This is a genomic window from Novosphingobium sp. (genome assembly GCF_030699305.1).
GTDB lineage: Bacteria > Pseudomonadota > Alphaproteobacteria > Sphingomonadales > Sphingomonadaceae > Novosphingobium.
The window spans coordinates 55,588-169,274 of the sequence record NZ_JAUYNB010000027.1 but is presented as its reverse complement, the minus strand read 5'-3'; the positions used below and the strand labels follow the sequence as shown (position 1 = coordinate 169,274).

102 protein-coding genes (2 of these 102 only partly in view) are annotated in these 113,687 nt (G+C 65.9%); 57 read left to right on the top strand and 45 right to left on the bottom strand.

Annotated elements, in window-relative coordinates; genetic code table 11:
* From Q8Q53_RS11660 to ctrA, 4 genes are all read left to right on the top strand, one after another.
* On the top strand, positions 1-121 hold the final stretch of the coding sequence (locus Q8Q53_RS11660) for a PilZ domain-containing protein (RefSeq protein WP_305701936.1). 239 nt of this gene lie to the left of the window's left edge; only the last 121 of its 360 coding nucleotides appear in the window; its start codon lies off the left edge, out of view; it ends in the stop codon at positions 119-121.
* 52 nt (positions 122-173) lie between these two features.
* A complete protein-coding gene (locus Q8Q53_RS11655) occupies positions 174-1,655 on the top strand; it encodes an ABC transporter substrate-binding protein (RefSeq protein ID WP_305701935.1) in 1,482 nt (493 codons plus the stop codon).
* A gap of 115 nt (positions 1,656-1,770) precedes the next feature.
* Positions 1,771-2,160 carry a DUF4112 domain-containing protein gene (locus tag Q8Q53_RS11650; RefSeq protein WP_305701958.1) on the top strand — a complete coding sequence of 130 codons (390 nt, stop codon included), beginning with the start codon at positions 1,771-1,773 and terminating at the stop codon, positions 2,158-2,160.
* A gap of 170 nt (positions 2,161-2,330) precedes the next feature.
* Positions 2,331-3,026: a response regulator transcription factor CtrA gene (ctrA, locus tag Q8Q53_RS11645; RefSeq protein ID WP_305701934.1), complete on the top strand. Its 696-nt coding sequence runs from the start codon at positions 2,331-2,333 to the stop codon at positions 3,024-3,026.
* 68 nt (positions 3,027-3,094) lie between these two features.
* Here the strand turns inward: ctrA and Q8Q53_RS11640 are convergent, their stop codons facing one another.
* Complete coding sequence (locus tag Q8Q53_RS11640; protein WP_305701933.1) at positions 3,095-3,919, bottom strand: helix-turn-helix transcriptional regulator; 825 nt, start codon at positions 3,917-3,919, stop codon at positions 3,095-3,097.
* A 122-nt stretch (positions 3,920-4,041) separates the two neighbouring features.
* Between Q8Q53_RS11640 and Q8Q53_RS11635 the strand changes: the two genes are divergently transcribed.
* Together Q8Q53_RS11635 and Q8Q53_RS11630 are read left to right on the top strand one after the other, a co-directional pair.
* Complete coding sequence (locus Q8Q53_RS11635) at positions 4,042-4,758, top strand: tRNA (guanosine(46)-N(7))-methyltransferase TrmB (RefSeq protein WP_305701932.1); 717 nt, start codon at positions 4,042-4,044, stop codon at positions 4,756-4,758.
* Between the two features lie 115 nt (positions 4,759-4,873).
* Complete coding sequence (locus Q8Q53_RS11630) at positions 4,874-5,641, top strand: sulfite exporter TauE/SafE family protein (protein ID WP_305701931.1); 768 nt, start codon at positions 4,874-4,876, stop codon at positions 5,639-5,641.
* Between the two features lie 56 nt (positions 5,642-5,697).
* Here Q8Q53_RS11630 and Q8Q53_RS11625 read toward each other — a convergent pair whose 3' ends face one another.
* On the bottom strand, positions 5,698-7,959 hold the full coding sequence (locus Q8Q53_RS11625; protein ID WP_305701930.1) for an NADP-dependent malic enzyme: 2,262 nt from the start codon (positions 7,957-7,959) through the stop codon (positions 5,698-5,700).
* A 136-nt stretch (positions 7,960-8,095) separates the two neighbouring features.
* Here Q8Q53_RS11625 and mutS point away from each other — a divergent pair, with 136 nt between their 5' ends.
* From mutS to Q8Q53_RS11610, 3 genes are read left to right on the top strand one after another with little or no spacing between them, the layout of a single operon-like run.
* The gene (gene mutS / locus Q8Q53_RS11620; RefSeq protein ID WP_371136549.1) at positions 8,096-10,681 is read left to right on the top strand and encodes a DNA mismatch repair protein MutS; all 2,586 of its coding nucleotides are present in this window, start codon (positions 8,096-8,098) and stop codon (positions 10,679-10,681) included.
* A gap of 42 nt (positions 10,682-10,723) precedes the next feature.
* Positions 10,724-10,912: a hypothetical protein gene (locus tag Q8Q53_RS11615; protein WP_305701928.1), complete on the top strand. Its 189-nt coding sequence runs from the start codon at positions 10,724-10,726 to the stop codon at positions 10,910-10,912.
* A gap of 34 nt (positions 10,913-10,946) precedes the next feature.
* Positions 10,947-11,246, top strand: a complete 300-nt coding sequence (locus tag Q8Q53_RS11610) for a hypothetical protein (RefSeq protein WP_305701927.1) — start codon at positions 10,947-10,949, stop codon at positions 11,244-11,246.
* A gap of 109 nt (positions 11,247-11,355) precedes the next feature.
* Here the strand turns inward: Q8Q53_RS11610 and Q8Q53_RS11605 are convergent, their stop codons facing one another.
* Genes Q8Q53_RS11605 through Q8Q53_RS11590 form a run of 4 tightly spaced genes read right to left on the bottom strand, consistent with a single transcriptional unit; the run spans position 11,356 to position 14,452 of the window.
* Positions 11,356-12,615, bottom strand: a complete 1,260-nt coding sequence (locus Q8Q53_RS11605; protein ID WP_305701926.1) for a WcaI family glycosyltransferase — start codon at positions 12,613-12,615, stop codon at positions 11,356-11,358.
* A 5-nt stretch (positions 12,616-12,620) separates the two neighbouring features.
* A complete protein-coding gene (locus Q8Q53_RS11600) occupies positions 12,621-13,175 on the bottom strand; it encodes an LptA/OstA family protein (protein WP_371136548.1) in 555 nt (184 codons plus the stop codon).
* Positions 13,175-13,819, bottom strand: a complete 645-nt coding sequence (locus tag Q8Q53_RS11595) for an LPS export ABC transporter periplasmic protein LptC (protein ID WP_305701924.1) — start codon at positions 13,817-13,819, stop codon at positions 13,175-13,177. Before Q8Q53_RS11595 ends, Q8Q53_RS11600 begins: the two co-directional genes overlap by 1 nt.
* Positions 13,820-13,831: 12 nt before the next feature.
* Positions 13,832-14,452, bottom strand: coding sequence for a ribonuclease D (locus Q8Q53_RS11590; RefSeq protein ID WP_305701923.1), 621 nt, complete (start codon positions 14,450-14,452; stop codon positions 13,832-13,834).
* A gap of 64 nt (positions 14,453-14,516) precedes the next feature.
* On the opposite strand from Q8Q53_RS11590, the gene ung reads away from it, so the two are divergent.
* On the top strand, positions 14,517-15,206 hold the full coding sequence (gene ung, locus Q8Q53_RS11585; RefSeq protein WP_305701922.1) for a uracil-DNA glycosylase: 690 nt from the start codon (positions 14,517-14,519) through the stop codon (positions 15,204-15,206).
* Here ung and Q8Q53_RS11580 read toward each other — a convergent pair.
* From Q8Q53_RS11580 to Q8Q53_RS11560, 5 genes are all read right to left on the bottom strand, one after another.
* Entirely contained in the window at positions 15,145-16,107 is a 963-nt protein-coding gene (locus tag Q8Q53_RS11580; RefSeq protein ID WP_305701921.1) for a RimK family alpha-L-glutamate ligase, read from the bottom strand. The two genes, ung and Q8Q53_RS11580, sit on opposite strands and share 62 nt — an antisense overlap.
* A gap of 96 nt (positions 16,108-16,203) precedes the next feature.
* The gene (locus tag Q8Q53_RS11575) at positions 16,204-17,640 is read right to left on the bottom strand and encodes a glutamate synthase subunit beta (RefSeq protein ID WP_305701920.1); all 1,437 of its coding nucleotides are present in this window, start codon (positions 17,638-17,640) and stop codon (positions 16,204-16,206) included.
* An 11-nt stretch (positions 17,641-17,651) separates the two neighbouring features.
* Complete coding sequence (gene gltB, locus Q8Q53_RS11570) at positions 17,652-22,292, bottom strand: glutamate synthase large subunit (protein ID WP_305701919.1); 4,641 nt, start codon at positions 22,290-22,292, stop codon at positions 17,652-17,654.
* A 243-nt stretch (positions 22,293-22,535) separates the two neighbouring features.
* Complete coding sequence (locus Q8Q53_RS11565) at positions 22,536-24,524, bottom strand: hypothetical protein (RefSeq protein ID WP_305701918.1); 1,989 nt, start codon at positions 24,522-24,524, stop codon at positions 22,536-22,538.
* A 47-nt stretch (positions 24,525-24,571) separates the two neighbouring features.
* Positions 24,572-25,801: a TIGR04063 family PEP-CTERM/XrtA system glycosyltransferase gene (locus Q8Q53_RS11560; RefSeq protein ID WP_305701917.1), complete on the bottom strand. Its 1,230-nt coding sequence runs from the start codon at positions 25,799-25,801 to the stop codon at positions 24,572-24,574.
* Between the two features lie 66 nt (positions 25,802-25,867).
* Between Q8Q53_RS11560 and Q8Q53_RS11555 the strand changes: the two genes are divergently transcribed.
* The 7 genes from Q8Q53_RS11555 (at position 25,868) to Q8Q53_RS11525 (ending at position 31,615) form a co-directional block, all read left to right on the top strand.
* Entirely contained in the window at positions 25,868-26,071 is a 204-nt protein-coding gene (locus tag Q8Q53_RS11555) for a hypothetical protein (protein ID WP_305701959.1), read from the top strand.
* Entirely contained in the window at positions 26,064-27,455 is a 1,392-nt protein-coding gene (locus Q8Q53_RS11550) for a putative O-glycosylation ligase, exosortase A system-associated (protein ID WP_305701916.1), read from the top strand. The genes Q8Q53_RS11555 and Q8Q53_RS11550 overlap by 8 nt, the downstream gene beginning before the upstream one ends.
* Positions 27,452-28,546 carry an acyltransferase gene (locus Q8Q53_RS11545; protein WP_305701915.1) on the top strand — a complete coding sequence of 365 codons (1,095 nt, stop codon included), beginning with the start codon at positions 27,452-27,454 and terminating at the stop codon, positions 28,544-28,546. Before Q8Q53_RS11550 ends, Q8Q53_RS11545 begins: the two co-directional genes overlap by 4 nt.
* 129 nt (positions 28,547-28,675) lie before the next feature.
* Entirely contained in the window at positions 28,676-29,125 is a 450-nt protein-coding gene (locus tag Q8Q53_RS11540) for a MaoC family dehydratase (protein ID WP_305701914.1), read from the top strand.
* A gap of 51 nt (positions 29,126-29,176) precedes the next feature.
* Positions 29,177-30,352: an acetyl-CoA C-acyltransferase gene (locus Q8Q53_RS11535; RefSeq protein ID WP_305701913.1), complete on the top strand. Its 1,176-nt coding sequence runs from the start codon at positions 29,177-29,179 to the stop codon at positions 30,350-30,352.
* A 2-nt stretch (positions 30,353-30,354) separates the two neighbouring features.
* Complete coding sequence (locus Q8Q53_RS11530; protein WP_305701912.1) at positions 30,355-30,921, top strand: carboxymuconolactone decarboxylase family protein; 567 nt, start codon at positions 30,355-30,357, stop codon at positions 30,919-30,921.
* A 73-nt stretch (positions 30,922-30,994) separates the two neighbouring features.
* Entirely contained in the window at positions 30,995-31,615 is a 621-nt protein-coding gene (locus Q8Q53_RS11525) for a DUF4126 domain-containing protein (RefSeq protein ID WP_305701911.1), read from the top strand.
* Positions 31,616-31,765: 150 nt separating this feature from the next.
* On the opposite strand, the gene Q8Q53_RS11520 is transcribed toward Q8Q53_RS11525, so the two are convergent.
* Positions 31,766-33,010, bottom strand: a complete 1,245-nt coding sequence (locus tag Q8Q53_RS11520; protein ID WP_305701910.1) for a polyhydroxyalkanoate depolymerase — start codon at positions 33,008-33,010, stop codon at positions 31,766-31,768.
* 168 nt (positions 33,011-33,178) lie between these two features.
* Between Q8Q53_RS11520 and Q8Q53_RS11515 the strand changes: the two genes are divergently transcribed.
* The 3 genes from Q8Q53_RS11515 to Q8Q53_RS11505 all read left to right on the top strand — a co-directional run bounded on the left by Q8Q53_RS11515 (position 33,179) and on the right by Q8Q53_RS11505 (position 38,089).
* Positions 33,179-35,002: an ABC transporter transmembrane domain-containing protein gene (locus tag Q8Q53_RS11515; protein ID WP_305701909.1), complete on the top strand. Its 1,824-nt coding sequence runs from the start codon at positions 33,179-33,181 to the stop codon at positions 35,000-35,002.
* Positions 35,003-35,066: 64 nt separating this feature from the next.
* Positions 35,067-37,214, top strand: coding sequence for a M13 family metallopeptidase (locus Q8Q53_RS11510; RefSeq protein WP_305701908.1), 2,148 nt, complete (start codon positions 35,067-35,069; stop codon positions 37,212-37,214).
* 65 nt (positions 37,215-37,279) lie between these two features.
* The gene (locus tag Q8Q53_RS11505) at positions 37,280-38,089 is read left to right on the top strand and encodes an undecaprenyl-diphosphate phosphatase (RefSeq protein WP_305701907.1); all 810 of its coding nucleotides are present in this window, start codon (positions 37,280-37,282) and stop codon (positions 38,087-38,089) included.
* Here Q8Q53_RS11505 and phhA read toward each other — a convergent pair.
* Positions 38,086-38,976: a phenylalanine 4-monooxygenase gene (gene phhA / locus Q8Q53_RS11500; protein WP_305701957.1), complete on the bottom strand. Its 891-nt coding sequence runs from the start codon at positions 38,974-38,976 to the stop codon at positions 38,086-38,088. The genes Q8Q53_RS11505 and phhA overlap by 4 nt on opposite strands.
* A gap of 157 nt (positions 38,977-39,133) precedes the next feature.
* Between phhA and ppk2 the strand changes: the two genes are divergently transcribed.
* From ppk2 to ribA, 5 genes are all read left to right on the top strand, one after another.
* Positions 39,134-39,913, top strand: coding sequence for a polyphosphate kinase 2 (ppk2, locus tag Q8Q53_RS11495; protein ID WP_305701906.1), 780 nt, complete (start codon positions 39,134-39,136; stop codon positions 39,911-39,913).
* Between the two features lie 142 nt (positions 39,914-40,055).
* Positions 40,056-40,223: a 50S ribosomal protein L33 gene (gene rpmG, locus Q8Q53_RS11490; protein WP_028640675.1), complete on the top strand. Its 168-nt coding sequence runs from the start codon at positions 40,056-40,058 to the stop codon at positions 40,221-40,223.
* A gap of 42 nt (positions 40,224-40,265) precedes the next feature.
* Complete coding sequence (locus Q8Q53_RS11485; protein ID WP_371136546.1) at positions 40,266-40,937, top strand: outer membrane lipoprotein carrier protein LolA; 672 nt, start codon at positions 40,266-40,268, stop codon at positions 40,935-40,937.
* A gap of 499 nt (positions 40,938-41,436) precedes the next feature.
* Positions 41,437-42,228 carry an exodeoxyribonuclease III gene (locus Q8Q53_RS11480; RefSeq protein ID WP_305701905.1) on the top strand — a complete coding sequence of 264 codons (792 nt, stop codon included), beginning with the start codon at positions 41,437-41,439 and terminating at the stop codon, positions 42,226-42,228.
* Between the two features lie 74 nt (positions 42,229-42,302).
* Positions 42,303-43,283 carry a GTP cyclohydrolase II gene (gene ribA / locus Q8Q53_RS11475; RefSeq protein WP_305701955.1) on the top strand — a complete coding sequence of 327 codons (981 nt, stop codon included), beginning with the start codon at positions 42,303-42,305 and terminating at the stop codon, positions 43,281-43,283.
* 28 nt (positions 43,284-43,311) lie between these two features.
* Here ribA and Q8Q53_RS11470 read toward each other — a convergent pair whose 3' ends face one another.
* Both Q8Q53_RS11470 and Q8Q53_RS11465 read right to left on the bottom strand, forming a co-directional pair.
* Positions 43,312-44,661, bottom strand: a complete 1,350-nt coding sequence (locus Q8Q53_RS11470; RefSeq protein WP_305701904.1) for a HAMP domain-containing sensor histidine kinase — start codon at positions 44,659-44,661, stop codon at positions 43,312-43,314.
* A complete protein-coding gene (locus tag Q8Q53_RS11465) occupies positions 44,661-45,317 on the bottom strand; it encodes a response regulator transcription factor (RefSeq protein WP_305701903.1) in 657 nt (218 codons plus the stop codon). Before Q8Q53_RS11465 ends, Q8Q53_RS11470 begins: the two co-directional genes overlap by 1 nt.
* Positions 45,318-45,414: 97 nt before the next feature.
* Between Q8Q53_RS11465 and Q8Q53_RS11460 the strand changes: the two genes are divergently transcribed.
* The 9 genes from Q8Q53_RS11460 (at position 45,415) to Q8Q53_RS11420 (ending at position 56,892) form a co-directional block, all read left to right on the top strand.
* Positions 45,415-46,524, top strand: a complete 1,110-nt coding sequence (locus tag Q8Q53_RS11460; protein ID WP_305701902.1) for an efflux RND transporter periplasmic adaptor subunit — start codon at positions 45,415-45,417, stop codon at positions 46,522-46,524.
* 3 nt (positions 46,525-46,527) lie between these two features.
* A complete protein-coding gene (locus tag Q8Q53_RS11455; protein ID WP_305701901.1) occupies positions 46,528-49,617 on the top strand; it encodes an efflux RND transporter permease subunit in 3,090 nt (1,029 codons plus the stop codon).
* Entirely contained in the window at positions 49,614-50,870 is a 1,257-nt protein-coding gene (locus Q8Q53_RS11450; RefSeq protein WP_305701900.1) for a TolC family protein, read from the top strand. The genes Q8Q53_RS11455 and Q8Q53_RS11450 overlap by 4 nt, the downstream gene beginning before the upstream one ends.
* A 123-nt stretch (positions 50,871-50,993) precedes the next feature.
* Positions 50,994-52,478, top strand: a complete 1,485-nt coding sequence (locus Q8Q53_RS11445) for a thymidine phosphorylase family protein (RefSeq protein ID WP_305701899.1) — start codon at positions 50,994-50,996, stop codon at positions 52,476-52,478.
* A complete protein-coding gene (locus tag Q8Q53_RS11440; protein ID WP_305701898.1) occupies positions 52,475-53,371 on the top strand; it encodes a ribose-phosphate diphosphokinase in 897 nt (298 codons plus the stop codon). The genes Q8Q53_RS11445 and Q8Q53_RS11440 overlap by 4 nt, the downstream gene beginning before the upstream one ends.
* A 212-nt stretch (positions 53,372-53,583) precedes the next feature.
* Positions 53,584-54,444, top strand: coding sequence for a carboxylating nicotinate-nucleotide diphosphorylase (nadC, locus tag Q8Q53_RS11435; RefSeq protein ID WP_305701897.1), 861 nt, complete (start codon positions 53,584-53,586; stop codon positions 54,442-54,444).
* Positions 54,441-55,148 (top strand): ribonuclease T, encoded by a 708-nt coding sequence (locus tag Q8Q53_RS11430; RefSeq protein WP_305701896.1) that lies wholly within the window; start codon positions 54,441-54,443, stop codon positions 55,146-55,148. The genes nadC and Q8Q53_RS11430 overlap by 4 nt, the downstream gene beginning before the upstream one ends.
* 26 nt (positions 55,149-55,174) lie before the next feature.
* On the top strand, positions 55,175-55,711 hold the full coding sequence (locus tag Q8Q53_RS11425) for a molybdenum cofactor synthesis domain-containing protein (protein ID WP_305701895.1): 537 nt from the start codon (positions 55,175-55,177) through the stop codon (positions 55,709-55,711).
* Positions 55,708-56,892 (top strand): molybdopterin molybdotransferase MoeA, encoded by a 1,185-nt coding sequence (locus tag Q8Q53_RS11420; RefSeq protein ID WP_305701894.1) that lies wholly within the window; start codon positions 55,708-55,710, stop codon positions 56,890-56,892. Before Q8Q53_RS11425 ends, Q8Q53_RS11420 begins: the two co-directional genes overlap by 4 nt.
* Before the next feature lie 11 nt (positions 56,893-56,903).
* On the opposite strand, the gene Q8Q53_RS11415 is transcribed toward Q8Q53_RS11420, so the two are convergent.
* Positions 56,904-57,530, bottom strand: coding sequence for a class I SAM-dependent methyltransferase (locus Q8Q53_RS11415; RefSeq protein ID WP_305701893.1), 627 nt, complete (start codon positions 57,528-57,530; stop codon positions 56,904-56,906).
* Between the two features lie 99 nt (positions 57,531-57,629).
* Here Q8Q53_RS11415 and Q8Q53_RS11410 point away from each other — a divergent pair, with 99 nt between their 5' ends.
* Positions 57,630-58,985, top strand: coding sequence for an MFS transporter (locus Q8Q53_RS11410; RefSeq protein WP_305701892.1), 1,356 nt, complete (start codon positions 57,630-57,632; stop codon positions 58,983-58,985).
* A 166-nt stretch (positions 58,986-59,151) separates the two neighbouring features.
* On the top strand, positions 59,152-61,248 hold the full coding sequence (locus tag Q8Q53_RS11405) for a TonB-dependent siderophore receptor (protein ID WP_305701891.1): 2,097 nt from the start codon (positions 59,152-59,154) through the stop codon (positions 61,246-61,248).
* Between the two features lie 54 nt (positions 61,249-61,302).
* On the opposite strand, the gene Q8Q53_RS11400 is transcribed toward Q8Q53_RS11405, so the two are convergent.
* The 10 genes from Q8Q53_RS11400 to Q8Q53_RS11355 all read right to left on the bottom strand — a co-directional run bounded on the left by Q8Q53_RS11400 (position 61,303) and on the right by Q8Q53_RS11355 (position 73,184).
* Complete coding sequence (locus Q8Q53_RS11400) at positions 61,303-62,226, bottom strand: NAD(P)H-binding protein (RefSeq protein WP_305701890.1); 924 nt, start codon at positions 62,224-62,226, stop codon at positions 61,303-61,305.
* A gap of 8 nt (positions 62,227-62,234) precedes the next feature.
* Positions 62,235-63,710, bottom strand: coding sequence for a carotenoid oxygenase family protein (locus tag Q8Q53_RS11395; protein WP_305701889.1), 1,476 nt, complete (start codon positions 63,708-63,710; stop codon positions 62,235-62,237).
* A gap of 126 nt (positions 63,711-63,836) precedes the next feature.
* Positions 63,837-66,374 (bottom strand): TonB-dependent receptor, encoded by a 2,538-nt coding sequence (locus Q8Q53_RS11390; protein WP_305701888.1) that lies wholly within the window; start codon positions 66,372-66,374, stop codon positions 63,837-63,839.
* Positions 66,375-66,534: 160 nt separating this feature from the next.
* Positions 66,535-67,524 (bottom strand): aldo/keto reductase, encoded by a 990-nt coding sequence (locus tag Q8Q53_RS11385; RefSeq protein ID WP_305701887.1) that lies wholly within the window; start codon positions 67,522-67,524, stop codon positions 66,535-66,537.
* Between the two features lie 273 nt (positions 67,525-67,797).
* On the bottom strand, positions 67,798-68,745 hold the full coding sequence (locus Q8Q53_RS11380; protein WP_305701954.1) for a Gfo/Idh/MocA family oxidoreductase: 948 nt from the start codon (positions 68,743-68,745) through the stop codon (positions 67,798-67,800).
* 8 nt (positions 68,746-68,753) lie between these two features.
* Positions 68,754-69,596, bottom strand: coding sequence for a class III extradiol dioxygenase subunit beta (locus tag Q8Q53_RS11375; RefSeq protein ID WP_305701886.1), 843 nt, complete (start codon positions 69,594-69,596; stop codon positions 68,754-68,756).
* Between the two features lies 1 nt (position 69,597).
* Positions 69,598-70,056, bottom strand: a complete 459-nt coding sequence (gene ligA / locus Q8Q53_RS11370) for a protocatechuate 4,5-dioxygenase subunit alpha (protein WP_305701885.1) — start codon at positions 70,054-70,056, stop codon at positions 69,598-69,600.
* On the bottom strand, positions 70,053-71,078 hold the full coding sequence (locus Q8Q53_RS11365; RefSeq protein WP_305701884.1) for an amidohydrolase family protein: 1,026 nt from the start codon (positions 71,076-71,078) through the stop codon (positions 70,053-70,055). The genes ligA and Q8Q53_RS11365 overlap by 4 nt, the downstream gene beginning before the upstream one ends.
* Entirely contained in the window at positions 71,075-71,956 is an 882-nt protein-coding gene (locus Q8Q53_RS11360) for an NAD(P)-dependent oxidoreductase (protein WP_305701883.1), read from the bottom strand. Before Q8Q53_RS11360 ends, Q8Q53_RS11365 begins: the two co-directional genes overlap by 4 nt.
* 73 nt (positions 71,957-72,029) lie before the next feature.
* Positions 72,030-73,184, bottom strand: coding sequence for a LysR family transcriptional regulator (locus tag Q8Q53_RS11355; RefSeq protein ID WP_305701882.1), 1,155 nt, complete (start codon positions 73,182-73,184; stop codon positions 72,030-72,032).
* 101 nt (positions 73,185-73,285) lie between these two features.
* On the opposite strand from Q8Q53_RS11355, the gene ligK reads away from it, so the two are divergent.
* From ligK to Q8Q53_RS11340, 3 genes are all read left to right on the top strand, one after another.
* Entirely contained in the window at positions 73,286-73,960 is a 675-nt protein-coding gene (gene ligK, locus Q8Q53_RS11350) for a 4-carboxy-4-hydroxy-2-oxoadipate aldolase/oxaloacetate decarboxylase (RefSeq protein ID WP_305701881.1), read from the top strand.
* A 99-nt stretch (positions 73,961-74,059) separates the two neighbouring features.
* The gene (locus tag Q8Q53_RS11345; protein WP_305701880.1) at positions 74,060-75,118 is read left to right on the top strand and encodes a 4-oxalomesaconate tautomerase; all 1,059 of its coding nucleotides are present in this window, start codon (positions 74,060-74,062) and stop codon (positions 75,116-75,118) included.
* A 119-nt stretch (positions 75,119-75,237) separates the two neighbouring features.
* Positions 75,238-76,110: an amidohydrolase family protein gene (locus Q8Q53_RS11340; RefSeq protein WP_305701879.1), complete on the top strand. Its 873-nt coding sequence runs from the start codon at positions 75,238-75,240 to the stop codon at positions 76,108-76,110.
* 174 nt (positions 76,111-76,284) lie between these two features.
* Here the strand turns inward: Q8Q53_RS11340 and Q8Q53_RS11335 are convergent, their stop codons facing one another.
* The 3 genes from Q8Q53_RS11335 to Q8Q53_RS11325 form a co-directional block, all read right to left on the bottom strand.
* Complete coding sequence (locus tag Q8Q53_RS11335) at positions 76,285-77,064, bottom strand: SDR family NAD(P)-dependent oxidoreductase (RefSeq protein ID WP_305701878.1); 780 nt, start codon at positions 77,062-77,064, stop codon at positions 76,285-76,287.
* 84 nt (positions 77,065-77,148) lie between these two features.
* The gene (locus Q8Q53_RS11330; protein WP_305701877.1) at positions 77,149-77,514 is read right to left on the bottom strand and encodes a hypothetical protein; all 366 of its coding nucleotides are present in this window, start codon (positions 77,512-77,514) and stop codon (positions 77,149-77,151) included.
* A gap of 97 nt (positions 77,515-77,611) precedes the next feature.
* Complete coding sequence (locus Q8Q53_RS11325; protein ID WP_305701876.1) at positions 77,612-78,064, bottom strand: hypothetical protein; 453 nt, start codon at positions 78,062-78,064, stop codon at positions 77,612-77,614.
* A gap of 146 nt (positions 78,065-78,210) precedes the next feature.
* On the opposite strand from Q8Q53_RS11325, the gene Q8Q53_RS11320 reads away from it, so the two are divergent.
* Together Q8Q53_RS11320 and Q8Q53_RS11315 are read left to right on the top strand one after the other, a co-directional pair.
* Positions 78,211-79,125 carry an SPFH domain-containing protein gene (locus Q8Q53_RS11320; protein ID WP_305701875.1) on the top strand — a complete coding sequence of 305 codons (915 nt, stop codon included), beginning with the start codon at positions 78,211-78,213 and terminating at the stop codon, positions 79,123-79,125.
* A 5-nt stretch (positions 79,126-79,130) separates the two neighbouring features.
* Positions 79,131-79,577 (top strand): NfeD family protein, encoded by a 447-nt coding sequence (locus Q8Q53_RS11315; protein WP_305701874.1) that lies wholly within the window; start codon positions 79,131-79,133, stop codon positions 79,575-79,577.
* A 15-nt stretch (positions 79,578-79,592) separates the two neighbouring features.
* On the opposite strand, the gene Q8Q53_RS11310 is transcribed toward Q8Q53_RS11315, so the two are convergent.
* Complete coding sequence (locus Q8Q53_RS11310; protein ID WP_305701873.1) at positions 79,593-80,351, bottom strand: hypothetical protein; 759 nt, start codon at positions 80,349-80,351, stop codon at positions 79,593-79,595.
* 104 nt (positions 80,352-80,455) lie between these two features.
* Here Q8Q53_RS11310 and msrB point away from each other — a divergent pair, with 104 nt between their 5' ends.
* Together msrB and Q8Q53_RS11300 are read left to right on the top strand one after the other, a co-directional pair.
* On the top strand, positions 80,456-80,854 hold the full coding sequence (gene msrB, locus Q8Q53_RS11305) for a peptide-methionine (R)-S-oxide reductase MsrB (RefSeq protein ID WP_305701872.1): 399 nt from the start codon (positions 80,456-80,458) through the stop codon (positions 80,852-80,854).
* A gap of 113 nt (positions 80,855-80,967) precedes the next feature.
* Complete coding sequence (locus tag Q8Q53_RS11300) at positions 80,968-83,043, top strand: transglycosylase domain-containing protein (RefSeq protein WP_305701871.1); 2,076 nt, start codon at positions 80,968-80,970, stop codon at positions 83,041-83,043.
* Between the two features lie 114 nt (positions 83,044-83,157).
* Here the strand turns inward: Q8Q53_RS11300 and Q8Q53_RS11295 are convergent, their stop codons facing one another.
* The 3 genes from Q8Q53_RS11295 to hflK form a co-directional block, all read right to left on the bottom strand.
* On the bottom strand, positions 83,158-84,687 hold the full coding sequence (locus Q8Q53_RS11295; protein WP_305701870.1) for a Do family serine endopeptidase: 1,530 nt from the start codon (positions 84,685-84,687) through the stop codon (positions 83,158-83,160).
* Between the two features lie 93 nt (positions 84,688-84,780).
* Positions 84,781-85,626 carry a protease modulator HflC gene (gene hflC / locus Q8Q53_RS11290; protein WP_305701869.1) on the bottom strand — a complete coding sequence of 282 codons (846 nt, stop codon included), beginning with the start codon at positions 85,624-85,626 and terminating at the stop codon, positions 84,781-84,783.
* 1 nt (position 85,627) lies between these two features.
* The gene (gene hflK, locus Q8Q53_RS11285) at positions 85,628-86,761 is read right to left on the bottom strand and encodes a protease modulator HflK (protein WP_305701953.1); all 1,134 of its coding nucleotides are present in this window, start codon (positions 86,759-86,761) and stop codon (positions 85,628-85,630) included.
* 136 nt (positions 86,762-86,897) lie between these two features.
* Between hflK and Q8Q53_RS11280 the strand changes: the two genes are divergently transcribed.
* The 5 genes from Q8Q53_RS11280 to Q8Q53_RS11260 are packed head-to-tail and all read left to right on the top strand — an operon-like array spanning position 86,898 to position 93,805.
* Positions 86,898-87,860 carry an Mrp/NBP35 family ATP-binding protein gene (locus Q8Q53_RS11280; RefSeq protein WP_371136545.1) on the top strand — a complete coding sequence of 321 codons (963 nt, stop codon included), beginning with the start codon at positions 86,898-86,900 and terminating at the stop codon, positions 87,858-87,860.
* A 16-nt stretch (positions 87,861-87,876) separates the two neighbouring features.
* Complete coding sequence (locus tag Q8Q53_RS11275) at positions 87,877-90,144, top strand: molybdopterin cofactor-binding domain-containing protein (protein ID WP_305701868.1); 2,268 nt, start codon at positions 87,877-87,879, stop codon at positions 90,142-90,144.
* A gap of 55 nt (positions 90,145-90,199) precedes the next feature.
* On the top strand, positions 90,200-91,219 hold the full coding sequence (gene hemH, locus Q8Q53_RS11270; protein WP_305701867.1) for a ferrochelatase: 1,020 nt from the start codon (positions 90,200-90,202) through the stop codon (positions 91,217-91,219).
* Positions 91,220-91,261: 42 nt separating this feature from the next.
* A complete protein-coding gene (locus Q8Q53_RS11265; protein ID WP_305701866.1) occupies positions 91,262-92,638 on the top strand; it encodes a cytochrome P450 in 1,377 nt (458 codons plus the stop codon).
* 33 nt (positions 92,639-92,671) lie between these two features.
* Positions 92,672-93,805, top strand: coding sequence for an aminotransferase class V-fold PLP-dependent enzyme (locus Q8Q53_RS11260; RefSeq protein WP_305701865.1), 1,134 nt, complete (start codon positions 92,672-92,674; stop codon positions 93,803-93,805).
* A 9-nt stretch (positions 93,806-93,814) separates the two neighbouring features.
* On the opposite strand, the gene Q8Q53_RS11255 is transcribed toward Q8Q53_RS11260, so the two are convergent.
* Entirely contained in the window at positions 93,815-94,123 is a 309-nt protein-coding gene (locus Q8Q53_RS11255; RefSeq protein WP_305701951.1) for an alkylphosphonate utilization protein, read from the bottom strand.
* A 109-nt stretch (positions 94,124-94,232) separates the two neighbouring features.
* Between Q8Q53_RS11255 and Q8Q53_RS11250 the strand changes: the two genes are divergently transcribed.
* Positions 94,233-94,835, top strand: coding sequence for a GNAT family N-acetyltransferase (locus Q8Q53_RS11250; RefSeq protein WP_305701864.1), 603 nt, complete (start codon positions 94,233-94,235; stop codon positions 94,833-94,835).
* A 7-nt stretch (positions 94,836-94,842) separates the two neighbouring features.
* On the opposite strand, the gene Q8Q53_RS11245 is transcribed toward Q8Q53_RS11250, so the two are convergent.
* Complete coding sequence (locus Q8Q53_RS11245) at positions 94,843-95,601, bottom strand: sulfite exporter TauE/SafE family protein (RefSeq protein ID WP_305701863.1); 759 nt, start codon at positions 95,599-95,601, stop codon at positions 94,843-94,845.
* Between the two features lie 113 nt (positions 95,602-95,714).
* Here Q8Q53_RS11245 and Q8Q53_RS11240 point away from each other — a divergent pair, with 113 nt between their 5' ends.
* On the top strand, positions 95,715-96,977 hold the full coding sequence (locus Q8Q53_RS11240; protein WP_305701862.1) for a dipeptidase: 1,263 nt from the start codon (positions 95,715-95,717) through the stop codon (positions 96,975-96,977).
* A gap of 6 nt (positions 96,978-96,983) precedes the next feature.
* Here Q8Q53_RS11240 and Q8Q53_RS11235 read toward each other — a convergent pair whose 3' ends face one another.
* A complete protein-coding gene (locus tag Q8Q53_RS11235) occupies positions 96,984-97,421 on the bottom strand; it encodes an ion channel (RefSeq protein ID WP_305701861.1) in 438 nt (145 codons plus the stop codon).
* Positions 97,422-97,438: 17 nt separating this feature from the next.
* Entirely contained in the window at positions 97,439-98,278 is an 840-nt protein-coding gene (gene dapD / locus Q8Q53_RS11230; RefSeq protein WP_305701860.1) for a 2,3,4,5-tetrahydropyridine-2,6-dicarboxylate N-succinyltransferase, read from the bottom strand.
* Positions 98,279-98,429: 151 nt separating this feature from the next.
* On the opposite strand from dapD, the gene Q8Q53_RS11225 reads away from it, so the two are divergent.
* The gene (locus Q8Q53_RS11225) at positions 98,430-100,823 is read left to right on the top strand and encodes a S8 family serine peptidase (protein WP_305701859.1); all 2,394 of its coding nucleotides are present in this window, start codon (positions 98,430-98,432) and stop codon (positions 100,821-100,823) included.
* Between the two features lie 108 nt (positions 100,824-100,931).
* On the opposite strand, the gene Q8Q53_RS11220 is transcribed toward Q8Q53_RS11225, so the two are convergent.
* The 5 genes from Q8Q53_RS11220 to Q8Q53_RS11200 form a co-directional block, all read right to left on the bottom strand.
* The gene (locus Q8Q53_RS11220; protein ID WP_305701858.1) at positions 100,932-102,011 is read right to left on the bottom strand and encodes a phosphotransferase family protein; all 1,080 of its coding nucleotides are present in this window, start codon (positions 102,009-102,011) and stop codon (positions 100,932-100,934) included.
* Between the two features lie 7 nt (positions 102,012-102,018).
* Positions 102,019-103,107: a Zn-dependent alcohol dehydrogenase gene (locus Q8Q53_RS11215; RefSeq protein ID WP_305701857.1), complete on the bottom strand. Its 1,089-nt coding sequence runs from the start codon at positions 103,105-103,107 to the stop codon at positions 102,019-102,021.
* A 127-nt stretch (positions 103,108-103,234) separates the two neighbouring features.
* Positions 103,235-104,518, bottom strand: coding sequence for an acyl-CoA dehydrogenase family protein (locus Q8Q53_RS11210; RefSeq protein WP_305701856.1), 1,284 nt, complete (start codon positions 104,516-104,518; stop codon positions 103,235-103,237).
* A 92-nt stretch (positions 104,519-104,610) separates the two neighbouring features.
* Entirely contained in the window at positions 104,611-106,071 is a 1,461-nt protein-coding gene (locus Q8Q53_RS11205) for an MFS transporter (RefSeq protein ID WP_305701855.1), read from the bottom strand.
* Positions 106,068-106,919: an SDR family NAD(P)-dependent oxidoreductase gene (locus Q8Q53_RS11200; RefSeq protein WP_305701854.1), complete on the bottom strand. Its 852-nt coding sequence runs from the start codon at positions 106,917-106,919 to the stop codon at positions 106,068-106,070. Before Q8Q53_RS11200 ends, Q8Q53_RS11205 begins: the two co-directional genes overlap by 4 nt.
* 173 nt (positions 106,920-107,092) lie before the next feature.
* Between Q8Q53_RS11200 and Q8Q53_RS11195 the strand changes: the two genes are divergently transcribed.
* The 5 genes from Q8Q53_RS11195 to Q8Q53_RS11175 all read left to right on the top strand — a co-directional run bounded on the left by Q8Q53_RS11195 (position 107,093) and on the right by Q8Q53_RS11175 (position 111,712).
* A complete protein-coding gene (locus Q8Q53_RS11195) occupies positions 107,093-108,253 on the top strand; it encodes an acyl-CoA dehydrogenase family protein (RefSeq protein ID WP_305701853.1) in 1,161 nt (386 codons plus the stop codon).
* Between the two features lie 55 nt (positions 108,254-108,308).
* The gene (locus tag Q8Q53_RS11190; RefSeq protein WP_305701852.1) at positions 108,309-109,448 is read left to right on the top strand and encodes an acyl-CoA dehydrogenase family protein; all 1,140 of its coding nucleotides are present in this window, start codon (positions 108,309-108,311) and stop codon (positions 109,446-109,448) included.
* Positions 109,449-109,501: 53 nt separating this feature from the next.
* Positions 109,502-110,320, top strand: coding sequence for an SDR family NAD(P)-dependent oxidoreductase (locus Q8Q53_RS11185; RefSeq protein ID WP_305701851.1), 819 nt, complete (start codon positions 109,502-109,504; stop codon positions 110,318-110,320).
* A gap of 4 nt (positions 110,321-110,324) precedes the next feature.
* Entirely contained in the window at positions 110,325-111,227 is a 903-nt protein-coding gene (locus Q8Q53_RS11180) for an SMP-30/gluconolactonase/LRE family protein (protein WP_305701850.1), read from the top strand.
* Positions 111,228-111,469: 242 nt separating this feature from the next.
* Complete coding sequence (locus tag Q8Q53_RS11175) at positions 111,470-111,712, top strand: hypothetical protein (RefSeq protein ID WP_305701849.1); 243 nt, start codon at positions 111,470-111,472, stop codon at positions 111,710-111,712.
* Positions 111,713-111,768: 56 nt separating this feature from the next.
* Here Q8Q53_RS11175 and gmk read toward each other — a convergent pair whose 3' ends face one another.
* The 3 genes from gmk to Q8Q53_RS11160 are packed head-to-tail and all read right to left on the bottom strand — an operon-like array spanning position 111,769 to position 113,220.
* A complete protein-coding gene (gene gmk, locus Q8Q53_RS11170) occupies positions 111,769-112,407 on the bottom strand; it encodes a guanylate kinase (protein ID WP_305701848.1) in 639 nt (212 codons plus the stop codon).
* A gap of 30 nt (positions 112,408-112,437) precedes the next feature.
* The gene (locus tag Q8Q53_RS11165; protein WP_305701847.1) at positions 112,438-112,731 is read right to left on the bottom strand and encodes a hypothetical protein; all 294 of its coding nucleotides are present in this window, start codon (positions 112,729-112,731) and stop codon (positions 112,438-112,440) included.
* Between the two features lie 6 nt (positions 112,732-112,737).
* Positions 112,738-113,220, bottom strand: coding sequence for an SspB family protein (locus tag Q8Q53_RS11160; protein ID WP_305701846.1), 483 nt, complete (start codon positions 113,218-113,220; stop codon positions 112,738-112,740).
* Between the two features lie 108 nt (positions 113,221-113,328).
* On the opposite strand from Q8Q53_RS11160, the gene hisB reads away from it, so the two are divergent.
* Positions 113,329-113,687, top strand: partial view of an imidazoleglycerol-phosphate dehydratase HisB gene (gene hisB / locus Q8Q53_RS11155; protein WP_305701845.1) — the 5' portion only. Its footprint extends 235 nt past the window's final position; the window shows 359 of its 594 coding nt (coding positions 1-359); its start codon is at positions 113,329-113,331; the stop codon falls past the right edge of the window.

Below are 113,687 nucleotides of genomic sequence, written 5' to 3'. Positions count from 1 at the left end.
CTTCCGTGAGGAAATTGACCCCAAGGTGGCGCGCGCACCCATGGTTGCCGGCGAAGGCACGCCGCGCTTCGTCAAGCCCGCCATGACTTTTGCCCCGGTCGGCGAACTGCGCAAGATCTGACCACGCGCCGGTTGTCACCGGCAGGCAATTGCCCCTAAAGAACGGGCATTCCATGTCCCGTCCCGCACCGTTCCTGCGTAACGCCCTGATCGCCGCCATCCTGGCTGCGATGCTGGCCGCTTGCGGGCGCGGCGATGACCGCGCGGTGGAAGTGGCGGTAATCGGTGATCCATCCGCTCCGTTCGCTACCGGCGCACGCTTGCCAGTGGCGGCCCAACTGGTCCGGGCAGCCTCGGCCGAGGGACTGGTCGGCTTTGACGAGCAGGGCCGGGTGATCCCGGCGCTGGCCGATCGCTGGATCGTGACCGACGATGGCCTGAGCTATATCTTCCGCCTGCGCGACGGCACCTGGCCGGGCGGCGGCGCGATTACCGGTGAATCGGGGCGGGCCGCACTGGTCCAGGCGATCAGGGCACTGAACGGCACAGCGCTGGGCAGCGACCTTGCCGTCATCAGCGAAGTGCGGACCATGGCCGGGCGCGTTATTGAACTCCGGCTGCGCCAGCAGGTCCCCGATCTGCTGCAATTGCTGGCCCAGCCCGAACTGGGTCTGACGATGCGCGGAAACGGGGCCGGGCCGATGAGCCTGAGCCGCGACAAGCGCACCGCGATCCTCACCCCGATCCCGCCGCAAGACCTGGGCCTGCCGCAGCCGGAAAACTGGGAATCCCGCCGCCGCAAGCTGAACCTGGTGGCGTTGACCGCCGCCGCCGCCATTACCCGCTTCAACGCGGGCGAGGTGGACGTCGTGCTGGGCGGGCGGTTTGCCGATTTTCCGCGGCTGGATGCCGCCAGCGTGTCGCGCGGCGCGATCCGGCTGGACCCGGTGACCGGCTTGTTCGGGCTGGCGGTAACCCGCACCGACGGATTTCTGGGCGCGCCCGAAAACCGCGAGGCACTGGCCATGGCGCTGGACCGCGAGGCACTGGCTGGCGCGCTCAATGTCGGCGGGTGGACCGCCACGACCCGGGTTGTCGCCCCCGGCAGCGCCGACGATAACGGCACGGTGGCCGAACGCTGGCCCGGCCAAAGTCTGGCCGACCGCCGCCGCACCGCCGCTGCCCGGGTGGCCGGGTGGCAGGACGCATCCGGCAAGCCGCCCGCCTTGCGCATCGCCCTGCCCACCGGTCCCGGCGGAGATATCCTGTTGCGGCAGCTGGTCCGCGATTTCGGTGCAATCGGACTGGGCGTGCGCCGGGTCGGTGAAACAGCCGATGCCGACTTGCGGCTGGTCGATACCACGGCGCGCTACGCCCGTGTCGGCTGGTTCCTCAACCAGTTGAGCTGTGCCAACGCGCGCGGGCCGTGCAGCGCCAATGCCGACCGGCTGGCCGCCGACGCCCTGTCGGAACCCGACCCCATCAAGCGCGCGGAGCTATACGCCCAGGCCGAGGCACAATTGACCATCGCCAACAGCTTCATCCCGTTCGGCGTGCCGGTGCGCTGGTCGCTGGTCAGCGGGGCCACCACCGGTTTCGCCCCGAACCGCTGGAACATCCACCCCTTGATGCCGCTGGCCATGCACCCCAAATAAGTTGCTGCGGCCGGTTGTGGCCGCGCGCTTCGTAGGGTCGCCCATGTCTGACACTGTAAACACCCACCGCAGCAATCTGCACCGGGCCAATCTGCATCGGGCCAATCTGCACCGGATGACAGCGGAATTGCCGCTCGGCACCGATCCGGCATCGGTCCGCCGCCGGGTCGAGGCGCTGGAACTGCTGCTGGAACGGGCGGTGCGCATTCCCGGCCTCAATCGCCGCATCGGGCTGGACGCGATTGCCGGCGTGGTTCCGGTGCTGGGCGATGTCGTGACCGCGGCGATGGGCCTCTATGCCGTGTGGGAAGCGCGCAACCTCGGTTTGCCGCGCTGGAAGCTGTGGCGGATGATGGGCAACATCGGCATCGATACCGCAATCGGCGCAGTCCCGCTCGCCGGGGACCTGTTCGACGTGCTCTATCGCTCCAACACCCGCAACCTCAAGATCCTGCGGGCGCACCTGGACAAGCACCATCCGTCCGCGCGGGTGATCGAGGGTTAGGACACAAGCCGGCGCTGCACCCCGGAAAATCCGGATTCCCCGAAGAATCCGCGTCTCCCCATTTACGGGAAATTAACCTTTCCACTTCATTGGTCATATGGTTAATGGCGGTCAACAACTCTTGAAAGAGGGTTAGCGACCGGGGATTTCGGGGCAAAGGGGGGAAACCCATGCGCGTACTGCTGATCGAAGACGAGCCAACTACGGCACGGGCCATCGAGCTCATGCTGACGACCGAAGGGTTCAACGTCTATTCGACGGACCTGGGTGAAGAGGGGCTCGATCTGGGCAAGCTCTATGATTACGACATCATTCTGCTCGACCTGAACCTGCCGGACATGCACGGTTACGATGTGCTGAAAAAGCTCCGCGTGGCCAAAGTCCAGACCCCTGTCCTGATCCTGTCCGGCATTTCGGAAATGGATTCCAAGGTCCGCTCGTTCGGCTTCGGTGCCGACGATTACGTGACCAAGCCGTTCCACCGCGAAGAACTGGTCGCCCGCATCCATGCCGTGGTGCGCCGGTCAAAGGGCCATTCGCAATCGGTCATCCGCACCGGCAAGCTGGCCGTCAACCTGGATGCCAAAACCGTCGAAGTCGACGGCGCGCGCGTCCACCTGACCGGCAAGGAATACGCGATGCTGGAGCTGCTGTCCTTGCGCAAGGGCACCACGCTGACCAAGGAAATGTTCCTCAACCACCTCTATGGCGGGATGGACGAACCGGAACTGAAGATCATCGACGTGTTCATCTGCAAGCTGCGCAAGAAACTGGCGCACGCCTGCGAGGGTGACAACTACATCGAAACCGTCTGGGGCCGCGGCTATGTGCTGCGCGATCCGGGCGAGGAAGCCGCAGCGGCCTGATCCCCCGCCACCCTTCCTGACGACCGAATGCGGCCCGCCCCTCTCCCGGCGGGCCGTTTTCGTTTGGGTCAGTTGATCCGGCGGAAATGGGTGGTTTCCAGTCCGGGGATGCCGTTCCCAGCCCAGACGATCGTTTCGGTCATCGCGCTGCGATCCTTCTGCACGGTATAGACCCGCGTCGAAACCGGCGCGCCAGCCTTGCCCAGCGTCATGACCAGCGTGTCAGGCGCTGGCTGGCGCAGCGAAACCGTATCGATGAAACCCATGTTGCCCGTGATCGGCACGGCAACACCGTCCGGCGCCGCCGTCGATTCCGCATGGCGGCTGATCCCATCAGGGCCGGTCATATCGACAATGGTGGTCCACTTTCCATCGGGCCCGACCCGGAACGATATCGTGACGCTTTGTGGGCGCTCCGCAACGGGAATGCGCGAGACATCGAGCGACCAGCGGCCAACCAGCGGCGCCTCGCGCAGAGCGGCGACGTGAACGGGCAGCGGCTCTGCCGCCTCGTGCATCGATCCGGTCGCCGTCATCACAAGTCCGGCAGCGGCAAGGGGGATGGCAATAAGCATGATTAACGTTCCTTTCGACCTTGGGCGCCCCGCATCACGGGGCTGCGCCAACCCATCGGCCGGGGACGGCTGCGCGGACAGATCGATATTCCTGTCCCAGATTTTCTGGGCGTCGATCAGCCGCGCCAGTTCGCGGCTGCTGCCGACGCCAGTCTTGCGGCGCGCATCGCGCAGGCGCTCGTTGATCGAGGCTTCCGAACGCCCCAGCCGCACAGCGATGGACTTGACCGTGTGGCCCGCCGTCAACAGGCGCAGGATTTCCAATTCGCTGTGGTTCAGGGCTGCAAACGAGCGGGGAAAGCGTTCCGGGGCCGACATGCTGCCTGATCACCACATGGCCCCGCGTGCGTCCATCCCAATTATTTTGGGGCAAGGTCCACGATGCTCCGGACCGCGCGCAAGCTTGACCCCTGCCGGACCGACTGCCAAACGCCCCGACCATGACAGCCTACAAACCCGGTGACCCGACCACGATCAACCGCCTCTATGGCCGCGCCAAGGGCAAGCCCTTGCGGCAGGGCCAGCAAGGGCTGGTTGACCGGTTGCTGCCGCAAATCGCGGTTCCGGCGGATGGGCCGGTCACGGCGGAGCGCCTGTTCGGGGACAACCGCCCGCTGCACTTCGAGATCGGCTTTGGCGGGGGCGAGCATATGGCCGGGCGGGCCGACATGCTGCCCGACCATGGCTTCATCGGCGCAGAACCGTTCCTCAACGGGGTGGCGCAGGCGCTGACCCATGTTGACGGTGACAACGGCACGCGCCCGCCGCTGCCCAACGTCCGCATTCACCACGGCGACGCGCTGGAAGTGTTGCAGCGCATTCCCGATGGCGCGCTGTCGTTCCTCTATCTGCTCCACCCCGATCCCTGGCCCAAGGCGCGCCATGCCAAGCGGCGGATGATGAACGACGGCCCGGTCGACCTGTTCGCGGCCAAGCTGAAGCCGGGTGGCGAATTCCGGTTCGGCACCGATCATGCCGTTTATGTGCGCCATGCGTTGATGGTGATGCGGCGCCACACCGACCAGTTTGAATGGCTGTGCGGGCAACCGGCCGATTTCCAGCACCGTCCCGGCGGCTGGCCCGAAACCCGCTATGAAGCCAAGGCGCGCAACGTTTACGGGCACGAGGTCTGGTATTTCCGCTTTCGGCGGCGCTGAGGCAGGCTGCCGCAGGAAAGTTTCGCTTCGGCGCTGGCGCGGATAACTTTCTCGCACAGACCTGGGTGAAACTCTATTCGATTGGTCGACAATCTTCTCACGGAGTCGGCCAGCCATGGATTTCGCCTCGATCGACCTTGCCGCCTTGTGGCCATTCATCGCGGTGGGGTTCGCCGCGCAACTGGTCGACGGGGCGCTGGGCATGGCGTTCGGGGTCATTTCCAACACCTTGCTGGTAGGCGTGCTGGGCGTTCCGCCCGCACAGGCGTCGCAGCGGGTCCATCTGGTGGAATGCTTTACCACGGCGACTTCCGGGATCAGCCACCTGTTGCACGGCAACATCGACAAGAAGCTGTTTTTCCGCCTGCTGGTGCCGGGCATGATCGGCGGCTTGCTGGGGGCCTATGTCCTGACCTCGCTCGACGCGGGCGTGGTGAAGCCGTTTGTGCTGGCCTACCTCACCGCCATCGGGATCTACCTGCTGATCCGGGGCGTGCTCTATCCGCCCAAGATCAGGGAAGCGAGGCTGATCGCGCCGCTGGGTCTGTTCGGGGGCTTCCTCGATGCGGCAGGCGGCGGCGGCTGGGGGCCGGTGGTGACGTCCAACCTGCTGATTCAGGGGGCCGATCCGCGCAAGGTGGTGGGCACGGTCAACTCGGTCGAGTTCTTCCTGACGCTGACCGTCTCTGCCGCGTTCATCTTCCACCTGGGCTTTGCCGACGTGGCTGGCGCCACATTGGGCCTGCTGATCGGCGGGATCGCCGCCGCACCGCTGGGCGCCTGGGCAGCCAAGCATTTCCCGCCCAAGCAGATGCTGATCCTGGTCGGCGTGGTGCTGACCCTGACCAGCGGATACGGCGTCTACACGGCGCTCGGCCTCTAGCCAGCGATGGTGGCTGAAGGCCGCGCGCCCATGCGAGCAGCGCGGCCTTTCAAGTCCTAACCCGCGATCCCTGCCGCAGCCAGCACGGCCAGCGTCAGCACATCCGGCGCAATCGCAGTCATCGGGATGATCTGGACCGGCTTTTCCATCCCGATCAGCATCGGCCCGATGGTCGGATTGCCCGCCAGTTCGCGCAGCAGCTTGGCCGAAATGTTGGCCGATTGCAGCCCCGGCATCACCAGCACATTGGCAGGCGCGGACAGGCGGCTGAACGGATAGTTCGCCATGACCGTGGGGTTCAGCGCGGCATCGGGAGCGACTTCGCCTTCGTATTCGAAGCCGGGGTTTTCGGCATCGAGGATCGAGACGGCCGCACGGATATTGTCCAGCCAGCGTCCCGGCGGATTGCCGAAGGTGGAATAGGACAGGAACGCCACGCGCGGTTCATGGCCCAGACGGCGGGCCACGGCGGCGGTTTCCTTGGCGATCACGGCCAGTTCTTCGGCGGTGGGGCGTTCGTTGACGGTCGTGTCGGCCAGAAACACGGTGTAGTTCTTGCCGATCATCAGGTGAATGCCGAACGGCAGGCGGCCCGCGCCCGGATCGAGCACCTGACGCACTTCGCGCATGGTCTGAGCGAACGTGCGGGTCATGCCCGTCACCAGCGCATCGCCCACGCCCAGTTTCAGCAGGGCCGCAGCGAACACGTTGCGATCCTGGTTGACCATGCGCCGCACATCGCGTTCCATGAAGCCTCGGCGCTGGAGCCGCTGATAGAGCAGTTCAACCATCGCCGGCACGTGTTCGCTGATCGCCGAATTCTCGATCTCATAGCTGTCGGGGTTGCCCACGCCCAGTTCGGTCAGCTTGGCCTTGACCGCCTCGGTCCGGCCAACCAGCACCGGTTCGCCGTACCCGAAATCGCGGAACTGAATTGCCGCGCGCAGCACGACTTCGTTTTCCGCCTCGGCAAAGATCACCCGCTTGGGGTTGGCCTTGACCGTTTCATAGACCTGGGTCAGCACCGACGTGGTCGGGTTGAGCCGCGCCTTCAGGCTGTGGCGATAGGCGTCGAAATCCTCAATCGGCTTCTGCGCCACGCCGGTATCCATCGCCGCCTTGGCCACGGCGGACGACACGACTTCCATCAGACGCGGGTCAAACGGCGCGGGAATAATGTAGTCATGCCCGAACTGCTGGTTCTTGCCATAAGCGGCGGCGACTTCTTCGGGCACCTGTTCGCGCGCCAGTTCGGCAATCGCCATGGCCGCGGCAATCTTCATTTCCTCGTTGATCGCGGTCGCCCGCACGTCGAGCGCGCCGCGGAAGATGAACGGGAAGCCCAGCACGTTGTTGACCTGATTCGGATAGTCGCTGCGCCCGGTCGCGACGATCGCATCGGGACGCACCGCCTTGGCATCGGGCGGGGTAATTTCGGGGTCCGGATTGGCCATCGCGAAAATGATCGGCTGGTCGGCCATGCCCTTGACCATGTCCTGCGTGATCGCCCCGGCGGCCGACAGGCCCAGCACGATGTCCGCGCCCTGCATCGCTTCCTTCAAGGTGCGCTTGTCGGTCTGGATCGCGTGGGCCGACTTGAACTGGTCGACCCCGTCCCGCCCGACATAGATCACGCCCTTGGTATCGCAGACGGTCACGTTTTCGTGGCGTACGCCCATCGACTTGATGAGGGCCGTGCAGGCCAGCGCCGATGCGCCCGCACCGTTGACCACGACTTTCACGTCCTTGAAATCGCGGCCCGTCAGGTAGCAGGCGTTGACCAGACCGGCGGCGGCGATGATCGCGGTGCCGTGCTGGTCATCGTGCATCACCGGGATCTTCATGCGTTCGCGCAGCGCCTGTTCGATCACGAAGCATTCCGGGGCCTTGATGTCCTCCAGATTGATCCCGCCAAAGGTCGGCTCCATCATCGCGACCGCTTCGATGATCGCATCCGGATCTTCGCTGTTCAGCTCGATGTCGATCGAATCGACGTCGGCAAAGCGCTTGAACAGCACGGCCTTGCCTTCCATCACCGGCTTGGATGCCAGCGCACCCAGATTGCCCATCCCCAGAATCGCGGTGCCGTTGGTGATGACCGCCACCAGGTTGCCTTTGGCAGTATAGTCATAGGCGCAGGCCGGATTGTCGGCGATGGCTTGCACCGGCACGGCCACACCCGGCGAATAGGCCAGGGACAGGTCGCGCTGGGTCGCCATCGGCTTGCTGGCGATGATCTCGATCTTACCGGGGCGGATCGTGCTGTGATAGAACAGCGCTTCGCGCTCGGTAAAACGGACGTTGCTTTCGTCGGACAAGGCAGGTTCTCCAGATATCGGCCTCGCCCTAACGGATGGATGCGCGACGCGATAGGGGAAAGCTGGGGTTTCGCGCTTTCCGAATCGTATGCAGGGCCGCTACGCAATCGCGATGACCGCAGCCCCCGCCACACCGATGATGACGCAATACCTTGCGCTCAAGGCCGAGGCTTCCGATTGCCTGCTGTTCTACCGCATGGGCGACTTTTTCGAGCTGTTCTTCGAAGACGCGAAACAGGCCGCGCAAGTGCTCGATATCGCGCTGACCAGTCGGGGGGAGCATCTGGGCGTGCCGATCCCGATGTGCGGGGTGCCGGTCCATGCGGCTGAAGGCTATCTCGCCCGCCTGATCAAGGCCGGATGCCGGGTGGCAATCGCCGAACAGGTCGAAACGCCGGAAGAAGCCAAAAAGCGCGGCGGTTCGAAAGCGCTGGTGGCGCGCGATATCGTCCGGTTCGTCACGGCGGGCACGCTGACCGAGGAAGCCCTGCTGGAACCGCGCCGCGCCAATGTGCTGGCGGCGGTGTGCGATCTGCGCGGCACCATCGGCATCGCGGCTGTCGACATTTCGACCGGGCGGATGGAACTGGAGGAATGCGCGCCTGACCGGCTGGGCGCAGCGCTCGCCCGGCTGGGGGCGAGCGAGACGGTCGCACCGGAAGGGCTGGACGGCGTGCCACTGGACACCATCCCCCGCCCGGCCCGGGATTTTTCCAGTGACGGCGGTGAAGCGCGACTGAAGGCGGTGCACGGGGTGACCACGCTCGACGGGTTCGGCGATTTCACCCGCGCGATGCTGGCCGCAGCGGGCGGCCTGATCGCCTATCTCGACCATGTCGGGCGCGGCAAGCTGCCGCTGCTGCTGCCGCCGGTTGCGCGCACGGGCGATGCGGCGCTGGCAATGGACGAGGCGACGCGGGCGAGTCTGGAAATCCTGACCACGGCCCAAGGCACCCGGCGCGGCAGTCTGGTCGAGGCGGTCGACCGCTGTGTCACCGGCGCGGGCGCGCGCCAGCTGGCCGATGACCTGTCCGCCCCGCTGACCGATGCGGCGGCAATTCAGGCCCGGCTGGCGCTGGTCAGCTGGCTGCACGACGATCCGCTGCTGCGCGCGGACTTGCGGGTCGTGCTGCGCGCCCTGCCCGATCTGGGCCGCGCACTGGGGCGCGTGGTCGCCGGACGCGGAAGCCCGCGCGATCTGGGCCAGCTGCGTGACGGCCTGAGCGAGGCGCGGCGCATCCATGACTATCTGGTGCAGCGCCAAGAACGCCCCGCACTGCTGGATGACCTGCTGCCCTGCCTGACCGGACATGGCGCGCTGACCGACCTCTATACCCGCGCGCTGGTCCCCGCCCCGCCGACCGAACGCGGGCAAGGCGGGTTCATCGCCGAAGGCTATGACGCCGCGCTGGATGAACTGCGCCGCATATCGGGCGATGCGCGCCGCGCGATTGCACTGCTGGAGGCGAAATACCGCGACCAGACCGGGATCGCGGCGCTGAAAATCCGCCACAACGGCGTGCTGGGCTATTTCATCGAAGTCCCAGCCCGGCACGGCGATGCACTGATGGTGCCTGACAGCGGCTTTACCCACCGCCAGACGATGGCCGGCGCAGTGCGGTTCAACGCGCTGGCGCTGCACGAGGAAGCGAGCCGGATTGCCGAGGCGGGCGGCCATGCCCTGGCCGCCGAAGAGGCGCATTTCGAGGAACTGATCGCCGCCGCCGTGGCCGCGCGCCGCGCCATCGCTGCGACCGCCGCCGCGCTCGCCCGGATTGATGTAGCCGCCGGACAGGCCGAGCGCGCCGCCGAAGGCGGGTGGTGCAAGCCCGCAATCTCGGACGGTCTGGGGCTGGAGATCGTCGGCGGACGCCACCCGGTGGTCGAAGCCGCGCTGGCAGGCCGGGGCGAACGGTTCATCGCCAATGATTGCCGGCTCGCCCCGCATGACCGGCTCTGGCTGATCGGCGGGCCGAACATGGGCGGTAAATCGACCTTCCTGCGCCAGAACGCGCTGGTGGTACTGCTGGCGCAGGCGGGCGGGTTCGTTCCGGCGGAAAGCGCGCGGATCGGGCTGGTCGACCGCCTGTTCAGCCGGGTCGGTGCGTCCGACAATCTCGCGCGCGGACGTTCCACGTTCATGGTCGAGATGGTCGAAACCGCCGCGATCCTTGCTCAGGCGACCGAGCGCAGCTTCGTGATCCTCGACGAAGTCGGGCGCGGCACATCGACGTATGATGGCCTCGCGCTGGCCTGGGCGGTGGTGGAGGCGGTCCACGGCGTCAACCGCTGCCGCTGCCTGTTCGCCACGCATTACCACGAACTCGCCCGGCTGGCCGAAAGCTGCGAGGCGCTGTCGCTGCACCACGTCCGCGCGCGCGAATGGAAGGGCGAGCTGGTGCTGCTGCACGAGGTCAGCGAAGGTCCGGCGGACCGGTCCTATGGCCTCGCCGTCGCCAAGCTGGCCGGGGTGCCCGCACCGGTCGTCGCGCGGGCGAAATCGGTGCTCGACCGGCTGGAAAAGGGCCGCGCCGAAACCGGCGGCCTCGCGGCGGGTCTGGGCGACCTGCCGTTGTTCGCGGCCGCCGCCGCTGCGCCCGATGAACCCGCTGATCCGGTGCGCGAACGGCTGCGCGACCTCGATGTCGACGCGCTCAGCCCGCGTGAGGCGCTGGACATCCTCTATGCCCTGAAGCGCGCCGCCGACAACGACAGCAACTGACGGAAAACCTTCGTTAACCTGGCACTGCTATCGCTGGCAGCCATGTTCGGCTTTGGCCCCAAGATCAACCAGGTGTTCCGCAGTCGCTGGAAAGCGATCGGCTGGTCGCTGGGCGTGTTGCTGACGGCTTACTGCACGGTGCCGGTGGCCGATCAGGCCCGCCAGCATGAGGCGGCCAAGGTTTCCGCCGCTCAGGAAGCGCACAAATCGCCATGGAGCAAGGACCGGTGACCCGGTCCGACCAGCCGCGCAGGGGGCGGCGTGCATGTATCAACTGATCTTCCGCAACTGGAAATTCGCCGCGCTGTGGGCCATCGGCATCAGCGCCAGCGTCGCTGCGTTCTTCGAACCGGGCGGCGGGCAGGAACAACTCGCCGCCAGCGCGGAAAAGATCGAGACCGCCCGGGCGATTGAATCGAGTGTCGTCAGTCTGCCCGCACCAGCGCCTGACGATGTCGCCGTAGACGAACCACTGAGCGAGGAAGACGCCGCCGCCGCAGAGGCCGGCGCGCCGGTGACGGACAATACCGTTCCGGCTGAGAACGACCCGACCGAAGAGCCCTGATCCCCCAAATAAACCAACCCGTTCGTGTCGAGTGAAGTCGAGACACCCCGCACAGCGCCAACGTGTCTCGACTTCACTCGACACGAACGGGCAAGGGGGAAGTGAAAGGCTAACGCGCGGGCAGCAGCGTGCCCAGTTCCGCTTCCACCCGGTCGATGATCGCGCCCTGCATCCAGCGTTCCTGCGCCCGCTGGCTGGCGGCGGTGCCATAGGTCGCGCGGCGGTCCGGATCGTCGGCCAGTGCAGCAATCGCCGCCGCCAGCGCGGCAGCGTCACCCGGCGGGGTAATCACGCCGCAGCCGTCAACTTCGTCATACAGCCCGGTCCCGGCTTCCGTCGTGGCGATCACGGGGCGGCCCGACAGCAGCATGTTGGTCAGTTTCGAGGGCAGCACCAGATCGGCCGCACCCGCGATCTGCGGCAGCAGGTGCAGGTCGGCCATGGTCAGCATCGCGCCCATCCTCTCCGCCGGTTGCAGATCGTGCAGCTGGACATTGGGCAGGCCGGACGCCAGCCGTTCCAGTTCCGCGCGGTTTGGCCCTTCGCCGCAGATCACGAAGGCAATGTCAGCGCGGCCCTGCAACAGCCGCGCAGCCTCGACCAGAATTTCGATCCCCTGCTTGCGGGCAATGTTGCCGGAATAGAGCGCCACCTTGCGCTCCCCCAGTCCCCATTCGGCGCGGATCATCGCCGCTCCGGCGGGATCGGGGGCAAAGCTGGCATTGGCCCAGTTGCGCACTTCCAGCACGCGCTGGGGGGCAACGCCCTTGGCCACCAGCTTGGCGCACATCTGCGGGCTGATGGTTGAGGCCCGGTCAGCCAGCCGCAGGATCCGGCTTTCAAACCAGGCCGCGAACCGTCCGACCATGCTGTCCTGCGGCAACAGCCCGGTCGCGAGCGCAGCCTCAACCTCGAAATCCTGAACGTGGACCCACAGTTTCGCCCCTGCCAGCCGCGCCGCAACCCACGCGGTCACCACGCTGAACAGCGCGGGCGCGATGGCGATCACCACATCGGGGCGTTCGGCGCGGCGGGCCAGCCCGGCGCGGATCGCGAACGGCAGCGCGGTCAGCGCGAAACTGGCGAGGTGGATGATCCGCTTCAGCCCGCCCGGATCAGCCGGGACGTAATGCGGGCAGCGCGTGATGGTCACGCCGTTTTCGGTACTGCTGCGCCACCCCCCCCCGGCGAATGCCGGATCGACCCGCCATTTCGGATAATAGGGCTTGCCCGCAATCATCGCCACGTGGTGCCCGCGCGCCACCAGCGCTTCGGCCAGACCGGCGCTGTAGGGTCCGATCCCGACTTGTTCGGGGGCGTAGTTGATCCCGACGATCAGTACCCGCCGTCCGGCGGCCATCCGCGTCATCCCGCTCAGTTGCCGCCCTTGGGCACGGCAAAGGTGCCGGTCACGCGCCCGCCGGTCGTGCTGGCACCGGATACCGCGCCGCCGCGCCCATCGACGCTGGAAATCCCGGAATTGAGGTCGATCACCAGCCGCCCGCCGTTCAGCGTATCGCCGCCGCGGCGCAGCGCCACATTGCCGGCCAGCGTGATGATCCGGCGGTTGAAGTCATAGATCGCGACATCGCCCTTGGCGCTTTCGCTGCCGCGCACCACGGATACCCCGCCGGTCGCATCGATCCGCTGGATCTTGAGCGAACCTTGATCGGTGAACGCCACCGTGGTCCGCCCGGCCTGCATCCGCAGCCCGCCCTGGCTGATATCGACATTGCCGGACAGGACGACGCGGTTCTGCTTGTCCTGCAATTCGATCCGGTCGGCGGCATAGCTGACCGGGGCGTCGCTGTTATGCGCGCCCAGCGCCTGCGCGCCGGACTGGCCGACCGCCAGCAAGGCGGCCCCGCCCAATGCAAATCCGCCCAGCAGCGAACGAAGAGCCGTGGAAGTAAGTGAACGTTTGGCCATCATGGCATCCTGAGCTTCCCCGGCGACATCAGCAGCCGGGCGTGTCCATCAAGGGTTATGGTGCGCGCATCCAGATCGGCGATGATCCGGTCCGCGCTGAAAGTACCTGCCGGGATCGCCCCGGTTACCCCGCCAGAGCCGACAACGCGCCGCCCTTTCAGGTCGATCGTGATCGCGCTGGTGGTCATCCGGTAGCCATCGGCAGCGGTAAAGTTGACCGGGCCGGTCACGTCCACGACCTCGCGGTCGTAGTCATAGATACCGCCACGTGCGGACAATTCCGCCGGACCATCGGTCAGCCTGATCCGCGCAACCAGATCTTCCATCCGCACAACCGGTTCATCGGCGCTGGCCTGCACCGCACTGCCTGCGGTTACGGTAAACGGGCGTCCGACATCGTCTTCGCCCCGATACATCGCCTCTGCCACGCGCAGCCGTTCGTTCACCACTGCCACCTTGGTCCGGTCGAGCAGAAAACTGATTTCCCCGCGCGGCACGATCGGGCCAAGAATCATCGTCGCCGCCACAACCCCGATCAGGCCCGGCAGCCAGCGCGCCAGAATATGAATCGTGCGGTCATGCGAACCGCCGGGCGCGGCCCACTGACGGCGCTTGCCGCGCATCAGGTCGGCCGCCTGGGTCATCGGACGGGCACGCTACGCTTCATGGCTGAAAATGTCCTTGTCAGCCCAACCCGCCAGATCGAGCCGCGCGCGCATCGGCAGGAAATCAAAGCAGGCCTGCGCCAGCTCGGTTCGCCCTTCGCGCGCCAGCCGCTCTACCAGGATCGTGTGCATCGCGTGCAGGTGGCGCACATCGGACGCGGCATATTCCTGCTGCGCATCGGACAGCACCGCCCCGCCCCAGTCGCTGGACTGCTGCTGCTTGGAAATCTCCTTGCCCAGCAATTCCCGCACCAGATCCTTCAGCCCATGACGGTCGGTATAAGTCCGCACCAGTTTGCTGGCGATCTTGGTGCAGAACACGGGCGCGGCAACCACGCCCAGGTAATGCTCGATCGCGGCCAGATCGAACCGCGCGAAGTGATACAGCTTCAGCCGCGCAGGATCGGCCAGCACCGCCTTCAGGTTGGGCGCGGCGTAATCGGAGCCGGGGCCGAACCGGACCAGATGTTCATGCCCGCTGCCATCGGACAACTGGACCACGCACAGCCGGTCACGCGGAGTGATCAGCCCCATCGTTTCGGTGTCGATGGCAATCGGGCCGGGAGCCAGCACGTCTGCGGGAAGATCTTCTTCGTGGAAATGGACAGTCATATCGAGAAAGTGCTTAGGCTGATCGTGCGCCAAGGGAAAGTCCCGGATTGAGGAACAGTGACAGATGCCGAACGATGACGCCGTCCCCCCCAGCTGGCGCGCTGCACTGGCGCCGGTGCTGGCGAGTGAACCGGCGCGTCAGCTCGGCACTTTCCTGACCGCGCAGGAAGCCGAAGGCAAGGTCATCTATCCCCCGCGCGGCTCCCGGCTGGCGGCACTGGACCTGACCCCGCTGGATCGGGTCAAGGTCGTGATTCTGGGACAGGATCCCTACCACGGCGCGGGGCAGGCACATGGCCTGTCATTTTCGGTTGAGCCGGGCGTGAAAGTGCCGCCCAGCCTGGTCAACATCTACAAGGAACTGGAAGCCGACCTTGCCCTGCCCCGCCCGAACCACGGCAACCTGACCGGCTGGGCGCGGCAGGGCGTGCTGCTGCTCAACGCCGCGCTGACGGTGGAGGACGGCAAACCAGCCTCGCACCAGGGTAAGGGCTGGGAAGCGATCACCGACGCAGTCGTCGCCGCCGTCGCGGCCAAAGCCGAACCATGTGTGTTCATGCTGTGGGGAGGCCACGCCCGCAAGAAGGCGGAGCGTGTCGCCGGGCTTGGCCCCGACAGTCCCCACCTGATCCTCACCGCCCCGCACCCCAGCCCGCTGTCCGCCCACACCGGCTGGTTCGGCAGCCGCCACTTCAGCCAGGCCAACGCCTTTCTGGAAGCGCACGGGCGCGGTGCGGTGGACTGGCGGGTTTAGGCGAGCCGCCGCTGGATGGCCGCTGGATGGCCGCTGCCAGCATTTCGCCAAGGCGCGGGCCTTGGCGGGGGTAGAGATATGGCTCGATCAATTCCGCCTCGATCAGCGCCAGTTGCCCGTCTGGCAGGCGCACCATGTCGATCCGGGCATAAAGCGGAGCCTGGGTAAACGGCAGCATCGCCAGCACTTGCGCGGCGCGGGCGATATCCGCCGGGTCGGGCTCGAGCGCCACTTCGCGCCCGCCATAGAGCGACTGGATGCGATAATCCCCATCCGCCGCCTGCTTCAGCAAGGCGTGACAGAACTGCCCGTCGATGAAGATCAGGCTGTATTCGCCCTCGGTCTGGATCGCGGGCAGGAACGGCTGGATCATCCCCACCTGCCCCAGCCGCCAGTCTGGCGCGGGCGGATCGGCGCGGGTAAAGCTGAACTGGCCGACCGCGCCCGCGCCCACCCGGCGCTTCACCACCACCCGGTCAGTGCCGAAATGATCGAACGCGCGGGCCACGTCCTCCGCCTCGGGATCGTCTGGCCACAACGTCGGGATTGATGGCGCGCCGGCCTCGGCGAGCTCCCGCAGATAGCCCTTGTCCGCGTTCCAGCGCACGACTTCCGCCGGGTTGCAGACTTGCACCCCCGCCGCTTCCAGCGCTTCCAGCCGCGCCAGAAACTCCGCCGGATGATCGGTATAGTCCCAGACCGTGCCCAGTACCGCCAGATCGAACCCGCTCAAGGCCTCCAGCGGCGCGCGCCAGTCGATTTCGATCAGCGTGGCATCCATGCCAGTCAGCCCGGCGCGCAGCGCGGCAACCTGCACGTCGTGCTCAAACGCATCGGCGCGGCGGGTGGGGGAGCCGGGCATGGTCTCGGCGCAGGCGAGGAAGGCGATTTTCAGTGTCATGCTCAGGCTCGTAGCGTCGGGCCGCTTTAGGGTGAACCCCAAACCAGACAGGGCGCACCGTGCGGCACGCCCTGTGGTGTTCAACAGCGAAACGGATCAGCGCGGCAGTTCGCTGGCCCCCATCAGTGCCTGATCGACCGCGCGCGCGGCCTGACGGCCTTCGCGGATCGCCCAGACGACCAGGCTCTGCCCGCGCCGCATATCGCCGCACGCTAAGATCTTGGGATCGCTGGTGCGATAGCTGAACGTGTCGGCAAAGACGTTGCCGCGCGCGTCCAGCTCAACGCCAGCCTGATCGAGCAGGCCGGGCTTGCGCGGGCCGACGAAGCCCATCGCCAGCAGGATCAGGTCGGCCTTCAGCGTGAATTCGCTGCCCGCGATTTCCTGCATCTTGCCATCGACCCATTCGACCCGGACGCAATCGAGGCCGGTCACCTGCCCGTCCTTGCCCTGCACGCGCTTGGTCAGGATCGCCCAGTCGCGTGCCACGCCTTCTTCATGGCTGGTCGAGGTGCGCAGCTTGAGCGGCCAGTCCGGCCAGGTCAGCAGCTTGTCTTCGTGTTCCGGCGGCTGCGGCATGATTTCGATCTGGGTGACCGATGCCGCACCCTGGCGGTTGGAGGTGCCTACGCAGTCGCTGCCGGTATCGCCGCCGCCGATCACGACCACGTGCTTGCCCGTGGCGAGCAGCGAGCCGCGCGGTGCAGCACGCAGTTCGTCGTCGCCCGCGTTGCGCTTGTTCTGCTGGGTCAGGAATTCCATCGCCAGCCGCACGCCGGGCAGTTCCGCGCCGGGGATTTCCAGCCGGCGCGGCTCTTCCGCCCCGCCCGACAGAACAATGGCGTCGAAGTTTTCGCGCAGCGAGTTAACCGAAATGGTTACGCCAACTTCGGTCGAAGTGCGAAATTCGACACCTTCGGCTTCCATCTGCACCGCGCGGCGGTTGATCAGGTGCTTTTCCAGCTTGAAGTCGGGAATGCCGTAGCGCAGCAGCCCGCCGATCCGGTCGTTCTTTTCGAACAGCGTCACCGAATGCCCGGCGCGCGCCAGTTGCTGGGCACAGGCCATGCCGGCCGGGCCGGAACCGACCACGGCGACCGACTTGCCGGTGCGCCTGGCGGGAACCTGCGGCGTGATCCAGCCGTTTTCCCAGCCCTTGTCGACAATCGCGCATTCGATCGATTTGATCGTTACCGGCTGGTCGACAATGTTCAGCGTGCAGCTTGCCTCGCACGGGGCGGGGCAGATGCGGCCGGTGAATTCGGGGAAGTTGTTGGTCGAATGCAGCACTTCGAGCGCATTCTGCCAGTCCCCTTCATAGACCAGGTGGTTCCAGTCCGGGATGATGTTGTTCACCGGACAGCCGTTGTGACAATAGGGAATTCCGCAGTTCATGCAGCGGCTGGCCTGCGCCTTCAGCGCCGGTTCCGCATGCGGAATCACGAATTCCTTGTAGTGGTGCAGCCGTTCCTTGGGGTCCGCATAAGTGCGGTCCTGGCGGTCGAGTTCGAGAAAGCCGGTTTCCTTGCCCATGGTTCGGTTCCTTATTCCGCGGCCACCGAGGCGGCTGCCTGCCGCTCGGCCTCGAGTTGCTTGAGCGCCTTGGCATAGTCGCGCGGCATCACCTTCACGAACTTGCCCAGCACATTGCCAAAATCGTCCAGCAGGGCGCGGGCGCGCTTGCTGCCGGTGTGGAGGTGGTGGCGTTCGAGCAGCACCTTCAGACGCTCGGCATCGTGATAGAGCATGTCGCCCATCCCGGTGTCGTTCACCCCGTTCGAGCGCTGCGTCGGACGACCCGTCCCGTCACCCTCGTCGCGCGCCGCCGAAATCGGCAGCAGATCGACTTGCGCCATGTTGCACAGCTGGGCGAACTGGCCGTCCTCGTCATAGACATAGGCGATCCCGCCCGACATGCCGGCTGCAAAGTTGCGGCCGGTCTTGCCCAGCACCGCCACCACGCCGCCGGTCATGTACTCGCAGCCATGATCCCCGGTGCCTTCGACCACCGCGACCGCGCCCGAATTGCGCACCGCGAAGCGTTCCCCGGCCACGCCGTTGAAATAGGCCTCACCCGCAATCGCGCCGTAGAGCACGGTGTTGCCGACGATGATGTTCTGCGTCGGATCGCGGTCCACATGGCCCGGCTGGCGCACGATCACGCGCCCGCCTGACAGGCCCTTGCCAACATAGTCGTTGCCGTCCCCGGTCAGGTCCAGCGTCACGCCGTGGGCCAGCCACGCGCCAAAGCTTTGCCCGGCAACCCCGGTCAGGCGGATCGAAATGGTGTTGTCCGGCAGACCGGCATGGCCGTAGCGCCGGGCGACTTCGCCCGAAAGCATCGCGCCGACCGTGCGGTTGACGTTGATCACCTTGCGTTCGATCACCACCGGCTGCTGCTTGTCCAGCGCATCGGCGGCGGCCGCGATCAGATCGTTGTCGAGCGCCTTTTCCAGCCCGTGGTCCTGCGTCCCCGACCAGCCGAGCGACGGGCTTTCACCCAGCGGCGCCTGATAAAGGATACGGCTGAGGTCGACCCCTTCGGCCTTCCAGTGGTCGATGGCCTGGCGGGTGTCCATGCGGTCCACCCGGCCGACCATTTCACCCACGGTGCGGAAGCCCATTTCGGCCATGATCGCCCGCAGTTCTTCGGCGACGAAGAAGAAGTAGTTGATCACGTGTTCCGGCTGGCCGGTGAAGCGCGCGCGCAGCACCGGGTCCTGCGTGGCAACGCCGACCGGGCAGGTGTTGAGGTGGCACTTGCGCATCATGATGCAGCCAGCGGCGATCAAGGGCGCGGTGGCAAAGCCGAACTCGTCCGCGCCAAGCAGCGCCGCGACCGCCACGTCGCGGCCCGTGCGCAGACCGCCATCGGCCTGCACCGCGATGCGGCTGCGCAAGTTGTTGAGGATCAGCGTCTGCTGGGTTTCGGCAAGGCCGATTTCCCACGGGGAACCCGCGTGGGTGAGCGAAGTCAACGGCGAAGCGCCGGTCCCGCCTTCGTAGCCGGAAATCGTCACATGGTCCGCGCGCGCCTTGGAAACGCCCGCAGCCACGGTGCCGACACCCACTTCGGACACCAGCTTGACCGAGATGCGCGCGCCCGTGTTGACGTTCTTCAGGTCGTGGATCAGCTGGGCCAGATCCTCGATCGAGTAGATGTCATGGTGCGGCGGGGGCGAGATCAGGCCGACGCCAGGGGTCGAATGGCGGGTCTTGCCGATGGTCTTGTCGACCTTGTCGCCCGGCAGCTGGCCGCCTTCACCGGGCTTTGCGCCCTGCGCCATCTTGATCTGGATGTCGTCGGCGTTGACCAGATATTCGGTCGTCACGCCGAACCGGCCAGAAGCGACCTGCTTGATCGACGAACGCATCGTGTCACCGTTCGGCAGCGGGGTGAACCGCGCCGGGTCTTCGCCGCCTTCGCCGGTGTTCGACTTGCCGCCGATCCGGTTCATGGCGAGCGCCAGCGTGGTGTGCGCTTCCCAGCTGATCGAGCCATAGCTCATCGCGCCGGTGGCGAACCGCTTCACGATTTCGCTGGCCGGTTCAACTTCGCTGATGTCCAGCGGATGGTCCGCCTTCTTCAGGTTCAGCAGGCCCCGGATGGTCAGCATCCGGACCGACTGGTCGTTGATGGTTTCGGCGAATTCCTTGTACTTTTCCGGCACATTGCCGCGCACCGCGTGTTGCAGCGCGGCGATGTTCTGCGCGGTCCAGGCGTGTTCTTCGCCCCGCAGGCGCAGGCCGTACATCCCGCCGACGTCCAGCATGTTGCGGTAGATCGGGTTATCGCCATAAGCGGCCTGATGGCGGCGGACGGTTTCCCGGGCGACCTGGCTCAGCCCGATTCCTTCGATCGTCGTCGCGGTGCCGGTGAAGTAGCGTTCGACCAGTTCGCTCGACAGGCCGACCGCGTCGAAGATCTGCGCGCCGCAGTACGACTGATAGGTCGAGATGCCCATCTTGGACATGACCTTGAGGATGCCCTTGCCGACCGCCTTGATGTAGTTCTTCTGAACTTCATACGTGGTCAGTGGCAGTTCCTTCTTCACGCGGATATCTTCCAGCGTTTCGAAGGCCACGTACGGATTGATCGCCTCTGCGCCGTAGCCCGCCAGCACGCAGAAGTGGTGCACTTCGCGCGCTTCGCCGGTTTCGACGACCAGACCGGTCTGCATCCGCAGTCCCTGCCGGACGAGGTGGTGATGCACCGCCGCCGTCGCCAGCAGCGCCGGCATCGGGATGCGGTCCGGCCCCTGCGCGCGGTCGGACAGGATCAGGATGTTCTTGTCTTGCAGCACGGCCTCGGTCGCGGCCCAGCACATTTCCTTGAGCGCCATCTCGATCCCCTCGGCGCCGGTCCTGGCATCCCAGGTGATGTCGATGGTGGCGGTGCGGAACGCGCCGTCGAGCGCGGCTTCGACCGAGCGGATCTTGGCGACTTCCTCGTTCGTCAGGATCGGCTGTTCAACCTCAAGCCGCTTGTGCGTGCCGGCTTCCATGCCCAGCAGGTTCGGGCGCGGGCCGATCATGCTGACCAGGCTCATCACCAGTTCTTCGCGGATCGGGTCGATCGGCGGGTTGGTGACCTGCGCAAAGTTCTGCTTGAAGTAATCGTAGAGCAACCGCGCGCGGGTCGACAGCACGGCAATCGGGGTGTCCGTGCCCATCGATCCGATCGGGTCTTCACCCTTCGCACCCATCGGTTCCAGGAACCGGCTGACGTCTTCCTGCGTGTAACCGAAGGACTGCTGGCGATCGAGCAGGCTGGTGGTTTCGACCGCGACCTGCGCCAGTTCCGGCTCGACCACTTCAAGGTCTTTCAGCTTGTACTGTGCGGTTTCGAGCCAGTCTTCATACGGCTCTTCCCCGGCCAGCCGGGCCTTGATTTCCTCGTCCTCGATGATCCGGCCTTCCTCAAGGTCGATCAGCAGCATCTTGCCGGGCTGGAGCCGCCACTTGCGGACGATGTTGTCTTCCTTGATCGGCAGCACGCCGCTTTCGGATGCCATCACGACCAGATCGTCATCGGTCACCAGGAAGCGCGCGGGGCGCAGGCCATTGCGGTCCAGCGTGGCGCCAATCTGGCGGCCATCGGTGAAGGCCACGGCGGCGGGGCCATCCCACGGTTCCATCAGCGCGGCGTGGTATTCATAGAACGCCCGGCGCTTGGCATCCATCAGCGGGTTGCCGGCCCAGGCTTCGGGGATCAGCATCATCACCGCGTGGGCCAGCGGATAACCACCCGCCAGCAGCAGTTCGAGCGCGTTGTCGAGGCTCGCCGTGTCCGACTGGCCATGCGGGATCAGCGGCCACATCTTGTCGAGGTCAGCGCCCAGCAGCTCGCTTTCCATCGTGCGGCGGCGGGCGTTCATCCAGTTGACGTTGCCGCGCACGGTGTTGATTTCGCCGTTGTGGGCGATGAACCGGAACGGGTGCGCCAGCTTCCAGCTGGGGAAGGTGTTGGTCGAAAAGCGCTGGTGCACCAGACCCAGCGCGGAAACGCAGGCCGGATCGGTCAGGTCATGATAGAACCCGCCAACCTGCGTCGCCAGCAACAGCCCCTTGTAGACAATCGTCCGGGTGGAGAAGCTGGGCATATACAGTTCGGTCAGGCCGGGCAGGCCGTGCTTTTCAGCCAGCGCCGCCAGCGGGTTCTGGGTCTGCTTGCGGATCGCCAGGATCTTGCGCTCGAACGCGGCCTGATCGGCGCAGCTCGGCCCGCGCGCGACAAAGCACTGGCGGATCACCGGCATCGATTCCAGCACGGTCTTGCCCAGACCGTCCAGGTTCACCGGCACATCGCGCCAGCCGACCAGCCGCTGGCCTTCCTTGGCGATGAACTTTTCGAACGTGCCGATCACGAATTCGCGGGCCTGTTCGTCCTGCGGCAGGAAGCACATGGCGACAGCATAGTCGCCCGGCTGGGGTAGCTTCAGCCCTTCGGTATCGGCCCACTTGCGGAACAGGCCATCGGGCAGCTGGATCAGGATCCCCGCGCCGTCACCCAGCAGCGGATCGGCCCCGACCGCGCCGCGGTGGTCCAGATTGTTCAGGATTTCGAGCGCCTGGCTAATGATCCCATGGCTTTTCGCACCTTTAATGTGGGCGACAAAGCCCACACCACATGCGTCATGCTCATTACGCGGATCATAAAGGCCTTGAGGCGCCGGGAAACCCATCGATAAATCCATCCTGTCTAGGGCCGGATTTCCTGATTCGTGCGCATTGGCGCCCAAATGGCGGATTTCCGGCAATTAAGCGCAAACCGCCACGCCGCCAAAAGCAGCGAAAGTTGCGCTAGCGTCCCCAATGACGACAGGAAGCTGTTTTTGCAACTGCGAAAAAAGACAGCGGTGCCGGGGCAAACCCCAGCGCCGCCATGAACAGGATTTCGATCGCGGCGCGGGTCCCGCGCAGCCCGTTCAGGCCACGCCGCTCATCCGTTGCAGATTGGTCAGCGCCGCGCGCAAGGCCCGTTCCGTTTCCGCCGGATCGAGCGCGGTTACCGCCGCCGGATTGGCAACGGGCTGGCCCGCTCCAACCCCGACGGGGGCGTCGAACTGACGGAACGGAGCGGAATCGGCCGGAGCCGCAAGCGGCGCTGGCGACGGCGAGAACGCCGGATGCGGGGTATGCGACGGTGCGCCATAGCCCGCCCGTGGGGCCTGACCGGGGAAGATCACCACCGGTTCGAACGCGGCGACTTCGGCGTCAGGCTCCTCAATCCGCACGAACTGCGGGCGAGCAAGCGAAGGTAGTCCAAGATCGAGCAGCGAACCGCACATATCCTCGGCACCAAGCGCCTCATCCTCACCAGCGTCGGCATCAACCGGGTCTGAACCGGGCGCGAAGCTCGAAGCCGCGATCGCCGCTGCTTCCGGTGCGGGTTCCGGGACCAGCGCGGGCATCGACAGATGGCGCGGCGGCAGCAGGCTGGCCAGCACATCGTCATCGTCTTCCGGCAGCGGCTTATCAAAAGTCATCGGTCGCAGCGCAGCAGGCATCGCCGACAGCGGCGCCGGGACCGCAAGCGGTTCGCGCGCAGGCAACCGGGCCAGTTCAACCGGTTCCGGCGCGGCAGCGATGATCGCGCTCGCGGCCGGTTCGGCACTGGCGGGCTGGGCGAACGGCGCGGGAATCGGCTCGCTCGGCGCGTATTGGGCGAACGGCGTATAGGGCGCCGGTTCGGCGGCAGGCTCTGCAACCGGTTCGGCCAGGCTCACGGCCTGGGCTGCGGCAGCAGTGCGGGCGGCGCGGCGCCGGTGCATCGATTCGGCGAGGCGTGCGGCAAGATCGACCATACCCAACGTATTCAGCGCGGGCAGCGGCGCTGCCGGGGCAGCGGGCGTTACCGGCGCAGCGCTGGCGGGCGGGCTGAAATCGAGCGGAGCGGGTGCTGTCAGCTCTTCCGGTGCGGTCTGGGCAGCCGGAGCGGCAGCCACGCGGTCCGGGAACAACGGCTGGGAGGCCTCAACTTCGAACACCGAAGTCTTGAAACCGGCCGCTTTGACGAAATCCTGCGGGACGTGATCGTCGATGGCAGTGACGCCGAAGATCTGGCGCGGCTGGACATCGGTCCCGGCATTGCTCGGGGTCGGCGCGATCGGCTGGAATGCCTGCGGTACTGGCGGGTTTGATCCGGGCGCGCGCATCGCGGCGGGCAATTCCATCGGGCCGTCAGCCGGGGCAGCAGCCGGTGCGGCAGCCGTCCAGTCCAGCGCGGCACTGGCAGCAGGCCGGGCAAACGCAGGAGCCGGTTCAACCGGCTGGGCAAAACTGCCCAGATCAAGCGGCGCGACGTCTTCCCGCACCGAACCGGTCGCGGATGCGGCCACGCCGGTCCCCAGTTCCATGTCGGCAATGTCGAAAATGTGCGGCACGGCGCCCGGCAGAGGGGCCAATTCGTGGGGAATGAACACTTCAACCGGCAGTTCGACCGCGAGCGCGCGGCGGCGGCCAGCCAGCGCGCCAACCGGTGCGCCGCTGTCCAGTGCGCCGTTGTCCAGTTCGTCGGTCGCGGAAATCGGACGGCGCGCGGGGGCATCGGGATGCGCATCGCGCGCCCGATATTTCAGCGCAACATCGTCACGCGCCACGCCGGTGCGCTTGCGCTGGGGCACTTGCACCGGAGCGCGCGTGATTCGCCGGGCAATCCCCAGACCGATCGCACTGCCGACCGTCGACAGGCCCAAGGCGAGCAGGATCCGCGCCGTCACGCCCAGCGGGGGTGCAGCGGCGGGGATCAGCAAGTCGATCCGGCTGGCGATCACCACGGCCTCGAGCAGCGATGGCCGAACCGCCAGACTGCCGAGGCCAAACAAGGCACCGAACCACAGGGCCACGACCGCCGGAAACAGCGGATGCGCTGTGATCGGCTTGGCGTTGGTCGCCTTGCGCTTTGATTTCGCCACTATCGATACCCCGTCTGGTTCAGTCTCAATCCAACCGAACCACCACGTCAGGCCGCAGCGGAAATCCGGTCATTGGCTGATTTGGCTATCAGGCGATGGTAAACATCCTGATAACGATACACATTGTGCGCCCAGTCATGGCTGCGCGCGACGTGTTCGCGGCCCGCCGCGCGGCGCGAATCCCACCCGGCCCGGTCCGCCAGCAGTGCCGCCAGTGATTCGGCGCAGGCGGCCGGATCGTCCGGCGGGAACAGCGTGGCGGTGATACCGTCGGTCATCAGTTCGCGGTGCCCGCCAACGTCCGATGCGGCCACCAGCTTGCCCTGCGCCATCGCTTCGAGCGGCTTCAGCGGAGTGACAAGATCGGTCAGGCGGCTGCGCTTGCGTGGATAAGCCATGACATCGACCAGCGCGTAATAGCGCTCCACCTCGCTGTGGGGAACCCGCCCGACAAACCGGATGGCGTCTGCCGCCGGGCTGCGTTCAGCCTGGACACGCAGCTGCGCCTCGCACGGGCCGCCGCCAACCAGCAGCAGCTTTGCATCCGGTTCACGCGCAATCAGTGCAGGCATCGCCGCGATCAGGTCATCCAGCCCTTCATAATCATAAAAACTGCCGATGAAGCCGATCACCGGCCCCTCGCCCAGTTCCAGATCACGCGCCAGCGCCGCTTCGCGCGGGGCGGCCTGCCCGAACAGGTCCAGATCGACCCCGTTCGAGCTGAGCATGATCTTGTCGGCGGGCGTGCCGCGCAGCACCAGATCGTCCTTCAAGCCCTGACAGATCGTGACGACCGCATCGGCCCCGGCGACGACATGGTTTTCCAGCGCGCGGGTCAGGCGGTATTTCAGGTTGCCTTCGCTGCCCGTCCCGTTGCTGACGGCGGCGTCTTCCCAGAAGGCGCGGATTTCATAGACCACCGGGATGCCCAGCCGCCGCCCCGCGATCAGCGCGGCCTTGCCGTTCAGCGCGGGCGAATGGGCGTGGAGCAGATCGGGCCGCCACTGCGCCGCCAACGCCACGATCGCATCGGCCAGCAGATTGACCTCGCGCCATTCGCGCAAACCCGGCGGTCCGCCTGCGGTCCCGCGCGTGCGGTGAAAGGTCAGCCCTTCGGCCTGTTCGGTATCCGGTCCTGCCGCAACGTGGCGCAGGCCGGTGATCCCGCGCACTTCCAGCCCCATCGCAGCCTGCGCTTTCAGGATCGCGCGGGTGCGAAAGGTATAGCCGCTGTGCATCGGCAGCGAATGATCGAGGACATGGAGAATGCGGGTCATGCCCACGCCTTTAAGCCGTTAACGCTTAACGCGGCGTCAACTCGCTGGTGTTAGGGCGTTTTCGCAATGATCGATTACTTCGCCCTGGCGCTGACCCACGGCCTGCTGCTCCTGGGAGCGTGGCGGATGCTTCAGCGCGCGGATCTGGACCGCGAAGAGCCGGTCGATCCGGTCGGAGCGCCGCCCGCCGAACCCGCGCAGCCCCCCGCCACCGGCCCGACCGCCACCCGCCCGGCCGCCACCCAACCGGGGCTGCGCACCCGTGCTTGATCTGGCGCTCACCGGTTTTGTGTTCGCGCTGCTGGGCCTTGGCCTGCGCAAGCCGTTCCTGTGGGTGCTGGCCTACCTTTATATCGACATCCTGACCCCGCAGCGGATTTCATGGGGGCTGCTAGCTTCGCTGCCGATCTCGCTGATCGCGTTTGTGCTGGCGTTCCTGGGCTGGGCCATGCTGGATGACAAGCGCGACAGCCGCTTTACCATGCGTCAGGGGCTGATCACGCTGCTGCTGATCTATTGCGGACTGACGACGCTGACGGCGGACTATCCGGATTCGGCGGTCGAAAAATGGGCCTGGGTGTGGAAGGCGCTGGTCTTTGCGATCTTCCTGCCGCTGACTTTGCGCACCCGCCTGCGGATCGAGGCGGCGGCGCTGACCATCGTGCTGACCGTGGCCGCAATCGTGATTTCCGGCGGGATCAAGACCGTCGGCGGCGGCGGCGGATACGGCACGTTGCGGCTGTTCGTGTCGGACAACGCCGGGATTTACGAAGGGTCCACGCTGTCAACCATCGCCATTGCGACGGTCCCGCTGATCTGGTGGCTGGCGCGGTTCGGAACGCTGTTCAGGCCGGGCAAGCTGGTAACCGGCTTTGCTCTGGCGCTGACCTTCGCCGCGCTGCTGATCCCGATTGGCACGCAGACCCGCACCGGCCTGCTGTGCATCGCGCTGCTGGGCGTGCTGTCGCTGCGCGCGGTAAAGCGGCGGTTCCTGTATCTGGGGCTGGCCGGGGTGGTGGCGCTGGCCTCCATCCCGTTCCTGCCCGACAGCTATACCAAACGGATGAGCACGATCGAGAACCACCAGTCCGATCAGTCTGCCGCCACCCGCGTGGCCGTGTGGGAATGGACCTGGGAGTATGCCAAACACAACCCGTTCGGCGGGGGGTTCGATGCCTATCGCGGCAACAACCTGCGGGTCGAAACGGTCAAGGCCGTGGGCAGCGGCAACAACGTGACCTATCATTCCGAATTCCACATTGAAAAATCACGCGCCTATCATTCGGCCTATTTCGAGATGCTGGGCGAACAGGGCTATCCCGGCTTCCTGCTGTGGGCCTGGATCCAGTTGCTGGGAATCTGGCAGATGGAGCGCATCCGCGCCCGCTGGAAGGACCGCACCGGCCCGGACGAGAACTGGCAGGCCCCGCTGGCCAACGCCCTGCAACTGGCGCAGCTGGTCTATTTCCTGGGCGCGCTGTTCATCGGGATCGCGTTCCAGCCGGTGATGTTCATGCTGATCGGGCTGCAATGCGGGCTGTGGAGCTATCTGCGCCGGACTGACAACCCGGCGCCCCCGCGCTTTGCCAGCGCCGAGGGCCCGCCGGTGCTGCGCACCCACACGGCGGCGTCGGTTGGAGCGGTCGGGGCATGAGCGCCGCGCCCCGCCACCTCGACGCGCTGACCGGCATTCGCGGGATCGCCGCGTGGGCGGTCGTGCTGTATCATATCCGCCTGTCGCTGGCGGGCCTGCTGCCCGCGCCGGTGATCGATTGGCTGGCCAGGGGTTATCTGGCAGTTGATCTGTTCTTCATCCTGTCCGGCTTTGTCATCTGGTATAACTATGCCCCGCGCCTCCGCCAGGGCGGCGCGGCGGAAACGCGGCTGTTCCTGTGGCGAAGGTTCGCCCGGGTCTGGCCGCTGCATGCGTTCATCCTGACTGGATTCTGCGCTTTCGCCGCGCTGCTGCTGGTGACCGGTCGTGACGCGGGCGGCTATCCGCTGGCCGAGCTGCCGCTGCACTTCGCGCTCGCCCAGAACTGGGGGCTGACGGGCGAGCTGACCTGGAACCACCCGGCCTGGTCGATCAGCACGGAACTGGCCGCATACCTGTTGTTCCCGGCCGTGGTCGCGCTGACCCGGTGGGAGGATTGGCCCGATTGGGCGCTGGTGCTGCTGGCGCTGGCGCTCGCCGGAACCATCCACCTGATCTTCGCCGCCAGCGGCCACACTGCGCTGGGTGAGGATATCGCCCGGCTCGGCCTGTGGCGCTGCCTGCCCGAATTCGGCATGGGCATGATCCTGTGCATCCTGTGGCAGCGCTGGCAATCCGTCGGGCGCGCGGCACCGCTGGCGCTGTTGGCGGGGCTGGCGTGGGGCGCAGGCGGGATCGCGCTGGGCCTGCCCGAAACCGCGCTGGTGCCGCTGCTGTTCTTCGCGCTGCTGCTGGCGCTGGCGCTCGACCGTTCGGTCATTGCCCGCGTGCTGGGCGGGCGTGGCCTGACCTATCTTGGCGAAATCAGCTATTCGACTTATCTGGCCCACTTCTTCCTGTTCATCCTGTTCAAGCTGGCGTTCGTGGATGACAGCCTGCAACTGGACGCAGGCCAGCTGGCCGGGTTCATCGCCCTGGTCGCCGGTGCGTCGGTCGCGCTGTATCACGGGGTGGAAAAGCCGGCGCAGCGCTGGCTCAACCGCCGCCCGCCGCGCTGGGCCAGCCCCGCCATCGCCATTCCGGCTGAGTGACCCGGCTGAGTGATTCGCACCCCGGCGCAACCCCGGCCACCGCCCATGCCGTAGCGGCACGTTCAGGCGCGTTGCAACCGCCGCCCGCTTGGGCCATGAAAGCGCCTTTCCAGTTGTCAGGAGAGGCATATGACCCCGCAAGAACTGCAGGCCAAAGTTGGCCAGAACATCGGCGTTTCGGACTGGTTCGAAGTCAGCCAGGAGCGCATCAACAAGTTCGCCGAAGCCACCGGTGACTTCCAGTTCATCCACATTGACGAGGAAAAGGCCAAGCTGACCCCGTTCGGCGGGACCATTGCGCACGGGTTCCTGACCCTGTCGCTGATCCCGGTGCTGGCCGGGATGACCGAAGGTGCGCGCGTCAGCGACGTGAAAATGGGCGTCAACTATGGCGGCAACAAAACCCGCTTCATCTCGCCGGTCCGCGCGGGCAAGCGCGTGCGCGCCCATGTGAAGCTGCTCGACCTCACGGAAAAGCGCCCCGGTCAGTGGCAACAGACCAACGAATACACCCTTGAGATCGAAGGCGAGGACAAGCCCGCCCTGATCGCGGAATGGGTGATGCAGTTCTTCGTGTGATCCCCCTCCCCGGGATACAGACACACCAACTGATACTTCAAGGAACTTACAATGCGTGACGCAGTTATCGTCGCCGCCGCCCGTACGCCGATTGGCCGGGCCTATCGCGGCGCATTCAATGCCACTCCGGGCGCGTCGCTCGGCGCTCTCAGCCTTGCCGCCGCGATTGAACGCGCGGGAATCGAAGGCGGCGAAGTGGACGACGTCCTGTGGGGTTCGGCCCTGCAACAAGGCACCCAGGGCGGCAACATCGCCCGTCAGGTCGCGCTGAAGGCGGGCCTGCCGGTGACCGTGTCGGCGATGTCGATGGACCGCCAGTGCTCATCGGGCCTGATGGCGATCGCCACCGCATCGAAGCAGGTGGTGCTGGACCGGATGGACGTAGTTGCCGCGGGCGGTCAGGAATCGATCAGCCTGGTCCAGACCAAGGATATGCGCGTTGCCGTCGATCCCAGCCTGATCGCGATGCACAACGCGATCTACATGCCGATGCTCCAGACCGCCGAAATCGTCGGCAAGCGCTATGGCATCAGCCGCGAGGCGTGCGACGCCTATGCGCTCCAGTCGCAGCAGCGCACCGCCGCCGCGCAGGCCGCCGGAGTGTTCGCCGATGAAATCGTCCCCTGCTCGGCCACGATGGCGGTGACCGACAAGGCCACCGGCGAAGTCACCATGAAGGACGTGACGCTGACCAAGGACGAAGGCAATCGGCCCGAAACCACGCTGGAAGGGCTGCAATCGCTGGGTTCGGTCCTGCCGGACGGGATCGTTTCGGCCGGTAACGCCAGCCAGCTGTCGGACGGGTCCGCCGCCGTGGTGGTGATGGAAGCCGCGCTCGCCGCCAAGAAGGGCCTTGCCCCGCTCGGCCGTTATGTCGGCATGGCGGTTGCCGGGACCGAGCCGGACGAAATGGGCATCGGCCCCGTGTTCGCGATCCCCAAGGTGCTCAGCCGGTTCGGCGTCAGCATGGACGATGTCGGCGTGTGGGAACTGAACGAGGCCTTCGCCGTGCAGGTGCTGTATTGCCGCGACAAGCTGGGCATCCCCAATGACCGGCTGAACGTCAACGGCGGCGCGATCTCCATCGGCCATCCCTATGGCATGACCGGCGCGCGCTGCACCATCCACGCGCTGCTGGAAGGCAAGCGGCGCGGCGCGAAGTATGTCGTCGTGACGATGTGCGTCGGCGGCGGTATGGGCGCGGCTGGCCTGTTCGAAGTCCTCTGACGATGCGCCTGCCCGCGCCCCGGATCGCTCCGCTCACCGATGCGGACCTGACCCCGGAGGCGCGGGCAGCGCTGGCCGCGCTTCCCAAATTCGCGCGCGCTTTCAACATCTTTCGCACCCAGGCGCACAAGCCCGCCGCGCTCAGCGCGTTCCTTGCCTGGGGCAATTACATCCTCTCCCCCGCCAATGCCCTGCCCGCGCGCGAACGCGAACTGGCGATCCTGCGCACCGGATACCTGTGCAAGGCGGGCTATGAATGGGCGCAGCACTGCCTGATCGGGCAGCAAGCCGGGCTGACGGGCACCGAAATCGCCGCGATCAAGGTCGGAGCGGACGCACCCGGCTGGAGCGCGCTGGACGCCGCGATCCTGCGCGCCTGCGATGAACTGGTGCAGGGCCACTTCATCACCGATCCCACCTGGGCCGCGCTGGCCGAGCTGGGGGACGAAGGCCGGATCGATCTGGTCTATACGGTTGGCCAGTACACCCAGGTGTCGATGCTGCTGAACAGCGCCGGGGTGCAGCTTGATGCGATGCTGACGCCCGATCCGGACCTCGATCATCGTTGAGCCTTTTCGGCGCTGATCTTGCCAAGCGGCCCCGCGCCGCGCATCCTTGCCCCGCGCTGCGGGGGACAGGGGAATGACCGAACATCTCGGCATCATCGAAATACTGGGGATCGCGGGCAGTGTCAGCCTGCTGTCGGGCTGGCGGCTCTATCTGTGCGTGCTGGCGACCGGCGCGGCGATGCAGTTCGGCATGCTGCCCCTGCCCGAACACCTGGCATCCTTGCAGATCCTTGCCAACCCGTGGGTCATGGGTGCGGCGGGCGCGGCGGCGGTGCTGGAATTCTTTGCCGACAAGGTGATGTGGCTCGATACGGTGTGGGACACGATCCATACGCTGGTTCGCCCGCTGGGCGGGGCGCTGCTGGCGCTGGCGGTGGTCGATCCGTCCGACCCGGCGGCGCAGGCGATCGCCTTCATCCTGGGCGGCGGCGCATCGCTGCTGGCGCATGGCGGCAAGGCCGGGGCGCGCGCCGTGGTCAACACCAGCCCCGAACCGTTCAGCAATATCGCGGTGTCCACGGCCGAGGATGTGGTGACCGGCGGGCTGCTGTTCCTGGCCTATCAATACCCGGTCGCAGCGGGCGGGATCGCGCTGGCGCTGCTGGCGCTGACGGTCTGGCTGCTGCTGATCGCGCGGCGGGTGCTGAAGCGGGTGTTTGCTTCGCCAGAGCGTCCGGAAAACCCGTCACCCTGAACTTGGTTCTGGGTCCATCCCGCCGCCCAAACGGATGGCGCAGAACTGGCGCGACTGGCCCGGCCAGTCCGCATCCAACCGCTAACTGCGCCAGCCGCCCGATGGATGCTGAAACAAGTTCAGCATGACGGGCTTTGGCCAGCGGTGGCCTTACGCCACCACCTTCAACTGCGCACGGTCATGCTTCGCGATCCACTCTTCCACGATCGGGGCGATCTTGTCGCGCCACTTGCCGCCGTTGAAGATGCCGTAATGGCCGACTTCCGGGGCCATGTGATAGCGCTTGCGCGATTCCGGCAGGTTCGGGGTGAGGTGCAGCGATGCCTTGGTCTGGCCGATGCCGGAAATGTCGTCGCGTTCCCCTTCGATCGCCAGGATCGCGGTGTCGGTGATCGCGCCGAGGTCCACCCGCTTGCCGCGATGGACGAATTCGCCGTTGGGCAGCGAATGCTTCTGGAACACTTCCTCCACCGTCTGGAGGTAGTAATCGGCGTTGAGATCGCAGACCGCGCGGTATTCGTCATAGAACACCTTGGTCGCGTCCGCGCTTTCGCCGTCGCCGTCCACCAGATGCTTGAACATGTGGTAGTGGCTGAGCATGTGGTTGCCCAGGTTCATGCTCATGAACCCGGCCAGCTGCATGAACCCCGGATAGACCTGGCGGCCCGCGCCCGGATACTGCAGCGGCACCGTGCCGATCACCGTGTGGCGGAACCATTCGATCGGGCGCTGCATCGCCAGGTCATTGACCGTGGTCGGCGCTTCGCGGGTATCGATGGGTCCGCCCATCATGGTCAGCGACAGCGGGCGGCAGGGGTGCTTGTCCGCCGCCATGATCGCGGTGGCGGCAAAGGCCGGGACCGACGGCTGGCACACCGCCAGCGCGTGCGCGCCCGGGCCGATGTGCTCAAAAAACTCGATCAGGTAATCGATGTAATCGTCCAGATCGAAGCTGCCCGCGCTCAGCGGGACCATCTTCGCGTCGGCCCAGTCGGTAATATAGACCTCGCACCGCTCGATCATCCGGGCGACCGTGCCGCGCAGCAGCGTGGCAAAGTGGCCGCTCATCGGGGCGACGACGAACAGGCGCGGGGCGTTTTCGGGCAGGCCGGGATGGCTGAACCGCAACAGATTGCCGAACGGCTTGTGCATCACGATGGCTTCGGTGACGGGCCAGGTCTGGCCATCCACCGTGACCGTTTCGATGTCGAACGCCGGCTTGCCATAGTTGGCCGAGGCATGCGCAAACACTTCCAGCGCCGATGACAGAGTCGATCCGCCCGCACCATATCCGAACGGCAAAGCCGGATTGTTCAACATTTCCGCCGCGACGGAAGCCCAGGTGCTGGCCGCGTTCATCCACGAACGCTGCAATTCATAAGCGGTGTAAAGCACGGTTGCAAAATCTCCTGCGCCCCGGTTCTTCGGGATAATTGACGTTACCGTGACGCGATTCGCAAAATTGTGCAATGGCGAAGTGAGTTCGCATCCGCACAATGAGAACCTTGGGGGATGCGGATTTGGCCCTTACGGCGCGATTGCACTGTGCTAGGGGGCGCAGCCATGAGTTCGCAAACCACGCCCGCCGTCCCTGCGGAGCAGCCTGCCGCCGAAGCCAAGCCCGCCCGCAGCCTTGGTCCGCTGCGGATGATCTGGCGCGAAACCGCCAAGTATCCGCGCCAGGTGGCCTTCGCCGCCGTCGCGCTGATGGTCACCGCCACCGCCACGCTGGCGATTCCGGCGGGGTTCCGCCTGATCATCGACCGCGGCTTTGCCGAAGGCGGCGATCCGGAAAGCATCGGACGCTGGTTCCGCTACCTGCTGCTGATCGTGTTCGTGCTGGGCCTTGGCACGGCGACGCGCTTCTACTTCGTGTCGTGGCTGGGCGAACGGGTGGTGGCCGACATCCGCCTGAAAGTTCAGCAGAACCTGCTGCGCCTGTCGCCCGCGTTCTTCGAGGAAAACAGCCCGAGCGAGATTTCATCGCGCATGACGTCTGACACTTCGCTGATCGAACAGGTGGTCGGCACCACGGTTTCGGTCGCGCTGCGCAACCTGATCATGGGTGTGCTGGGCATCGGCTATCTGTTCGCGCTCGCACCCCGGCTGGCGCTGGGGCTGGTGGTGGGGATTCCGCTGGTAGTGCTGCCGATCGTGTGGTTCGGGCGGCGGCTGCGCAATCTTTCGCGCACCAGTCAGGACCGGGTGGCTGACATCGGATCGATGGTGTCCGAAATCCTCGGCGGCATGAAGATCGTCCAGGCGTTCAACCAGGAAGGCCGCGAACTGGGCCGCTTTGCCGCAGCGGTGGAGGCCACGTTCGCCACCGCCCGCCGCCGCATCCTGCTGCGCGCCGGGATGACCGCGCTGGCGATCATGATGATCTTCGGGGCCATCGTGATGCTGGTCTGGGAAGGCGCGGAAGGCGTTGCCGCCGGGACGATTTCGGGCGGCACGATCTTTGCCTTCGTCGTCACCGCCGGGATCGTGGCCGGCGCGTTCGGCGCGTTGACCGAAGTCTACGGCGATCTGCTGCGCGGCGCGGGCGCGGCCAGCCGCCTGAACGAGTTGCTGAACGAGAAACCCAGCATCGCTGCCCCCGCGCGGCCGCTGGCGCTGCCGGTTCCGGCACACGGCAAACTGGCGTTCGAACAGGTCAGCTTCCGTTACCCGACCCGGCTGGAAGTGGCCGCGCTGGCCGATTTTTCGCTGACCATCGAACCGGGCGAGACCGTGGCGATTGTCGGCCCGTCGGGCGCGGGCAAGTCCACCCTGTTCCAGCTGGCCGAGCGGTTTTATGACCCGCAGGCCGGGACCATCAAGCTGGACGGCGTGCCGCTGACCGCGGTCGATCCCGCCGAGATCCGCCGCCGGATCGCGCTGGTGCCGCAGGAAGGCCTGCTGTTTGCCGCCAGTGCGCGCGACAACTTGCGCTATGGCGACTGGGACGCCAGCGACGAGGACATCTGGACCGCCGCCGCCGCGGCCAATGCCGAAGACTTCCTGCGCGAACTGCCGGCGGGTCTGGATACGTATCTGGGCGAAGGCGGCGCGCGGCTGTCAGGCGGCCAGCGCCAGCGCATGGCGATTGCCCGCGCGCTGCTGCGCGATGCGCCGATCCTGCTGCTGGACGAAGCGACCAGCGCGCTCGACGCCGAGAGCGAACGGCTGGTGCAGGACGCGCTCGACCGCCTGATGGCGACCCGTACCACGCTGGTCATCGCGCACCGGCTGGCCACCGTCCGGCAGGCCGACCGGATCGTGGTGATGGACAAGGGCCGGATCGTCGAAACCGGCACCCATGACGCGCTGAGCAAGGCAGGCGGGCTTTATGCGCGCCTTGCCGCGTTGCAGTTTGACGACCGCGCTGGGACTTCCGTCGAATAGCGTGCCGCCGCGCGGGCAGCTTCCCTAGGGTGGATACCAACCATATCCAATCCAAGGGGCCGCTGTGCTGAAATCCGTCGTAACTCTGTTGTCTGCCAGTGCGCTCGCCGCGACGCTGGCTTCGCCCGCGTTTGCCAGGGAAGCCAAGGCACCTGTCGCTGCCGAGGCTGCGAAGTCCGCTGCTGCCGAATCTGCCGATAATTGGGGCTGGGGCGTCAAGACCGCCAACATGGACCCCAGCGTCAAGCCGGGCGACGATTTCAACCGCTTCGTCAACGGCAAGTGGCTCGACACCGCCGAGATCCCGGCTGACCGCACCACCAGCGGCGCATTTGCCGATCTGCGCGACGTGTCGGAAGACCGGATGCATGTCATCCTCGAAGAAATCGCCAGGGGCACCCATGCCCCCGGCAGCGCCGAAGCGCGCGTCGCGGCGGTCTATAACGCCTATATGAACACCGCTGCGATCGAGCAGGCGGGCCTGGCTCCGGCCTATCCGACGCTGGAAAGGATCTACGGTGCAAAGGGGCTGGCCGATCTGGTCGTGCTGTTTATGCAGCCGGGGCTGGATTCGCCGGTGGGCATCGGCGTTTCGCCCGATGCCAAGGACAGCCGCGTCAACGCGCTGTACGCCGGACAGGCGCGACTGGGGCTGCCCGACCGCGATTACTATCTGGTCGATACCCCCCGCAACCAGGACATTACCGCCAAGTACAAGCAGTATCTGGCCTTCATCGCGGGCGAGCTGGGCTACGGCGACGCGGCGGCGACCGCCGAAGCGATCTTCCAGCTGGAAAAGAAGATGGCGGCCCAGAACTGGGACCGCGCGCTGGGCCGCAACCGCGACCTGACCTATAACAAGCTGTCGCTGGCCGAATTCTATGCGCTGGCGCCCGACGTGCCGCTGAAGGCCGCGCTGGACGCGATGGGCGTGGGCGGCGCGGAAAACATCATCGTCGCGCAGCTCCCCCCGACCAGGGAAGAACTCGCGGCTGCCAAATATACCCCCGAAATGGCCGCCAAGCTGGGCGGCGGGGTGCCTGCACTGGCGAAACTGATCGCGACCGAGCCGCTCTCTGCCTGGCAGGCCTGGCTGGCGGTGCAGTATGTCTCGGGCCGCGCGGGCGTGCTGCCCAAGCGCTTCGATGAGGCCCAGTTCGCGTTCTATGGCACCACGCTGGGCGGCCAGCCGCAGCAGCGCCCGCGCTGGAAGCGCGCGATTGGCGCGGTCGAAGGGACGCTGGGCGAACTGTCCGGCAAGATCTATGTCGAGCGGCATTTCCCCGCCACCCACAAGGCGGCGATGGACAAGCTGGTCGGCAACTTGCGCAGCGCGATGGCCTATAACCTCGCCAACCTGCAATGGATGGGGCCGGACACCCGCGTGCAGGCCAAGGCCAAGCTGGACGCGTTCTCGCTCAAGATCGGGCACCCGGATACCTACAAGGCCTATCCGGGGCTGGAAGTGACCGCGACCAGTGCCTTCGCCAATGCCGAAGCCGCGACCCGCTGGTTCCAGAATGATCGGATACAGCGGCTGGGCAAGCCGGTTGACCGGACCGAATGGTTCATGCTGCCGCAGACGGTGAACGCCTATTACAGCCCGTCGGGCAATGAAATCGTGTTCCCCGCCGCGATCCTGCAACCGCCGTTCTTCAACCTGTCGGCGGATGATGCGGTCAACTATGGCGCGATCGGCGCGGTGATCGGGCATGAAATCGGCCATGGGTTCGACGATCAGGGGTCCAAGGCGGACGGCGACGGCAACTTGCGCAACTGGTGGACCGATGCCGACCGCACCGCGTTTGAAAAGCTGACCGGCGCGCTGGTCGGCCAGTATAACCAGCTGTGCCCGCTCGACGATGGCAAGACCTGCATCAACGGGCGGCTCGCGCTGGGTGAGAACATCGGCGATGTCGGCGGGCTCAGCCTGGCCTACCGCGCCTACAAGATGGCACTGAACGGCACGGAAGCCCCGGTGATCGACGGGTTCACCGGCGATCAGCGCTTCTTCATGGCCTGGGCGCAAGTCTGGCGGATCAAGTTCCGCGAAGCCGCGCTGCGCCAGCAGTTGCAGACCGGGCCGCACTCGCCGGGGATGTACCGGATCCTGGGCGTGGTCCGGAACTTCGACGAATGGCACAAGGCGTTCAACGTCCAGCCGGGCGACAAACTGTATCTGCCGCCCGAAGAGCGCATCCGGATCTGGTGAAAATTTATTGCATTGCAGCGGACGCGGCTTGACTTAGCCGCGTCCGCCGCGTTCATCGCAAATCCATGGACACTACAATCACTGCGATCCTGCTCGGCATTGTCGAGGGGCTGACTGAATTCATTCCCGTCTCTTCCACCGGACACCTGATCCTGGCCTCGGAAATCTTCGGCTACGATGCCGACACCTGGAAAGTGTTCAACATCGTCATCCAGCTCGGCGCGATTCTGGCGGTGGTGGTGCAATACTGGCGCACGTTCTGGGCGGTCGGCATGGGCCTGACCCGGCTGGAACCGATGAGCCTGATCTTCATCCGCAACATCTTGCTGGGGTTCCTGCCGTCGGCGGTGCTCGGCCTGCTGCTGAAAGATTATATCGACATCATGCTCGGCAGCCCGATGATCGTCGGCTGGGCGCTGCTGCTGGGCGGCATCGCGATCCTGGCTATCGAGAAAATCGCCAAGCCCGGCCCGCCCAGCGGGGTCGCCCAGTTACCGGTGCGTCAGGCGCTGGGCGTGGGGCTGTTCCAGTGCATTTCGATGATCCCCGGCGTCAGCCGCAGCGGCGCGACGATCATGGGCGCGCTGGCAATGGGGATTGAGCGGCGCACCGCCGCCGAATTCAGCTTTTTCCTGGCAATCCCGACAATGATGGGCGCGACCACGCTGGAACTGTGGGACAACCGCGTCGCGCTGGCCGCCGGGACCGGCCCGGTGGGGTGGAACGAGATCGCAATCGGGTTCGCGGTGTCATTCGTCGTCGCGCTGGCCGTGATCAAGGCGTTTGTCGCCTATGTCAGCCGCGCCGGGTTCGCCCCGTTCGCGTGGTACCGGATCGTCGCCGGGATCGCCGCGATCTGGTTCCTGTCGCGCTAAACCGCTTTCGCCCCGCTGCCGCGCCCGCCGCGCAGGAGGTATTCCTGCGTGCCCCGGTGCAGCACATCGTCCACGTCGATCACGGCGCTGTTGGCATAAGTGAACCCCGGCGGCAGCGAGCGGTAAAGCCGGTCGAAATCCCGCTCCACCGTGTCGTGGTACAGCGCCGCGAAGCTTTCGATCACGAAATAGGTCGGTTGCAGATCGTCGATCACGTAATCGGTGCGCATCACCCGGTCGACGTTCAGCATGATCCGGTTGGGCGACTGCGCCTCAACCGCAAACACCGCCTCGGCCGGGCCGGACAGGATCCCCGCGCCATAGGCCCGCAGCCCGTCCGCTTCCTGGATCAGCCCAAACTCCACCGTATACCAGTATAGCGCGCCGAGCGCTTTCAGCCGGTTGTGGCGCATCGCCTTCCACCCGGCGCGGCCATATTCCTGCATGTAATCGGCATACGTCGGGTCGGCCAGCATCGGGACATGGCCGAACACATCGTGGAACACGTCGGGTTCCTGGATATAGTCCAGCGAATCGGCCCGGCGGATGAAGTTGCCGGCCGGGAACCGGCGGTTGGCGAGATGCCAGAAGAACACGTGATCCGGGATCAGCATCGGCACCGGCACCACGCTCCACCCGGTCAGCGCGCTCAGTTCGGCCGACAGCTGCGTAAAGTCCGGCACCCCGCCCCGGCCCAGATCGAGCCGTTCCAGTCCCGCCATGAAGGCACTGGCCGCACGGCCCGGCAGGATTTCCAGCTGGCGGGCATAGAGCGCATCCCACACCGCGTGCTCGGCAGCGGTGTAAACGCGCTGCACCGGTTCCAGCCAGTCTTCACCCACGTGCGCGGGGCGCTGCAACGGGGCGGTGAACACGCCGTCACCCATAGCGGGGAGCTGCGTGAAGTCGGTCGGGGCGTGATCGTTGCTGTTGGTCATGGTTTCAAATGCAACCATATCATTGCGGGACAGCCCCGGCAACCGGAGCGTTGCACAGCGCCGCCGCGAAGCGCATGGTAGTCCGCCCGCCATCAGGAAACCCGCGATGAAACCACTCAAGCGCAAGCAGTTCGACGAATTGTATGCCCAGCTCGAACACGAACTGGTGGCAATGGCGCGCTGGGTCGCGGCCACTGGCGCGCGGGTGGTGGTCCTGTTCGAAGGGCGCGATACGGCCGGCAAGGGCGGCGCGATCAAGGCCGTCGCTGGCCCGCTCAACCCGCGCCAGTGCCGCACCGTCGCGCTGCCCAAGCCAAGCGAGCGTGAAACCAGCCAGTGGTATTTCCAGCGCTATGTCCAGCACCTGCCCGCCGCCGGGGAAATCGTGCTGTTCGACCGCAGCTGGTATAACCGCGCAGGCGTTGAAAAGGTGATGGGATATGCCACCCCGGCGCAGACCGAACTGTTCCTGAAACAGGCCCCGGCGTTCGAACGGTTGCTGCTGGATGATGGGGTGCTGTTGTTCAAATACTGGCTGGCGACCGATCAGGCGCAGCAGGAACAGCGCCTGGCCGAGCGGCTCGAAGACCCGCTCAAGCGCTGGAAGCTGTCCCCCGTCGATCTGGCGGCGCGCGACAAGTATGATGAATACACCCGCGCGCGTGAGGCGATGCTGCGCGCCACGCATACCGCCGAATCGCCCTGGACGCTGGTCGACTTCAACGATCAGCGGCGCGGACGGCTGACCCTGGTGCGCGATCTGCTGGACCGTCTGCCCGATACAAAGGTCGATCCCGAACCGCTGGAATTGCCGCCGCTGGCCCGCAAACCGGCGAAAGAACGCTACAAGGTGCTGAAGCCGATTGCCCCGTTTGCGCATGATTGAATGCGCGCTTTCCCTTGACTTCGCGGCCAGCCTGCCGCAATGGCGCGGGCCTTGAGGGGCGGCCCCGGGGATTCCCGATGCGCCGCCCGATCAGTTTTTGCACGGCTCTCGGGCCGAACCGGAAAGTTACAGGACAACCGCAATGGCGAAGCCCGCAACCGTCAAGATCCGTCTGGTCTCTACCGCTGACACCGGCTTCTTCTATGTCACCAAGAAGAACCCGCGCAACTCGACCGAAAAGTTCACGTTCAAGAAGTACGACCCGGTCGTGCGCAAGCACGTGGAATTCAAGGAAGCCAAGATCAAGTAAGGTTCATTGCGAGTTCAACCCCCTGCGCGTAGCAGGCTGGCCATGAACCTGATGAAACTTATCCCGATCCGCTCATTCGCAAGTGCCGCCGCTTCGGCGGCGCTTGTCGTTTCCGTCACCGCCGTGTCGCTGTCTTCCGTTCCACTGGGGGCGCAAACCACAGCTGCGGCCAAATCCGACCTTGCCGGAGCCGTCGCCGCACTGCGCGCGATCGACACCATGCGCGCCGACTTCATCCAGACCGACCGCAACGGTCGCCAGGTCCGCGGCGTGCTGACGCTGAAGCGCCCCGGCCGGATTCGCTTCCAGTACGAAAAGGGCGTGCCGATGCTGATCGTGGCAGACGGCAAGGCGCTGACGTTCGTCGATTACGAAGTGCGCCAGGTGCAGCGCTGGCCGATCAGCAACAGCCCGCTGGGCGCGCTGCTCGATCCCAATCGCGACGTGATGCGATTCGGCAAGCTGATGCCTTCCGGCAATCCGCAAGTCGTCAGCATCGAAGTGCGCGACAAGGCCCATCCCGAATACGGCGTCATCACGCTGGTGTTCATCCGCAAGCCGGGCGCGCCGGGCGGGCTGGAACTGTCCAGCTGGGCCAGTCTCGACTCGCAAAACACCCGCACGGTCGTTTCGCTGTCGAACCAGAAGTATGGAATCGCCGTGCCCGACAACACGTTCCGTTATAACGATCCGCGCCAACCGGCTCGGCGCTGATCCGCCACAACTTGTCGGCGCCCGTGCCGGACCTGCGACAAACTGCGACAAAACCGTTCAGGTTGTTCATGGCCCAGCAAGCGAAACGGCAGTATAACGATTCTTGTCAGCGCGGCCTGAGGCGGGTTTCCCCCCTGTTGCCCAAGCCTCCACACAGGCCCGCGGACAGCGTGACGAACGCACAAAGGAACCCTCGGTCCAATGCCCCCGGACCGAGGGTTTTCTTTTGTGTTGTGTCGGGATGCCCCCATGCCGGGCTGCGAACGGCATTGTTCTGCGCTTCCGGTGCTCACGACCAAAAAGGTCGCTGCGCGCCGGTTCTCGAACAACACCATTCTCGCTCCGGCCTGAGGGCATCTCGACACAACACACTGCGCCGCCTGAACGCAAAGCCCCCTCCTCTTCAGAGGAGGGGGTTGGGGGTTGTGGCGGCCAGACACGACCTTGCACCCCCCCCACCCCATTGCCCCGCCGCGTTGCCCCCCCTATGGCGATGACCATGGTTTCTATCGCTACCTGGAACATCAATTCCGTCCGTCTGCGCGCCGATCAGGTTGAGCGGTTTCTGACGCAGGAGGCACCCGACGTGCTGTGCCTGCAAGAGATCAAGACCGAGGAAAAGCATTTCCCCCACGCCGTGTTCGAAGCGGCGGGTTACGTCCACCGTGCGGTTCACGGGCAGAAGGGCTATCACGGGGTCGCCACGGTCAGCCGCATCCCCTTGCGCGAAGTCAGCCGCCATGACTGGCAGGACAATGGCGAGGCGCGGCATGTCGGTGTGGAACTGCTCGGTCCGGGGCAAGGGCTGATCGTCGAAAACGTCTATATCCCCGCCGGGGGTGACTTTCCCGACCGCGATACCAATCCCAAGTTCGGGCAGAAGCTGGATTTCCTGGGCCGGATGACGCGCTGGGCCGATGCGCTGGACCGCCCGACCGTGATTGTCGGCGATTTCAACATCGCCCCGCTCGATTGCGACGTCTACGATCACAAGGCGCTGCTGAAAGTGGTCAGCCACACGCCGGTCGAAGTGGAAACGCTGGGCACGTTCCGCGACGCGCACGGCTGGGTCGATCTGGGGCGGCAGTTCATCCCCGCGCCGCAGCGCAACTATTCATGGTGGTCCTACCGCTCGTTCTGGCGCGACAAGGATCAGGGGCGGCGGCTCGACCACATGTGGGCCTCACCCGACCTCGCCCCGCAGGCGCGCAGCCACCGGATCGTCGAGGAAACGCGGCGCTGGGACCAGCCGTCGGACCATGTGCCGCTGATTACCGAGTTCGACCTGTGACCACCCCCGGCCGCCGCGCCGCACTGGCGATCGATGCCTTGCGCCACGGCTGGCCGGTCCGGCTGGACGGGCGGATGACGCTGCTGCCGGCCGAAACCGGGTTTGGCCCGGAGGCTACCGCGCGGTCCATGCTGATTTCCGCCGCGCGCGCCGTGACGCTGAAACTGGCCAACCAGCGCGATGCCGCCGTGCCCGAAGCCCCGGTGCTGATCCGCGCTGCCGATCCGTTCGACCTGCCGACCGCGCGGGCGCTGGCCGATCCGGCGCTGGATTTGCGCTATCCGCTGAAAGGCCCGTTCCGGGCCGAACCGCTGGACGATCCGGCATTGGCTGCGGCGGGGATGGAACTGGCGCGGCTGGCGGGCATCCTGCCCGCGTTTCTGGTCGATCCGACCGATGTCGGCGAAGCGCAGGACGTCAGCCCCGCCGATCTTGCGGACTGGAAAGACACCGTCCACCTGGCCATCGCCACCCGTGCGCGCCTGCCGGTGGCAGCGGCGGAAGACGCGGAAATCGTGGCGTTCCGTTCCGCCGATGACTTGCGCGAACACGTCGCGCTGGTGATCGGCACCCAAAATGCCGACCGCGCACCGCTGGTCCGGCTCCATTCCGAATGCCTGACCGGCGACATCCTGGGTAGTCTGAAATGCGATTGCGGGCCGCAACTCGATGCCGCGCTGCGGGCGATGGCCGATGAGGCCGCGCAGGGCGGCTGGGGCGTGCTGCTCTATCTGCGGCAGGAAGGGCGCGGGATCGGGCTGATCAACAAGCTGCGCGCCTATCGCTTGCAGGATCAGGGGTTCGACACGGTCGATGCCAACAACCGGCTGGGCCTGCCGACCGAGGCGCGCGATTTTCCGGTCGCGGCGCGGATGCTGGACCTGCTGGGTGTCGGTGCAATCCGGCTGATGACCAACAACCCGGCCAAAGTCGCCGCGCTGACCGCCACCGGGGTAACCGTGACAGAACGGGTGCCGCACCAGTTGCCGCCCAATCCGCACAACGCCCGCTATCTGGATACCAAGCGCGACCGCACCGGGCACTTGCTGGGCTAGCGGCCATTTGCTGGGGTAAAGGCTAACCTCAGGCCGGGTTCCGGCCGATCACCAGTTCTGCGCCGAACCGTCCGTCGGGCAGATCCACCAGCCGCACGTCCCAGCCGTAATCGCGCGCCAGATCGCGGGCGATGGCCAGCCCCAGGCCCGATCCGCCAACCGCGTTGTCGGCGCGCCGGCCGATCTCGAACACCGCTTCGCGCAAGGCCGGTTCCACGCCGGGTCCATCGTCGATGACCGTGATCCGCGCCGGACTGCCGTCCAGCGACAACCGCACCTCAACCGCCCCGCGCGCCCATTTGCCCGCATTGTCGAGCAGGTTGCTCAAGATTTCGCTGAGGTCGTCCGGGTCGATTGCCAGCGGCGGCGAATCGCCTGGCGACGGGTCCACGGTGAAGCGCTTGTCCGGATGACAGCGGCGCATGGCGGCCAGCAGCGGCGGCAGCACGCGCCCCGGCTGCGCCGCGGCCGCCACGCCGATCCGCGATCCGCCCGAGCGGGCGCGAGCGAGATGATAGTCGATCTGGCGCTGCATTCGCGCACTTTCGGCCAGAAACGTCTCCGCCGCCGGCAAAGTCTGGCCGGTTTCCAGCAGGCGCTCCGCCTCGTCCGTGACCACCGCCAGCGGGGTGCGCAGACTGTGCGCCAGCGCCGCCGCCTGGACCCGCCCGCGCTCCACGATTTCGACATTGCGCGCCGTATAGGCGTTGAGATCGCTGACCAGCCCCTGCACTTCATCGGGATAAACACCCTCGATCCGGGTCGCGCGGCCTTGCCGCAGGCCGTCCACTGCTGCCGCCAGCCGCCGCAGCGGGCGGAACCCGAAGGTGATGATCGCCAGCCCGCTGGCCAGCAGCGCCGCCGCCAGCAACGACAGCCAGACCGTCAGTTCGCGGGTGAACGACGTGATGATCCGGTGCAGGTGGCGTTCGTCGGTGGCGATCACGAAGTGCAGCGGCGTGCCGGCCGGTGCAGCGCGGGTAAAGCCATAGGCAATCGCATGCCCGGTCGGCCCATCCTGCACCCGGTGGAGAATGTCGGACGAATGGGCAATGTCATAATCCAGCCCGCCGCGCGTCATCGACGGAGACTTGATCTCGCCAAACCCCGGCCGGGTGACCTGCCAGTAAAACCCCGACAACGGCACGCCATAACGCGGATCGGACAGGGGCCGGGTCATCTGTGGCCGTCCGGCGGTGTCCAGTTCGGTCAGCCCGCCCAGTTCGCGGACGTGGACTTCCAGTTCCTCGTGATACTGCGCCTCGACATGGGCGGTGAACAGGCGGACGGACGAATACCAGATCGCGCCGATTCCCAGCGCCACCCACAGCAGAATAGCCAGCAGGAACCGCCCGCGCAGACTGGACAGCTTGCCCATCACGCCTCCAGCCGATAGCCCAGACCGCGCACGGTGCGGATCGTGTCGCGCCCGATCTTGCGGCGCAGGCGGCTGATGTGCGCCTCAACCGCATTGCGATCCCGTTCTGCCATCAGGGGATAGAGCTGTTCCAGGATTTCATCCTGCGCGATGACATGGCCGGGACGGCGCACGAACAGGTGCAGCAGGGTCAGTTCCTTGCGGCTGAGCTCCAGCGGCTGGCCGCCCAGCGTGGCAGTCTGCGCCACCGGGTCGAGCGCGATCCGCCCCGCGACCAGCGAATTGGCACTGCGCCCGCCGCCCCGCCGCCACAGCGCATGCAGCCGCGCCATCAATTCTTCGAACCGCACCGGCTTGACGATGAAATCGTCCGCGCCGCTGTTCAGCCCGTCCACCTTGTCGCGCCAGTCCCCCCGCGCGGTCAGGATCAGCACGGGCACGGTATGCCCCTGAGCGCGCCAGCCGCGCAGCACATCCAGCCCATCGCCATCGGGCAGGCCAAGGTCCAGGATGATCGCCCCCAGTTGCGGCAGATCCGGCCAGTCGCGCGCATCCGCTGCGGTCGCCGCGCAGTCCACCGCCAGCCCGCTGCTGGCCAGCCGGTCCGACAGACGGCGGCGCAGTTCGGCATCATCCTCGACCAGCAACACCCGCATGAACCGGTTTCCTCCTGCACCAGCCCTAACCGTGCTGGCTGACGATAGCCTGACAGATTGTCAGGCCGCTGTCAGCTTCGCCTGCCACAGCAGCGCCATGAAAAAATCCACGCTGATCGCGATCGCCCTGTCTTCTGCCGTGGTTGCGGGCGGAATCTGGTGGTGGCAGGCGGATCCATCCGATCCGGCGGCAGTCACGGACTCCGCAGACGGCAAGGCGCCCGGCGCGCTCAGCCCCGAACAGATCAAGCGGCTCGGCATCCGCACCGAAGCGGCGGTCGCGGCCAGCGCGCTGGAACTGGGCGCAATCCCGGCCATCGTGACGTTGCCGCCAGAAGCACGCGTCGGCGTTTCCACCCTGTTTGGCGGCACCGTGGTGCGCGTGCTGGTGGTCAACGGCCAGACCGTGACGCGCGGGCAAGCGCTGGCCGTGATCCGCTCAGTCGAGCCGGTACAATACGGCGCCGCGCTGGCGCGCGGTCAGGCGCAGCTGGCCGTGGCCCAGGCGACCGCCCAGCGCACCGCCCAGCTGGTCAAGGAAGGCATCTACGCCCCCGCCCGCGGCGACGAAGCGCAAGCCGAACTGCGCCGCGCCCAGGCCGACGTTTCGGAAAACCGGCGGCTGCTGGCGCAAAGCGGCGCGGGCAGCAGCGGCGTGATCACCCTGCGCGCGCCGATCACCGGCCGGATCGCTGCGGTCAACGTGCAGACCGGCGGCCCGGTGGACACGATGACCGCCCCGTTCGTGGTCGAAAACACCGCCAACCTGATGCTGGATCTGCAAGTGCCAGAACGGCTGGCAAACGATATCCGGCCGGGGCTGGAACTGAGCGTCGCGCTGCCCGGCGGGCAAACGGCCAGCGGCACGGTGGTTTCGGTCGGCGGCTCGCTTGATGCCGCAACCCGCTCCATCCCGGCGACCGCGCGGCTCGGCGATGCGCCGGGGCTGGTCAGTGGCAAGGCGGTGATGGCCGTGCTGAAAGGCACGCAGCAGGCCGATGGCATTTCCGTTCCTGCCGCCGCCGTGACCCGGATGGGTGACAGCGACGTCGTGTTTGTTGCCACACCGGCCGGCTTTGCGGTGCGCAAGGTGACCGTGGCCGGCAGCGGCGGAACGCGCACCGCGCTCAGCACCGGCCTGAAACCGGGTGAGCGGGTGGCCGTTTCGGGCATTTCCGAACTCAAAGTCATCCTGGGCGGAGAATAACCGATGCTGACCCGGCTGGTTGAAAAGGCGCTGGCCATGCGCCTGCTGGTATTGGGCCTTGCGGCCGGGCTGGCGGGCTGGGGCGCGTGGTCGTTCTGGAACCTGCCGATCGACGCGTTCCCGGATATCAGTTCCACCCAGGTCAAGATCATCCTGAAAGCCCCCGGCATGACGCCGGAAGAAGTGGAAAGCCGCGTCATCACGCCGATCGAGATGGAGATGCTGGGCATCCCCGATCAGGCAAACCTGCGCTCCGTTGCCAAATACGCGATCGCCGACGTGACGATCGACTTCAAGGATGGCACCGATATCTACTGGGCGCGCAGCCAGGTGGCGGAACGGCTGGCCAACGTGGCGGGCGATCTGCCGGTGACCGTCGAAGGCGGGATGGCCCCGATCTCGACGCCGCTGTCAGACATGTACATGTTCACGCTGGAAGGCCCGCAATCGCTGGCCGAAAAGCGCCGCGTGCTGGACTGGATCGTGCGGCCTGCGCTGCGCACCGTGCCGGGCGTGGCCGATGTCAATGCGCTGGGCGGCTTTGTCGAAACGTTCGAGGTGCGCCCCGACATGGCCGCGCTGGCCACTGCCGGTCTGACGGTGGAAGACCTGTCCGCCGCGATCGAACGCAGCAACCGCAACGACGGCGCGGGCCGTCTGCGCGTGGGTGAAGAATCGCTGATCGTTCGTTCGGTCGGCGCGATCCGCTCGCTGGAAGACCTCTCCGCCATCGTCGTGCGCGCGGCAAGCGGCACGGTGCTGCGGATCGGCGATGTCGCCACGGTCCGCACCGGCAGCCTGACGCGCTATGGCGCGGTGACCAGGAACGGCACCGGCGAAGCGGTACAGGGGTTGGTGATCGGCCTGCGCGGGGCTGATGCGGCCAAAGTGGTCGAAGGGGTCAAGGCACGGCTGGAAGAGATCAAGCCCAGCCTGCCCCAGGGCATGAGCGTGGACGCATTCTATGACCGGTCGGACCTGATCGGCCGCGCGGTTGGCACCGTGGAATCCGCGCTGGTCGAAGCGACGATCCTGGTGGTCATTCTGCTGCTGCTGTTCCTGGGCGATGTGCGCGCGTCGGTGATCGTCGCGCTGGCGCTGCCAATGGCGGCGCTGCTGACGTTTATCTTCATGCGCGCGATCGGGCTGACCGCCAACCTGATGAGTCTGGGCGGGCTGGCCATCGCGGTCGGCATTCTGGTCGACGGGGCGGTCGTCGTGGTCGAGAACGTGGTGGAGCGCCTGTCCGATCCCAAACACGCGAAACTGGGCAAACTGCACGCGGTGTTCGTGGCTTCGGCCGAAGTCGCCGTGCCGGTGGCATCGGGCCTGCTGATCATCGCGCTGGTATTTCTGCCGCTGCTGACGCTGGAGGGGCTGGAAGGAAAACTGTTCACCCCGGTGGCGCTGACCATCGTGCTGGCGCTGATGTCGGCGCTGGTGCTGTCGCTGACACTGGTGCCGGTGATGGCCTATTTCGTGCTGAAGGTGAAACACGGCCACCACGAACCCTGGCTGATGCGCCAGATTGCGCCCCGCCACGCCCGCGCGCTCGACTGGGCCTTTGCCAACCGCCGGATCGTGGCCGGAATTGCCGGAGCTTCGCTGCTGGTCGCGGGCGGGGCCTATGCCGTCACCGGCAAGACCTTCCTGCCGACGATGGACGAAGGCTCAACCCTGGTGCAGCTGACCAAGCTGCCCAGTATCAGCATCGAACACAGCGTCGAAGGCGATCTGAAAGTCCAGCGCGCGATCCTGGAACAAGTGCCCGAAGTGACCGGCGTGATCGCCCGCGTCGGCAGTGATGAGCTGGGCCTCGATCCGATGAGCCCGAACGAAACCGACAGCTTCATGATCCTCAAACCGCGCAGCGAATGGCGCGTGCCGGACAAGGACTGGCTGGTGGACCAGATCCGCGTGGTGCTGGAAGATTTTCCGGGCATCGAGCCCAGCTTTACCCAGCCGATCGAAATGCGCGTGTCGGAAATGCTGACCGGGTCGCGCGGCGATCTGGCGATCAAGCTGTTCGGTCCCGATCTGCAGGAACTGTCCCGCCTGTCGGGTGAAATCCAGACCCGCCTGCTGGGCCTGCGCGGAACCAGCGAAGCGATGACCGTCGCCAACGACAGCGTCGATTACCTCCAGATCGAGATCGACCGGCTGGCCGCCGGACAGGCGGGAATGCCGATCGACCAGTTGCAGGACATGATGCGCGCCAATGTCGAAGGGGTGCGCGCCGGGGTAGTGGCCGATGGCGTGCGCCGGGTGCCGGTGGTGATCCGGGGTGAAGGCGGTGACGGGATGGACCCGCAGGCCTTTGCCGATCAGGTCTATCGCAGTCCATCGGGCCAGCTGGTCCGCGCCAGCGACGTGGCGACCGTCCAGCGGGTGGCCGGGCCGGTGAAGCTGGAGCACGAAAACGGTTCGCGCTTTGCACTGGTGCAGGCGTTCGTGTCCGGGCGTGATCTGGTGGGCTATGTCGAGGAAGCCAAGGCCGACATCGGCGCCAACGTCAAACTGCCGCCGGGTTACCGGCTGGTCTGGGGCGGGCAGTTCGAAAACCAGCAGCGCGCTTCGGCCCGGTTGATGATCGTCCTGCCAATCGCGGTCGCGCTGATTTTCGTGGTGCTGTATATGACGCTACGTTCGGCCCGGGCCTCGGCGCTGATCCTGGTCAACATTCCGTTCGCGGCGGTTGGCGGCATGGTCGCGCTGGCGGTGTCTGGTGAATACCTCTCGGTGCCGGCCTCGGTCGGGTTCATCGCGCTGCTGGGGATCGCGGTGCTGAACGGGCTGGTGATGGTCAGCTATTTCCGGCAGTTGCGCGAAAGCGGGATGCCGCTGGCCGAAGCCGTGCGGATCGGCGCGGCGCGGCGGTTGCGGCCGGTGCTGATGACCGCCAGCATTGCCGCGTTCGGGCTGGTCCCGCTGCTGTTTGCCAGCGGGCCGGGCTCGGAAATCCAGCGTCCGCTGGCGATCGTGGTGATCGGCGGGCTGATCACGGCCACCTTGCTGACCCTGATCCTGCTGCCGATCCTGTATGAACGGTTTGGTGAAAGCGCGGCCGAGCGCGCCGCCGGAGATATCGCATGACCCGCCGGTTCCTGTTCCCGCCGACCCTGCTGGTCGCATCGGCCCTGCTGGCTTCATCGGCCCTGCTGACAACGCCTGTGTTCGCAAATCCCGCACTGCCCCCCGAAACCGCAGTGCGCGAGGCGCTGGAGGCCCACCCGGCGGTGCAGGCCGCAGTCAACCGGATCGCCGGGGCGAAAGCCGATCAGCGCATCCTGAAAGCCGGGTCGCACGAGCTGGTGTTTGCGGGCAGCTATGTCCGCCGCTCGGTCGACCGCGAAGGCAGGTATGATGAATACGACGCCACCCTGTCGCGCGCATTCCGGCTGCCCGGCAAGGCTCGGCTGGACCGCACGGCCGGGGAACTTGGCCTGATCGCGGCAGAAAATCTGGCCGAAGATGCCCGCCACCAGATCGCGCTGCGGCTGAATGAACTGTGGTGGGACTGGGTCGAAGCCAGCGCCGAAGCGGCGGTCGATCAGGCGGGCGTCGGCAATTACCGCGCCACCCTGACGGCGGTGCAGCGGCGCGTGGAATTGCGCGATGCCCCTCAGCTGGAAGCCGATCAGGCTGCCGCCGCGCTGGGTGATGCGCAGGCCTTGGCCGCGCAGTCGCAAGGCCGGGCCGATCTGGCCCGCGCCCGGCTGGCGGCGCAGTTCCCCGGTTTGCCGCTGCCGGTGGACGCGCCGGAGCCGCCGTCGCCCGCGCTGCCACTTGAAGGCCTGGCCACCTTGCGCGATCAGGTCATCGCCCGCAGCCACGAAATCGCCGCTGCCGATGCCGAAGCCGGGCGGCTCGCCGCGCTGGCTGACCGCGCCGCGCGGGACCGGCTGGCCGATCCGACCGTCGGCGTGCGGCTGTTCAGCGAACGCGGCGGCGCAGAACGCGGGGCCGGGCTGGTGTTCTCGATGCCATTGGGCAGCGGCGCGCGCGGCGGCATGGCCGCCAAGGTTGCCGCCGAAGCGCAGGCCGCGTCCGCCGAGCTCGCGGCGGTCCGGCTTGATGTGCAGGAAACCGCCGATGCCGACCGCACCGAGGCCGAGGCCGCGTTTACCGCCTGGCGCTTTGCGCGTGAGGCATTGGGCGCACAGTCCGCCGCACTGGGCAAGTTGCGGCGCGGCCAGCAACTCGGGGCGATCGACCTGTCCGAAGTGCTGCTGGGCGAGCGGCTGACCCATCTGGCCTTTCGGACCGAGGCCAAGGCCCGCGCGGACGCCAGCCGCAAACTGTCCCGCCTGCTGATCGACAGCCACAACCTGTGGATTTCCGACTGACGCGGGCGGCACCCAAAGCCCTCCGGCGCGGGCCGGTCAGGACGGCGCCAGTTGGCAATTGTCTCTTGCGCCCCGCGTGCTTACGCTGCGGTCTGTGATAACGGGTCAGCAAAGGAAGCCGTGATGCGGATCAAGCGGGTCGCCATCGACACCCACCCTGAAAACTCTGCCTTCCTGCTGCGCGAAGGCAATGGCTATTCCCCCGAACAGTTCCAGGCGCTGCGCAAGATCGAGATCGGCGACGGGGCCGCCACGATCCTCGCCACGCTGGCGATTGTCGACGACACCTGCCTGCTGGAAGCGGGCCAGATCGGGCTGGGCGAACAGGCGTTCCGCCGCCTGGGCCTGCCCGAAGGCACCGAGGTCAGCTTTCGCCAGGCCCCCGTCCCGCCCAGCCTCGAACATGTCCGCCGCAAGATCGATGGCGATACGCTGGACGACGCGGCGATTGCGGAAATCATCCGCGATATTGCCGCCTATCGCTATTCCCCGATGGAAATCGGCGCGTTTCTGGTCGCCTGCGCCGGATTCATGACCACGCAGGAGACGCTGGCCCTGACCCGCGCGATGGCCGATGCCGGGCGGCGGATGCACTGGCCAACCGATCTGGTGGTGGACAAACACTGCATCGGCGGCATTCCGGGCAACCGCACCTCGATGATCGTGGTGCCGATCATCGCCGCGCACGGCCTGACCATGCCCAAGACATCCTCGCGCGCGATCACTTCGCCGTCGGGCACGGCGGACACGATGGAAGTGCTCGCTGCGGTCGACCTGCCCGAAGACCGGCTGGTCGAAGTGGTCCGGCAGGAACACGCCGTGCTGGCCTGGGGTGGACGGGTCAACCTGTCGCCCGCCGACGACGTGCTGATCTCGGTCGAACGCCCGCTGCGGATCGACACGTTTGAACAGATGGTCGCATCGATCCTGTCGAAAAAACTGGCCGCCGGATCGACCCATCTGGTGGTCGATATCCCCATCGGCCCCAGCGCCAAGGTCCGGTCCCGGCGCGAGGCGATCCGGCTGCGCAAGCTGTTCGAATACGTCGGGACAAAACTGGGGCTGGTGCTGGAAGTGGTGTTCACCGACGGGTCGCAGCCGATTGGCCGGGGCATCGGCCCGGTGCTGGAAGCGCGCGATGTGATGGCCGTGCTGCGCGGCGATGCGGACGCGCCGCAGGACTTGCGCGACCGGTCCTTGTTGCTGGCCGGTCACGTGCTGGAATTCGACCCCGCGCTGGCCGGGGGTCAGGGTTATGCACGGGCGTGCGAATTGCTGAAATCGGGGGCGGCGCTGGCGGCGATGGAGCGACTGATCGATGCGCAGGGACGGCGCACGACCGCGTTGCTGCCGGGCGAGCACCAGTATGACGTGCGCGCCGCTGCATCCGGCACGATCACCGCGATAGACTGCCATCTGATCGCGCGGATCGCGCGGCTGGCCGGGGCGCCGATGGACAAGGGCGCAGGGATCGACCTGCTGCGCAAGGTCGGCGATGGCGTCCGCGCGGGCGAGGTCTTTTATCGCATCCACGCCCAGTCCGAGACCGGCCTGCTCTATGCCCGCGAACTGGCCGCCACCGATCCGGGCTATACGGTGACGCCGTGAGCGCGGCGGTCTTCGCCTTTGCCGGGCAGATGGCGCAAGCCGGGCGGCTGGCGCAGCGCTGCGGCGTGCCGCTACATCCCGTCACCGTGCGGCGCTTTCCCGACGGCGAAAGTCTGGTGACGGCGCAGGCGCATGGCGCGCGCACCGCGCTGTTGCTGCGCTCGCTCGACGATCCGAACGCCAAGTTGGTCGAACTGCTGCTGGCCAGCGCCGCACTGCGCGATGGCGGGGCAAGCCGCGTGATCCTGATCGCGCCCTATCTGGCCTATATGCGTCAGGACATCGCGTTTCATCCGGGCGAGGCGATCAGCCAGCGGGTGATCGGGCAGCTGCTGGCGCAGTGGTTCGACGGCGTGGTTACAGTCGACCCGCACCTGCACCGCATCGAGCGGCTGGATCAGGCGATCCCCGGCATCCCGGCCCTCGCCCTCTCCGCCGCGCCCGCGCTGATCGCCGCGATCCGGCGGGGGCTGGACCCGCGCACCGTGCTGGTCGGGCCGGACAGCGAATCCCGCCCTTGGGCGCAAAGCATCGCCGTGCCGCTGGGGCTGGATATGCTCGTGGGCGAGAAAGTCCGCCACGGCGACCGCGCGGTGACGCTGGAAATACCCGGCATCGAACAGGTGGCGGGCCGCCCGGTGCTGCTGGTCGATGACCTGATTTCCAGCGGCACCACCCTGGTCGCCTGCGCTGCCCTGCTGCAAGCGGCAGGGGCTGGCAAAATCGAGGCAGTGGCAACCCATGTCCTGGCCTCCCCCGACGATATGGCGCAAATGGCAGCGGCCGGGATCACCCGCATCCGCGCGACCGATGCGGCCGCCCACCCGGCCGCGACCATCCCGCTGGCGGGCGTGCTGGCCGATGCCATTCGCGCGGCCGACTGGCTGGATTAACGGCCAAAACCAAACATCACCCGTCACCCTGAACTTGTTTCAGGGTCCATCTCGCCGCTTGCGCAATCGTCGACCAGCCTTGCACTTGTGGCCCGATGGATGCTGAAACGAGTTCAGCATGACGATGTTTGCACGTCCCGGTTTGCCAAACCTGCCCCTCATATCCAGCCTGACCGGTTGCACTGCGCGCCGCTTTGCGCAAAACGGCAGGCATGACCAACTTTGCCCTCACCGGTTTCGACCTGTCCGCCTTCATCCGGTCCACGCTTGACGAGGATCTGGGCCTTGGCCTGCCCGGCGGCGGGCATGACGTGACCAGCGAAAGCGTGATCCCGGCGGATGCCATGTTCACCGGGGTGATGGACAGCCGCGATGCGATCACGGTGGCGGGGCTGCCGATCGCCGCCGCGTTCTTCCGCGCGCTCGATCCCGACATGGCAATCGAAGTGCTGGTGGAAGAAGGCGCGCAGGTGCCCGCCGGGACTGACCTGATGCGCCTGTCGGGCAAGGCGCGGGCAATGCTGACGGCGGAACGCTCAGCGCTCAACACCGTGCAGCACCTGTCGGGCATCGCCACGCTGACCCGGCAATATGTCGATGCGATGCAGGGGAACGCCGTCCTGCTCGACACGCGCAAGACCATTCCGGGGCTGCGCCACCTTGAAAAGTACGCGGTCCGGATGGGCGGCGGGCAGAACCACCGGATGGGCCTGTGGGACGCGGCGATGATCAAGGACAACCACGTCGCCGTCGCGGGCGGCGTGACCGCAGCGGTCCAGCGGGCCAGGGACGCGGGGATCAAGTGGATCATCTGCGAAGTGGACCGGATCGAACAGATCGAACCCGCGCTGGCGGGCGGCACCAGTCACCTGCTGTGCGACAACATGAACCCGGACCAGCTGCGCGAATCCGTGGCGCTGGTCGCCGGGCGCGTGCCGATCGAGGCGTCGGGCGGCGTCCGGCTGGACACCATCGCCGAGATCGCTGCCACCGGCGTCACCTATGTCTCGGTCGGCCGCCTGACCCAAAGCGCGCCCGCCGCCGATATCGGGCTGGATTTCAGCCCGCTGTGAGGCGCGCGGCCCTGGCGGTGCTGGCTGGACTGAGCCTGCCGGGAACGGCGCTGGCGCAGGCCTATCAATGTCGCGTCCCCAACCGGATCGAACTGCCGCGCCCGCCCCGGCAGGACAGCACCACTGTGCGTGCGCCCGTGGCCCGCTATACGCTGGCGGTCAGCTGGTCGCCCGAGTTCTGCCGCAGCCAGCGCGGCAGATCCGCGAACGATTACCAATGCAGCGGCAAGATCGGACGGTTCGGCTTCATCCTGCACGGGCTGTGGCCCGAGGCGGCGAAAGGCCCGCCCCCGCAATGGTGCGCGCTGGAACCGCGCCCCAACGTGGCTGACATCCGCGCCAACTTGTGCATGACCCCGGCCCCGTCGCTGCTGGAACACGAATGGGCCAAGCACGGCAGCTGCATGGCCGTGACCCCGGCGGGCTATTTCAAGGTCGCGGGCATCCTGTGGAACTCGCTCAGCCTGCCCGATGCGGACAAGCTGTCGCGGCGCGAGGGCCTGACCGCTGCCGATCTGCGGCGCGAATTCGTGCGGCGCAATCCGGGCTTCACCGAAAGCAGCGTCGGGCTTCAGGTCAGCAACGGCGGCTGGCTGCGCGAGTTGCGGCTGTGCTATGACAAGGACTTCATACCCACCGCCTGCCCGCAACGCGGGTTCGGTCCCAAAGGCACGGTCCCGCTGAAAATCTGGCGCGGACTGTAGCCCCTGACCCAACGGAAGCACCGCCGATGCCCGGAATCGATCCCGCCCTGCCGTTTCACCCGCTGGGGATGGCCGTCCTGACCATCTCCGACACCCGCACGCTGGCCACCGACACGTCTGGCGGGTTGCTGGCAGAACGCATCCGGACGGCGGGCCACGTCCTGCACGCCCGCGCCATCGTCACCGATGACATCCCCGCGATCCAGGCCCAGCTGCGGGAATGGCTGGCCCGACCCGAGATCGAAGTGATCCTGACCACCGGCGGCACCGGCTTTTCCCCGCGCGACAACACGCCCGAAGCGGTCCGCCCGCTGCTGCGCCGGGAAATGGACGGGTTTTCAATCGCGTTTCACCAGAAAAGCCTGCAATCGGTCGGCGTCGCCACGATGCAGTCGCGCGCATTTGCGGGGCAGGCAGGCGATGCCTTCATCTTCTGCGTTCCCGGCTCCACCGGGGCGTGCCGCGATGCGTGGGACGGGCTGCTGGAACTGGAATGCGACAGCCGCCACAAGCCCTGTTCCATCGCCGGAGCGCTGCCGCGCCTGCGGGACGTTTGCGCGTGATCACCTTTGACGAGGCGCTGGCGCTGCTGGCGGGCGCGGTGCAGCCGCTGGCGGCAGAGGAAGTCGCGCTGGTGGACGCCGATGGGCGCGTGCTGGCCGAGCCGGTCCACGCCGCGCTGGACGCGCCGCGCCGCGCGGTATCGGCGATGGACGGCTATGCCTTGCGCGATGTCGATGCAGCCATCGGCGCGCGGCTGCGCGTGATCGGGCAAAGCTTTGCCGGAGGCGAACTGCCGCCACCGCTCGGCGCAAGCGAATGCGTGCGGATCTTTACCGGCGCGGCCCTGCCGGTGGGCGCGGACCGGGTGGTCATGCAGGAAAACTGCACGGCCGAAGCGGACCTGATGACCATCGCGCGCGAATACGGCCCCGGCTGGCACGTGCGCGCAGCAGGCAGCGATTTTCACGCGGGGGATGTGCTGCTGGAAGCGGGCCGCTTGCTCGATCCCGGCGCAATCGTCACGCTGGCCGGGGCCGACCGGGGCAGCGCGCTGGTCTATCGGGCGCCCGCCATGGCGATCATCGCGACCGGCGATGAACTCGCCCCGCCGGGAACCGCGCGCGGCAATCCGCTGGCCATCCCCGAATCCGTCTCGTTCGGAGTGGCTGCGCTCGCCCGGCAACACGGTGCGCGGATTGCGGCGCGGCTGACCGGCGGCGATGATCTCGGCGGACTGAAGGCGCTCGCCGGACAAGCGCTGGACCGGGCCGATGTGGTGGTGGTGACCGGCGGCGCGTCAGTCGGCGAACGCGATTTTGCCAAGGCGATGTTCGGCGATCATGGTCTGGACCTGCTGTTCCCCAAAGTCGCGATCAGGCCCGGCAAACCGGTGTGGCTGGGCCGGACGGCGGGCCGCTGGGTGCTGGGCCTGCCGGGCAACCCGACCTCGGCGATGGTCACTGCGCGGCTGTTTCTGGTGCCGCTGCTGACCGCGCTGCAAGGCCGCGCCATCGGTGAAGTGCTCGACTGGGAGGCCCGCCCGTCAAGCGGCGCGCTGCCCGCCACGGGCGATCGCATGACGTTCTGGCGCGCCCGCGCGGCAAGTGTCGGGCTGGAACCGGTCAGCAACCAGGATTCCGGCGCGCAGGCCACGCTGGCCGCTGCCCGGTGGCTGATCCGCACCGAACCGGGGGAACCGCCGGTCCGGCCCGGTCAGATCGTGCAGGCGCTGCGGCTGTAGGGCCGGACCGGTCAGTCCTTCCAGCCCCAGTACAGCCTGCAGGGCAACACGTTGAGCGGTTCGTAAGCCGCGTCGATGTGGGTGAAATGCCGCGCCATGAAATCGCGGGCGGCCGCCGTGAACTGATAGACCAGAAAGGCGCCGTCCGGCCGCAGCACCTTGTGGGTCGCCGCCGCGATGGCCGCTCCGACACCGTCCGGCAGCGTGGAAAACGGCAAGCCGGACAGCACATAGTCGGCGTGGTCATGGCCGTGGGCGCGAATGATATCCTCAACATCGGCGGCCGAACCCAGCACCGGCACGAACCGGCTGTCGGTGATGGTCGCCTTGAGATAGTCGATAAACAGCGGGTTGGTGTCGATCACGATCAGCTGGCCGTCACGCGGCAACCGTTCCAGCACCGGGCGGCAGAATGTCCCGACGCCGGGGCCATATTCGACGAACAGCTTGCATTCGTTCCAGTTGACCGGAGCCAGCATGCGGTTGATCGTGAAGCGCGATGACGGGATGATCGATCCGACCATCACCGGCTCTTTCAGAAAGCCTTCCAGAAAGACGCCCCAAGGCCCCATCATCTGCTTGATTCGGCGTGCTACCCTTTGCGGCAAGGCCTCACGGGCAAGCTCGGTGGTCGTCATGCTGGATCGCTGGTCCCGATATGCAAACAGTGATTGCAGGCGTTGCCAATTTTACCGGCCCATTGCAAGGCGCTTCGGTCCGGACTAGCGACGGATGCGATGAGCAGTGGCAACCCGCAACCGGCTGAACCGCACTTTGCGCCGACCACGGCGACGCTGCCGCGCGGGCGGTTGATCCTGTTGTTCCTGGTCATGCTGGTGACGGCAGCCGGCAACACCGCGATGCAATCGGTCATGCCCGCCATCGGTACCGCGCTGCAGGTTGAGGATTTCTGGATCAGCCTGGCCTACACCTGGTCGGCGCTGCTGTGGATGATCTGCGCGCCGATGTGGGCGCGCAAATCGGACCAGCGCGGGCGCAAGGCGATGATGGCAATCGGCCTGATGGGGTTCATTTCCAGCTTCGGCCTGTGCGGGATGGCGCTGTGGCTGGGGCTGCACGGCTATCTCGCGGCGGTCGGCACACTGCTGCTGTTTGCGCTGTGCCGCTCGCTCTATGGCCTGTTCGGATCGGCTGCCCCCCCGGCCGTGCAGGCCTATGTCGCCAGCCGCACCAGCCGGGCCGAACGGACCCAGGCGCTGTCGCTGATCTCATCCAGTTTCGGGCTGGGCACGGTGCTGGGGCCAGCGCTCGCGCCGCTCCTGATCCTGCCCGGACTGGGATTGGTCAGCCCGTTCCTGGCCTTCACCCTGATCGCGGTGATTGTGCTGGTAGTTGTGCGGCTGCGGCTGCCCGACGATACGCCCGCGTTTGCCGGTCGCGGGGATATCATGGCCGCCCCGTTCAGCGCCAATTCCAACACCGCGCCCCAATCGGACGAGGATGAACCCGACGCCGATGACAATGCACCGCCAACCGCCAAGCTGTCATGGAAAGACATCCGGATGCGGCCTTGGCTGGTCACCGGGTTGCTGGGGGGCCACGCGCAGGCGGCCGTGATGGGGATCATCGGGTTCATGGTGCTGGACCGGCTGGGGCTGCGCGCCACACCCGAACTGGGCGCAGGGCCAACCGGGCGGACCCTGATGATGGGCGCGCTGGCCACGCTGCTGGCGCAGTGGGGGCTGATCCCGCTGCTGAAGCTGGGACCGCGCGCCTCCTGCCTGTGGGGCATCACGCTGGCCGCGATCGGATCCGGACTGCTGGCATTTGCCCATACCGAACACACCATCATGGTCTGCTTTGCGCTGCTTTCACTGGGTTTCGGGCTGTTCCGACCCGGCTTCACCGCCGGCGCCTCGCTGGCGGTCTCGCGCGCGGAACAGGGGCAGTCGGCCGGGATTGTCGCGTCGGTCAACGGCGCGGCCTATATCCTTGCCCCGGCACTTGGGGTCTGGCTCTATGGCCACTCCCCGTGGATCGGCTTTGCGGTGATCGAGGCCTTGTGCCTGGCCGTCATCATCCTGGGCTGGCGCACGATGACCGACGACGAACGGCTGACCGGCGCGCGCTGAGCCGCACGCCGCCGAATTCCAGCACTTTGCCCTGCGGTCAGGCTGGCCGCCGCTCACCCCAAATCGACGCCCCAAATGGGCTGGCGCGAAATTTGATCCTTGTCAATGCGAGCGATTCGCATTAGCGGCATATTTGTTGATGCAAATCATTCGCAATAAGGACGATATGACCCTCACCCGCAACTTTCGCCAAATCGCCATCCTCAGCACCAGCGCCCTGGGAACGCTGGGCTGGGCGGCTCCCGCTCTGGCTGAAGACGCGGGGGATTCACCCGCGATCATCGTCTATGGGCGCCCCGACGGCTATGACACCGAGAAGACCCCGACCGCGACCAAGACGAGCACACCGCTGGTCGACGTGCCCCAGGCGATGAACGTGATCAGCCGCGAGCAACTCGACGATCAGGGGATCGATTCGCTGGCCGATGCGCTGCGCTTCGTCCCCGGCGTGGTGCTGGGCCAGGGCGAAGGCCACCGCGATCAGATCACCCTGCGCGGGCAAAGCTCGACCGCCGATTTCTTTGTCGATGGCCTGCGCGACGACGCGCAATACTACCGCCCGCTCTATAACGCCGAACGGGTCGAAGTGCTGAAGGGTGCCAACGCGCTGATCTTTGGCCGGGGCGGCGGCGGCGGGGTTGTGAACCGCGTATCGAAGGCCCCTGAGTTCGACCGCACCCGGATTGGTGCCAGCGGCAGCGTCGACACCTTCGGCGGCTGGACCCTGGCCGCCGATCTGGGCGCACCGCTGTCCGACACGATCGGCACCCGGCTGAACGCCGCATACGAGGAGCTGAACAACCACCGCCAGTATTACAACGGCCACTTCATCGGCGTGACCCCCACCATCGGCGCGCAACTGGGCGAAGCGACGACGCTGACCGCGACCTATGAATATGCCGAGGATGACCGCCTGACCGATCGCGGCGTGCCATCACGCGCGGGCGCGCCGCTGGCGGGCTATGGCGAGACCTTCTTCGGCAGCCCCGCGCTGAACCGCAGCAAAGTAACCGCGCACCTCGCCCACATGCGGCTGGACCATGCCGTTTCGGACAACGTCAGCGCCAATTTCAACGCGCAATACGGGCACTATGACAAGTACTACGGCAACGTTTACCCGCGCGCGGCGGTCACCGCCGCCGGGACGGTGGAGCTGGAAGGATACAGCAACGCCACGTTGCGCGAAAACTGGATCGCGCAGGGCAATCTGGTCTGGACCGGCAACACCGGCGGAATCGGCCACACCCTGCTGCTGGGGTTCGAGGGCGCGGCGCAGGACACCGTCGACAGCCGCCGCCAGGCCGAGTTTGGCACGGGCCGCACCGCGCGCACCACAGTGACGCTGGCTGAGCGGATCGTGCTGCCCACCGCCGGGTTCGGGGCGGTCAGCCGCTCCTCCGTTTCGGAGGTGCGGGCGCTGTCCGCATATATCCAGGACCAGATCGACATTGGCGAGCACCTGAAGCTGGTCGCCGGACTGCGCTATGATCACTTCCGCATCACCTCGACCAACCGGATCAACGGCTTTGCGGGCGAGCGCAGCGACGGCAAGTGGTCACCCCGGCTGGGCGTGATCGTCAAGCCGCAGGAAAACCTCTCGCTCTATGCCAGCTATGCCAAGAGCTTCCTGCCGCAGTCGGGCGAACAGTTCACGGTGCTCGATGCCACAACCCAGGCGCTCGCCCCCGAAGCGTTCCGCAACCTGGAGGCCGGGGTAAAGTGGGACATCTCCACCGCACTGGCCTTCACGCTCGCCGCCTATCAGCTGGACCGGACCAACACCCGCGCGACCGATCCCGTCACCGGCAACACGGTGCTGACGGGCAAGACCCGCACCAAGGGGATCGAGGCATCGCTGGTCGGGCAACTGACCGATGGGCTGCAAGTCTCGCTCGGCTATGCCCTGCAGGACGGCGAGATCCGCGCGACCACCACCGCCGCGCCCGCCGGACGCCGTCTGGCGCAGCTGCCGCGCCATCAGCTGTCCGCATGGGGCCGCTATGCGCTGACCGACAAGCTGGGCGTTGGCCTGGGCCTGCTGCACCAGTCTGGCCAGTTCTCGACGATCAGCAGCGCCGTGCGGATGCCCGCCTTCACGCGCCTCGACCTCGGCCTGTTCTATGACGTGTCGGACCGGATCGCGCTGCAACTGAATGTCGAGAACCTGACCGACGCCGCCTATTTCCCGAGCGCCCACACCGATAACAATATCTCGGTTGGTGAACCGCTCAATGCCAAGCTGACGCTGCGCGTGAAGTATTGAGGCTTGGGGTCAGGACCGGTTGGAAGGGCCTTTGCGGCTTGCGGAACACTGGCCCTATGCCGCCGCCCCGCGCAGCAGATCGACGTTGTCCGCAATCAGCTCGCCGACCGACCGGGCCGGACGGCCGAGCAGCCGCGCAACATCATCGCTGCAAATCGCCAGGAACCCGCCACGGATCGCCGCGCCGAACGTGACCATGTCATCGCTGTTCCACGGAATTGCACCGACATACTGGTCGTCCACCGGACGGCGCGGAATCCCCATCGCGTCGAACATCGCATATTGCGCGTCATCATCGACCGCCACATACTCCAGCGGCACCCCGGTCAGTTCCGCCATCAATGCGGTCACTTCGGCAAAGTCCTGAAGCTGCGGGCCGGTGATATTGTAAGTCCGGCCTTCATGGCCCTCGCCCGCCAGCACAGCAACTGCGCAGGCCGCGCAATCGTCTCGCCAGACCATCGCTTCCCGGCCCAGCCCGGCGTTGCTGATCCACTGGCCGCTGGCCATGACCCCCGGCCCCGCCATCAGGATCATCGCATCGGCATAGTGGGCATCGCGCAGGAACGTGAACGCCAGCCCCGATGCGCGGATCAGGCGTTCGGTTTCGATATGATCGTGGCGCACTTCGGCGGGGTTGGCCGGATCGTCAATCCCGATGAAGCTGGTATAGACCACATGGCCCACGCCTGCGGCAACCGCCGCATCGACCGCCGCCTGATGCTGCGCCACCCGCGCGCCGACCCGGGTGCCCGAAATCAGCAACAGCTTGTTCGCCCCGGCCATCGCCGCGACCATACTGGCTGGCTGGTCATAATCGCCATACCGCACAGCGCAGCCCAGCGCGGCCATGTCCGCCAGCTTTTCAGGCGAACGGCTCATCAGGATCAGATCGCCTGCGCGGCCCTGCGCGATCAGGCCTTGCGTGGCGACGCGGCCGTATTGGCCCGACGCCCCGGTGATGACGATTTTACCCATGCCCGGTCCTATTCCGCCGCGTCGAGTTGCGCCTGGCTGACCCACCAGCCGTGGACTTGCGGGCGCAGCCGGGTCGGGATGCGGATGCTGGCAACCGGGCCATTGGCAATCGCCCCCGCTTCGAGCACCCACGCGAAGTGTTCGAAAGTGTTCTCCCCGGTCTGGTGATCGACGAACGTCATCAGCCAGCCTTCATGCTCGGTCGAGGGCACGTGCAGCGGCTCGCTATAGCACCAGCCCGGCTGCATCGGCAGCGCCTGCGTGATCTGCGGCTGCGCGCCGTCCAGCCCGTCCAGCCGCACCAGCATGTCGAACATCGCCATCACCGGGCCGCCGAACACCGGCGGGCCTTGCCGGTCCGGGTTCATGGTCAGCATGAAGCCGGTCGAATAAGGTCGCCCCTGCTTGGCTGCCGGGATCACCGGGAAGTCGCCCGGCGGGCCGATCAGGCTTTCCGAAACGTCGCCCGCCGGGCCTTTGGGATCGACCGTCCAGCGGGTCAGCCCGCCCTGGATTTCCCACGGCTGCATCTGGATGCCCGATGGCTCGCGGATGAAGGCGAAGGCGTTGGTGTTCGACAGGCACTGGTCGAAATGCAGCAGGCCGTCCGCATCCTCCCAGGCGTTCATCATGTGATAGCAGAACACGCCCTTGGGGCCCTTGAACCACTTGATTTCCGACACATCGCCATAGCGCGGCATCACGCCCAGCCAGCTGTCCAGTTCCGGCTGGTGGTGCCAGTGTTCGCCGCCGGCTATCAGCCGGTCGAGATCGCTGGTGGTCGGATAGATCGGGAACAGCGCATAGTTCTCGCTGATCGCGAAATCGTGCATCATCGCGCAATAGGGCGCGTCGAACCACTGTTCAGACTTCAGCGCGCCATCGGCGCCGACCACGCAATAGGCCACCTTGGCGCTGGCCAGCCCATCGGCTTCGTAGCCATAGAAGAACATTTCGCCCGTTGCGGGATCGACCCGGACGTGTGCGGTCATCGTTTCGGATTTCAGCGCGCCGCCGAAATCATAGCTGCCGATCGTCTCCAGCGTGCGCGGATCGACGCGATAGGGCAGGCCGTCTTCCTTGGCCATCAACAGCTTGCCCGCGTGCCAGACCGGGGTGGTGTTGGCGACCGTCCGGTCCACACCCTGCACGTCGGCGTCGTCGGTATAGGGGTTGCGATATTTGCCAAAGCGGGCGCGGCCCAGTTCGGTTTCGGCCTGGTGGCGCGCGGTCTGCACGAACTTCATCGCGAAGTCGGCGCTGCCATCGGGGTTGATCGACAGGCGGCTGACCATCCCGTCGGCCGACAGGGTGTGATCGTCGGCAAACTTCGGCGGGAAGGCCGGATCAGGCACCGCGCGATAGAAACTGCCGCGCACTTCGGCCGGAACAGTGCCTTCGACCTCAAGCCCGGTAAACGCGACTTCCCGGCCAACGGGTTCGTTCAGCCCAATGAAATAGGGCGTCTGCGGAAAAGCTGCCATCGATCCTCATCCTAACTATTGTTAGTATTGGTGTAGCGTGATCGCGGCGCGGTGCAACCAAAAAAGCGCACAAAAAAGGGCCGCCACCCTTGCGGATGACGGCCCCAGTCAGGGTAGTTGGTTAAATCAGAACGCTTTCTTCAGCGTCACCGCCCAGGTCCGCGGCAGCGACGGCGCGCCGGAGATCGTGCCGGGGCTGGCGAACTGCTCATACAGCGAGGTGAAGTAGTACCGGTTGAACACGTTCTGCACTTCAAGGCTGACCGAGAACGGTGCTTCGCTCTCTTCCTTCCAGGTCAGGCGGGCATTGCCGACGAAGTATCCGTCGATCCGGTTCGACGCGACCACCGTGGCCAGCGGGCCGCCGCCCGGGCGGGCCGTGACACCGGGAACCGCCGGGTTGGTGACGATCGGCGCCGTGGTCGACACCACGATCCGGTCGTAGTTCACCGCCTCGGTGTAGACATGGCTCTGATACGCGCCGTCGAAGCGGGCCGAGAGCGTGCCGCCCAGCACATTCTGGAAGTCATACTGTGCGCCAAAGCTGGCCTTCCACTTCGGCGTATACGGGGTGACCATGTTCAGCGTCACCGCGGTCGCGCCGGTCAGGGCGGTATACTTGAAGTCGATATAGCTGAGCGCACCGTCGAGCGTGAAGTTCGCCGTGGGCTTGATCAGCGTTTCGATTTCGAAGCCCTTCACGTCGGCCGCACCGACGTTGTTCGGCTGGAGACACGGCGAAATCGGGCAGGCCGACAGCGTCAGGATGATGTCCTTGTAGTCGTTGTAGAACGCCGAAACGTTCAGGCGCAGCTTGCGGTCGAACAAGTCCGACTTGAAACCGACTTCATACGACTGCAGCGTTTCGGGGCTGAACGACTTGATCTGGTTGAGCGGGCCGTTGGCCGGGCCGAAGAACGGACGCGGGTTGACGCCGCCAGCGCGGTAGCCGGTTGCCACCTGGGCATAGGCCATGAATTCCGGCGAAAAGCGGTAATCCATCGCGATCCGCCAGTCGAACCGCTTGCTGTCAAAGCTGGCGGGCGAACCATTCAGACCGCTGATCAGGCAGTTCGGCACGCCGGTGCTGAACGTCGCTGCCGGCGGTGGAGCGGTGCAGGAACCGGGCAGGGTGCCATCCGGGTTGTGCCGCTGGAACACATAGTCCTTGGAATCCCAGCTCTGGCGAACACCGCCGGTCACGTTGAAGCTGTCGGTCACGTGCCAGATGCCAGTGGCGAACAGCGCCTTGTTGTTGGCCGGCGTCGGATCGGGACCATGCAGGAAGTCCAGTCCGGCATAGTTCAGGTCCACCCGCGCCGTCAGCGTGCCGTCGCGCTTGAAGTAGAACCCGCCGAGCGTGTATTCGAACGCTGCGTCATCGCCGATCTTGCCGTTCAGGCGCAGTTCCTGGCTCCACTGATCGTTGATCAGGGTCTGGCGCAGCTGCTGGTTGGCAATCGGCGAGTTATCGACGTCCTGCGACCAGACCGACTTGTAGTGGCGCCATGCCGTGATCGACTTCAGCTGCAGGCTGTCAGACAGATCGATGTCGATCGTGCCCATCACGCCATAATTGTCGAGCCACTGCTGGGGCGTGAAGATCGCCGGCTTGAACGGAGCCTGCGGCGTTACCGCACGCGTATCGGCAAAGGTCGCGTAAGACACATAGCGGCGATCATAGCCGGTCAGCGTATCGCAGCTGTTTTCCCCATAAGGGACGAACGCGCAGTTCCCGGCAATCGGCGCGCCAGTGATGGTGTTGGGCAGCCACGCAACGCCATCCCCGGTGGTGGAGGCGTTGTTGTAATAGCGCAGAACGCTGGCACCGGCCTCAGACCGGTCACGGGTGTAATCGCCCGAAATGTTCACTTCGACCGTTTCGGTCGGCAGCCAGCGCAGCGAAAGCTTGCCCGCCGCATAGGACTGGCCGCCCAGCGTGCCCAGCTCCGGACCGCCGGTGTTGTTCGTCGGAACGCCCGAACCCGGATGGGTCAGGCCATAGTCCAGCCGCTTGACAAAGCCGTCACGGTTCTTGGAAACGCCCGCGACGCGCATGAACAGGTTGTCGGCCAGTGCCATGTCCGCGAACCCGCGCACTTCCACGCGGTTGAGCGAGCCATAAGTGGCCTGGATCGAACCCTTGCCGCTGCCCTGCGGCTTGGTCGAGAACAGCTTGATCGAACCGCCAATGGCGTTGCGGCCTGACAGCGTGCCCTGCGGCCCGCGCAGCACTTCGACGCGGTCAAGGTCCATCAGGTCCAGCAGCGAGCCGGTCAGCGTGGGAATGTACACGTCATCGACATAGATGCCGACGCCCGGTTCCAGCGCGAAGTTGAAGTCGGTCTGTCCGACGCCGCGGATGAACGCGATCAGGCCCGAACCGTTCTGCTGGCCCTGCGGGGTCAGGGTCACGTTGGGTGCCTGCGCCGCGACCTGCTCCACGCTGGTCTGGCTGCGGGCTTCCAGCATTTCCGCGTTGACCGCCGAAATGGCAAGCGGAGTGTCCTGCAGGCGCTGTTCGCGGAACTGCGCGGTGACCACGATCTCCGGATTGGCGCCATCATCCTTGGCGACCGCGTCCTGCGCGAATGCCGGGGTTGCGGCGGTTGCCAGAACCAGTGCGCTCGCGCCGAACGCGAACGAATGCCGAAGCTTGTTCATTGCCCTCATCATCCCTCTCTCCAAACACAGCTTAATTGTAAGCCTTGCTTACTGATTATCATCCATGTGAATTTTTCAAAAGCGCGAAATCAGGCCCTGCGAAATATTCAGGCGGATTGTGGCCCGAAAGCATCACGCAATCCAAGTGCCTGAAATATCATTAGAATTCTTCGGTATCGATCGTTTTCTGGATCACCGAACCATAGCGCGGCCCGAATACCGTGTGCTGATTGATCAGCGAATCGAGCTCTGCCGCGACGGCTGCGGGCACGTCCCAGTCCCACCGGGCGATGTTTTCTGCCAGGTGCGGAATCGACGCCGTGCCGGGGATAGTCACCACGTGATCCCCGCGTGAATGGACCCACGCCAGACTGAGCTGCGCGGGGGTCACCCCTTCGCGCGCGGCGATCGCGTTGAACGCATCGACCAGCGCCAGATTGCCCGGCCAGTTGTCCGCATCAAAGCGCGGCATGGTGTGGCGCAGGTCCTTTTCGGGCAGCGCGGCCAGATCGCGCACACCGTTCGCCAGCACCCCGCGCCCGACCGGCGAGAACGCAACGAACGCCACCCCCAGATCGCGGCAGGCATCGAGCACAGCGATTTCAGGATTGCGCGTCCAGAGTGAATATTCGGTCTGCACGGCCGCCACCGGATGCACCGCATGGGCCCGGCGCAAGGTCTCCGCGCTCATTTCGGACAGGCCGACCGAGCCGATCTTTCCCTCCTTGACCAGATCCGCCATCGCCCCCATCGAATCCTCGATCGGGGTCGAAAAATCGCGGCGGTGCATGTAATACAGGTCGATATGATCGGTCTGGAGCCGGGTCAGCGATTGTTCGACGCAGGCCTTGATGGTGTCCGGCTTGCAATCGACCCCCCTGCGCGCGCCATCGACGATGATGCCCATCTTGGTGGCGAGGAAGAACTCGCCCCGGCGGCCCTTCAGCGCCTTGCCCAGCAGCGTCTCGTTATGGCCCAGGCCATAGATGTTCGCGGTGTCGAGGTGGTCATAGCCGAGATCGAGCGCGCGATTGAGCAGCTCGGCGGCGTAGTCTTCGGACGGCGGGGTGCCATAGGCCCATGACAGCGACATGCACCCCAACCCCACGGGATTGACGCTGCGTCCGCCCAGTTGCCGCTTGCCAACCATCGTTCATTCCTTTGTCTGTGCGAGCCGGCAGCGAAGCAATCCAGAGCGATTTACGCAACCTCTGGATTGCCGCGCGGCCTCGCCGCCCGCAATGACGAAGCCGTGATGCCCATGACCGCACAGCACACCGCCATCAAGCGCAATCGCTCATCCTGAGGAGCCATTGAGCCTGTCGAAATGGCGTCTCGAAGGACCACGTGGTTCGAGACGAGCGTTCGACAAGCTCAGTCTCTCCTCACCATGAGCGGTGCAGGACCGATGGGTTGACCCTGCTTACCGCGCCGCTTCGAGCTGCTTTTCGAGGTCGCCCAGCACGCGGTAGCAATCGAGCACCTTGGCGACGGACGAATTCGGCTCGCGCCCTTCGCGGATCGCGGCGATGAATTCGCGGTCCTGCAACTCGATCCCGTTCATGCTGACATCGACCTTGGACACATCAACCGGCTCTTCCTTGCCGTTCACCAGATCGTCGTAGCGCGCGATATAGGTCGCGGTGTCGCCGATGTAGCGGAAGAAGGTGCCGAGCGGCCCGTCGTTGTTGAACGACAGCGACAGCGTGCAGATTGCGCCGCTCTCGCTCTTCAGCTGGATCGACATATCCATCGCAATGCCCAGTTCCGGGTGGATCGGGCCTTCGATCGCATTGGCTGCAACGATCTTGCCCGCCTGATAGGCGAACAGATCGACCGTGTGCGCGGCGTGGTGCCACAGCAGGTGGTCGGTCCAGCTGCGCGGCTCGCCCTTGGCGTTGATGTTCCGGCGGCGGAAGAAATAGGTCTGGACGTCCATCTGCTGGATGTTCAGTTCGCCCGCGACGATCTTGTTGTGCACGTACTGGTGCGACGGATTGAAGCGGCGGGTGTGGCCAACCATGCAGACCAGCCCGGTTTCCTTTTGCTTGGCCAGCACGGCCTCGCTGTCGGCCCAGCTGTCGGCCAGCGGGATTTCAACCTGCACGTGCTTGCCCGCGTTCATGCAGGCGATGGCTTGGCTCGCGTGCATCTGCGTCGGCGTGCACAGGATCACCGCGTCGACATCGTCGCGCGCCAGCGCATCGTCCAGTTCGGTCGAACTGTGCTTCGCGCCGTACTTCTCGGCCACCGCAGCAGCCTGTTCGCCGGTGCGGCTGATGATCGAGACCACTTCGGCGCCGTCAATGTTCTTCAGCCCGTCGAGGTGCTTTTCGCCAAAGGCGCCGGCCCCGGCCAACGCGATACGGATGGGGTTGCTCATTCGGCTGGCTCCAGAACGATATGGCCGATGGCCGTGTTGCTGCACGGGATGTGATAGTGGCGGTGCAGGCGGCGGACCTTCTGGCCCAGCGCGCCGCGCATGATCAGCCACATCACCATTTCGATGCCTTCGCTGCCCGTTTCGCGCAAATATTCGATATGCGGGATCCAGCGGGCGTCGTCGTTATCGGCTTCGAGCATGTCGAGGAACTTGTTGTCCCATTCGCGGTTGAGCAGCCCGGCGCGCGGGCCTTGCAACTGGTGGCTCATGCCGCCGGTGCCCCAGATCTGGACGTTGAGGTCTTCGGGGAAGCTTTCCACCGCGCGCCTGACCGCCTCGCCCAGCGCCCAGCAGCGGTTGCCCGACGGAACCGGATAGGTCACGACGTTGACCGCCAGCGGCACGACCTTGACCGGCCACTTCGCCGGCTTGTCGAACATCATCGACAGCGGCACGGTCAGGCCATGATCGACGTCCATCTCGTTGATGATCGTCATGTCGAATTCGTCGAGGATCAGGCTCTGCGCGATGTGCCAGGCGAGGTCCGGATGCCCTTCGACGTCCGGCACCTGCCGGGGGCCCCAGCCTTCGTCAGCCGGCTTGTAGCGTTCGCCGCAGCCGATTGCGAAAGTCGGCACGATCTTCATGTCGAAGGCAGATGCGTGGTCGTTATAGACCAGCACGATCACGTCGGGCTTCGTTTCCTTTTCCCATTCGCGGGTCCAGTCATACCCGGCGAAGATCGGGCCGAAGTAATCGTCGCGGTCCTTGCCCTGATCCACGGCCACGCCCAGCAGGGGCACATGGCTGGAGCCGACACCGGCAGTAATACGGGCCATCTCAGGAATCCTTTGCAGTATCCGCGGCGCCTGCGGCGGCGCGGTTGGCCTTGATCGAGCGATTGCCTTCGGGCGAACGGCCGCCGGCCAGCATCATGTCCCGGTATTCCGGGAAGGTCATGTCAGTCATCGTGCTGACCGCTTCGGCGAAGCTGAGGCCATCGGTGCTGAACAGTTTGGACAGGAAATAGACGTTGCCGCCCAGATCGAGCAGCGTGTTGTAATCACGCTTCAGCAGCGCGGCCTTGGCCTCGTCACTGATCGGCCATTCATCGAGATAGGCCTTTTCATCAGCCTTGAACCGTTCACGGTTGTCGCCCTGCATCAGGCTCATCGCGAACTGGTTGATGTGATAACCCTTGCGGGCGCGTGCGGCGGTGTAGACGCGGGTACCGGGAATATCCTCCAGCTCGGCGAGGTATTCGTGGATGTTCTGCGTCGGCTTGGCGGGCTGGGTCACAGGCCCCTCTCCTTCAGCTGGGCATCGAGCCGGGGGAATACCCGGCGGGCGTTGCCTTCGAAAATCGCGTGGCGTTCGGCGTCCGAAATATCGAGCGCATCGACGTAACGCTTGGTGTCATCGAAATAGAACCCGGTGGTGGGATCGATCCCGCGCACCGCGCCAACCATCTCGCTGCCGAACAGGATGTTCTTGTTCTCGATCACGTCGGCCAGCAGGTCGATCCCCGGCTGATGATAGACGCAGGTATCGAAGAACACGTTGTTCATCAGGTGGCCCGAAAGGTCCGGCTTTTTCAGCATGTCGGCCAGCCCGCGATACCGGCCCCAGTGATACGGCACTGCGCCGCCGCCGTGCGGAATGATGAAGCGCAGGGTCGGGAAGCGGCTGAACAGATCGCCTTCCAGCAACTGCATGAACGCGATGGTATCGGCCGCGATGTAATAGCCGCCGGTGGCGTGCATCGCCGGGTTGCACGAACCCGAAACGTGGATCATCGCCGGAACGTCCAGCTCGCACATCGCTTCATAGAACGGGAACCAGAACGGATCGGTCAGCGGCGGATGCCGGAAATACCCGCCGCCCGGATCGGGGTTGAGGTTGCAGCCGATGAAGCCAAGGTCATTCACGCAGCGCCTCAGTTCGGCAATCGAACTGGTCATGTCCGCTTCGGGCGACTGCGGCAGCATGCACACGCCCGCGAAGATTTCAGGATAGAGGCCGACGACGCGCGCGATCAGATCGTTGCAGACCTGCGCCCACTGCACCGCGACCGACTGATCGCCGACGTGCGGGGCCATCGCGCTGGCGCGCGGCGAAAAGATCGTCATGTCCGCGCCGCGTTCCTTCAGCAGGCGCAGCTGGTTGGATTCAATCGTCTCGCGGATTTCGTCGTCCGAAATGTCGGGATAGGCCGGGCAGTCCGTCCCGGCCTTGAACGCCGCCTTCTGCGCCTCGCGCCATTCGTCGTGCGCCTTTGGCAGCACGGTGTAGTGGCCGTGGCAGTCGATGATCATGGTCATGCCTTCACTCCAATCCCATCTCCGTTCGTGTCGAGCGTAGTCGAGACACGGGTGCGCGGTGTCTCGACTACGCTCGACACGAACGGAGGGTGGTTTTTGCCCGCAGCTTCCCGCTGCCGATAAACAGTCCCGCGCGTCATCACCGGGGGGACTCCCAGCGACAGCAGCGTCCTGGCGGATTCTTCCATTTCGGCAGCGCGGCGTGCCCCGTGGGTCGCCATGCGCTCCAGATTATAGGCCGCGCGGTCGCGCCACGGCAGCGCCTTTTCGCTGGCGTCGAGCGAGGCCAGCACTTCATCCGCCACTCCGGCGGCATTTGCAGCGGCCATCATCTCGTCGGTCAGCGCTTCCAGCCCCTTGACCATGACCGAGCGGATCATCTTGATCGCGCTGGCCCGGCCGACTTCGCTGCCGACCACGCGGATATTGGTGAAACCCAGTTCGCGCAGCGCCGTCTCCGCCGCATCCGCCGCCGGTCCCGCCAGCAGCAGCGGCACGTTCAGCCGCGCCGGGTGAACCGGGGCCAGCACCGCCACATCGACATAGCGCCCGCCTGCCGCCGCAATCGCCTGCGCGGCGGCGCGCTTGGTATCGGGGGCAACGGAATTGCAATCGCACCACAGCGCCCCGGCATCCAGCAGCGGCGCATAGTCCTGCGCGCACACCAGCGCCTGATCGGCGGTGACCAGCGACAGCACCAGCGGCGCGCCTGCCAAAGCCTCGGCAGCACTGCCTGCCGCAATCACGCCCGCCTCGGCCATCGCTGCGCGGCGCGGCGCCAGCACATCCCAGCCGCGCGCGTGATCTTCCCACCCGGCGGCGCGGGCGAAAGTCGATCCGGCTTCGCCGAACCCGATCAGGGCAAGATCGCAGGTCATCGGCAGGTGCCATGCGCGCGCGGCGACGCCAGCTGCAAATCGAATGAACCCCGCAGCCATCAGATTTTACGAATCAACTGGCCAGTTCGCGGCCGACTTCATCCAGCAGCGCCAGGAATGCCGCCTGCGCCGCCGTGGGCCGCCAGCCCGCGCGGGTGGCAATGCCGATGGTCCGCGTCACCGGCACCGGCGTCGCCAGCGCGGCCAGCACCCCGGCATCGAGTTCGACCGACACCTGATCGGGCGAAAGCAGCGTCAGCGCATCGCTGGACAGCAGCAGCTGGCGCAGCATCATCACCGATCCGCATTCGATCCCGACGCGCGGCACATCCCGGCCCAGCGCGCGGACCATGTCTTCCCAGTAATGCCGCAGCGGCGTGTCGCGCCCCGGCATCAGCCACGGATAATCGAACATCGCCTGCGCAACGTCCGTTCCCGCCGCCAACAGCGGGTGCCCGGCCCGCATCACCAGCGCGGGGCGATCCTCAAACACCGCCATCTGATCGAGATCCTCTGCCTTGGCGCCGCCCCGCAGCGCCCCCAGCATCAGGTCGATATCGCCATCACGCAGCGGGCCGACCAGTTCGGTATGGCTGCCTTCATGCACCGCGATGTCGATCTGCGGATGGAGCGCCATGAACCGCGCGATCACTTCGGGCAGCCAGCGCGCCCGCGACAGCGGCATCGCGCCGACCACGATCCGCCCGCCCGCTTTGCCCTGCCACGCGGCGACTTCGGACAGCCCGGCGCGCAGTTCCGCCATCGCCAGGCCAAACCCGCGCGCGCGCCGCTCCCCCGCCGGGGTCAGCGCCAGCGAACGCCCGCGCCGGTCGAGCAGCCGCTGCCCCAGCGCGACCGACAAATCCGCCACCGCGCGGTGGAGCGAGGCCGCCGAAATCCCCGTCGCCTCGGCCGCCGCGCCGTAACTGCCCGCGCGCACAACGGCCAGAAACGCGCGGACTTGCGTGCCGGTGACGCGGGGGCTGCCGACGTGCGCAATCGCCGCCTCGGCGCGGGGGGCCAGCAGCTGCGCAGGCTCGGTCGGGCTCATCCCCTGCGGGCCGCGCTCGAACAGGGTGACGCCCAGGCTGGCCTCCAGTCCGGTGATCGCCTGGGTCAGCGCGGGCTGCGACAGGTTCACCGCGCGCGCCGCCCGGCTCAGGCTGCCATGCCGCACCGTCGCGGCCAGCGCGGCGAAGTGGCGGATATTGGGCGGGCGATCAGTCACGCAGGTTCGATTAGCAAATAGTTATGCCCCGCGCCAACTTCGCATTAGCAGGGGCAAGGGCTGCGGCGCATGGCCGCTGCGAACAGCTTCAGGAACAGTCCATGACCGGTATCGTCGTCCAGAACATCCAGCGCGCGCCCATCGACGTGATCGACGGGCTGGCGAAATGCGGCGTCGCCACCGTGCATGAGGCGCAGGGCCGCACCGGCCTGCTCGCCAGCCATATGCGCCCGATCTATTCGGGTGCGCGGATCGCGGGCAGCGCGGTAACGATCAGCGCGCCGCCGGGCGACAACTGGATGGTTCATGTCGCCATCGAGCAGCTGAAAGAAGGCGACATTCTGGTGATCGCGCCGACCAGCCCGTGCGAAGACGGCTACTTCGGCGATCTCCTCGCCACCAGCGCGCAGGCGCGCGGGTGCCGGGGGCTGATCATCAACGCAGGCATTCGCGACGTGCGCGACCTCACCGAAATGAACTTTCCGGTCTGGGCGAAGGCTGTGTTCGCGCAAGGCACGATCAAGGCCTCGCTCGGCAGCGTCAACGTGCCGGTGGTCTGCGCGGGCGCGCCGATTGCAGCGGGCGACGTGATCGTGGCCGACGATGATGGCGTCTGCGTGGTCAAGCGCGAACAGGCCGCCGAAGTGCTGGCCGCAGCGCAAGCCCGCGAAGCGAACGAGGGCGACAAGCGCGCGCGCCTCGCAGCGGGTGAACTGGGCCTCGATATGTATAAAATGCGGGAAAAGCTGGCGGAAATGGGCCTGAAGTATGTCTGATACCGCCGCCCCGCACCGCCCCGCTCCGTTCGTGTCGAGCGAAGTCGAGACACCTGATGCGGCGCTTCTCGACTTCGCTCGAAGCGAACGGAGGCTGGGATGATAGGTTACTCCGCACCGTGCATGTGGATGCGCGGCGGTACGTCCAAGGGCGGCTACTTCCTGAAGGACGACCTGCCCACCGACACCGCCGCGCGCGATGCATTCCTGCTGGCGATGATGGGCAGCCCCGATCCGGTCCAGATCGACGGGATTGGCGGCGCCGATCCGCTGACCAGCAAGGTCGCGGTGGTAGCCAAATCGGCGCGCGCGGGGATCGACGTCGATTACCTGTTCCTGCAGGTGTTCGTCGATCAGGCCATTGTCACCGACGCGCAGAACTGCGGCAATATTCTGGCCGGGGTCGGCCCGTTCGCGATCGAACGCGGGCTGGTGGCGGCGAGCGGAGATGAAACCAGCGTTGCGATCTTCATGGAAAACACCGGGCAGGTTGCGGTCGCCACCGTGCAGACCCCCGGCGGCGCGGTGACATACGCGGGCGAAGCGCGGATTGACGGCGTTCCCGGATCGCACGCCCCGGTGCCGCTGGAATTCCGCGATACCGCCGGTTCGTCCTGCGGCGCGCTGCTGCCCAGCGGCAACGCGGTCGATGTGGTCAACGGCGTGCCCGTGACCCTGATCGACAACGGCATGCCCTGCGTCGTGATGAAAGCCGCTGACGTTGGCATCACCGGGTATGAGGACCGCGACTGGCTCGACGCCAATACCGAACTCAAGGCCCGGATCGAAGCGATCCGGCTGGCCGTGGGTGAACGGATGAACCTCGGCGATGTGAAGGACAAATCCGTCCCCAAGATGATGCTGGTTGCCCCGCCCAAAAGCGGCGGCGCGGTCTGCGTGCGCAGCTTCATCCCGCACCGCGCCCATGCCACCATCGGCGTGCTCGGCGCGGTCAGCGTGGCGACGGCCTGTCTGATCGAAGGATCACCCGCCGCCGATGTGGCCGTGATCCCCGCTGGCAATCGCAAGACCCTGTCGGTCGAGCATCCGACTGGCGAAATGAGCTGTGTGCTGGAAGTGGACGATGCTGGTAACGTGGCCAGCGCCGCGCTGCTGCGCACCGCGCGCAAGTTGATGGACGGAGTTGTATTCGCCTAACCAGAGCCCGCCCGTCCTGAGCTTGTCGAAGGACTGTCCTTCACTTGCCGACGCGCGGTGGAAACGCAGATAAAACAATGCTTCGACAAGCTCAGCATGGACGGGATTGAGGAAATATCATGAGTGAAGACCGCATCATCAGCTGGCACGCCAACCCGTCAAAGCCGCTGTATGTTCCGCCCGTCGGCGCGATTGACGCGCATTGCCATGTGTTCGGGCCGATGGCGGAATTCCCGTTCAGCGCCAAGGCCAAGTATCTGCCCGAAGACGCCGGGCCGGACATGCTGTTCGCGCTGCGCGACCATCTGGGGTTTGATCGCAACGTGATCGTGCAGGCCAGTTGCCACGGCACCAACAACGCCGCGACGCTGGACGCCATCGCCCGCTCCAACGGCAAGGCGCGCGGGGTCGCGGTGGTCGATCCGGCGATCCACGACGCCGAATTGCAGGCGCTGCATGACGGCGGCATTCGCGGCATTCGCTTCAATTTCCTGAAGCGGCTGGTCGATGACGCGCCCAAGGACAAGTTCCTCGAAGTCGCCCGGCGTCTGCCACAGGGCTGGCACGTGGTGATTTATTTCGAAGCTGATATCCTCGAAGAACTGCGTCCCTTCATGGACGCGATCCCCGTGCCGCTGGTGATCGACCACATGGGCCGCCCGGACGTGACGCAAGGGCCGGACGGGCCGGACATGAAGGCGTTCCGCAACCTCCTCAACAGCCGCGACGACATCTGGTTCAAGGCCACCTGCCCCGACCGGCTCGATAGTATCGGCGATCCCTGGGACATGTTCGCCGAAAGCGTCGCGCCGCTGGTGGCCGATTACCCCACCCGCTGCCTGTGGGGCACCGACTGGCCGCACCCCAACATGCACGACGCGATCCCGGACGACGGCCACCTGGTTGACATGATCCCCCGCATCGCCCCGACCGAGGAATTGCAACGGCTGTTGCTGATCGACAATCCGGAAGCGCTCTACTGGGCGGACTGATATGGTTCGCGCAGAGTTCGCAGAGAGCGCAGGGTTGCCGCGTCTACCGCGCCGCAGGCTTTGAATTGCGGTACTGCGACCTGCGGCAAGTGGCCTGAAGGACGGTAGCGGCTTCGCCGCAAAAGCTTTATCTCTGCGCCCTCTGCGAACTCTGCGCGAACCAATTTTCCAGCCTCAGAAAATCGTATACCCGCCATCGATCACGATGCTGTCGCCGGTGTGAAACCGCGAGGCATCCGAGGCGAGGTAGACTGCGATTCCGGCGAAATCGTCGCGTTCGCCCCAGCGGCGCATCGGCACGCGGCCGATCACCTTGTCATTGAACTTGTCCCACGCCTGCAGCTTCGCAGTCATGTCGGAGCGGATCCAGCCGGGCAGCACGGCATTCGCGCGGATGCCGTAGCGGGCATATTCCACCGCCAGTCCCCGGATCAGGCCCAGCACGGCGGTCTTGCTGCTGGAATAGGCCTGATTCGCCGGTGCGCCATCGATGGCGGAAGTGGATGAGGTGACCAGCAGCGATCCGCCCGCATCACCGGTTTCGGCGCGGGCCAGCATATGTTTGGCCACTTCGCGAAAAGTCCAGAACACGGCGTCCAGATTGACCGTCATCACCCGCCGCCAGGCTTCAGTCGATTGTTCGTGGAACGGCCCGCCCCCGCCGATCCCGGCATTGGCAGCGCAGAAATCGATCCGCCCGAACCGTTCCAGCACCTCGGCCACGCCCTGCACAATCGCGGCTTCGCTGCTGACGTCGACTTGTTGCACCAGCACCTCCCCGCCCAGCGCGCGCAGGGTTTCGCCGGCGGCGGCGTTCTTGGCAGGGTTCTGGCCCCAGATCGCGACTGTGGCCCCGGCCACCGCCAGCCCTTCGGCCATGCCAAGGCCGATGCCGCCATTGCCGCCGGTAACCAGTGCGACCTTGCCGGTCAGATCAAAGGGATTGAATGCCACGCCTGCGGTTCCTCTTGCCGTTGCTTTTCCGGCAATCTGTCGCAAAGCACGACGTTTGACCAGCCTGTCAGGCGCGGTAGCCGGTCAGACCCGGTGAACGCCCTGCACCCAGCGGCGCGCCTGTTCGCGGGCCAGCTCGTGGTCGGCGGGCATGCGCTCCGTCTCGTTCAATTGCCGCGCTTCCAGCAGCACCGCCTGCGGCAAGGGCTGATCGAACCGGATGCCGATCCGCCCGCCGCTGCACCACTGGATATCGCCGAACACTTCATGCCCGCCCCATTGCAGGACCGCAGGCCCGCTGCAGCCGAAGGCCTGCCCGGCAATGACGCTGGCCCCTTGCCGCGACAGGTCGCACAGCACCACATTGCCCGCGCCTGCCCGCGTGATCACTTTTGCCGCAAGACGCACCCGCAAGCGGGCTTCGCGGCGGCGTCCGATTCGATTCGTCATACTGCCTCGCCAGGATAAGCCGATTGGCCGATCCTGGCGCAGACACGGTGTCAGTCGCGATAACCGCAGCCTAGGGCAAAACCCTGACCGGGCTGGTCTATTTCTTGGGATTCACCAGGATCACCATTTCATCATAAACGGCGATCAGGTGGCTGTCATACCACTGGTCGAGCACGCATTTGACCTGCCCGAAGAAGCCCGGAATCTCTTCCAGCACATAACTTCCCCGGAACGATGCGCCGCCTTCGTCGCCATAGATCGGCGGCGCAGCGATATCGATCGCCTGCCCTTTCAGGTAGGCGACAATTTCGTCGATCTGCTGCTTCAGCGCGGAGCGGCGATGTTCGTTGTTGGCCCCGCGCGCATGCTGCATTTCTTCCTTCGCGCGCTCGATCAGGCTGGTCAGGTAGGCATAGACGCGGTCCATGTTCTCGCGCTTGAGCGCGATCATCATGTCGACGTATTCCTTCTGGACCCGGATCGCGGCGGTTTCCGGGTGTTCCGAGCCGCTAAAGCCCTGACCCCAGTTGACCGGATTTTCCTGTATCATGCCCACCCCTTGAAAGCCCGACGCGCTGCGCGCTGGCTGGCATGACGTAGGTGAATATGCTTACCGCCGGGTTAAATCCGGTTTCACTTGCCCCCCTTGCGCTGCGCGCTAACATCGCAGCACTCGGTTGTTCGAAAGGCAAGCTCATGGGTGAATTTCTGCTGGCGCTGGTGGTGCTGGTGTTCGTGTTCCTGCTGATGGGGGTGCGCGTCGTCCGGCAGGGCTATGTTTACACGATCGAACGGCTGGGCAAGTATACGCTGGCCGCCCATCCGGGGCTGCACGTCATCATCCCGTTCATCGACCGCGTGGGCCACAAGGTGAACGTGATGGAACAGGTGCTGGACATTCCCGGCCAGGAAATCATCACCCGTGACAACGCGATGGTCGGCGTGGATGCGGTGGTGTTCTTTCAGGTACTGGACGCCGGCAAGGCCGCTTACGAGGTGTCGAGCCTCTATATCGCGATCATGCAGCTCACCACCACCAATCTGCGCACCGTGATGGGCAGCATGGACCTGGATGAAACGCTGTCCAAGCGCGATGAAATCAACGCCCGGCTGCTGGCGGTGATTGATCATGCGACATCGCCGTGGGGGGTCAAGATCACCCGGATCGAAATCAAGGACATCCGTCCGCCCGCCGATATCAGCAACGCGATGGCCCGTCAGATGAAGGCCGAGCGTGAAAAGCGCGCCCAGATCCTTGAAGCCGAAGGGATGCGCGCATCGGAAATCCTGCGCGCCGAAGGGGAAAAGCAAGGTGCGATCCTGCAAGCCGAAGGTCGCCGCGAAGCCGCGTTCCGCGACGCCGAAGCCCGTGAGCGTGAGGCCGAGGCCGAGGCCAAGGCCACCCAGATGGTGTCCGACGTGATCGCACGATCGGGCAGTCAGGCACTCAACTACTTCATTGCGCAGAAATACACCGACGCGGTCAGCCAGTTTGCGACATCGCCCAATGCCAAGACTATCCTCTTCCCGATCGAGGCAACGCAGCTGATCGGGACGCTGGGCGGGGTGGGCGAACTGGTCCGCGATGCGCTGAGCGAAAAGAAGGGTTAGGCCGCGTGGACTGGCTCAACTCCCTCGATCCGCACTGGTTCTGGCTGGCGCTGGGGCTGGTGCTGGCAATCGGCGAAATCGCCATTCCCGGCGCATTCCTGATCTGGCTGTCCGCCGCCGCGCTGGCCACAGGCTTGCTGGCGTGGGTCACGCCGCTGGGGATGCCGTTCCAGATCGTGGTGTTCGCCGCGCTGGCGATCAGCTTTGTCTTTGCGGGCCGCAATTTCCTGCGCCGCCACCCGATCGAAGGGGCCGACCCGATGATGAACGATCGCGGCGCCCGCTCGGTCGGCGAAACCGTAGTCGTGACGAGCGTGATCGAAGGCGGCAGCGGCCGGGTCAAGCTGGGCGACAGCGAATGGCTGGTCAAAGGCCCGGATGCCGAACCCGGCACCCGCATGAAAGTGACCGGACATGACGGCGCGGTGTTGGTGGTGGAGCATCTGCACTGAACCCGCGTTCAGGCGTCAGCCGCCTGAAGGAGGCTTCGCCGCGGCCGCGGGCTTGTTCAGCCAGCTGTAGATCCCGTCGTAAATGGCGCCGTTCATCGCCGCATCCACATCGCTGAATGCTTCGAACATCAGCCGCTTGCCAAAGGCCTGATCCTGTTCCGGAAGGCCTCCATTGCGCTTGATCAGCAGTCCAAGCTGCGTGATCAGCGGCTTGCTGGCATTGGCGGGAGTGACCTCTTTTGCGGCGGGCAGCAGCTTCGCCGCCAGGAACTTGCGCACGCGGGTGTGGGCGCTATCGGAAAACTTCGCTTGCCGGACCAGTTCCGCCCAGCCCGACACTTGATCCGCTGCCTGCCAACTGGCCTCATAGTGCTGTCCGAACATCGCGTCGAACACGGCCAGCGTCGGCCCGCTGACGGTGCCAGTGATAGCCGGCTGTCCCTTGCCACTCGCTGCCCGAATCATGATCGCCCGGATGCGGCCGGAAGCGAGTTCATCGAGCAGGTCAAATTCGCTGTCATCCAGCTTGCCGTCGGCCAGCAAGACCGCGCGAATGCGCTGCGCATCCTCGACCTGCAGGAATCGAGCGGGCCGCAGCTGCGCAGCGACAATGATGCCGATGACAGCTTCCGCTGCCACTGCCCTGCCGTCCTCCGTCGATCCGTCAGGGGCCGCAGCATTGGCCACGCGCGGGATGCTGGTGAAACCATCCGTCTGCGCCGCAACAGGCATCGCAATTGCCACCAGTCCGGCAGCCAGAATTGTGCGCTTCATCAGCGTTCCTTTCACCCAACTGGATCCGGTCCTAGCAATACCTGACAGTCCGGGCCTTGTGCAGACCCGACAGGCATCGCATATCGGCGCAAAGGACCTGACCCATGCCCGACAAGCTCCAATTGACCGACGCCGAATGGCGCGAACGCCTGACCCCGGAACAGTACGCGATCCTGCGCCAGGCGGGGACCGAGCGGGCGTTTACCGGCAAGTATGAATACAACGCCGCTCCCGGTGTCTATCACTGCGCGGGCTGCGGAACGGCGTTGTTCGGATCGCAGGCCAAGTTCGATTCCGGCTGCGGCTGGCCCAGCTACACCGCCCCGCTGCATGACGACGGGGTGGAGGAACTGGTCGATACCACGCACGGGATGGTCCGCACCGAAGTGCGCTGTGCGACGTGTGATGGTCATCTCGGCCATGTCTTTCCCGACGGACCCGGCCCCACCGGCCTGCGCTATTGCATCAACAGCGCCGCGCTGGGGTTCGATCCGGAGGATTGAGGGCGCTGCGCAATTTACCGTTAACCCTGCGTTACAAATCTTCTATGCATGGCGCGCGAGTGCGGCGGTGCCAGTTCCGGACACCCTGCCCGCGAGAGGGTTGATCGAGCCACATGGCACGTAAAGAGATCCGGCGTTCAGCGCGGAGCGGACGCCAGCCTGACCAGCCGCAGCCCTCTGGCGTTCGCAAGGTTGTGCGCGGACTGTTCATCTGGGGACTGGGGTTTGCGCTGCTGGGGGTGATGATCGTGGTCGTCGCCGTGGGCTTCGCCGCGCAATCGCTGCCCACTTACAGCGAACTGAAAAGCAGCCAGGCCGGCCAGATGATCGTCGTGCGCGCACGGGACGGCACCGAAATCGTCTCGCTTGGCCCCAGCTATGGCAAGTGGCTGGCAAGCGACCAGATCCCCGCCGTCATGAAAGACGCGATCCTGGCGACCGAGGACCGGCGCTATCGCAGCCATATCGGCATCGACCCGATCGGCATCGCGCGGTCGTTCTATGTCCGCTTCCAGGAAGGGCGCTTCAAGCAGGGCGGCTCAACCATTACCCAGCAGCTGGCGCGCACGGTCTTTCTGAACAACAGCCGGACCTGGGGCCGCAAGCTGCGTGAGATCATTCTGGCGATGGCGCTGGAATGGAAGTTCTCGAAGGACCAGATCCTCGAACTGTATCTCAACAAGGTCTATTTCGGCGGTGGGGCTTACGGCATCGATTCCGCCAGCCGCAAGTTCTTCGGCCATCCCGGCACCGAACTCAGCCTGCCCGAAGCCGCGATCATTGCCGGACTGGTCAAGGCGCCGTCGCACTATTCGCCGACCGCCGATGCCGAAGCGGCGCTGGGCCGCGGGCAGGTGGTGCTGGGCCTGATGCGCGAAATCGCCGTGATCAGCCCGGCCGAATTCGCCGCCGTGGACCTGAAGACGATCAAGTTCGCATCCGAAAAGGGGCAGAACTCGGTCCGCTATTTCACCGACTGGGCGCTGCCCCAGCTTGACCTGCTGCTGCCGGAAAACTCCGAGCCGATCGAGGTCTGGACCACGCTGGATATCGCGATGCAACGCGCCGCCACCGCCGCGATCCAGGACCAGGTGCCAAGCGGTGCCCAGGGCGCACTCGTCAGCCTTGACCGGGATGGCGCGGTGCTGGCGATGGTGGGCGGCACCGATTACGTCACCTCCAACTACAACCGCGCGGTCAATGCGGTGCGTCAGCCGGGTTCGGCGTGGAAGCTGTTCGTCTATCTTGCCGCGCTGGAAGCGGGTTACACCGTCAACGACAAGGTGGTGGATGAACCCGTGACGATCGAGGGGTGGAGCCCGCGCAATTCCAACGGCACGTTCGCCGGGGAAATCGACGTGCGCAGCGCCTTTGCCTATTCCAAGAACACGGTTGCGGCGCAGCTGGGCAACGAAGTCGGCTTCAGCGCAGTGGCCGGCATGGCTCGCCGGTTCGGCATCACCACCCCGATTTCGACCGTCCCGTCGATGGTGCTGGGCAGCAATGTGGTGCGCGTGATCGACATGACCCGCGCCTTTGCCGCCGTATCGGCCAAGGGCCAGGCGATTGAACCGTTCGGCATCACCAAGATCTCCACGATCGACGGCCGGGTGCTGTATGAGCGCGACCGCAAGAGCGGGCAGATGCTGGTGCCTGCCTATGTTGCGGCCGGGATCACCGACATGCTGCAAAGCGCAGTCAGCATCGGCACGGGCCGCGCGGCGCAGATCGGCCGCCCGGTGGCGGGCAAGACCGGCACGACAACATCGAACAAGGATGGCTGGTTCCTGGGCTTTTCCAGCGGGATCACCACCGGCGTGTGGATGGGCCGCGATGATGACAAGCCCGTCCCCGGCCTGCAAGGCGGCACCGCTCCGGCCCGCGCCTTTGCTGCCTATATGCGCGTCGCCGTGGCCGGACGCCCGGTCGAAAAGTTCGATACCGAGGCCACCCCGCCCGCCTGGCAGCTGGAACCGGACGACGAAGCCAACCTGACCGGCAATCCGGACGATTATTACTTCGTCGATGAAAAGGGCAACCTGATCGAACCCGGCAACAACCCCGCCCCGGCCGAACGCGCACCACCCGCACCGCAAGTGCCGGATGCTGGGGGGCTGGAACGCGTCAACCCGCCCCCGGCCGCGAACGATGAGTTTCTGGATCGCGCAACCGGGGGCGGCCCGCCCTAGGGTCGGCCGCCGTTCAGCGGTCTGCCCGCCGGGCAACCTGTGGCTACATGAAACAAAGGCCCCCTTCCCGCGCCGGGAAGGGGGCCTTCGCGTTTTACAGCAAGGCTGGTCCGGTCAGCGCAGGCGCACTGGCAGGAAAGTGGCGGGCTGGCCGCGGCGCTGGACGCGCAGCATGACTGCCTGACGTCCCGCAGTCTTGGCCGCGCCGACCGCACTTTCCAGTTCGGCGATGGTGGTCACGTCTGTGCCGTTGGCCGACAGGATCACGTCGCCGCGTTGCAGCCCCTTGGTCCCGGCATCGGACGATCCGTCGACCACCGCGATCACCAGCCCCTTGGTGCCATCGGGCATCCCGATCTGGCGTGCGATCTGCGGGTTGAGCGCGAGCACCGACAGGCCCAGCGACTTTTCGATCACCCCTTCGCCCTGCTTCTGCGGGCTGCGATTATAGGCGTCTTCATCCTGCGGGGTATTGGGGTTGAACGTGCTTTGCGCCAACTCCTCTTCACTGGGGCGCTTGCCCACGACCGCGTTCAGCGTCATCCGCTTGCCGCCCCGGATCACTTCGACCGGGATGCGCTTGCCCGGCGCGGTGTTGGCGACAATGAAGCTGAGCGTCTGGTCCGGCGTCACGTCCTTGCCGTCGATCTTCAACACGACATCGCCCGGCAGGATATTGGCGTTGGCGGCCGGCTGACCGGGCTGCACCGTCTGCACCAGTTCGCCGCGCTTTTTGGGCAGGCCCAGCGCATCCGCGACGTCCTCGGTCACCGGCGCGATCTGCACGCCCAGATAGCCGCGATCGATCGACTGGCCCTTGATCAGCTTGTCGACAATCGGTGCGGCGACTTCAGCCGGAATGGCAAAACCGATCCCGACGCTGCCGCCGGTGGGCGAGAAGATCGCGTTGTTGATCCCGATCACCGCGCCGTTCATATCGAACATCGGCCCGCCGGAATTGCCCCGGTTGATCGAGGCATCGGTTTGCAGATAGCGATCATACGCACCGCCCGCACCGGTATTGCGATGGACCGCCGAGATGATCCCGGACGTCACCGTGCCGCCCAGTCCGAACGGGTTGCCGATGGCAATCACCCAATCGCCGACGCGCGCGGTCCGGCTGTCGCCGAACTTCACGAACGGCAGCGCCTTGCCCGGTTCGATCTTCAGGACCGCGAGATCGGACGGCGCATCGCGGCCGATCAGCTTGGCCGGGTATTCGGTGCCATCGGGCATCGTTACGGTGATCGATTCCACCTGGCCCTGACCATCGGCCACGATCACGTGGTTGTTGGTCACGACATACCCGTCCGCCGACATCACAAAGCCCGAACCCAGCGACTGCGCTTCGCGCGTTTGCGGCCCGTTGCCCTGCCCGCCGAACAGATCGGCGAACGGCGTGCCCGCGAACGGGTTGGCATTGCGGACCTGCACCTTCTGGCGGGTCGAGATGTTGACCACGGCAGGCTGCAATTGCTGCGTCAGGTCGGCAAAGCTGGCCGGGGCACCGCCGCGCGGGACCACGTTGGCCATTTGCTGGGCATCATTCTGGGCCACCTGTCCCACCGCCGGAAGGCCGGTCGCCAATGACAGGGCGGCACCGCCCAGCAATAGCGCGGAAGTCACTCCATAGGCGTATCGCACGTGTCCTGTATCCTCTTGTCTGGTCGCATCGCTGCAAAATTCGCTTACCCGCTACTGATTCAGCCTGAATCGCCTGAACGGGAATTGAATGGCCTACCGCCCCTTGAACTGGCGCAGGTAATCGTTCTCTGGTGACAGAATGATCGTGCTGGTGCCCTTGTTGGCGGGATTGGCAAACGTGGCTTCATAACTGCGCATCGCGCGGTAGAAGTCATAGAATTGCGGATCCTGACCATAGGACTTGGCGTAGATTTCCGATGCTGTCGCTTCTGCGGCCGAAGTGATCAGCTGTGCCTGCATCTGCCCGCGCGCCTGGATCGTGATCGCTTCCTGCTCCCGCGCGGCCTGCATCCGGGCGAACGCGCTTTCCAGCGCGCCTTCGGGCAGGTCGGCCCGCTTGACCCGCACGTCGATCACCTGGGCCCCATAGGACCGCGCCTGCTCGTCCAGGTTCTTGCGGATCTGGCTCATCGCCTGGCCGCGCTCGGCGGTCAGCAGCGCCTGGAACGTGCGCTTGCCCAGTTCCTGCCGCAGGACCGAGGTCATGATCGGCTGCAACTGGCTGGTCACGCGGTCAACCGAGCCGGCGGTTTTCACCATCTTGACCGGATCGATGATCCGGAACCGGGCATAGGCATCGACCTGAAGCCGCAACTGATCGCTGGACAGCACCAGTTGCCGTTCCATCGGGAACGACAGCAACTGCTTGTCCACCCACACCAGCTGTTCGACAAACGGCAGGCGCCAGCTGATCCCGGCCCCGGTATTCCCGAAATCGACATTGGGACGGAAGGCATTGATCTTGCGCACCGGCTCGCCCAGCCGGACGACCACGACCTGCTGTGTTTCGGGCACGATCACCACGCTGGAAACCAGCACGACGGCGGCGGCAATCAAGCCGCCAAGGGCCAGTTTGCTGGTTCGGACCAAGTTCAGCATCTTACTGGCCCCCCGTCGCTGCGGCAGGAGTTTCAGGCGCCCGTCGTTTCACTTCGGGTAGCGGCAGATACGACGTCACGCCGCTGCCTTCGACCACCACCTTGTCGTTGTTCGACAAAACGCGCTCCATCGTATCGTAATACATGCGCCGCCGGGTCACTTCCGGGGCCAGCTTGTACTGCTGGTAAACCTTGTCGAATGCGGCGGCCTCACCCTCGGACCGGGCCAGGGTCTGCTGCGCCCAGGCCTGCGCCACGTTCTTGTCGCGCTGGGCATTCTGCTGGGCGACGTTGACCTTCTGGAAGGCATCGGCAACCTTTTCGGGCGGGTCCGCCTTCTTGATATCGACGCCGACCACCTGCACGCCGGTGCGATAGGCATCGAGAATGCCCTGCATCCGTTCGCGCGTGTTCAGTTCCAGCGGTCCGCGGCCCGATCCGTCCCAGATCGCGTTCAGCGATACTTCGGCCACGGAAGCGCGCATCGCAGCTTCGGCCACTTCCTTGACCGTGCGCTGCGGATCGGCGGCGGCGAACGTGAACAGTTTCAGATCCTTGATCCGCCAGCGCACCTGATACGACAGATCAATCAGGTTCTGGTCGCTGGTCAGCACCAGATTCTCGCTGCCTTCGGTTTCCGGGATCACGTCGTTGATCACCGAGGTTACATCGCGCGTCTGAACCTGCTGGATTGGCCAGGGTGCGGTCATCGATACGCCGGATTCAATCGTGTGGCTGTATTTGCCGAACGTGGTGACAATCCCCTGCTCCTTGGGGCTGAGCTGGTGAAAGGCCGAGCCGATCAGCCACAGTGCCGCAATCCCGCCGACGATCAGCGGCGCCCAGCTTTTGCCGTCAGCGCGCTGAGGCAGGCCGGGAAAGCCGTCGCCCCGCCCGCCGCCGCCACCGCCGCCGCCACCGCCGCCTTTGCCACGCGACCGGAAAATATCCTCGATCGAGGCGGAACGCCGCGGCTCGGCCTCGCCGCCCGCTGGTTGCCAGGGGTTACGCGGACCGGTGCCCGGTTTTGGTTCGGAGGCTGGTTCAGGCGGAACATCCGGTTTGGAGTCGCCTCCACCCGTGTCCCCGGCAGCGGTGCCGGAATCATTCCCCCAGGGGCTCTTGCGGCCGGCCATAGCCAGCACGATCTGCCGTGCAGAACTGCGAATACCACTCATGCAATGTCTTATAGGTATGGCCGTTGCACAAAAACAGTGCCTCCCCCCGCTTTTTCCTTGCTAGGGGAACGCAAATGCCAAGCAGGAGCAAATTGTGAGCGTTGATGCCGATACCCTGACCGCGCTGCTACCCCCCCTGGCGCAGGCCCGGCTGCAATCACTGAAAGTGACCGACGCGGGCGTGGCGGTGCTGGTGCTGGATGCCTCGGGCCTCGACGGGATAGAGCGCGACCGGCTGGAAGTGGCGATCAAGGATGCCCTGCGCACGTCCGTCTCTGAAGTGCGGGTGGCGATGATGGCCGACAAGCCGAAGATCCGGATCATCGCGGTCGGATCGGGCAAGGGCGGCGTTGGCAAATCGACCGTATCTACCAACATCGCCGTCGCGCTCGCGCGGATGGGGCGCAAGGTGGGCCTGGTCGATGCCGATATCTATGGCCCCAGCCAGCCGCGCCTGCTGGGCAATGAAGGCGTGAAGCCCAAAGCGACCGAGAAAAAACTGATCCCCGTCCCCAGCAAATGGGGCGTGCCGGTGCTGTCGATGGGTCACCTGATCGAAGCGGGCAAGGCGATCGCCTGGCGCGGGCCGATGGCGGGCAATGCGCTGGGCCAGCTGGTCGATGCCGACTGGGGCGATATCGATACGCTGATCGTCGATCTGCCCCCCGGCACCGGCGATGTGCAGCTGACCATGCTGCAACGCCACAAGCCGCTGGGCGCGGTAATCGTGTCCACCCCGCAGGATCTGGCGCTGATCGACGCCGCGCGCGCGATGCAGCTGTTCGAAGTGGGCCAGGTGCCGGTGATCGGACTGGTCGAGAACATGGCCGGATACGCCTGCCCGCACTGCGGCGAGGTCAGCGATCCGTTCGGCAAGGGCGGGACCGAGGCCACCGCCAAGGCGCTGAACCACCCGTTCCTCGGCCGGATTCCGCTCGACCTGTCGATCCGCGAACAGAGCGATGCCGGCACGCCGCCCGCCGCCGGCGACGGTCCGCAGGCCGAAGCGTTTGCCGCGATTGCCCGGCGCGTGGCGACCTGGCTGGACAATCAGTGACCGCAGCGGTGCCCCCATGCCTATAACCCGGCGCGGCATCCTGCTGGGGGCCGGAGCGACCGGCGGCCTGATTCTGGCGTGGGCGCTGACCCCGCGATCGTTTCCGCCGCCGCTGCCCCCCGGCGAGGGCGAAGTGGCGTTCGATGCCTGGCTGAAGATCGGCACCGACGGCGTGATTACGGTCGCGGTCCCGGAACTGGAAATGGGTCAGGGCATCACCACCCTGATCCCGCAGATCGTGGCCCAGGAACTGGGGGCCGACTGGCGGCAGCTGGCGGTAGAGCCGGTTCCGGTCAGCGGGGCCTTTGCCAACGTTCCGCTCGCCGCGCGCTGGTCGGCGCTGTGGCTGCCGCTGCTGAGCGGGCTGGCCAACCAGCCGGACGCTCTGCTGGCCCGCCGCTTTGCCGAAACCGAACCGTTTACCGCCACCGCGGACGGCACATCCCTGATTGCCCACGAAGCCGCCGCGCGAATCGCCGCCGCCAGCGCGCGGGCCATGCTGGCGCAGGCCGCGGCGAAGCGCTGGGGCGTGGCGTGGGAGGAATGCGACGCGGCTGACGGCCACATCACCCACGGCAAGCAGCGCCTGCCGTTTGCACAGTTGGTCGAAGCCGCTGCCGGGTTTGACGCACCCTATCCGCCGTCACTGCGCGCGCAGCCACCGGGGGAGAACCCGGCCGAAGTGCTCCCCGGCGCGCCGCTGCGCTTTCCCCGGCTGGACCTGCCCGCCAAAGTCGATGGCAGTTTCAGCTTCGCGGGCGATGTGCGCCTGCCCGACATGGTCTATGCCGCGATCCGCCACGGCCCGATCGGAGATACCCGGCTGGGCGGTTATGACACCGGGCAGACCAAGGGCGTGCAGGGCCTGATGAAACTGGTCAACGGCCCGAACTGGCTGGCCGCCGTGGCGAGCGACTGGTGGGCGGCTGAACGCGCGTTGACGCTGATCGCGCCGCGCTTTGCCGCGCAGGACCGCGCCGGAACCGCCGCCACCGCGCAGGCGCTGGATCAGGCGTTGCGGCGCGGACGCGCCAGCCGGATTGCCGAAACCGGCGATCCGGATAACTGGCTGTCCAGCAAGTTCGAGCATGTCGCACACTACTGGGTCGCCCCGGCGCTGCACGCCACGCTGGAAACCGCCACCGCCACCGCGCGGCTGACCGGCGGAAAGCTGGAACTGTGGGCCGCCACCCAGGCCCCGCAGGCCGCGCGCCGCGCCGCCGCCGCCGCGCTGGACATCGCGGTTGAAAATGTCGTGCTCTATCCAATGCCCGCCGGGGGCAGTTTCGACCGGCGGCTGGAGCATGACCACATTGCCGAAGTCGCGCTGATCGCCCGGCAGGCGGGCAAGCCGGTGCAACTGATCTGGTCGCGCTGGCAGGAACACGTCGCGGGCCTGCCGCGCACCCCGGCCCGCGCCGTCCTGGCTGCCCGAACCGCACCCGACGGGACGCTGGTGGCCCTTAAAGTGCGCATCGCGGCACCAGCCAGCTTCCACGAATTCGGTGAACGGCTGCTGCACGGCAAGACGCCCCACGCCGCCCGTCACGCCCAGGTGCAGGGCGATGCCATGACGGTCGAAGGGGCGGTGCCGCCTTATGCCATCCCGCATCTGGTGGTCGAACACGTCCCCGCCGCAATTCCCCTGCCCACGGCGCGGATGCGCGGCAATGCGCATGGCTACACCTGCTTTTTCATCGAGACGTTCATCGACGAACTGGCCGCCCGCGCCCGGCGCGAGCCGCTGTCCTATCGCATTGCCATGCTGGGGCATGACATCCGGCTGGCCACTTGCCTGCAACGCGCCGCCACGCTGGCCGAATGGAACGGCGGTGCAAGCGGCAGCGGGCAGGGGCTGGCGTGCCACCAGATGACCATCGCCGGACGGACCGGGCGGATCGCGCTGGTCGCCAACGCGCGTCAGGACGAACGCGGCATCCGCACGGACAAGCTGACCGCCGTGGTCGATATCGGCCGGGTGGTGAACGCGGATATCGCGCGCCAGCAGATCGAGGGCGGCTTGCTGTTCGGGCTGGGGCTGGCGCGGGGGTGCAGCACGGCTTATGCCGATGGCCTGCCGCTGACCGGACGGCTCGGCGCGCTCGGCCTGCCGCTGCTGGCCGACTGCCCGGACATCGAAGTGGACTTCATCGAATCGACCGACGAACCGTTTGATCCCGGTGAACTGGGCGTCGCGGTTGCCGCCCCGGCGCTGGCCAACGCCCTGTTTGCCGCCGGGTCCACCCGCCTGCGCAACCTGCCGCTGACCGCCGTGCCAGCCTGAATGCCGCCGAAAGCCCAGCTTTGCCATGCTCGCCAAACCGCCCAAGGCAACCAACATGACTGAACATTTGCCCGCCAATCATCCGCCTGTCGCACCGTCCCGGGTGGGCGTGCTGCTGGTCAATCTGGGCACGCCCGATGCGCCCACGCCCAAAGCCGTGCGGCGTTACCTGAAAGAGTTCCTGTCAGACCGGCGCGTGGTGGAAATCCCCCGGCTGGTGTGGTGGCCGATCCTGAACGGGATTATCCTGAACACCCGGCCCAAAAAATCCGCCCATGCCTATGAACAGGTCTGGGGTCCGGACGGATCGCCGCTGGCCGCGATTACCAAGGCACAGGCGGCGGCGCTGGCAGAGCGGCTGGGCGACCATGTCATGGTGCGCTGGGCGATGCGCTATGGCAATCCGGCATTGGGCGCGGAAGTCCAGGCGCTGAAGGACGCCGGGTGCAGCAAGATCCTGATCGCGCCGCTCTATCCGCAATACTCCGGCGCGACGACCGCGACCGTGGTCGATGCGCTGGGGCAGCAGCTGGCCAAAATGCGCTGGCAGCCCGCGATCCGCACCTTGCCGCCCTATTACGACGATGCGGTGCATATCGAGGCGCTGCGCGCCGATACCGCGCGCCAGCTGGCCGCGCTGGATTTCACGCCCGAAGTGCTGCTGCTGTCGTTCCACGGGATGCCGGAACGGACGCTGCATCTGGGCGATCCCTACCACTGCCAGTGCCGCAAGACCGCGCGGCTGCTGGCGCAGGCACTGGCCCCCACGCACCCGGACCTGAAGATCGAGGTCAGCTTTCAGTCGCGCTTTGGCCGGGCCAAGTGGCTGGAGCCAGCGACCGATACAGTGCTGGACCAACTGGCCAAAACCGGCACTCGCCGCGTCGCGATTGCCGCGCCCGGCTTTTCCGCCGACTGCCTGGAAACGCGCGAGGAACTCGCGATCCGGGGGGCAGAGGACTTCCTGGCCGCCGGGGGCACGCACTTTGCCGCGCTCGATTGCCTGAATACGTCGGACGCCGGGATGGCAATGCTGGACACGCTGGTCCGGCGCGAACTGGCGGGGTGGATTTAACCGCCGATCCAATTACAACGCTGTCAGTAACAAGGATAACTGATGGCCACGCTTGCACCCGATACCCCGCAATACACCCACTGGTCCCAGCCCCAGCCCAAGTCCGCGCTCGATCACATCCCCGGTGAGGATGGCTGGCCGGTGCTGGGCACCACGCTGCAATTGCTGGCCGATCCGGTCGGCTTCGGCAACCGGATGCGGGCGAAATACGGCAACGTCTATCGCAACAACAGCTTTGGCCGGCGCGGGGTGATCCTGATCGGGGCCGAGGCGAACGAGCTGGTGCTGTTCGACCGGGGCAAGCTGTTCTCCAGCGCACAGGGCTGGGGTTCGGTGCTGGACCAGCTGTTCCCGCGCGGGCTGATGCTGCTGGACTTCGACCACCACCGGGCCGACCGCCGCGCGCTGTCGATCGCGTTCAAGCCTGAACCGATGCGCCACTATTCCGACGCGCTCAACCGCGGGATTGCGGACCGGGTGCAGGAATGGTCGGGCCGCGAATTGCTGTTCTATCCGGCAATCAAGCAACTGACGCTCGATCTGGCCGCAGACAGCTTCCTGGGCCTGCCGTGGGGGCCAGAGGCGGACAAGATCAACCAGGCCTTCGTCGACATGGTCCAGGCCTCGATCGGCGTGATCCGCAAGCCGCTGCCGTTCACCGCGATGGGCCGGGGCGTGGCGGGACGCAAGTTCCTGATCGAGTACTTCACCGCCGAAACGCTGCGCCGCCGCGAACAGGGCGGCGGGCAGGACATGTTCAGCCAGTTCGCCCGCGCCACGCATGAGGACGGATCGCTGATGCCGGTCGATGAAGTGGTCGATCACATGATCTTCCTGATGATGGCCGCACACGATACGATTACCTCGTCCGCCACCTCGCTGGTCTGGCTGCTGGCCAGGAACCCCGAATGGCAGGACAAGCTGCGCGCCGAACTGCGCGCGGTGACCGGCGGCGAAGGCCGTTCGCTGGCCTATGACGACATGGGAAAGCTGGACCTGACCGAAATGGCGTTCAAGGAATCGCTGCGGCTGATCCCGCCCGTCCCTTCGCTGCCCCGCCGCGCGCTGAAGGAATTCACCTTTGGCGGTTATACCATCCCGGCCGGAACGCCGGTCGGGATCAGCCCGGCGGCGGTGCATATGATGGAAGAATACTGGCCCGAACCCGAAAAGTTCGATCCGCTGCGCTTTACCCCCGATCAGGTGGCCAAGCGCCACAAGTATGCGTGGGTGCCGTTCGGCGGCGGGGCGCATATGTGCCTGGGGCTGCACTTTGCCTATATGCAGGTGAAGATCCTGATGGCGCAGATCCTGACCCGCTACAGAATCGAGATTGAACCGGGGTATGAACCCAAGTGGCAGCCGTGGCCGATCCCCAAGCCGAGCGACGGCTTGCGCGTGACCTTCCAGCCGGTTTAAGCGCGGGGCCAGTCTCTAGCGAAAGTTCCTGATATGCCCGGCCTGCGCCCCGACATCGATCCTGACGGCCTGCTTGAATACTCGGTCGTGTTCACCGATCGCTCGCTCAACCATATGAGCGCAGCCTTTCAGGGCGTGATGCACGATATCCACGCAGGCCTGACCGGGGTCTACGGGGCCGAGCGGGCCGTCGTGGTCCCCGGCGGCGGTAGCTATGCGATGGAAGCGGTCGCGCGGCAGTTCGCCACGGGCAAGCGCGTGCTGGTGATCCGCAACGGGTTTTTCTCATACCGCTGGACCCAGATTTTCGAGGCCGGCGGCATTCCCGCGCAGGAAACGGTGCTGAAAGCCCGACGCATTGGCGAAGGGCCGACCGCGCCGTTCGCCCCCGCGCCCATCGACGAAATGGTCGCCGCGATCCGCGCCGAGCGCCCCGACGTGGTATTCGCGCCGCATGTCGAAACCGCATCGGGGATCATCCTGCCCGATGACTATGTCCGCGCCGTCGCCGCTGCCGCCCATGAAGTCGGCGCACTGTTCGTGCTCGATTGCGTGGCATCGGGCTGCGTCTGGGTGAACATGGCCGAAACCGGAGTCGATGTGCTGATTTCCGCCCCGCAAAAGGGCTGGTCCGCTTCGCCTTGCGCGGGACTGGTGATGCTGAGCGCCGCCGCGCTGGAACGCTGCCGCGCGGCGCAATCAACCAGCTTTGCGGTCGATCTGGGCCGCTGGCTGGCGATCATGGAAGCCTATCTGAACGGTGGCCACGCCTATCACGCGACGATGCCCACCGATGCGCTGCGCGGCTTTCGCGATGCGATGCTGGAAACGCAGGCAGCGGGCCTTGAATCCCTGCGCGCGGCGCAGTGGGAACAGGGCAATGCGGTCCGCGCGATGCTGGCCGCGCGGGGCGTGCCATCGGTTGCCGCCGAAGGGTTCGGCGCGCCGGGCGTGGTCGTGTCCTACACCGCCGATTCCGAGATCCAGAACGGCAGGAAGTTCCTGGCCCAGGGCTATCAGATCGCGGCGGGCGTGCCGCTGATGATTGACGAGGGCGCGGATTACCGCAGCTTTCGCCTCGGCCTGTTCGGTCTGGACAAGCTGCTGGACGTTCCTGCCAGCCTGAAGCGGCTGGAAACCGCGTTCGACGCGGTGTTCCCGGCCTAGGCCTCCCGCTTATCGCTTTCGGACAAACTCTGCGCGCAGCACCAGTCCCTTGATCCCGTCAAACCGGCAGTCGATTTCCTGGGCATCGCCGGTCAGCCGGATCGACCTGATCACAGTACCCTGCTTCAGCGTCTGGCCCGCGCCCTTGACGGTCAGGTCCTTGATCAGGGTGACGGAATCGCCATCCGCCAGCAGGTTGCCCACCGCATCGCGCACTTCCACCGTTTCGGCAGCGGCCTGCTTCGCCGCGAGTTCGGACGCGGGCAGCCATTCACCGCTGTCTTCGTCATAGACATAATCTTCGTCGTCACCGGCCATCGTGGTTCCCTCCATTGGCAGGCCCGGGGCAATGACAGGCGGCGGCGGGCTTGGCGAGGAGAATGTTCGCCGGACTTGCGCAGGCGCGCGGTTGCGGGAACAAGGCGGCATGGACACCCCAATCATCACCCTGGACGAAACGCACCGCGCCGCCGCCGTCGCCACGCTGGCCGCCGCGTTTCAGAATGACCCGGCGGTCAGCTGGATCATCCCCGATCCTGCCGCCCGCGCCCGCCGCCTGCGCCTGATGTATGACTGGCTGTTCAGCGATCATCTGGCGCACGGCCTGATCCTGGGCACGCCGGACGTTGCGGCGGTGACGCTGTGGCGCGAACCTGGCAAAGTGCATCTGCGCTCGCGCCTCACCCCGCCACACGTGCTCCATCTGCTGCGGATTTTTGGCCCGTGCATCATGCGCGCCGCCAAAGTCGGTGACAGTATCGACGCGCACCTGCTGCGCGGGGAGGGCAGGTATTACCTGCGCTATGCCGGGGTGCGGCCCGATTGCCAGGGCAAGGGGCTGGGCGGGCGGACGATCCGAGCCGGCCTTGCCCGCGCGGCGCAGGCGGGCGTTCCCGCCGTGCTGGAAACCGCGACGGCCAGCAACGTCGGCCTGTATCAGCGGCTGGGCTTCGTGATCCGCGAGGAATGGGATGTGCCGGGGCGCGAGGGGCCGCATTTCTGGACCATGGAACACCCGGACCCGGCCTGAGATCCGGTCAGACGGCCAATCCGTCCCACACCAGTTTGGCGCCGAGCGCGACCATCAGCAGGTAGATGAGGGTATAGAACCGCGCGCTGTCCAGTCGCCGGATCAGCCGCACCGCGACCAGCGTGCTGACAATCGCCAGCGGCAGGAGAGCGGCTCCGGCCGCCAGCGTCTGCGCGTTGAGCGAACCAAGCGCGAGGTAACTGGGCACCTTGATCCAGTTGACCAGCGCAAAGAACACCGAACTGGTCCCGACAAACGTCTCGTGCGGCAGTCGGCGCGGGGTGACCCACATCTGGAACGGCGGACCGCCCGCGTGGGCGACCTGGCTGGTAAAGCCCGACGCCGCACCGAACAGCAATCCGATCCAGCCCGGCGAATCCGATGGCGCGATCACCCGCCCGCCGCGTTCCAGCCACAGCCGGTACAGCCCGAAGCCCAGCGTGATCGCCCCCAGCACCAGCAGCAGGCGCTCTTCCGGCACCACGGCGGCCAGCACCGTGCCTGCCGCCACCCCGGCGATGGCCCCCGGCAGCATCCAGGCCACGATCCACTTGTCCCAGGTCTTGCGGAACGACCACACGCTGACCACGTCCTGCGCCAGCAGCACCGGCATCAGCACCGCCGCCGCGACCGGCGCGGGCAGGCTGAGCGCCAGCAGCGGGGTGGCCAGCACGCCGAGGCCGGAAAAGCCGCCCTTGGCCATGCCGACCACGATCACCGCCAGCACGGCCAGAGTCAGCGTCCAGGGATCGGCCAGCAGTTCCATCGCCCGATGCGCCAAGCACGTCGCGCTGCGCCGTGCAAGTGCCTGCGCTCTTGCCAAGTGCCTGTCACTCCCGCTTAAGTGCGCCAAACACACCAACCCCAAGGACTTATCCGATGCGCGCCATCCTGCTTGCTTCTTCCGCCCTGCTGCTTGGCCTGGCCGCTCCGGTGACCGCAAAGACGCCCGAACAGGTCGCAGCGGCAGCGCTGGCGGCAGCGCCGGTCTGGGATGGCCACAACGACATTCCGATGCAGCTGCGCGAACGGCGCAAGAATATCCTCGCCGGGTTCGATTTTCAGGACACCACCGCCAGCGCCGATCCGGCCAAGGGCGTGATCGCGCTGCAGACCGACCTCAAGCGCCTGCGCGCGGGCAAGGTGGGGGCGCAGTTCTGGTCGGTCTATGTCCCGGCCAGCCTCAGCGATCCGCAATCGGTGCAGGCCACGATCGAGCAGATCGACGTGACCAAGCGGCTGATCGCGCAGAATTCCGCCGACCTGCAATATTGCGAGGATTCCACCTGCGTCGAACGCGCGATGAAGCAGGGCAAGATTGCGTCCCTGCTGGGGATGGAAGGCGGCCATTCGATGGGCGGATCGCTGGCCGTGCTGCGCCAGCTGCATGAACTCGGCGCGCGCTACATGACGCTGACCCATTCGCGCAACAACAGCTGGGCCGATGCCGCGACCGACAAGCCGGTCCACGGCGGGCTGAACGCGCTGGGCCGCGATGTGGTGCGCGAAATGCAGCGGCTGGGGATGCTGGTGGACCTCAGCCATGTGAGCGAGGAGGCGATGCTCGACGCGCTGGAAGTGGCGAAGGCTCCGGTGATCTTCAGCCATTCCAACGCGCTGGCGGTCAGCACCCACCCGCGCAACGTGCCCGACAGCGCGCTGGATCGGCTGAAGGCCAACGGCGGGATCGTGATGGTCAATTTCTATCCGCTGTTCGTGGTCGAACGGACCCGCCAGTGGAACATCGCCCGCGCCGCCGAACGCGCGCGGCTGGATGCGCTCCATCTGGGCAAGCCCGCTGCCACCATCGCCGCCGCGCTGGCCGCTTGGGACAAGGCCAACCCGCAGCCACTGGGTTCGGTTGCCGATGTCGCCAACCACCTCGATCATATCGCCAGGCGGATCGGGGCCGATCATGTCGGGCTGGGCGCGGACCTGGACGGGATCGACAACACGGTTGTCGGGCTGGAAGACGCCGCGAAATATCCCGCGCTGTTCGTCGAACTCGCACGGCGCGGATGGAGTCAGGCCGATCTGGAAAAGCTGTCCAGCCGCAATATGCTACGCGTGCTGAAAGCGGCCGAAGCCTATGCCGCCACGCAAAAAGGCACGCCGGCGTTTGAAAACCCGGTCAGTTTCTGACCGGGATCAGTGCGGGTCGATCCGGCCCGTCAGGCGGAAGAAGAACGCGGTCGACCAGCCGAGCATGAAGATGCCCAGCACGCTTTCGAACGCCCCCAGCAGCCGCCATTCCGTCAGGACGTGGGTGTCGTTGTAACCCACGGTCGAATAGCTGATGGTCGAAAAATACAATGCCGCTTCCAGATCCGGAATCGCCCCCAGCGCCATGTACGCGAACGCGAAAATCCAGATCTGCACCCCGTGCAGCGCCAGCATCGCGATCACCGCGCCGAGCGTGAAGCTGACCCCGCGCGCGGAAAATGGATTGATGTGCTCAAGCCGTTCCACCGCCGTTTCCGTCCGCACCGCCCGGTTCAGGCCGAACAGGCCCAGCCCGTGAATGAACACGCACAGCACCACCATCGCCGTGGAAACCGCAAACTGCGGCAGCAGGTTATCCGCCATCACCGCGCTGGCAAAGGTCAATCGCGCAGCAGATCGTTGATCGCGGTCTTCGCGCGGGTCTGCGCGTCCACGGTCTTGACGATCACGGCGCAATACAGCGACGGCCCCGGCGTGCCATCGGGCAGCGGCTTGCCCGGCATCGACCCCGGCACAACCACCGCATATGGCGGAACGCGGCCGATATGGACCTCACCGGTCGCGCGGTCGACGATCTTGGTCGATGCGCCCAGATAGACGCCCATCGACAGCACCGCCCCTTCGCAGACCCGCACGCCTTCGACGACTTCACTGCGCGCGCCGATGAAGCAGTTGTCCTCGATCACTACTGGCCCGGCCTGGAGCGGTTCGAGCACGCCGCCGATGCCGACGCCGCCGGACAGATGCACGCCTTTGCCGATCTGTGCGCAGGAACCGACCGTGGCCCAAGTATCGACCATCGTCCCTTCACCGACATGGGCGCCGATGTTGACGAAGCTGGGCATCAGGATCACGCCCCTGGCGATATACGACCCCCGCCGCACTACTGCGCCGGGAACCACGCGGAATCCGCCTTCGCGGAAGCGGTTTTCACCCCAGCCTGCGAACTTCGACGGCACCTTGTCGAACGCGGGCGAACCCGCCGCGCCGTTCGGCACCACCACGTTGTCATTCAGCCGGAACGACAGCAACACAGCCTTTTTCAGCCACTGGTTGACCTGCCAGCCGCCCTGCCCGTCCGGTTCGGCCACGCGCGCCTGCCCGCTATCGAGCAGTTCCAGCGCGGCTTCGACCAGGCTGCGGACATCGCTGCTGGCGGGGGTTACCCCGTCACGCGCTTCCCAGGCAGCTTCGATCGCGGTAGCAAGTTCGGCAGTCATGTCGTGTTCCTTCGCTCAAACGCGGGCAATCGGCCTTGCCGCCTATCGCCTGCCCGCGCCGGGGGCAAGCATGCAGGCAGGACGAAGCTGGATATTTCCGGTTAAGGTAAGGCATGGCAGAAGTTGAACCGGATTGCACAAAGGTCGCTGCATGAAACAACTGAACATCCGGCGCGCGCAGTGGCATCTGGGCGTTGCTATCCTGTCATTTGCGCTGGTTGCGGGCTGCGGCGGCGGTAGCGGCGGATCGGTCGGCAGCACGCCCGCGCCAACCCCGACCCCCACACCGACTCCAACGCCAACCCCCACGCCCACCCCTTCGCCGACCCCGACGGGAACGTTCCTGACCAGCGAGTACAACCGCTCATCCGGCGCGCCGCAGCACGGCGCGGTGACCGCCTGGACGCAGGGCTACAGCGGCACGGGCGTGACCATCGGCATCGTCGATACCGGGATCGACAGCGACAGCCCGGAGTTTGCCGGGCGCATCCACCCGTCCAGCGCCGATGTGGCGGGTGACCGGGGGATCGATCCGGAAAGCGACCACGGCACCAATGTCGCCATGGTGGCTGCCGCCGCGCGCGACGGGACCGGGGTGCTGGGCATCGCGTTCAACGCTACCATCGCCATGTTCCGCGCCGACACCCCCGGCAGCTGTGCCACCAAGGATACCGAGGTCAAGGACAGCGGCTGCAAGTTCAACGACGTCAACATCGCCGCTGGGGTCGACCGGGCGGTGACGGCTGGGGCGAAAGTGATCAACCTCTCGCTCGGCGGCTCCGCCCCCAGCTCTACCCTGCGCGCAGCGGTTGCCCGGGCGACGGCGGCGGGGGTCGTCATCATCGTCTCCGCCGGGAACGACGGCGATTCGACCGAGACCGATGTCGATCCAGCCAACCCCGATCCGTTCGCTGCCGGATTGCAGGCAGTGGGCAGCGGCAATGTCATCATCGTCGGGTCGGTGAACAAGGACGGCGGATTTTCCGCGTTCAGCAACAAGGCCGGGACGGGGGCCAACTGGTTCCTGTCCGCGCGGGGTGAGCGGGTGTGCTGCGTATACGAGGACGGGACGATGAAGATCGTCGACAATCCGGACGGCACCCGGTCGGTCTATGTCTTTTCAGGCACCAGTTTTTCCGCGCCGCAAGTGGCCGGGGCGGCAGCGCTGCTGCGGCAGGCCTTCCCCAATCTGACCGCGGGCCAGGTGGTCGACCTGCTGCTGCGGACCGCGCAGGATGCGGGCGCAGCGGGGACCGATACCACCTTCGGACGCGGCATTCTTGACATCGCCGCCGCATTTTCTCCGCAAGGCACCACGGCCATCGCGGGCAGCACCGCGCCGATGCCGGCGGGCGATACCACCGTCGTCATGTCCACCCCGATGGGCGATGCTGCGCCGCTGGCCGGCGCGCTGACCACGATCGTGCTGGATGGCTATCAGCGCGCCTACCAGATGAACCTGTCCGCCGGGGTGCGCAGGGCGCAAGTCCAGCCAAAGCTGGCCGCTGCGCTGCGCAGCGATGCGCGCAACCTCTCGCTGGGCGGGGGCAAGGTGTCCCTGGCATTTTCGGTCGATGCGCACGGCGCGGTGGCGCGGCTGCCGTGGCAAGGCGCGCTGCGGCTGACCCGCGGCGATGCAGAACAGGCCCGCGTGCTGGCCGCCCGGATCGTGGCGCAAATCGCACCGGGGCAGCGGCTGGGCTTTGCCTTTGAACAAGGGGCAGATGGACTGGTTGCGCAATTGCAGGGGCGCGAGCAACCCGCGTTCCTGATTGCACGCTCACCGCTGGACGATCTGGGCTTTGGCGCGACCGGACAGGCCAGTTTTGCGCTGCGCCAGCAACTGGGCGGCTGGGGGCTGACCGCGCTGGCCGAACGCGGCAGCGCGCAGGCCGCCGCACCGGTGCAACTCGCCGCCAGCACCCGCACCCGGCTGGATGGCGCACCGGCGCTGCGGCTGGGGCTGTCGGTGGACCGCACGTTCGGCGCGTTCGACGCGGCGCTGGGCGCGCACTGGCTGGCCGAGCGGGACAGCCTGCTGGGCGCGCGGCTGCACAGTGCCTTTGGTGCGGGCGGCGCGGACAGTGCGTTCGTGGACGCCAGTCTGGGCTGGCGTGCGAATGACAGCTGGCGGCTGGGCGCAGCCTGGCGCAGTGGCTGGACCTGGGCGCGGCGTTCGGGCGCATTGGCCGACGGATCGCGGCTGGCGACATCGGCCTGGGCCGTCAATGCAACGCGCTACGGCGTGGCCCAGCCCGGCGACAGCGTGTCGCTGCGGCTGTCACAGCCCTTGCGGGTTGAGCGCGGCGGGCTGAATTTCCTGCTGCCGGTGGACTACAGCTATGAAACGCTCACCCCCACACTGGGGGTCCGCACGCTATCGCTGGCCCCGCGCGGGCGCGAACTGGACGGAGAACTGGTCTGGCGCGGGCAGCTGTGGGACGGCGCGGCGATGGCCAGCCTGTTCTGGCGCAAGGACCCCGGCCATTACAGCGCCCTGCCGGACGACAAAGGCGCGGCGGTCAGCTGGGTGCGCAAGTTTTAGGAAGGTTCGCACGGCCGGTTCCCCTCCCCGGTGGGGAGGGGCCAGGGGTGGGGGTTCGCTGCCCACGACGGGCCGTTCCCCCTCCCCGCCGGGGAGGGAGTTGTGGTATTACGCCCCGGCCTTCACCGCGAATTCCCACGCTTTATCGGCCAGCGGCTGGACCCGTTCCGACATCGCCTTGGCATGGGCCGAACTGGCAGTGCCGTCGATCACGCGCTTCTTGATGCCTTGCATGATCCCGGCCAGGCGGAAGAAGTTGTAGGCGAAGTACCAGTTCATGTCCGGCACGCTGGTGCGGTTCGTGGCGGCGCAATAGCGTTCGACCACTTCTTCCAGTTCGGGAATGCCCAGCGCCTTGCGGTCCAGGTCCATCACGCCGCTGCGCCCGCCGTTTTCAGTCACCCACGCCATCGCGACATAGGTGAAATCGGCCAGCGGATCACCCAGTGTGGACAGTTCCCAGTCCAGCACGGCCAGCACTTTGGGTTCGTCCTTGGCCCAGATCATGTTGTCGATCCGGTAATCGCCGTGGACCACGCTGGTGCGGGTCTGTTCGGGCAGGGTAGCGGACAGGAACGTGATCAGCCGCTCCATCGAATCCATCGTTTCGGTTTCGGCCAGCCTGTACTGCTTTGTCCAGCGATCGACCTGACGGCCGAAGTAGTTGCCGGGCTTGCCGTATTCCGACAACCCCGCCGCTTCGACATCGACCGCATGCAGGCCCGCCAGCGTGTCGATCATCGCGTTGTAGGTCGCGCGGCGATAGTCCGGCGTGTCATTGGGCATCGAACCGTCCCAGATCGTCCGGCCATCGACCATGCCCATGACATAAAACCAGCTGCCGACCACGCTGTCATCGGTGCACAGGCCATACTGCGGCGGCACGGTCCACCCGGCCTTGGCCAGCGCGGCCTGAACCTTGTATTCGCGGTCCACCGCATGGGCGGACGGCAGCAGCACCCCGAACGGCTTGCGCCGCAGCACGTAATTGCCGGACTGGGCCGCGATCTTGTAAGTCGGGTTGGACTGGCCGCCCTTGAACTTGGTCAGCTGCATCGGGCCTTGATAGCCCGCGACATTGGCCTCAAGCCAGGCCGCCAGCCTGGCTTCGTCCAGCCGGTCCGCGCCTTCGGGTTCGACCGTGCCGACGAAATCAAGCTCGGCGTTAAGGGCAGGTGCGTCAGTCATCAGGCCCTCACTGATCGAACACGATGACGGAACGGGCGGAGTGGCCCTGCTTCATCTTTTCAAAGCCTTCGTTCACGGCCGAAAGCGGAATCCGCTCGGCAATGATCGAGTCGAGATCGAGCATCCCGCGCATGTAGAAATCAACCAGGCGCGGCAGGTCCACCGGGAAGCGGTTGTTGCCCATGATCGCGCCTTGCAGCTTCTTGCCCGACAGCAGGTCCATCGCGCCCAGGCTGACCCGCTCGGACAGCGGCATCATGCCCAGGATCGTGGCGGTCCCGCCGCGGCGGAGCGAACCGACCGCCAGGCTGGCAGACGCCGGACGGCCAACCGCTTCAATCGCGTGATCGACCCCGCCCTTCGACAGTTCCATGATCTGCGCGGCGGCATCGGGGGCGGAGGCATCGACCACGTCGGTCGCGCCCAGTTTGAGCGCCAGTGCGCGCTTTTCGGGCAGCGGGTCGGCGGCGATGATCCGCCCGGCGCCCGCAATCTTGGCGGCATTGACCGTGGCCAGCCCCACTCCGCCGCAGCCGACCACGGCCACGGTTTCACCCGGCGTCACGTTGCAGGCGTTGAAGATCGCGCCCGCACCGGTCGTCACCGCGCAGCCGATCACGGCGGCGCGGTCCAGCGGCATGTCGGGATTGATCGCGACGCAGGCGTGTTCATGCACCAGCATCATTTCGGCGAAGGCCGACAGGTTGAGCATCTGGTTGACGGTGCTGCCGTCCTGGCGGGTCAGGCGCGAGGGCGCGCCCGGCGCACGGCGGGTATCGCCGCCCAGGCACAGCGCCATCCGGCCCGTCACACAGAATTCGCAGTGGCCGCAGAACGCCGACAGGCAGGTGACGACCGCATCGCCCACTTTGACCGTGCGCACTTCGCTGCCCACCGCCTCGACAATCCCGGCGGCTTCATGCCCCGGCACGGCTGGCAGCGGATGGGGATAGGTGCCTTCGATGAAGTGCAGGTCGGAATGGCACAACCCGCACGCCGCCGTGCGGATCAGCACTTCGTGCGGACCGGGCTTGGAAATCACCAGATCTTCGATTTCCAGCGGCTGGTTCGGGGCGATGAGGACGGCGGCTTTCATGGCATTCTCTCCCTAAAAACTCGCTCCCTGCAAAGGGAGGTAGCAGGGCAAGGCGTGTTACCGGTGGCTCCAGATAACACGCCTTGCCCCGGCCCCTCCCGCACGCGGCAGGGGGGATAGTCGTGGCTCAGCGCGTGACGCCGAGATCGCCTGAGCTGAACCCGGCGTCAGACTGCGGCGCGTGCTTGCCGAATTCCATCCGCGCGATCGAGCGGTTGTGGACTTCATCCGGACCGTCAGCAAGGCGCAGGGTACGGATCGAGGCATAGGCCTTGGCCAGCCCGAAATCGTCCGAAACACCGCCGCCGCCGTGCGCCTGGATCGCATCGTCGATGATCCGCAGGGCCATGCGCGGGGCCTGCACCTTGATCATCGCGATTTCCTGCTGCGCGGCCTTGTTGCCAACCTTGTCCATCATGTCTGCCGCTTTCAGGCAGAGCAGGCGCGAGCATTCGATGTCGATCCGGGCTTCGGCGACGCGCTGTTCCCACACCGAGTGCGACGACAGCGTCTTGCCAAAGGCCACGCGCGATTGCAGCCGCTTGATCATCTTGGTCAGTGCCTCTTCGGCCACGCCGATCGTGCGCATGCAGTGGTGGATCCGGCCCGGCCCGAGGCGGCCCTGCGCGATCTCGAACCCGCGGCCTTCGCCCAGCAGCATGTTGCTGGCCGGGATGCGGACGTTGTTGAGCTTGATTTCCATGTGCCCGTGCGGCGCATCGTCATAGCCAAACACCGGCAGGTGACGGACGATTTCAACGCCGGGCGCATCGAGTTCCATCAGCACCATCGATTGCTGGGCGTGCTTCTTGGCTTCGAAATCGGTCTTGCCCATCACGATGGCGATCTTGCAGCGCGGATCGCCCGCACCCGATGACCACCACTTGACCCCGTTGAGCACGTATTCATCGCCTTCGCGGCGGATCGAGCATTCGATGTTGGTCGCGTCCGACGAAGCGACCTGCGGTTCGGTCATCAGGAAGGCCGAACGGATTTCACCGTTCATCAGCGGCTTCAGCCACTGCTCCTTCTGCTCGGCCGTGCCATAGCGGTGCAGCACTTCCATGTTGCCGGTATCCGGCGCGGAACAGTTGAACACTTCCGACGCCCAGCCCACGCGGCCCATTTCTTCGGCGCAGAGCGCGTATTCCAGATTGGTTAGCCCCGGCCCTTCGAATTCGAAGGTATCGTCCACGTGGGTGCGGCCGAACTGCGGCGGCATGAACAGGTTCCAGATCCCCTGCGCCTTGGCGCGGGCCTTTTCTTCCTCGATCACCGGCAGCACTTTCCAGCGTTCACCGGCGGCGTCCTGTGCCTTGTAATCACCCTGGCGCGGGCGAACATGGTTTTCGATGAACTGGCGCACCCGGTCGCGCCAATAGACCTGCCGTTCGGTGGGGTCGAAATCCATGTCCTCATCCTTCCTCATGCTGTCGAATCTTGTGGTTATCAGTGCCAGAGGCGCGGCCCCGCGCCAAGGTGTTTAATCGAACGGTTAAGCAATCAAGGATGCAATCCTCCGGCATCCGGATTGGTCCGCGCGGCCGCCAGTGCCGCCACGCGCGCTTCGTGATCGGCGCGGGTGATCGGGAAGCGGCGCAGGATCAGTGCGATCCCGATGGCAAAGGCCACCACCGCCGAAATGTAGATATTGGCCAGGTTGTCGATCACGGCAGCGGGCACTTCACCGGGCTTTGCGTTGTCGGGCATTCCGGCGAGATAGAGCATCTGCCCGGTCAGGAAGATGCCCAGCCCGGTAGCGCATTTGGCCATGAACATGTTGCCCGCAAAAAACGCCCCTTCGGACCGCCGCCCGGTCTGTTCTTCGGATGCCTCGACCACATCGGCCACCATCGATGACGCCGAGATCATCGCCGACACGCTGAACACGTTGGAGAAAAAGAAGATCGCGAACAGCCCGGCGGTGGATGCGCCCGTGCCGACCTGCGGCCACAGTCCGGCGGCGCGCAGCCCGAACGGCAGCGCCCACAGGCTGGCCCCGATCACGGCCGTGGCCACGGCGGTATCGCGCTTGCCCCAGCGCGTGTGCAGTTTGGGCAGCAGCAGGAAACAGGCGACCACGCTGGCGAACAGCACCAGCGGATAGATTTTCAGATCATCCCCGTCGAACCGCCAGACATAAAGATACAGGTAGTTCGACAGCGAGAACGTGATCCCCTGGCTGGTATAGGCCAGCCCGCCGCCGCCCAGCAGCACCAGAAAAGCCGGGTGCGACAGCGATTCGCGCAGTTCCGAAAACGCCGTGCGCAAATTGAACGGGCTGCGCGCGCGCGGCGGATACCCGGCGGCACGGCTGTGCTGTCCGACGGCGGAAATCAGCACCGCCGCCGCCATCACCACCGCGCCGAACAGGCCATATGCCTGATAGCCGCTGGCATCGAGCATCCCGCCGCTGCCATCGGCGGCAGGGGCCAGGAACACGGTATAGGCCAGCAACATCACCAGCAGCCCCCCGCCCCAGCCGAACAGAAAGCGATAGCGCATCAGCGTGGTGCGCTCGTCATAATCGTGGGTCAGTTCCGGCACGAGCGCGATCGACGGCACTTCGCAGGCCGAAATCAGCATCCGCACGATCACGGCCATCACCACCAGCCCCAGCAGCGTGGGCTGTGAACTGGTAGTCCACAGCGCCGCCCAGGCAAACGCCAGCGGGATCGGCGCGATATAGAGCCACGGCAAGCGCCGCCCCCATGGGGAATAGGTCCGGTCGGACAGATAGCCGATGATCGGATCGATGATCCCGTCGATCACCAGCGCAATCGCCAGCGCCAGGCTGACCATGCGCGGGTCCATGCCCATCACCTGATTGTAGAACAGCAGCAGGAACGTGGAAAATCCGTTGTCCTTGATGCCATAGGCAATCGAGCCCAGCCCGTGGAAGAATTTCAGCTTCCCCGGCAGCCTGGCGCCGGGGGCAGGACCAGCGCTGGCCGCTGTTGTCACTGCGGTGCGCCCAGCGCCCCTTCGGCCATGGCTTGCAGCGTATCGAACATCCCCGGCGCTTCCGGATCCCAGGCGTGGCGCGGGCCGATGGTAATTCCGCCATCGACGATCAGCGAAGCGCCGGTCATGAAGCTGGCGGCATCGCTGCTCAGGAAGGCGACCGCATTGGCGATGTCATCCGGCTGGCCGCCGCGTGCCACCGGCTGGGCCTGGCTGGACATCTGCGCGATCATCGATTTGGCGGTGTCGACCAGTTCAGCCGGCATTTCCATGCTGGCGGTGAAGATGTTGGTGTTGATGAAGCCCGGCTGCACCGCGTTCACGCGAATGCCATAGCGGGCCAGATCGGTTGCCGCACACTTGGTCAGGTGCAGCACGCCGGCCTTGGCCACGGCATAGGCGGTGGGCGAATAGCCCGGCCCGACCGCCGCGACCGATGAGGTGTTGACGATCGACGCGCCCGGGCGGCCCTTCATGTGCGGCGCGGCATAGCGAATGCCCATCGCGACCGAGCGCAGCAGCAGGTGGAAGGTGAAATCCCAGCCATCGGCGTCGATCTCGTCAATCGCCTCGCGCGCGCCGCCAGCCCCGGCATTGTTGAACACCACGTCGATCCCGCCGCAGGCCACCGCCGCCTGATCCATCAGCGCCTTGATCTGCGCCACGTCGCAGACATCGCAGGCCACCGCCGTGATCCCCGGCGCTTCGGCGGCAACCGCCTTGGCCCCGTCAAGGTTGAGATCGGCCGCGAATACCTGCGCGCCTTCGCGGGCGAACAAGAGCGTCGCCGCCCGGCCAATGCCCGATGCTGCGCCAGTAATCACGACACACTTGCCCGAGAAACGCATATCCACTCCTGTCTGTTCTGATTTTGCGGTCAGCTTAAGCGTCAAACTGGCGCGGTCAACGCTGTTGCGCTTGACGCTACGGCAAGCGCCATTTGCACCAAACCGCGGAAATCCGCGCTTGCGCGGGCGCGCCGACTCGCTTTAACCTCGCGATTAAGAGAGGAGTCCGATCCATGTCTGACCTTGCTGCCTTCCGGGCCGAAATCCGCGCCTGGCTTGAAGAAAACTGCCCCGCCGAGATGCGCCAGCCCGCCCGCGACGAAGATGACGTCTGCTGGGGCGGGCGCAATTTCAAGTTCAAGAGCGACGCGCAAAAGGCGTGGCTCGAACGCTGCGTGGCCAAGGGTTACACCGTGCCCGACTGGCCCAAGGCCTATGGCGGCGCGGGGATGAGCGCGGCTGAGGCAAAAGTCTGGCGCGAGGAAATGAACCGGATCAACGCGCGTCCGCCGCTGTCCAGCTTTGGCATCTGGATGCTTGGCCCGGCGCTGCTGAAGTTCGGGACCGAAGAACAGAAGGTCCACTACCTCGGCCAGATCGCGCGCGGCGAAATCCGCTGGTGCCAGGGCTATTCGGAACCCGGTTCCGGATCGGACCTCGTCAGCTTGCAAACCTTCGGCGAGGACAAGGGCGACCACTGGGTGGTCAACGGCTCCAAGATCTGGACCAGCTATGCCAACAAGGCCGACTGGATTTTCTGCCTGGTCCGCACCGACAAGGCGAACAAGTATCAGGGCATTTCGTTCCTGCTGTTCGACATGACCACGCCGGGCGTCTCGACCAAGCCGATCCTGCTGATTTCGGGCAACTCGCCGTTCTGCGAAACCTTCTTCGACAACGTGGTCGTGCCCAAGGCGCAGATCGTGGGTGAACTCAATCGCGGCTGGGACGTCGCCAAATACCTGCTGGGGCATGAGCGCGAGATGATTTCGGGCGCGGGCGGGAACGACCGGCTCAACACGCTCGGCCCGGTGCTCAGCCGCGCGGGCCTCGAAGACCCGCTGCTGCGCGCCGAAATCGCGATGTTCGATGTCGATGCGCTGGCATTCAGCGCGATGGGCGAAAAGTTCCTCGACGAAGCCAAAGTCGGCAAGGCCCACCCCGCCCAGCCCAACATGATGAAGTATGCCGGGACCGAGCTGAACAAGCGCCGGTATGAGCTGCTGATGGCCGGCGGCGGCAGCGCCGCGCTGGAATGGGACAGCGAAGCATCGGGCGGCGGCAGCAAGGCCCGGACCTGGCTGCGGACCAAGGCCAATTCGATCGAGGGCGGGACCAGCGAGGTGATGCTCAACGTCGTTGCCAAGCGCATCCTCGACCTGCCGGGGGCCTGAGCCTTCGCCCCGCGAACCCGGCCTGCCGGGCGCATGAAATTCAAGGAATACTGCAATGCCGCTTTATCATACGGAAGATCAGGCCATGCTGGCCGACACCGCCCGGTCGTTCATGGCCGAGGAAGGCGCGATCGCGAAGCAGCTGCGTCATTGGCGCGATCAGGGCTGCAAGGACGGGTTCGGCCACGGGCTGTGGAAGCAGTTCGCCGAACTGGGATTGACTGGCGTGCTGGTCGCCGAGGCCGATGGCGGGCTGGGCATGGGCCATGTCGAAGCCGGGATCGTGCTGGAAGAAATCGGCCGCAACCTCACGCCCTCGCCCTTCCTCACCAGCGCGGTGGCGGCCGCGACCGCACTGGGCGCGGGCAATGCAGACTTGCGCGGACGTTACCTGCCCGGCCTGCTGGCGGGTGACAGCGTGTTCGCGGTGGCGATCGATGAAGGGCCAAAGCACCGTCCCGAACGGATCAAGACCCGCGCCGCGCGGGCGGGCAACGGGTTCAGGCTGGACGGCGCGAAAAGCTTTGTCCTGCACGGCGGCAGCGCAGACATGCTGGTGGTCGCCGCGCGCACATCGGGCAATGACGACGACGCCGAGGGAATCACGCTGTTTGCGGTGCCCAAGGAGGCGGTGGGCCTTTCACAGGATGCGGTCCGGCTGGTCGACAGCTCGATGGCGACGCACGTGAAGCTCGACGGTGTGCTGCTCGACGCCGATGCGGTGATCGGCGAAGTCGATCGCGGACGCGATCTGCTGAACAAGGTGCTGGCCGCAGGCCGGATCGGCGCGGCGGCGGAAAGCGTCGGCGTGGCCGGCGGTGCGTTCGGCATGACCGCCACCTACCTCAAGCAGCGCAAGCAGTTCGGCAAGCTGATCGGTGAATTCCAGGCGCTCCAGCACCGCGCCGCGCACCTCTATTCCGAAATCGAGATTGCCCGCGCCGCGACGATCAAGGCGCAGCAGCTGCTCGATGGCGGATCGGACAGAGCCGAACTGATGGTCTCGGTCGCCAAGGCCAAGGCCGGCAAGGCCGCTGCCCTCGCGGTCAAGGAAGGCGTCCAGATGCACGGCGGGATCGGCATGACCGACGAGTACGACATCGGCCTCTACATGAAGCGCGACCGCGCGCTGGCGGAGTTCATGGGCGACGTTTACTACCACGCCGAACGCGTCGCGCAGCTGACCGGGTATTGATGCTGCCGAAGCCCCCTCCTCTTCAGAGGAGGGGGTATGAAAAGGACACTAAAATGGATTTCACCAAACTGTTCAGCCTCGAAGGCAAGATCGCGCTGATTACCGGCGGATCGCGCGGGATCGGCAAGATGCTGCTCGAAGGCTACCTCGCCGCCGGGTGTGAGCGGGTCTACATCACCGCGCGCAAGAAGGCGCAGCTGGATGAAACCGTCGCCGAATTCGAAGCGCAGTATCCCGGCAAGGTCATTGGCCTCGCGGGCGACATCAGCCAGATGGACGGGGTGAAGCAGCTGGCCGAGGAACTCTCCGCCCGCGAATCCCGGCTGGACGTGCTGGTCAACAACGCCGGGGCCGCGTGGGGCGGTGATTTTGACGAATTTCCCGAAGTGGGTTGGGACAAGGTCATGGACCTCAACGTCAAGTCGCTGTTTTTCCTGACGCAAAAGCTGCACCCGCTGCTGAACGCGGCGGCCAGCTTTGACCGTCCGGCCAAGGTCATCAACATCGCCTCGATTGACGGGCTGCGCCCCAATCCGTGGGAAACCTATTCCTATCAGGCGTCGAAGGCGGCGGTGATCCACCTGACCAAGCGGATGGCCGCGCGGCTGATCAAGGACAATATCGTCGTCACCTGCATCGCGCCGGGGGCCTACCCCAGCGAAATGAACAAGGCCGCGGCGAAGAACCCCGAAGGCAGCGCGCGCGGCATCCCCTACAAGCGGGTTGGCGTGGCCGAGGATATCGCGGGCGGCGCGATCTACCTTGCCAGCCGCGCGGGCGATTACGTGGTCGGCACCACGATCCCGATCGACGGCGGCATCGTCAACGCGTGGATCCCCGAAACCTTCCAGGACGCATCGGGCGAGCATTGAGGCCATGAAACACCGCCTGCGCACCCTCGCCCATCAGATTTACTTTGGCGAAGGGCCGCGCTGGCGGAATGGCCGCCTGTGGTTTTCCGATTTCTACGCGCACCGCGTCTGCTCGGTCGATCTGGCGGGCGATCTGCGCACGGAACTGGAACTGGCCCAACCGGAACTGAAAAGTCGGCCATCGGGCCTCGGCTGGATGCCCGATGGTTCGCTGCTGGTGGTGCGGATGGAACTGCGCCAATTGTGGAGGCGCTGGCCGGATGGGCGGTTTACCTGCCACGCCGATCTGACCGGCCACTCCGCGCACCTCTGCAACGACATGGTCATCGATGCGCAAGGCCGCGCCTATGTCGGCAACTTCGGGTTCGATCTGGACGCGGAAATCCGCGCGCGCGGGGCGGAAAGCGTGATCGTGGACCATCCCCAGACCTGCCTCGCGCTGGTGCAGCCAGACGGCAGCGTCAGCGATGCCGCGCCGGGTGAGCTCTTCAGCTTTCCCAACGGCATGGTCATCACCCCCGATGGCCATACGCTGATCGTGGGCGAAACGCTGGGCGGGCGGCTGACCGCGCTCAATATCGGCGCGGATGGCAGCCTGTCCAACCGCCGCGAATGGGCCCCCACCTGGCCGCGCATTCCCGATGGCATTTGCCTAGACGCTAGCGGCGCAATCTGGATCGCCAACCCGCTCGCCCCCGAATGCGCCCTCATCGCACCGGGCGGCGAAGTGCTGGACGTGGTCGAAACCGGCGGCCTGCCGTGCTTCGCCTGCATGCTGGGCGGGCCAGAAGGCAAACACCTGTTCATGCTCGTCGCGCCGAGTTCGGACGCAGGCGAGGCGGCGAAAGCCCCGCTGGGCAAAGTGCTGGTGACGGAGGTTGCGGTCAGCCGGGCGGGATTGCCCTGAGGGGCGAGGCACCCGCCCAGCCCTCCCGTCGTCGCCCCGTGCTTGACACGGGGCTGGGCTAACTGGCGGCCATCCGCTGCGTCCCGTGCGCTGCAAAGGCTGTGCGAAAAGAAAAGCCTAGCCCCGGATCAAGTCCGGGGCGACGGGAGGATGGACTTCTGCTCCCCCCTTTTTTGTCGCAAGCTGCCGTTCCGGACATAACAGCATTGCGGCCATGTGCCCGTCGCTGATAATGCTGATCAATGATCTCACGGACCAAGCTAACCATCGCCTTTGCCGGAGCGGTATTTTTCACCTCATTGGCTTATGCAGGTTATGCCAATGAATTGCTGAAAGGCGCGGTTTCTGCGCCACATCGTGCCATCCTGATCACCGGGTTCATTCTGGGCGCTAGCGCAGTGACTCGGTGGATGATGGAGCAGGATTACAAGCGCAACATCAGGCTGATTAAGCAAGCACGCGCAAGCCGCAAAAGCGACCGCTGATCCCGACATCGAGCCATTCACAACGCAGAGTTAAATCACTCAAACAAGCCGCACCCTCAGTCCGTCATCAACCCCCGCACAAACCCGATCAGTCCGGTCTGGCGGGCGCGTTTCATGCGTTCGGCGGCGAGGATTTCGCAGACTTTGGCAAAGCACGCCTCGATATCGTCGTTGACGATGACATAGTCATAGCCGTCCCAGTGGCTGATTTCCGCGCGGGCGCGGTCCATGCGGGACTGGATCACATCGGCGGGATCGGTCCCGCGCCCGGTCAGGCGGCGGCGTAGTTCATCGATGCTGGGCGGCAGCAGGAAGACGCGGACGACGTCGGTTTCCATCTTTTGATAGAGCTGCTGCGTGCCCTGCCAGTCGATATCGAACAGGAAATCTTGGCCCTCTCGGATGCCGGCTTTCACTTGCGCCTTGGGGGTGCCGTAACTGTTGCCGAACACGGTTGCCCATTCGAGGAACTGTTCTTCGGCGACCATCCGGTCAAATTCGGTCTGGCTGACGAAGATGTAATCCTGCCCGTCCACTTCACCGGGGCGGGGCGCTCGGGTGGTGACGGATACCGACATGCGGATTTCGCCGTCGTGTGCCAGCAGTTTACGCGCGACGGTGGTCTTCCCCGCGCCGGACGGCGAGGACAGGATGAACATCAGGCCGCGGCGCTGAAGGGTGTCGGGTGAAGCCATGCGCTCCAATCGCGCAACGGGGCTGGCAGATCAAGTGGCGGGCGTGTCTTTCGCCAGCTTGGCGTCCGGCGCGGCGCGGGCTGCTTTCGCCGCCTTGCGCCGATCATACAGCTTTTTCGCGATCAATCCCGATCCGACCACAATCGCCCCCGGTACCGATCGGGTGGCCACCTGAATGGCCACTACCCCGGCAATCCCGCTCAGCAGGTTCCCTCGCTTACCCGGTTTGAGCGGCTGGTCAGGCAAAGCCCTGGCAATGGCCGAATTGATCAGCCGTCCGCCGCCCTGACGGATGATCGAGGCGAGGATCCGGTCGGCCGCCATGGCTGCTTACTTCTTCTTGCCGAAATCGACCGTGACGACGTTTGAGCCATCATCAACCGCGGCAACCGGCGAATCATTTTCGGCATCGTCGTGCGGCGGCGGCACGTCATCGGGCATGCTGGCCTGAAATTGCAGGCCGAAATCGACTGCCGGATCGACAAACGCGGTAATCGCCGAAAAGGGAATCTCCAGCTTGCTGGGGATCTGGTTGAACGACAGTCCGACCGAAAAACCAACCGCATCGACGGTCAGGTCCCAGAACTTGTTCTGCAGGACGATCGTCATTTCATCCGGAAAGCGTTCTTTCAGGTGCGGCGGGATGGAAACGCCCGGCGCATGGGTTTTGAACGTGATATAGAAATGGTGCGCACCCGGCAGGTTGCCGCCAGTCGCCACCACCTCGCCCAGCACGCGGCCAACCACGGCGCGCAGGGCTTCCTGCACGATTTCATCGTAGGGGATCAGGCTATCGGGCATATCTTCACTCATCACCGGACAAGTGGCGTCAGGGCGGCGCATGGTCAAGGGGAAAGCGGCAAGCGCCGACAGCGCGAACAATCATTGATTCCTGCGCCGCCCAGCCTATAGCCCCACCTCATGCGTACCGGCCGGATTGCTCGCAAAACCCACGAAACCGACATTCTCGTCGAAGTGAACCTCGACGGGACGGGGGCCTATGACGTCACCACCGGGATCGGCTTCCTCGATCACATGATAGAACAGTTCAGCCGCCATTCGCTGATCGACATCACCTGCCGGGTGACGGGCGATCTCCATGTCGATCAGCATCACACGACTGAAGACAGCGCGATTGCGATTGGCCAGGCGATTGCCGAGGCGCTGGGCGACAAGGCCGGGATCGGGCGCTACGGCATGGCCTATTCCCCGATGGATGAGGCGCTGTGCCGCGTGGCGCTGGATATTTCGGGCCGGCCATGGCTGGTCTGGAACGCCGG

Coding starts and splice junctions, on each gene's coding strand:
- Q8Q53_RS11575 (WP_305701920.1), bottom strand. CDS start 17,640: ATGGGCAAGGAAACCGGCTTTCTCGAACTCGACCGCCAGGACCGCACT.
- gltB (WP_305701919.1), bottom strand. CDS start 22,292: ATGGGTTTCCCGGCGCCTCAAGGCCTTTATGATCCGCGTAATGAGCAT.
- Q8Q53_RS11470 (WP_305701904.1), bottom strand. CDS start 44,661: ATGGGCAAGCTGTCCAGTCTGCGCGGGCGGTTCCTGCTGGCTATTCTG.
- Q8Q53_RS11210 (WP_305701856.1), bottom strand. CDS start 104,518: ATGGATTTCGACCCCACCGAACGGCAGGTCTATTGGCGCGACCGGGTG.
- Q8Q53_RS11650 (WP_305701958.1), top strand. CDS start 1,771: ATGACAGCGGAATTGCCGCTCGGCACCGATCCGGCATCGGTCCGCCGC.
- ribA (WP_305701955.1), top strand. CDS start 42,303: ATGACGCTGCTGCCGGCCGAAACCGGGTTTGGCCCGGAGGCTACCGCG.
- Q8Q53_RS11525 (WP_305701911.1), top strand. CDS start 30,995: ATGACCGAACATCTCGGCATCATCGAAATACTGGGGATCGCGGGCAGT.
- hflK (WP_305701953.1), bottom strand. CDS start 86,761: ATGGCCGGCCGCAAGAGCCCCTGGGGGAATGATTCCGGCACCGCTGCC.
- Q8Q53_RS11655 (WP_305701935.1), top strand. CDS start 174: ATGTCCCGTCCCGCACCGTTCCTGCGTAACGCCCTGATCGCCGCCATC.
- Q8Q53_RS11235 (WP_305701861.1), bottom strand. CDS start 97,421: ATGGCGGATAACCTGCTGCCGCAGTTTGCGGTTTCCACGGCGATGGTG.
- Q8Q53_RS11325 (WP_305701876.1), bottom strand. CDS start 78,064: ATGATACAGGAAAATCCGGTCAACTGGGGTCAGGGCTTTAGCGGCTCG.
- Q8Q53_RS11260 (WP_305701865.1), top strand. CDS start 92,672: ATGCCCGGCCTGCGCCCCGACATCGATCCTGACGGCCTGCTTGAATAC.
- Q8Q53_RS11265 (WP_305701866.1), top strand. CDS start 91,262: ATGGCCACGCTTGCACCCGATACCCCGCAATACACCCACTGGTCCCAG.
- Q8Q53_RS11365 (WP_305701884.1), bottom strand. CDS start 71,078: ATGACCATGATCATCGACTGCCACGGCCACTACACCGTGCTGCCAAAG.
- ctrA (WP_305701934.1), top strand. CDS start 2,331: ATGCGCGTACTGCTGATCGAAGACGAGCCAACTACGGCACGGGCCATC.
- Q8Q53_RS11165 (WP_305701847.1), bottom strand. CDS start 112,731: ATGGCGGCCGACCGGATCCTCGCCTCGATCATCCGTCAGGGCGGCGGA.
- Q8Q53_RS11410 (WP_305701892.1), top strand. CDS start 57,630: ATGAGCAGTGGCAACCCGCAACCGGCTGAACCGCACTTTGCGCCGACC.
- Q8Q53_RS11460 (WP_305701902.1), top strand. CDS start 45,415: ATGAAAAAATCCACGCTGATCGCGATCGCCCTGTCTTCTGCCGTGGTT.
- Q8Q53_RS11605 (WP_305701926.1), bottom strand. CDS start 12,615: ATGACGCGGATGGCCGCCGGACGGCGGGTACTGATCGTCGGGATCAAC.
- Q8Q53_RS11600 (WP_371136548.1), bottom strand. CDS start 13,175: ATGGCCAAACGTTCACTTACTTCCACGGCTCTTCGTTCGCTGCTGGGC.
- Q8Q53_RS11455 (WP_305701901.1), top strand. CDS start 46,528: ATGCTGACCCGGCTGGTTGAAAAGGCGCTGGCCATGCGCCTGCTGGTA.
- Q8Q53_RS11240 (WP_305701862.1), top strand. CDS start 95,715: ATGCGCGCCATCCTGCTTGCTTCTTCCGCCCTGCTGCTTGGCCTGGCC.
- Q8Q53_RS11340 (WP_305701879.1), top strand. CDS start 75,238: ATGAGTGAAGACCGCATCATCAGCTGGCACGCCAACCCGTCAAAGCCG.
- Q8Q53_RS11610 (WP_305701927.1), top strand. CDS start 10,947: ATGTATCAACTGATCTTCCGCAACTGGAAATTCGCCGCGCTGTGGGCC.
- Q8Q53_RS11220 (WP_305701858.1), bottom strand. CDS start 102,011: ATGACTGACGCACCTGCCCTTAACGCCGAGCTTGATTTCGTCGGCACG.
- hemH (WP_305701867.1), top strand. CDS start 90,200: ATGACTGAACATTTGCCCGCCAATCATCCGCCTGTCGCACCGTCCCGG.
- Q8Q53_RS11590 (WP_305701923.1), bottom strand. CDS start 14,452: ATGACTGTCCATTTCCACGAAGAAGATCTTCCCGCAGACGTGCTGGCT.
- Q8Q53_RS11345 (WP_305701880.1), top strand. CDS start 74,060: ATGATAGGTTACTCCGCACCGTGCATGTGGATGCGCGGCGGTACGTCC.
- Q8Q53_RS11540 (WP_305701914.1), top strand. CDS start 28,676: ATGACCCCGCAAGAACTGCAGGCCAAAGTTGGCCAGAACATCGGCGTT.
- Q8Q53_RS11560 (WP_305701917.1), bottom strand. CDS start 25,801: ATGACCCGCATTCTCCATGTCCTCGATCATTCGCTGCCGATGCACAGC.
- phhA (WP_305701957.1), bottom strand. CDS start 38,976: ATGGGTGACGGCGTGTTCACCGCCCCGTTGCAGCGCCCCGCGCACGTG.
- Q8Q53_RS11225 (WP_305701859.1), top strand. CDS start 98,430: ATGAAACAACTGAACATCCGGCGCGCGCAGTGGCATCTGGGCGTTGCT.
- Q8Q53_RS11215 (WP_305701857.1), bottom strand. CDS start 103,107: ATGAAAGCCGCCGTCCTCATCGCCCCGAACCAGCCGCTGGAAATCGAA.
- Q8Q53_RS11195 (WP_305701853.1), top strand. CDS start 107,093: ATGTCTGACCTTGCTGCCTTCCGGGCCGAAATCCGCGCCTGGCTTGAA.
- Q8Q53_RS11320 (WP_305701875.1), top strand. CDS start 78,211: ATGGGTGAATTTCTGCTGGCGCTGGTGGTGCTGGTGTTCGTGTTCCTG.
- Q8Q53_RS11245 (WP_305701863.1), bottom strand. CDS start 95,601: ATGGAACTGCTGGCCGATCCCTGGACGCTGACTCTGGCCGTGCTGGCG.
- Q8Q53_RS11200 (WP_305701854.1), bottom strand. CDS start 106,919: ATGCGTTTCTCGGGCAAGTGTGTCGTGATTACTGGCGCAGCATCGGGC.
- ppk2 (WP_305701906.1), top strand. CDS start 39,134: ATGAAACCACTCAAGCGCAAGCAGTTCGACGAATTGTATGCCCAGCTC.
- Q8Q53_RS11190 (WP_305701852.1), top strand. CDS start 108,309: ATGCCGCTTTATCATACGGAAGATCAGGCCATGCTGGCCGACACCGCC.
- Q8Q53_RS11535 (WP_305701913.1), top strand. CDS start 29,177: ATGCGTGACGCAGTTATCGTCGCCGCCGCCCGTACGCCGATTGGCCGG.
- Q8Q53_RS11300 (WP_305701871.1), top strand. CDS start 80,968: ATGGCACGTAAAGAGATCCGGCGTTCAGCGCGGAGCGGACGCCAGCCT.
- Q8Q53_RS11255 (WP_305701951.1), bottom strand. CDS start 94,123: ATGGCCGGTGACGACGAAGATTATGTCTATGACGAAGACAGCGGTGAA.
- Q8Q53_RS11175 (WP_305701849.1), top strand. CDS start 111,470: ATGATCTCACGGACCAAGCTAACCATCGCCTTTGCCGGAGCGGTATTT.
- Q8Q53_RS11395 (WP_305701889.1), bottom strand. CDS start 63,710: ATGGCAGCTTTTCCGCAGACGCCCTATTTCATTGGGCTGAACGAACCC.
- Q8Q53_RS11635 (WP_305701932.1), top strand. CDS start 4,042: ATGACAGCCTACAAACCCGGTGACCCGACCACGATCAACCGCCTCTAT.
- Q8Q53_RS11180 (WP_305701850.1), top strand. CDS start 110,325: ATGAAACACCGCCTGCGCACCCTCGCCCATCAGATTTACTTTGGCGAA.
- Q8Q53_RS11360 (WP_305701883.1), bottom strand. CDS start 71,956: ATGACCTGCGATCTTGCCCTGATCGGGTTCGGCGAAGCCGGATCGACT.
- Q8Q53_RS11160 (WP_305701846.1), bottom strand. CDS start 113,220: ATGAGTGAAGATATGCCCGATAGCCTGATCCCCTACGATGAAATCGTG.
- msrB (WP_305701872.1), top strand. CDS start 80,456: ATGCCCGACAAGCTCCAATTGACCGACGCCGAATGGCGCGAACGCCTG.
- Q8Q53_RS11385 (WP_305701887.1), bottom strand. CDS start 67,524: ATGGTTGGCAAGCGGCAACTGGGCGGACGCAGCGTCAATCCCGTGGGG.
- Q8Q53_RS11480 (WP_305701905.1), top strand. CDS start 41,437: ATGGTTTCTATCGCTACCTGGAACATCAATTCCGTCCGTCTGCGCGCC.
- Q8Q53_RS11275 (WP_305701868.1), top strand. CDS start 87,877: ATGCCTATAACCCGGCGCGGCATCCTGCTGGGGGCCGGAGCGACCGGC.
- Q8Q53_RS11545 (WP_305701915.1), top strand. CDS start 27,452: ATGAGCGCCGCGCCCCGCCACCTCGACGCGCTGACCGGCATTCGCGGG.
- gmk (WP_305701848.1), bottom strand. CDS start 112,407: ATGGCTTCACCCGACACCCTTCAGCGCCGCGGCCTGATGTTCATCCTG.
- hflC (WP_305701869.1), bottom strand. CDS start 85,626: ATGCTGAACTTGGTCCGAACCAGCAAACTGGCCCTTGGCGGCTTGATT.
- Q8Q53_RS11555 (WP_305701959.1), top strand. CDS start 25,868: ATGATCGATTACTTCGCCCTGGCGCTGACCCACGGCCTGCTGCTCCTG.
- nadC (WP_305701897.1), top strand. CDS start 53,584: ATGACCAACTTTGCCCTCACCGGTTTCGACCTGTCCGCCTTCATCCGG.
- Q8Q53_RS11310 (WP_305701873.1), bottom strand. CDS start 80,351: ATGAAGCGCACAATTCTGGCTGCCGGACTGGTGGCAATTGCGATGCCT.
- Q8Q53_RS11595 (WP_305701924.1), bottom strand. CDS start 13,819: ATGACCCAGGCGGCCGACCTGATGCGCGGCAAGCGCCGTCAGTGGGCC.
- Q8Q53_RS11400 (WP_305701890.1), bottom strand. CDS start 62,226: ATGGGTAAAATCGTCATCACCGGGGCGTCGGGCCAATACGGCCGCGTC.
- Q8Q53_RS11485 (WP_371136546.1), top strand. CDS start 40,266: ATGAACCTGATGAAACTTATCCCGATCCGCTCATTCGCAAGTGCCGCC.
- Q8Q53_RS11465 (WP_305701903.1), bottom strand. CDS start 45,317: ATGCGGGTGTTGCTGGTCGAGGATGATGCCGAACTGCGCCGCCGTCTG.
- Q8Q53_RS11640 (WP_305701933.1), bottom strand. CDS start 3,919: ATGTCGGCCCCGGAACGCTTTCCCCGCTCGTTTGCAGCCCTGAACCAC.
- Q8Q53_RS11630 (WP_305701931.1), top strand. CDS start 4,874: ATGGATTTCGCCTCGATCGACCTTGCCGCCTTGTGGCCATTCATCGCG.
- dapD (WP_305701860.1), bottom strand. CDS start 98,278: ATGACTGCCGAACTTGCTACCGCGATCGAAGCTGCCTGGGAAGCGCGT.
- Q8Q53_RS11505 (WP_305701907.1), top strand. CDS start 37,280: ATGGACACTACAATCACTGCGATCCTGCTCGGCATTGTCGAGGGGCTG.
- Q8Q53_RS11375 (WP_305701886.1), bottom strand. CDS start 69,596: ATGGCCCGTATTACTGCCGGTGTCGGCTCCAGCCATGTGCCCCTGCTG.
- Q8Q53_RS11405 (WP_305701891.1), top strand. CDS start 59,152: ATGACCCTCACCCGCAACTTTCGCCAAATCGCCATCCTCAGCACCAGC.
- Q8Q53_RS11425 (WP_305701895.1), top strand. CDS start 55,175: ATGCCCGGAATCGATCCCGCCCTGCCGTTTCACCCGCTGGGGATGGCC.
- Q8Q53_RS11450 (WP_305701900.1), top strand. CDS start 49,614: ATGACCCGCCGGTTCCTGTTCCCGCCGACCCTGCTGGTCGCATCGGCC.
- Q8Q53_RS11185 (WP_305701851.1), top strand. CDS start 109,502: ATGGATTTCACCAAACTGTTCAGCCTCGAAGGCAAGATCGCGCTGATT.
- Q8Q53_RS11515 (WP_305701909.1), top strand. CDS start 33,179: ATGAGTTCGCAAACCACGCCCGCCGTCCCTGCGGAGCAGCCTGCCGCC.
- Q8Q53_RS11445 (WP_305701899.1), top strand. CDS start 50,994: ATGCGGATCAAGCGGGTCGCCATCGACACCCACCCTGAAAACTCTGCC.
- Q8Q53_RS11330 (WP_305701877.1), bottom strand. CDS start 77,514: ATGACGAATCGAATCGGACGCCGCCGCGAAGCCCGCTTGCGGGTGCGT.
- ung (WP_305701922.1), top strand. CDS start 14,517: ATGCCGAACGATGACGCCGTCCCCCCCAGCTGGCGCGCTGCACTGGCG.
- mutS (WP_371136549.1), top strand. CDS start 8,096: ATGATGACGCAATACCTTGCGCTCAAGGCCGAGGCTTCCGATTGCCTG.
- Q8Q53_RS11250 (WP_305701864.1), top strand. CDS start 94,233: ATGGACACCCCAATCATCACCCTGGACGAAACGCACCGCGCCGCCGCC.
- Q8Q53_RS11580 (WP_305701921.1), bottom strand. CDS start 16,107: ATGACACTGAAAATCGCCTTCCTCGCCTGCGCCGAGACCATGCCCGGC.
- rpmG (WP_028640675.1), top strand. CDS start 40,056: ATGGCGAAGCCCGCAACCGTCAAGATCCGTCTGGTCTCTACCGCTGAC.
- Q8Q53_RS11530 (WP_305701912.1), top strand. CDS start 30,355: ATGCGCCTGCCCGCGCCCCGGATCGCTCCGCTCACCGATGCGGACCTG.
- Q8Q53_RS11615 (WP_305701928.1), top strand. CDS start 10,724: ATGTTCGGCTTTGGCCCCAAGATCAACCAGGTGTTCCGCAGTCGCTGG.
- Q8Q53_RS11390 (WP_305701888.1), bottom strand. CDS start 66,374: ATGAACAAGCTTCGGCATTCGTTCGCGTTCGGCGCGAGCGCACTGGTT.
- ligK (WP_305701881.1), top strand. CDS start 73,286: ATGACCGGTATCGTCGTCCAGAACATCCAGCGCGCGCCCATCGACGTG.
- Q8Q53_RS11415 (WP_305701893.1), bottom strand. CDS start 57,530: ATGACGACCACCGAGCTTGCCCGTGAGGCCTTGCCGCAAAGGGTAGCA.